Annotated in this window: 107 protein-coding genes, 2 tRNA genes and 1 pseudogene (1 of these 110 running past the window's edge); 72 read left to right on the top strand and 38 right to left on the bottom strand. The window is 72.8% G+C overall.

Annotated elements, in window-relative coordinates; all coding sequences use genetic code 11:
- The 5 genes in view from AB0H83_RS03005 to AB0H83_RS02985 are tightly spaced (at most 27 nt apart) and all read left to right on the top strand, a layout consistent with a single transcriptional unit that may run on beyond the window.
- Positions 1-582, top strand: the end of a protein-coding gene (locus tag AB0H83_RS03005) for a lipopolysaccharide biosynthesis protein (protein WP_360085902.1). Its footprint begins 942 nt before the window's first position; 582 of the gene's 1,524 nt are visible here — the last part of the coding sequence; its start codon lies beyond the left edge, outside the window; its stop codon occupies positions 580-582.
- Entirely contained in the window at positions 579-1,325 is a 747-nt protein-coding gene (locus AB0H83_RS03000; protein WP_360085899.1) for a methyltransferase domain-containing protein, read from the top strand. The genes AB0H83_RS03005 and AB0H83_RS03000 overlap by 4 nt, the downstream gene beginning before the upstream one ends.
- 27 nt (positions 1,326-1,352) lie before the next feature.
- Positions 1,353-2,438, top strand: coding sequence for an endoglucanase (locus AB0H83_RS02995; RefSeq protein ID WP_360085896.1), 1,086 nt, complete (start codon positions 1,353-1,355; stop codon positions 2,436-2,438).
- 2 nt (positions 2,439-2,440) lie between these two features.
- On the top strand, positions 2,441-3,133 hold the full coding sequence (locus AB0H83_RS02990) for a hypothetical protein (RefSeq protein WP_360085893.1): 693 nt from the start codon (positions 2,441-2,443) through the stop codon (positions 3,131-3,133).
- A 6-nt stretch (positions 3,134-3,139) separates the two neighbouring features.
- Positions 3,140-4,075 (top strand): MazG family protein, encoded by a 936-nt coding sequence (locus AB0H83_RS02985; protein WP_360085890.1) that lies wholly within the window; start codon positions 3,140-3,142, stop codon positions 4,073-4,075.
- Here the strand turns inward: AB0H83_RS02985 and AB0H83_RS02980 are convergent.
- Positions 4,045-4,962: a DMT family transporter gene (locus AB0H83_RS02980; protein ID WP_360085887.1), complete on the bottom strand. Its 918-nt coding sequence runs from the start codon at positions 4,960-4,962 to the stop codon at positions 4,045-4,047. The two genes, AB0H83_RS02985 and AB0H83_RS02980, sit on opposite strands and share 31 nt — an antisense overlap.
- A 69-nt stretch (positions 4,963-5,031) precedes the next feature.
- Between AB0H83_RS02980 and AB0H83_RS02975 the strand changes: the two genes are divergently transcribed.
- From AB0H83_RS02975 to AB0H83_RS02955, 5 genes are all read left to right on the top strand, one after another.
- Positions 5,032-6,399: a PLP-dependent aminotransferase family protein gene (locus AB0H83_RS02975; RefSeq protein WP_360085884.1), complete on the top strand. Its 1,368-nt coding sequence runs from the start codon at positions 5,032-5,034 to the stop codon at positions 6,397-6,399.
- A gap of 10 nt (positions 6,400-6,409) precedes the next feature.
- On the top strand, positions 6,410-8,023 hold the full coding sequence (locus tag AB0H83_RS02970) for a DUF885 domain-containing protein (protein WP_360085881.1): 1,614 nt from the start codon (positions 6,410-6,412) through the stop codon (positions 8,021-8,023).
- A gap of 86 nt (positions 8,024-8,109) precedes the next feature.
- On the top strand, positions 8,110-9,387 hold the full coding sequence (eno, locus tag AB0H83_RS02965) for a phosphopyruvate hydratase (RefSeq protein WP_360085878.1): 1,278 nt from the start codon (positions 8,110-8,112) through the stop codon (positions 9,385-9,387).
- A gap of 62 nt (positions 9,388-9,449) precedes the next feature.
- A complete protein-coding gene (locus AB0H83_RS02960; protein ID WP_360085875.1) occupies positions 9,450-9,989 on the top strand; it encodes a septum formation initiator family protein in 540 nt (179 codons plus the stop codon).
- 2 nt (positions 9,990-9,991) lie between these two features.
- On the top strand, positions 9,992-10,516 hold the full coding sequence (locus AB0H83_RS02955; RefSeq protein WP_360085872.1) for a DUF501 domain-containing protein: 525 nt from the start codon (positions 9,992-9,994) through the stop codon (positions 10,514-10,516).
- Between the two features lie 51 nt (positions 10,517-10,567).
- Here the strand turns inward: AB0H83_RS02955 and AB0H83_RS02950 are convergent, their stop codons facing one another.
- From AB0H83_RS02950 to AB0H83_RS02940, 3 genes are all read right to left on the bottom strand, one after another.
- A complete protein-coding gene (locus AB0H83_RS02950; RefSeq protein WP_360085869.1) occupies positions 10,568-11,521 on the bottom strand; it encodes a phosphotransferase in 954 nt (317 codons plus the stop codon).
- 67 nt (positions 11,522-11,588) lie between these two features.
- Positions 11,589-12,332, bottom strand: coding sequence for a hypothetical protein (locus tag AB0H83_RS02945; protein ID WP_360085866.1), 744 nt, complete (start codon positions 12,330-12,332; stop codon positions 11,589-11,591).
- 43 nt (positions 12,333-12,375) lie between these two features.
- Positions 12,376-12,831, bottom strand: a complete 456-nt coding sequence (locus AB0H83_RS02940; RefSeq protein WP_360085863.1) for a cellulose binding domain-containing protein — start codon at positions 12,829-12,831, stop codon at positions 12,376-12,378.
- 48 nt (positions 12,832-12,879) lie between these two features.
- On the opposite strand from AB0H83_RS02940, the gene AB0H83_RS02935 reads away from it, so the two are divergent.
- Together AB0H83_RS02935 and AB0H83_RS02930 are read left to right on the top strand one after the other, a co-directional pair.
- Positions 12,880-13,377 carry an amino-acid N-acetyltransferase gene (locus tag AB0H83_RS02935; protein ID WP_360085860.1) on the top strand — a complete coding sequence of 166 codons (498 nt, stop codon included), beginning with the start codon at positions 12,880-12,882 and terminating at the stop codon, positions 13,375-13,377.
- A gap of 18 nt (positions 13,378-13,395) precedes the next feature.
- A complete protein-coding gene (locus AB0H83_RS02930) occupies positions 13,396-14,310 on the top strand; it encodes a Ppx/GppA phosphatase family protein (protein ID WP_360086487.1) in 915 nt (304 codons plus the stop codon).
- Between the two features lie 10 nt (positions 14,311-14,320).
- Here the strand turns inward: AB0H83_RS02930 and AB0H83_RS02925 are convergent, their stop codons facing one another.
- Positions 14,321-14,743: a hypothetical protein gene (locus AB0H83_RS02925; protein WP_033357573.1), complete on the bottom strand. Its 423-nt coding sequence runs from the start codon at positions 14,741-14,743 to the stop codon at positions 14,321-14,323.
- A gap of 156 nt (positions 14,744-14,899) precedes the next feature.
- Between AB0H83_RS02925 and AB0H83_RS02920 the strand changes: the two genes are divergently transcribed.
- The 10 genes from AB0H83_RS02920 (at position 14,900) to AB0H83_RS02875 (ending at position 23,490) form a co-directional block, all read left to right on the top strand.
- Positions 14,900-15,529, top strand: a complete 630-nt coding sequence (locus AB0H83_RS02920) for a hypothetical protein (RefSeq protein ID WP_360085856.1) — start codon at positions 14,900-14,902, stop codon at positions 15,527-15,529.
- 104 nt (positions 15,530-15,633) lie between these two features.
- Positions 15,634-15,957 (top strand): PadR family transcriptional regulator, encoded by a 324-nt coding sequence (locus AB0H83_RS02915; protein ID WP_033357572.1) that lies wholly within the window; start codon positions 15,634-15,636, stop codon positions 15,955-15,957.
- Positions 15,954-16,904: a hypothetical protein gene (locus AB0H83_RS02910; protein ID WP_360085852.1), complete on the top strand. Its 951-nt coding sequence runs from the start codon at positions 15,954-15,956 to the stop codon at positions 16,902-16,904. The genes AB0H83_RS02915 and AB0H83_RS02910 overlap by 4 nt, the downstream gene beginning before the upstream one ends.
- 10 nt (positions 16,905-16,914) lie before the next feature.
- The gene (locus tag AB0H83_RS02905; protein WP_360085849.1) at positions 16,915-17,607 is read left to right on the top strand and encodes a uracil-DNA glycosylase; all 693 of its coding nucleotides are present in this window, start codon (positions 16,915-16,917) and stop codon (positions 17,605-17,607) included.
- A 19-nt stretch (positions 17,608-17,626) separates the two neighbouring features.
- Positions 17,627-18,358, top strand: a complete 732-nt coding sequence (locus tag AB0H83_RS02900) for a DUF4129 domain-containing protein (RefSeq protein ID WP_360085846.1) — start codon at positions 17,627-17,629, stop codon at positions 18,356-18,358.
- Positions 18,348-19,016, top strand: a complete 669-nt coding sequence (locus tag AB0H83_RS02895; protein WP_360085843.1) for a hypothetical protein — start codon at positions 18,348-18,350, stop codon at positions 19,014-19,016. The genes AB0H83_RS02900 and AB0H83_RS02895 overlap by 11 nt, the downstream gene beginning before the upstream one ends.
- Positions 19,013-20,002 (top strand): MoxR family ATPase, encoded by a 990-nt coding sequence (locus AB0H83_RS02890; RefSeq protein WP_360085840.1) that lies wholly within the window; start codon positions 19,013-19,015, stop codon positions 20,000-20,002. Before AB0H83_RS02895 ends, AB0H83_RS02890 begins: the two co-directional genes overlap by 4 nt.
- Complete coding sequence (locus AB0H83_RS02885) at positions 19,995-21,314, top strand: DUF58 domain-containing protein (protein WP_360085837.1); 1,320 nt, start codon at positions 19,995-19,997, stop codon at positions 21,312-21,314. The genes AB0H83_RS02890 and AB0H83_RS02885 overlap by 8 nt, the downstream gene beginning before the upstream one ends.
- Complete coding sequence (locus tag AB0H83_RS02880) at positions 21,311-21,883, top strand: hypothetical protein (RefSeq protein ID WP_360085834.1); 573 nt, start codon at positions 21,311-21,313, stop codon at positions 21,881-21,883. The genes AB0H83_RS02885 and AB0H83_RS02880 overlap by 4 nt, the downstream gene beginning before the upstream one ends.
- 242 nt (positions 21,884-22,125) lie before the next feature.
- Positions 22,126-23,490, top strand: coding sequence for an NAD(P)/FAD-dependent oxidoreductase (locus AB0H83_RS02875; protein WP_360085831.1), 1,365 nt, complete (start codon positions 22,126-22,128; stop codon positions 23,488-23,490).
- A 4-nt stretch (positions 23,491-23,494) separates the two neighbouring features.
- Here AB0H83_RS02875 and AB0H83_RS02870 read toward each other — a convergent pair whose 3' ends face one another.
- Positions 23,495-25,279, bottom strand: a complete 1,785-nt coding sequence (locus AB0H83_RS02870; RefSeq protein WP_360085828.1) for a hypothetical protein — start codon at positions 25,277-25,279, stop codon at positions 23,495-23,497.
- 76 nt (positions 25,280-25,355) lie between these two features.
- Here AB0H83_RS02870 and AB0H83_RS02865 point away from each other — a divergent pair.
- From AB0H83_RS02865 to AB0H83_RS02855, 3 genes are all read left to right on the top strand, one after another.
- Positions 25,356-25,436: transfer RNA gene (locus AB0H83_RS02865), tRNA-Leu, on the top strand.
- A 150-nt stretch (positions 25,437-25,586) separates the two neighbouring features.
- On the top strand, positions 25,587-26,393 hold the full coding sequence (locus AB0H83_RS02860) for a Bax inhibitor-1/YccA family protein (RefSeq protein ID WP_360085825.1): 807 nt from the start codon (positions 25,587-25,589) through the stop codon (positions 26,391-26,393).
- Entirely contained in the window at positions 26,393-26,710 is a 318-nt protein-coding gene (locus tag AB0H83_RS02855; protein ID WP_360085822.1) for a hypothetical protein, read from the top strand. Before AB0H83_RS02860 ends, AB0H83_RS02855 begins: the two co-directional genes overlap by 1 nt.
- 123 nt (positions 26,711-26,833) lie before the next feature.
- On the opposite strand, the gene AB0H83_RS02850 is transcribed toward AB0H83_RS02855, so the two are convergent.
- The 4 genes from AB0H83_RS02850 to AB0H83_RS02835 form a co-directional block, all read right to left on the bottom strand.
- On the bottom strand, positions 26,834-28,081 hold the full coding sequence (locus tag AB0H83_RS02850) for an acetyl-CoA C-acetyltransferase (protein WP_360085819.1): 1,248 nt from the start codon (positions 28,079-28,081) through the stop codon (positions 26,834-26,836).
- A gap of 60 nt (positions 28,082-28,141) precedes the next feature.
- Positions 28,142-28,927, bottom strand: coding sequence for an SGNH/GDSL hydrolase family protein (locus AB0H83_RS02845; RefSeq protein WP_360085817.1), 786 nt, complete (start codon positions 28,925-28,927; stop codon positions 28,142-28,144).
- 16 nt (positions 28,928-28,943) lie between these two features.
- Complete coding sequence (locus tag AB0H83_RS02840; RefSeq protein WP_360085814.1) at positions 28,944-29,972, bottom strand: GDSL-type esterase/lipase family protein; 1,029 nt, start codon at positions 29,970-29,972, stop codon at positions 28,944-28,946.
- 102 nt (positions 29,973-30,074) lie between these two features.
- Positions 30,075-30,488 carry a PPOX class F420-dependent oxidoreductase gene (locus AB0H83_RS02835; RefSeq protein ID WP_360085811.1) on the bottom strand — a complete coding sequence of 138 codons (414 nt, stop codon included), beginning with the start codon at positions 30,486-30,488 and terminating at the stop codon, positions 30,075-30,077.
- A gap of 72 nt (positions 30,489-30,560) precedes the next feature.
- Between AB0H83_RS02835 and AB0H83_RS02830 the strand changes: the two genes are divergently transcribed.
- Both AB0H83_RS02830 and AB0H83_RS02825 read left to right on the top strand, forming a co-directional pair.
- Positions 30,561-30,911, top strand: a complete 351-nt coding sequence (locus AB0H83_RS02830) for a DUF1232 domain-containing protein (RefSeq protein ID WP_360085808.1) — start codon at positions 30,561-30,563, stop codon at positions 30,909-30,911.
- 27 nt (positions 30,912-30,938) lie between these two features.
- Entirely contained in the window at positions 30,939-32,303 is a 1,365-nt protein-coding gene (locus AB0H83_RS02825; RefSeq protein WP_360085805.1) for a cystathionine beta-synthase, read from the top strand.
- A gap of 94 nt (positions 32,304-32,397) precedes the next feature.
- Here AB0H83_RS02825 and AB0H83_RS02820 read toward each other — a convergent pair whose 3' ends face one another.
- The gene (locus AB0H83_RS02820; RefSeq protein ID WP_360085802.1) at positions 32,398-34,071 is read right to left on the bottom strand and encodes an aminotransferase class V-fold PLP-dependent enzyme; all 1,674 of its coding nucleotides are present in this window, start codon (positions 34,069-34,071) and stop codon (positions 32,398-32,400) included.
- Between the two features lie 148 nt (positions 34,072-34,219).
- Between AB0H83_RS02820 and AB0H83_RS02815 the strand changes: the two genes are divergently transcribed.
- Positions 34,220-34,543 carry a hypothetical protein gene (locus AB0H83_RS02815; RefSeq protein ID WP_360085799.1) on the top strand — a complete coding sequence of 108 codons (324 nt, stop codon included), beginning with the start codon at positions 34,220-34,222 and terminating at the stop codon, positions 34,541-34,543.
- A 313-nt stretch (positions 34,544-34,856) separates the two neighbouring features.
- Here the strand turns inward: AB0H83_RS02815 and AB0H83_RS02810 are convergent, their stop codons facing one another.
- The gene (locus tag AB0H83_RS02810) at positions 34,857-35,981 is read right to left on the bottom strand and encodes a hypothetical protein (RefSeq protein ID WP_360085796.1); all 1,125 of its coding nucleotides are present in this window, start codon (positions 35,979-35,981) and stop codon (positions 34,857-34,859) included.
- Between the two features lie 266 nt (positions 35,982-36,247).
- Here AB0H83_RS02810 and AB0H83_RS02805 point away from each other — a divergent pair, with 266 nt between their 5' ends.
- Positions 36,248-37,459, top strand: a complete 1,212-nt coding sequence (locus tag AB0H83_RS02805; RefSeq protein WP_360085793.1) for an IPT/TIG domain-containing protein — start codon at positions 36,248-36,250, stop codon at positions 37,457-37,459.
- Between the two features lie 163 nt (positions 37,460-37,622).
- On the opposite strand, the gene AB0H83_RS02800 is transcribed toward AB0H83_RS02805, so the two are convergent.
- Together AB0H83_RS02800 and AB0H83_RS02795 are read right to left on the bottom strand one after the other, a co-directional pair.
- A complete protein-coding gene (locus tag AB0H83_RS02800) occupies positions 37,623-38,147 on the bottom strand; it encodes a type II toxin-antitoxin system mRNA interferase toxin, RelE/StbE family (protein ID WP_360085790.1) in 525 nt (174 codons plus the stop codon).
- 2 nt (positions 38,148-38,149) lie between these two features.
- Positions 38,150-38,458, bottom strand: coding sequence for a hypothetical protein (locus AB0H83_RS02795; RefSeq protein WP_360085787.1), 309 nt, complete (start codon positions 38,456-38,458; stop codon positions 38,150-38,152).
- Positions 38,459-38,592: 134 nt separating this feature from the next.
- Here AB0H83_RS02795 and AB0H83_RS02790 point away from each other — a divergent pair.
- From AB0H83_RS02790 to AB0H83_RS02780, 3 genes and pseudogenes are all read left to right on the top strand, one after another.
- Positions 38,593-39,131: pseudogene (locus tag AB0H83_RS02790) on the top strand (replication initiator).
- Between the two features lie 146 nt (positions 39,132-39,277).
- The gene (locus AB0H83_RS02785; RefSeq protein ID WP_360085784.1) at positions 39,278-39,769 is read left to right on the top strand and encodes a hypothetical protein; all 492 of its coding nucleotides are present in this window, start codon (positions 39,278-39,280) and stop codon (positions 39,767-39,769) included.
- 405 nt (positions 39,770-40,174) lie between these two features.
- Positions 40,175-40,732, top strand: a complete 558-nt coding sequence (locus AB0H83_RS02780; protein WP_360086484.1) for an NUDIX hydrolase — start codon at positions 40,175-40,177, stop codon at positions 40,730-40,732.
- Here AB0H83_RS02780 and AB0H83_RS02775 read toward each other — a convergent pair whose 3' ends face one another.
- Positions 40,733-42,130: a helix-turn-helix transcriptional regulator gene (locus AB0H83_RS02775; RefSeq protein ID WP_360085781.1), complete on the bottom strand. Its 1,398-nt coding sequence runs from the start codon at positions 42,128-42,130 to the stop codon at positions 40,733-40,735.
- Between the two features lie 245 nt (positions 42,131-42,375).
- Here AB0H83_RS02775 and AB0H83_RS02770 point away from each other — a divergent pair, with 245 nt between their 5' ends.
- The gene (locus AB0H83_RS02770; RefSeq protein WP_360085778.1) at positions 42,376-42,528 is read left to right on the top strand and encodes a hypothetical protein; all 153 of its coding nucleotides are present in this window, start codon (positions 42,376-42,378) and stop codon (positions 42,526-42,528) included.
- A gap of 44 nt (positions 42,529-42,572) precedes the next feature.
- Here the strand turns inward: AB0H83_RS02770 and msrA are convergent, their stop codons facing one another.
- Positions 42,573-43,166, bottom strand: a complete 594-nt coding sequence (gene msrA / locus AB0H83_RS02765; RefSeq protein ID WP_360086481.1) for a peptide-methionine (S)-S-oxide reductase MsrA — start codon at positions 43,164-43,166, stop codon at positions 42,573-42,575.
- A 210-nt stretch (positions 43,167-43,376) separates the two neighbouring features.
- On the opposite strand from msrA, the gene AB0H83_RS02760 reads away from it, so the two are divergent.
- Genes AB0H83_RS02760 through AB0H83_RS02740 form a run of 5 tightly spaced genes read left to right on the top strand, consistent with a single transcriptional unit; the run spans position 43,377 to position 49,044 of the window.
- Positions 43,377-44,519, top strand: coding sequence for a cystathionine gamma-synthase (locus AB0H83_RS02760; RefSeq protein ID WP_360085775.1), 1,143 nt, complete (start codon positions 43,377-43,379; stop codon positions 44,517-44,519).
- A gap of 42 nt (positions 44,520-44,561) precedes the next feature.
- Entirely contained in the window at positions 44,562-45,947 is a 1,386-nt protein-coding gene (locus AB0H83_RS02755; protein WP_360085772.1) for an amidase family protein, read from the top strand.
- Entirely contained in the window at positions 45,899-46,687 is a 789-nt protein-coding gene (locus AB0H83_RS02750) for a hypothetical protein (protein WP_360085769.1), read from the top strand. The genes AB0H83_RS02755 and AB0H83_RS02750 overlap by 49 nt, the downstream gene beginning before the upstream one ends.
- Positions 46,684-47,910 carry a threonine ammonia-lyase gene (ilvA, locus tag AB0H83_RS02745; RefSeq protein ID WP_360085766.1) on the top strand — a complete coding sequence of 409 codons (1,227 nt, stop codon included), beginning with the start codon at positions 46,684-46,686 and terminating at the stop codon, positions 47,908-47,910. The genes AB0H83_RS02750 and ilvA overlap by 4 nt, the downstream gene beginning before the upstream one ends.
- Before the next feature lie 9 nt (positions 47,911-47,919).
- Positions 47,920-49,044: a M48 family metallopeptidase gene (locus AB0H83_RS02740; RefSeq protein ID WP_360085763.1), complete on the top strand. Its 1,125-nt coding sequence runs from the start codon at positions 47,920-47,922 to the stop codon at positions 49,042-49,044.
- A 69-nt stretch (positions 49,045-49,113) separates the two neighbouring features.
- On the opposite strand, the gene greA is transcribed toward AB0H83_RS02740, so the two are convergent.
- The gene (greA, locus tag AB0H83_RS02735) at positions 49,114-49,614 is read right to left on the bottom strand and encodes a transcription elongation factor GreA (protein ID WP_360085760.1); all 501 of its coding nucleotides are present in this window, start codon (positions 49,612-49,614) and stop codon (positions 49,114-49,116) included.
- Between the two features lie 85 nt (positions 49,615-49,699).
- The gene (locus AB0H83_RS02730) at positions 49,700-50,116 is read right to left on the bottom strand and encodes a DUF4307 domain-containing protein (RefSeq protein WP_360085757.1); all 417 of its coding nucleotides are present in this window, start codon (positions 50,114-50,116) and stop codon (positions 49,700-49,702) included.
- Positions 50,117-50,218: 102 nt separating this feature from the next.
- Here AB0H83_RS02730 and mca point away from each other — a divergent pair, with 102 nt between their 5' ends.
- From mca to AB0H83_RS02705, 5 genes are all read left to right on the top strand, one after another.
- Positions 50,219-51,082 carry a mycothiol conjugate amidase Mca gene (gene mca / locus AB0H83_RS02725; RefSeq protein WP_360085754.1) on the top strand — a complete coding sequence of 288 codons (864 nt, stop codon included), beginning with the start codon at positions 50,219-50,221 and terminating at the stop codon, positions 51,080-51,082.
- Positions 51,083-51,086: 4 nt separating this feature from the next.
- Positions 51,087-51,326: a hypothetical protein gene (locus AB0H83_RS02720; protein WP_360085751.1), complete on the top strand. Its 240-nt coding sequence runs from the start codon at positions 51,087-51,089 to the stop codon at positions 51,324-51,326.
- A 186-nt stretch (positions 51,327-51,512) separates the two neighbouring features.
- On the top strand, positions 51,513-53,945 hold the full coding sequence (locus AB0H83_RS02715) for a bifunctional diguanylate cyclase/phosphodiesterase (RefSeq protein ID WP_360085748.1): 2,433 nt from the start codon (positions 51,513-51,515) through the stop codon (positions 53,943-53,945).
- Between the two features lie 100 nt (positions 53,946-54,045).
- Positions 54,046-54,624 (top strand): TIGR03086 family metal-binding protein, encoded by a 579-nt coding sequence (locus AB0H83_RS02710; protein ID WP_360085745.1) that lies wholly within the window; start codon positions 54,046-54,048, stop codon positions 54,622-54,624.
- 70 nt (positions 54,625-54,694) lie between these two features.
- Complete coding sequence (locus tag AB0H83_RS02705) at positions 54,695-55,357, top strand: hypothetical protein (protein WP_360085742.1); 663 nt, start codon at positions 54,695-54,697, stop codon at positions 55,355-55,357.
- Positions 55,358-55,906: 549 nt separating this feature from the next.
- On the opposite strand, the gene AB0H83_RS02700 is transcribed toward AB0H83_RS02705, so the two are convergent.
- From AB0H83_RS02700 to trpB, 3 genes are read right to left on the bottom strand one after another with little or no spacing between them, the layout of a single operon-like run.
- Positions 55,907-56,614 carry a GntR family transcriptional regulator gene (locus AB0H83_RS02700; protein ID WP_360086478.1) on the bottom strand — a complete coding sequence of 236 codons (708 nt, stop codon included), beginning with the start codon at positions 56,612-56,614 and terminating at the stop codon, positions 55,907-55,909.
- Between the two features lie 31 nt (positions 56,615-56,645).
- A complete protein-coding gene (gene trpA / locus AB0H83_RS02695; RefSeq protein WP_360085739.1) occupies positions 56,646-57,383 on the bottom strand; it encodes a tryptophan synthase subunit alpha in 738 nt (245 codons plus the stop codon).
- Positions 57,380-58,537: a tryptophan synthase subunit beta gene (trpB, locus tag AB0H83_RS02690; protein ID WP_360086475.1), complete on the bottom strand. Its 1,158-nt coding sequence runs from the start codon at positions 58,535-58,537 to the stop codon at positions 57,380-57,382. Before trpB ends, trpA begins: the two co-directional genes overlap by 4 nt.
- 203 nt (positions 58,538-58,740) lie before the next feature.
- On the opposite strand from trpB, the gene AB0H83_RS02685 reads away from it, so the two are divergent.
- Together AB0H83_RS02685 and AB0H83_RS02680 are read left to right on the top strand one after the other, a co-directional pair.
- Entirely contained in the window at positions 58,741-59,085 is a 345-nt protein-coding gene (locus tag AB0H83_RS02685) for a VOC family protein (protein WP_360085736.1), read from the top strand.
- 121 nt (positions 59,086-59,206) lie between these two features.
- Positions 59,207-60,589, top strand: coding sequence for a hypothetical protein (locus AB0H83_RS02680; protein ID WP_360085733.1), 1,383 nt, complete (start codon positions 59,207-59,209; stop codon positions 60,587-60,589).
- Positions 60,590-60,676: 87 nt separating this feature from the next.
- Here AB0H83_RS02680 and AB0H83_RS02675 read toward each other — a convergent pair whose 3' ends face one another.
- Positions 60,677-61,075: a hypothetical protein gene (locus AB0H83_RS02675; RefSeq protein WP_360085730.1), complete on the bottom strand. Its 399-nt coding sequence runs from the start codon at positions 61,073-61,075 to the stop codon at positions 60,677-60,679.
- A 292-nt stretch (positions 61,076-61,367) separates the two neighbouring features.
- Here AB0H83_RS02675 and AB0H83_RS02670 point away from each other — a divergent pair, with 292 nt between their 5' ends.
- From AB0H83_RS02670 to purE, 5 genes are all read left to right on the top strand, one after another.
- Positions 61,368-61,727, top strand: coding sequence for a hypothetical protein (locus tag AB0H83_RS02670; protein ID WP_360085727.1), 360 nt, complete (start codon positions 61,368-61,370; stop codon positions 61,725-61,727).
- A 198-nt stretch (positions 61,728-61,925) separates the two neighbouring features.
- A complete protein-coding gene (locus tag AB0H83_RS02665) occupies positions 61,926-63,893 on the top strand; it encodes a thioredoxin domain-containing protein (RefSeq protein WP_360085724.1) in 1,968 nt (655 codons plus the stop codon).
- Between the two features lie 108 nt (positions 63,894-64,001).
- Complete coding sequence (locus AB0H83_RS02660; protein WP_360085721.1) at positions 64,002-64,556, top strand: hypothetical protein; 555 nt, start codon at positions 64,002-64,004, stop codon at positions 64,554-64,556.
- Positions 64,557-64,654: 98 nt separating this feature from the next.
- A complete protein-coding gene (locus AB0H83_RS02655) occupies positions 64,655-65,785 on the top strand; it encodes a 5-(carboxyamino)imidazole ribonucleotide synthase (RefSeq protein WP_360085718.1) in 1,131 nt (376 codons plus the stop codon).
- Positions 65,782-66,276, top strand: coding sequence for a 5-(carboxyamino)imidazole ribonucleotide mutase (gene purE / locus AB0H83_RS02650; protein ID WP_360085715.1), 495 nt, complete (start codon positions 65,782-65,784; stop codon positions 66,274-66,276). The genes AB0H83_RS02655 and purE overlap by 4 nt, the downstream gene beginning before the upstream one ends.
- Before the next feature lies 1 nt (position 66,277).
- Here the strand turns inward: purE and AB0H83_RS02645 are convergent, their stop codons facing one another.
- Both AB0H83_RS02645 and AB0H83_RS02640 read right to left on the bottom strand, forming a co-directional pair.
- Positions 66,278-69,100 (bottom strand): AbfB domain-containing protein, encoded by a 2,823-nt coding sequence (locus AB0H83_RS02645; protein ID WP_360085712.1) that lies wholly within the window; start codon positions 69,098-69,100, stop codon positions 66,278-66,280.
- A gap of 286 nt (positions 69,101-69,386) precedes the next feature.
- Positions 69,387-69,590 carry a cold-shock protein gene (locus AB0H83_RS02640; protein ID WP_360085709.1) on the bottom strand — a complete coding sequence of 68 codons (204 nt, stop codon included), beginning with the start codon at positions 69,588-69,590 and terminating at the stop codon, positions 69,387-69,389.
- A 312-nt stretch (positions 69,591-69,902) separates the two neighbouring features.
- On the opposite strand from AB0H83_RS02640, the gene AB0H83_RS02635 reads away from it, so the two are divergent.
- Positions 69,903-71,030: a glycosyltransferase gene (locus tag AB0H83_RS02635; RefSeq protein WP_360085706.1), complete on the top strand. Its 1,128-nt coding sequence runs from the start codon at positions 69,903-69,905 to the stop codon at positions 71,028-71,030.
- A 55-nt stretch (positions 71,031-71,085) separates the two neighbouring features.
- Here AB0H83_RS02635 and AB0H83_RS02630 read toward each other — a convergent pair whose 3' ends face one another.
- On the bottom strand, positions 71,086-71,928 hold the full coding sequence (locus AB0H83_RS02630) for an SDR family NAD(P)-dependent oxidoreductase (RefSeq protein WP_360085703.1): 843 nt from the start codon (positions 71,926-71,928) through the stop codon (positions 71,086-71,088).
- Positions 71,929-72,004: 76 nt separating this feature from the next.
- On the opposite strand from AB0H83_RS02630, the gene AB0H83_RS02625 reads away from it, so the two are divergent.
- The 4 genes from AB0H83_RS02625 to AB0H83_RS02610 all read left to right on the top strand — a co-directional run bounded on the left by AB0H83_RS02625 (position 72,005) and on the right by AB0H83_RS02610 (position 73,741).
- Complete coding sequence (locus tag AB0H83_RS02625) at positions 72,005-72,418, top strand: helix-turn-helix domain-containing protein (protein ID WP_360085700.1); 414 nt, start codon at positions 72,005-72,007, stop codon at positions 72,416-72,418.
- Positions 72,419-72,473: 55 nt separating this feature from the next.
- Positions 72,474-72,659, top strand: a complete 186-nt coding sequence (locus AB0H83_RS02620) for a hypothetical protein (RefSeq protein WP_360085697.1) — start codon at positions 72,474-72,476, stop codon at positions 72,657-72,659.
- Between the two features lie 14 nt (positions 72,660-72,673).
- A tRNA-Met gene (locus tag AB0H83_RS02615) sits at positions 72,674-72,747 on the top strand.
- Positions 72,748-73,345: 598 nt separating this feature from the next.
- Positions 73,346-73,741, top strand: coding sequence for an SRPBCC family protein (locus tag AB0H83_RS02610; protein WP_360085694.1), 396 nt, complete (start codon positions 73,346-73,348; stop codon positions 73,739-73,741).
- Here the strand turns inward: AB0H83_RS02610 and AB0H83_RS02605 are convergent.
- From AB0H83_RS02605 to AB0H83_RS02590, 4 genes are read right to left on the bottom strand one after another with little or no spacing between them, the layout of a single operon-like run.
- Positions 73,738-74,754, bottom strand: a complete 1,017-nt coding sequence (locus AB0H83_RS02605; RefSeq protein ID WP_360085691.1) for a LacI family DNA-binding transcriptional regulator — start codon at positions 74,752-74,754, stop codon at positions 73,738-73,740. The genes AB0H83_RS02610 and AB0H83_RS02605 overlap by 4 nt on opposite strands.
- A gap of 20 nt (positions 74,755-74,774) precedes the next feature.
- On the bottom strand, positions 74,775-75,419 hold the full coding sequence (locus AB0H83_RS02600; RefSeq protein ID WP_360085688.1) for a carbohydrate ABC transporter permease: 645 nt from the start codon (positions 75,417-75,419) through the stop codon (positions 74,775-74,777).
- Entirely contained in the window at positions 75,398-75,931 is a 534-nt protein-coding gene (locus AB0H83_RS02595; RefSeq protein ID WP_360085685.1) for an extracellular solute-binding protein, read from the bottom strand. The genes AB0H83_RS02600 and AB0H83_RS02595 overlap by 22 nt, the downstream gene beginning before the upstream one ends.
- Positions 75,886-76,299, bottom strand: a complete 414-nt coding sequence (locus AB0H83_RS02590) for an extracellular solute-binding protein (protein WP_360085682.1) — start codon at positions 76,297-76,299, stop codon at positions 75,886-75,888. Before AB0H83_RS02590 ends, AB0H83_RS02595 begins: the two co-directional genes overlap by 46 nt.
- 186 nt (positions 76,300-76,485) lie before the next feature.
- Between AB0H83_RS02590 and AB0H83_RS02585 the strand changes: the two genes are divergently transcribed.
- The gene (locus AB0H83_RS02585; RefSeq protein WP_360085679.1) at positions 76,486-78,468 is read left to right on the top strand and encodes a beta-galactosidase; all 1,983 of its coding nucleotides are present in this window, start codon (positions 76,486-76,488) and stop codon (positions 78,466-78,468) included.
- Between the two features lies 1 nt (position 78,469).
- Entirely contained in the window at positions 78,470-79,144 is a 675-nt protein-coding gene (locus tag AB0H83_RS02580) for a DeoR family transcriptional regulator (RefSeq protein WP_360085676.1), read from the top strand.
- Here AB0H83_RS02580 and AB0H83_RS02575 read toward each other — a convergent pair.
- On the bottom strand, positions 79,116-80,234 hold the full coding sequence (locus tag AB0H83_RS02575) for a glycosyl hydrolase 53 family protein (protein ID WP_360085673.1): 1,119 nt from the start codon (positions 80,232-80,234) through the stop codon (positions 79,116-79,118). The genes AB0H83_RS02580 and AB0H83_RS02575 overlap by 29 nt on opposite strands.
- A 309-nt stretch (positions 80,235-80,543) precedes the next feature.
- On the opposite strand from AB0H83_RS02575, the gene AB0H83_RS02570 reads away from it, so the two are divergent.
- Positions 80,544-81,422 carry a hypothetical protein gene (locus AB0H83_RS02570; RefSeq protein ID WP_360085670.1) on the top strand — a complete coding sequence of 293 codons (879 nt, stop codon included), beginning with the start codon at positions 80,544-80,546 and terminating at the stop codon, positions 81,420-81,422.
- Positions 81,423-81,508: 86 nt separating this feature from the next.
- Here the strand turns inward: AB0H83_RS02570 and AB0H83_RS02565 are convergent, their stop codons facing one another.
- Positions 81,509-81,859: a hypothetical protein gene (locus AB0H83_RS02565; protein ID WP_360085667.1), complete on the bottom strand. Its 351-nt coding sequence runs from the start codon at positions 81,857-81,859 to the stop codon at positions 81,509-81,511.
- Between the two features lie 53 nt (positions 81,860-81,912).
- Complete coding sequence (locus tag AB0H83_RS02560) at positions 81,913-83,061, bottom strand: acyl-CoA dehydrogenase family protein (protein WP_360085664.1); 1,149 nt, start codon at positions 83,059-83,061, stop codon at positions 81,913-81,915.
- Positions 83,062-83,274: 213 nt separating this feature from the next.
- Here AB0H83_RS02560 and AB0H83_RS02555 point away from each other — a divergent pair, with 213 nt between their 5' ends.
- The 9 genes from AB0H83_RS02555 (at position 83,275) to AB0H83_RS02515 (ending at position 97,086) form a co-directional block, all read left to right on the top strand.
- Positions 83,275-84,696: a UDP-glucose/GDP-mannose dehydrogenase family protein gene (locus tag AB0H83_RS02555; RefSeq protein WP_360085661.1), complete on the top strand. Its 1,422-nt coding sequence runs from the start codon at positions 83,275-83,277 to the stop codon at positions 84,694-84,696.
- 135 nt (positions 84,697-84,831) lie between these two features.
- On the top strand, positions 84,832-90,054 hold the full coding sequence (locus AB0H83_RS02550) for a hypothetical protein (RefSeq protein ID WP_360085658.1): 5,223 nt from the start codon (positions 84,832-84,834) through the stop codon (positions 90,052-90,054).
- Positions 90,055-90,089: 35 nt separating this feature from the next.
- Entirely contained in the window at positions 90,090-90,473 is a 384-nt protein-coding gene (locus AB0H83_RS02545) for a hypothetical protein (protein WP_360085655.1), read from the top strand.
- 55 nt (positions 90,474-90,528) lie between these two features.
- On the top strand, positions 90,529-92,016 hold the full coding sequence (locus tag AB0H83_RS02540; protein ID WP_360085652.1) for a glycoside hydrolase family 76 protein: 1,488 nt from the start codon (positions 90,529-90,531) through the stop codon (positions 92,014-92,016).
- A 51-nt stretch (positions 92,017-92,067) separates the two neighbouring features.
- Positions 92,068-92,610 (top strand): RNA polymerase sigma factor, encoded by a 543-nt coding sequence (locus tag AB0H83_RS02535; RefSeq protein ID WP_360085649.1) that lies wholly within the window; start codon positions 92,068-92,070, stop codon positions 92,608-92,610.
- Between the two features lie 85 nt (positions 92,611-92,695).
- A complete protein-coding gene (locus AB0H83_RS02530; RefSeq protein ID WP_360085646.1) occupies positions 92,696-93,532 on the top strand; it encodes a hypothetical protein in 837 nt (278 codons plus the stop codon).
- Positions 93,529-94,446 (top strand): ABC transporter ATP-binding protein, encoded by a 918-nt coding sequence (locus AB0H83_RS02525; RefSeq protein ID WP_360085643.1) that lies wholly within the window; start codon positions 93,529-93,531, stop codon positions 94,444-94,446. Before AB0H83_RS02530 ends, AB0H83_RS02525 begins: the two co-directional genes overlap by 4 nt.
- On the top strand, positions 94,443-96,041 hold the full coding sequence (locus AB0H83_RS02520; protein WP_360085640.1) for a hypothetical protein: 1,599 nt from the start codon (positions 94,443-94,445) through the stop codon (positions 96,039-96,041). The genes AB0H83_RS02525 and AB0H83_RS02520 overlap by 4 nt, the downstream gene beginning before the upstream one ends.
- Before the next feature lie 205 nt (positions 96,042-96,246).
- Positions 96,247-97,086 (top strand): hypothetical protein, encoded by an 840-nt coding sequence (locus AB0H83_RS02515; protein WP_360085637.1) that lies wholly within the window; start codon positions 96,247-96,249, stop codon positions 97,084-97,086.
- A gap of 289 nt (positions 97,087-97,375) precedes the next feature.
- Here AB0H83_RS02515 and AB0H83_RS02510 read toward each other — a convergent pair whose 3' ends face one another.
- Positions 97,376-98,974, bottom strand: a complete 1,599-nt coding sequence (locus AB0H83_RS02510; protein WP_360085634.1) for an ABC-F family ATP-binding cassette domain-containing protein — start codon at positions 98,972-98,974, stop codon at positions 97,376-97,378.
- A 201-nt stretch (positions 98,975-99,175) separates the two neighbouring features.
- Positions 99,176-102,034, bottom strand: coding sequence for a hypothetical protein (locus AB0H83_RS02505; protein WP_360085631.1), 2,859 nt, complete (start codon positions 102,032-102,034; stop codon positions 99,176-99,178).
- A gap of 24 nt (positions 102,035-102,058) precedes the next feature.
- Between AB0H83_RS02505 and AB0H83_RS02500 the strand changes: the two genes are divergently transcribed.
- Complete coding sequence (locus AB0H83_RS02500) at positions 102,059-102,559, top strand: hotdog domain-containing protein (RefSeq protein WP_360085628.1); 501 nt, start codon at positions 102,059-102,061, stop codon at positions 102,557-102,559.
- Between the two features lie 35 nt (positions 102,560-102,594).
- Here the strand turns inward: AB0H83_RS02500 and AB0H83_RS02495 are convergent, their stop codons facing one another.
- A complete protein-coding gene (locus AB0H83_RS02495) occupies positions 102,595-103,080 on the bottom strand; it encodes a TspO/MBR family protein (RefSeq protein ID WP_360085625.1) in 486 nt (161 codons plus the stop codon).
- 99 nt (positions 103,081-103,179) lie between these two features.
- Here AB0H83_RS02495 and AB0H83_RS02490 point away from each other — a divergent pair, with 99 nt between their 5' ends.
- Complete coding sequence (locus tag AB0H83_RS02490) at positions 103,180-105,114, top strand: acetoacetate--CoA ligase (RefSeq protein WP_360085622.1); 1,935 nt, start codon at positions 103,180-103,182, stop codon at positions 105,112-105,114.
- Here AB0H83_RS02490 and AB0H83_RS02485 read toward each other — a convergent pair.
- On the bottom strand, positions 105,104-105,844 hold the full coding sequence (locus tag AB0H83_RS02485; RefSeq protein ID WP_360085619.1) for a TIGR03089 family protein: 741 nt from the start codon (positions 105,842-105,844) through the stop codon (positions 105,104-105,106). The genes AB0H83_RS02490 and AB0H83_RS02485 overlap by 11 nt on opposite strands.
- A gap of 71 nt (positions 105,845-105,915) precedes the next feature.
- Here AB0H83_RS02485 and AB0H83_RS02480 point away from each other — a divergent pair, with 71 nt between their 5' ends.
- The 3 genes from AB0H83_RS02480 (at position 105,916) to AB0H83_RS02470 (ending at position 110,504) form a co-directional block, all read left to right on the top strand.
- Entirely contained in the window at positions 105,916-107,943 is a 2,028-nt protein-coding gene (locus AB0H83_RS02480) for an FG-GAP-like repeat-containing protein (protein WP_360085616.1), read from the top strand.
- A 126-nt stretch (positions 107,944-108,069) separates the two neighbouring features.
- A complete protein-coding gene (locus tag AB0H83_RS02475) occupies positions 108,070-109,215 on the top strand; it encodes a glycosyltransferase family 1 protein (protein WP_360085613.1) in 1,146 nt (381 codons plus the stop codon).
- A gap of 191 nt (positions 109,216-109,406) precedes the next feature.
- Entirely contained in the window at positions 109,407-110,504 is a 1,098-nt protein-coding gene (locus tag AB0H83_RS02470) for a sugar phosphate nucleotidyltransferase (RefSeq protein WP_360085610.1), read from the top strand.
- Between the two features lie 476 nt (positions 110,505-110,980).
- Here the strand turns inward: AB0H83_RS02470 and AB0H83_RS02465 are convergent, their stop codons facing one another.
- On the bottom strand, positions 110,981-111,529 hold the full coding sequence (locus tag AB0H83_RS02465; protein WP_360085607.1) for an NUDIX domain-containing protein: 549 nt from the start codon (positions 111,527-111,529) through the stop codon (positions 110,981-110,983).
- Positions 111,526-112,719 (bottom strand): coenzyme F420-0:L-glutamate ligase, encoded by a 1,194-nt coding sequence (locus AB0H83_RS02460; RefSeq protein ID WP_360085604.1) that lies wholly within the window; start codon positions 112,717-112,719, stop codon positions 111,526-111,528. The genes AB0H83_RS02465 and AB0H83_RS02460 overlap by 4 nt, the downstream gene beginning before the upstream one ends.
- Between the last annotated feature and the right edge of the window lie 260 nt (positions 112,720-112,979).

Below are 112,979 nucleotides of genomic sequence, written 5' to 3'. Positions count from 1 at the left end.
GTGCGCGACACCGCCGGCGCGAACCTGCTCTACCGCCAGGCGACCGCCTGGGTGGTGACCGCGTGCTGGCCGTTGTACCTGCTGATGTTCACCTACGCGCCGCAGTACCTCGACCTCTTCGGCGGGCACTACGAGAGCGGCGTGCCCATCGTGCGGCTGCTGGCGGCCACGATGCTGGTGGCGACCGCCACCGGCTGCGTCGACGTGGTCCTCGCCATGGCCGGGCGCACCTGGTGGAATCTCGCCAACGTCGGCCTGGCGCTGCTCACCATGCTGGTGCTCGACGCGGTGCTGATCCCCCGGCACGGCGCGGCCGGCGCCGCCGTCGGGCTGTGCGCGGCGGTGCTCGTCAACAACCTGGTCCCGCTCGTGCAGGTGGTGCGCGGCCTCGGGCTGCACCCGTTCGGCCGGGCCACGCTGCTGGCCGGCGGGCTCGCCACATCGTGTTTCGCCGTGCCGCAGCTGGCCGTGCTGCCGGTCCACGGGCTGATTGTGCAATTCGCCGCCACGGGGGCGGGTGCGGTCGCGTACTGCTGCGCGGTTGTGCGTTTGAGGCACGTTCTATTGCAGGGGGAACGATGAGAACTGACTACGCGGAGGTCTTCCAGTCGGATGAGGCGGTCGACAAGTACGAACGGGTGGTCTACGCGCCGGAGACCTATTCCACGGCGGTGAGCGACCGGCAGCGCGCGTTTCTGCGCCGCCTGGTCCGCCGCGAGTTCACCGCCCGCCGCCCCGTCCAGCACGACTTCGCGTGCGGCACCGGCCGGGCGATCAAGCTGCTGCACGGTGTAGTACGGGCGGCGCACGGCTACGACGTGTCCGCCCAGATGCTCGCGAAGGCCCAGGAGGCGGGCGTCTACGCGAAGCTGCACCAGGTCGCCGGTGACGGCCCCGTCCCGGAACCGGCCACGGTGGACGGACCGGCGCTGGTGACCGTGTTCCGCCTGCTGCTCAACGCGCCGAAGGACGTGCGGGACCGGGCGATCGCGTTCGCCGCGAAGATCCTGCCCGAGGCCGAGTCGGGCCTGCTCGTCGTGGAGAACCACGGCAACCGCTCCTCGCTGCGGCACCTGCGGCACCGCTCCAACCGCGCCAACCAGTGGTTCGCCGAGCTGCACCACGCCGAGGTCGAGCAGCTGCTGGCCCGGCACGGCTTCGAGGTCGTGCAGCGGCGCGGCTTCGCGCTGTGCCCGGCCGGCGCGTACCGCCGCGAGTGGCTGCGCCCCGTCGCCCGCCGCGCGGACGACCTCGCCGCGCGCAGCGCCCGCCTGTCCGGGGTGGCCACCGACGTGCTGTACGTGGCGCGGCGGATCCCCAAGTAGTCCCCATAGCGGAGGGATGTCCTCGCAGTGAAGCGGATCGGGCTCGTCGTCGCCGTCGTGGTCGCCTGCCTGGCGGGCGCGACGGCGGTGACCCTCAGCGTGCTGTCCACGAAGGACACCCCGGCGCCCCGGCCGTCGCCGACCGCCGGGCCGGTGACGCCGGGCGCGCCGCCGGCGATCGCGACCTCCGACGGGCCGTTCGCGGCCGGCCCCATCGCGCCGCCGGAACAGGGCTCGTACCTCGGCGCGTGGGTCCGGCCGGAGCACCTCACCGAGTCCGGCCGGGTCACCGCGATGACGGCCTGGGAGAAGTCCGTCGGGCGCAAGATGGCGATCGTCAACACGTACCGCCGCTTCGACGAGAACTTCTTCAACGCCTCCGACGAGCAGTTCGCCGCCCGTGGCACCACCCTCATGCTGTCGTGGGCCGGCGGCGACACCCGCCTGGTCAGCATGGGCCGCTACGACGACCTGATCCGCGAGCGGGCCCGCGAGCTCAAGGCGTTCGGCCGTCCGGTGCTGCTGCGGTACCGGTGGGAGATGGACCGGCCGAACCTGCGCGCCCAGATGTGGTCCGGCGAGGACTACGTCGCGGCGTGGCGGCACGTGCGCGGGATCTTCACCACGGAGGGCGCCACCAATGCGTCCTGGGTGTGGTGCCCGACCGCGGAGGGCTTCCTCGGCGGCTACGCGGCCCCGTTCTACCCCGGTGACGACCAGGTCGACTGGAACTGCGTCGACGTGTACGCGGGCTCCACGTACGACACGATCGGCGCGCTGATGAAGCCCTTCCTCGAGTTCTGCGCCCGGCACCCGGCGAAGCCGGTGATGGTCGGCGAGTTCGGCGTCGCCCGGGTGTGGGGCACCGAGCAGCGCGCCGCCTGGCTGCACGACGCGTCCGCGACGTTCAAGGCCAACCCGCAGATCCGGGCCGTCATGTACTTCGAGTCCGACCCGATCGGCAACAGGGGCCCCACGCAGCAGTTCCAGGTCTCCGACGACCCGGCGGTCCTCGGCGCCTTCCGCGCCTCGCTGGCCCAGGACCCGCACTACACGCCGATGACCGCCGCCAAGGCCGGCGCCAAGAACAGCGTCAAGAACAGGAAGAAGTGACCATGTCCCGTGCCCGTGCCCGTGTGCTCGCGCTGGTCGCGGCGCTCGCGTGTGGGTTCCTGGCCGGCTGCCGGTCCGACCCGACCGTCGCGGCGTACCTCGGCGACGGCACCGTCACCATCGCCGAGGTCGGCGCCTTCGCCGCCGACCTGCCCGCCGCCCCGGCGCAGCGCGGCCAGGTCACCGGTTACGTGCTCGGCTCGATGATCATCCGCGACGTCGGCCGGCGGCTACTGGCGCAGCGCGGCCTCACCCTGTCCCAGGCGACCACCGCGGACGCCGTCGCCCAGTACTACGCCCTGCCCGCCGGCGCGCCGGTGGTGTCCCTCGTCACCGACACCCAGAACGTCCTGATCACCCTCGCCGGCTCGGTCACCCCCGTCGAACCCGACCGCGACCAGCAGCGCGCCGCCTACGAGGCGCTGTACTTCGCCACCGGCCGGCCCGTGTCGGAGCGCTACCCGTTCGAGCAGCTGCAGTACCTGCTCAACCGCGACAGCATCGGCCGGATGATCGCCCTGCGCCGGCTGCTCGACGAGGCCGTCGCCGCCTCCGGCATCACCGTCAACCCGCGCTACGCGGGCCTCACCTACGGCCTGCCGGTCGAGGTCCGCCTCGGCCAGGACGGCGTCCTCGCCCGGGCCAGTATCCTGGTGCACCTGACCGTGGACGAGGTGCCAGCCGAGGAGGCCTGAGAACAAGTGCCGGGCAGCGTGGTCCTGCTGGTGACGTCACCCCGGCTGCCGGCCGGCGTGCTCACGGCCCAGGCGTGGGACGTCGTGCGCGCCCACCCGGTCCTCACCGCGGCCGACTCCGAGCAGGCCGGCGCCCTGCGCGCGGCCGGCGCGACCGTCACCGTGGTCGAGCCGGCGGTCACCGTCCTGCTCGACGCCCTGGCCGCGCACGGCACCGTCGTCTGGCTCGCCGCCCCCGACGGCGACGAGCAGCTGGCCCGCGAGCTCGGCCTGCGCCTGGCCCGCGAGCCCGGCCTGGCCACCCTGGAGCTGCTGTACGGCTCGTGGGATCCGCCCGGCGCCCGCGTCCTGGACGCGGTGACCGTCATGGACCGGCTCATGCATCCGGAGATCGGCGACGCCTGGAAGCGCGCGCAGACCCACGCGAGCCTGGCGCCCTACCTGCTCGAGGAGTCCTACGAGCTCTACGACGCCATCCGCGACGACGACCCCGAAGCGGTCCGCGAGGAGCTCGGCGACGTCCTGCTGCAGGTCGTCCTGCACGCCCGCCTCGCCGAGGACACCGCCGGCTTCAGCCTCGACGACGTCGCCGGCGACCTCGTCGCCAAGCTCATCCGCCGCAACCCGCACGTCTTCGCCGGCACCGAGGTCGGCGGCATCGACGACATCATCGCCAACTGGGAGCAGATCAAGCAGGCCGAGAAGTCCCGCGCCTCCGCCGTCGACGGCGTCGCCCTCTCCCAGCCCGCCCTCGCCCTCACCGCCAAGCTCCTGCACCGCGTCGCCCGCGCCGGCCTCACCGTCGACTTCACTCCCGAGGACCCGCTCGGCGCCGCCCTCTTCGCCCTGGTCGTCCAGGCCCACGAGCAGGGCCGCGACGCCGAGGCCGCCCTGCGCGCCGCCGCCCTGTCCTACATGGACGCCGTCCGCCGCGCCGAGTAGGGCGGTGACGCCGGTTTCCTGGGGGTGGGGAGCGGGGTGGCGGCCCTGGGACTGGCGGCGCGGCTCAGGCCGATCGCCAGGCCCACGGCGACCGCGAGGACGCCGGCGAGCTGGCGCGGGTCCGGCACGGCGCGGTCCGTGACGGCGACCGTGGCCAGGGCGAACACCGGCACCAGGCCGACGAACACGCCGGCGCGTTCGACGCCGAGGTGGGCGACGCCGGTGTACCAGCAGACGAAGGCGACCACGGTCAGCACCAGGCCCAGGAAGGCCAGCGCGGCGGTCTCGCCGGCGGTGGGCAGGCGGGGGCGCTCGCCGCTGAACGGCAGGACGACCAGCAGCAGCGGCACGGCCAGGGCGGTGCTCCAGGCCGACACCCGCACCGCGCCGAGGCGGGGCAGCAGCGGCGCGGCGAGCAGCGAGAACGCGGCCTCGCACAGCAGGACGCCGCAGGCGGCGGCGAGGCCCGGGCCGTCGATGCGCCCGCCGCCCTCGACGAGGACCGCGCCGAGCACCACGACCGCGGCCGCGAGCAGCAGGCGGGGGGAGGGCCGGCGGCGTTCCTGCAGCGGGCCGAGCAGCGCGAGCAGCAGCGGGCTGGCGCCGACGATCGTGCCGATGGCGGCCGGGTCGGCGTGGCGCAGGGCGTACATGAGCAGCACGTTGAAGCCGACCAGTCCGGTGGCGGCCACCCCGGCCAGGCGCAGCAGCTCGCGGCCCGTCGGCCGCAGCCACGTGGTGAGCAGGGCGAGCGCCGCCGCGGCCAGGGTGTAGCGCAGCGCCTGGCCGGTCAGCACGGGATAGTCCACCAGCGATCGGCTCACCGTGAACGAGGAGCCCAGGATCGCGCAGGTCAGCACGCAGTACAAGGTGTACAGCCGGTTCATGACGGTGAACTTACGATCGGCAGTGGTCCACGCTACAGTGCCACCGAGCACCGCGTTTGGAGGTCCACTTTGTCGGTCTGGGAGGCGTTGGTCGAGCTTGACCGCACTCGGCCGCGGGTCGGTGACCAGCTGGTCGGCGCGCTGCGGGAGGCGATCACCCGCGGGCGGCTGGCGCCCGGGACGCGGCTGCCCTCGACCAGGGACCTCGCCGCCGACCTCGGGGTCTCGCGGGGCCTGGTGGTGGGGGCGTACGAGCAGCTCACGGCCGAGGGGCGGCTGCTGACCCGGCGCGGGTCCGGCACCGTGGTCGCCGCGGTCGCCACGGCGGTCCCGCGCCGGCGCAGCGACCCGCCGGACCGCCCGGCGAGCGTCGCGCCGCTGCGGCCGGGCGTGCCGGACCTGGGGATGTTCCCGCGCACGGCGTGGCGGCGGGCGTACGAGACCGCACTGACCAGCGCCCTGGACGCCGACTTCGACTACGGCGACGCGACCGGCGCGCCCCGGCTGCGCCGGGAGCTGTCGGGCTACCTCGGCCGGGTGCGCGCCGCGCTGGTGCCGCCGGAGGGCCTGATCGTGACCGCCGGCGTGACGCAGGGCCTGGCCCTGCTGGCGAAGGTGCTGCTGGAGCGCGACGTGCGGCGGGTCGCCCTGGAGGACCCGGGCCCGGCGGCGCTGCGGGAGCACCTCGGCAGGCTCGGCCTCGACGTCGTCCCGGTGCCGGTCGACGGCGACGGGCTCGACGTGCGGGCGCTCGGCCGCACCCGGTGCAAGGCGGTCGTGGTCACCCCGGCGCACCAGTACCCGACCGGCGTGGTGCTCGCGCCGCAGCGGCGCGCCGAGCTGATCGCCTGGGCCACCAGGGTCGACGGGCTGGTCGTCGAGGACGACTACGACGCCGAGCACCGCTACGACCGCGAGCCCGTCGCCTGCCTGCAGGGCCTCGCGCCGGAGCGGGTGGCCCTGGTGGGCTCGGTGAGCAAGGTCCTCGCGCCGGGGCTGCGGCTGGGCTGGCTGGCGGCGCCGCAGGCGATGCTGGACCGGTTGTGCGCGGCCAAGGCTGACGCCGACAACGGCGGGCCGGCGCTGCAGCAGCTGGCGTTCGCGGAGTTCCTTGCCGGCGGCGGCTACGACCGGCACCTGCGCCGGGCGCGCCGGCTGCACCGGGAGCGGCGGGACGCGGTCGTCGCCGCGCTGCGCCGGCACCTGCCGCGGGCCCGCATCGGCGGCATCGCGGCGGGGCTGCACCTGGTGGTGGAGCTGCCGCCGGAGACCGACGACCGGGCCGTGGCGCAGCGCGCCGCCGAGTGCGGGCTCGGCCCCGTGCCGCTGTCGTCGCTGCGGGTCCGCAAGGGGCCGCCGGGCCTGGTGCTCGGCTACGCCGCGCACACGCCGCACGAGCTCGCCAGAGCGGTCAGGACGCTCGCCGGTCTCATATAGGTTCGATCCCATGCCGCATGACTTCGTGCCTCTTGCCGAGCACATCGCCGACGCGCTGCTGGAGTGCGATCCCCGGCTCGCCGCGTCGGCCGGCGATCACCGCTTCGACGACCGGCTGCCCGACCTGTCCGCCGACGGGGTCGCCGCCGACACCGACATGCTCCGCGACGCCTCCGCCGCGCTGTCCCAGGTCGACCTGGACCTGCTCGACCCGCAGGAGCAGGTCGACCACGCGGTGCTGCTGGCCCGGGTCGAGCGGATGCTGTTCGAGCGGACCGAGATCCGCGAGCACGAGTGGAACCCGCTCGTACACAACCCGGCGACCCTGCTCGACGCGCTGATCTCCCGACCGTTCGCGCCCGCCGAGGAGCGCCTCACGTCCCTCGCGGCACGGCTGTCGGCGATCCCCGACGCGCTCGCCACGGCCCGCGAGACCCTGACCGACATGCCGCGGGTGCACGTGGAAACCGCGGCCGGGCAGTTCCAGGGCACCGCGCGGCTGGTCCGCGACGAGCTCGGCGAGCTGCTCAAGGAGGCGCCCGGGCTGGCCGAGGTGGTGCGCCCGCTGCAGGAGCGCGCCGCGGCGCAGCTCGACGAGTTCGCCGCCTGGCTGCGCGGCCGGGCCGACACCGCCGAGCGGGACCCGCGGCTGGGCCGGCGGCTGTGGGAGGCCCGGCTGTGGCACACGCTGGACACCGAACTCGGTGCGGCAGCGGTACTGCGCCGCGCCGAGGACAACCTGGAGCGGGTGACCGCGCAGCTGCGGGCCGCCGCGGCGCAGCTGACCGGTGGGCCGGCGACCGACGACACGGTCCGCGCCGCGTTCGCGCAGGCCGCCGCCGACGTGCCCGACAACGACACGATCGTCGACCTGGCGAAGGTGGCCCTGGAGGAGGCGACCGCGTTCGCCCGGGAGCACGACCTCGTCACCCTCGTGGACGACCCGCTGGTCATCATGGAGATGCCCGAGTTCGCCCGGGGCGTGGCCGTCGCCTACTGCGACCCGCCCGGCCTGCTGGAGCCGGCCGAGCTGCCGACGTTCTTCTGCATCTCACCCACCCCGTCGGACTGGTCCGCGGAGCGGGTCGCGTCGTTCTACCGTGAGTACAACACCCACATGCTGCGCGACCTGACCGTGCACGAGGCGACCCCCGGGCACTTCCTGCAGCTCGCGCACGCCCGGCGCTTCCGGGGCCGCACCCGCGCCCGGGCGATCGGCTGGTCCGGGCCGTTCGTGGAGGGCTGGGCGGTCTACGCCGAGGAGCTGATGGCCGAGCGCGGCTTCGGCGGCCTGCCGGTGCGCCTGCAGCAGCTCAAGATGCAGCTGCGGATGAGCATCAACGCGATCATCGACCAGCGGATCCACTGCGACGGGATGACCGAGCAGGAGGCGATGGCGCTGATGATGGGCGCCGGTTTCCAGGAGGAGGGTGAGGCGGCCGGCAAGTGGCGCCGCGCGCTGCTGTCCTCGACGCAGCTGTCGACCTACTTCGTGGGCTACACCGAGGTGCGTGAGATTGCCGATGTTCGGCCGGTGGACGTCACGCTGCGCGACTGGCACGACCGGATGCTCGCGCACGGCTCGCCTCCGCCCCGCCACCTGCGAACCCTGCTCAACCTGTAGGTGCGGCTCAGCAAGATCCGCCGAACCGATAGGCTCAAGGTGCCGCACCGTGGCGGCCGACCAATCTTTGTCTGCAAGGAGTGACAGTGGCCACGATTGAAGCAATCGGCGCGCGGGAGATCCTGGACTCGCGGGGCAACCCGACCGTCGAGGTCGAGGTCGTCCTCGACGACGGCACCCTGGCCCGCGCGGCCGTCCCGTCCGGTGCCTCGACCGGCGCCTTCGAGGCCAACGAGCTGCGCGACGGCGACGCGAAGCGCTACCTCGGCAAGGGTGTCGAGAAGGCGGTCGAAAACGTCAACGAGCGCATCGCCGAGGCCGTGCGCGGCTTCGACGCGACCGAGCAGCGCCTCATCGACCAGGCGATGCTCGACCTGGACGGCACGCCGGAGAAGTCCAACCTCGGCGCCAACGCGATCCTGGGCGTCTCGCTCGCGGTCGCCAAGGCGGCGGCGGACTCGGCCGGGCTGAGCCTCTTCAAGTACCTCGGCGGCCCCAACGCGCACCTACTGCCGGTGCCGATGCTCAACATCCTCAACGGTGGCTCCCACGCCGACTCCAACGTCGACGTCCAGGAGTTCATGATCGCGCCGATCGGCGCGTCGACCTTCCGTGAGGCGCTGCGCACCGGCGCCGAGGTGTACCACTCGCTCAAGTCGGTCCTGAAGAAGAAGGGCCTGTCCACGGGCCTCGGCGACGAGGGCGGCTTCGCGCCCAACCTGCCGACCAACGCGGCCGCGCTCGACCTGATCGCCGAGGCCGTCGAGAAGGCCGGCTACTCGCTCGGCAGCGACGTGGTGCTCGCCCTGGACGTGGCGGCGACCGAGTTCTACAAGGACGGCGCGTACACGTTCGAGGGCGGCGGCAAGTCCTCCGCCGAGATGATCGCGTACTACACCCAGCTCGTCGACGCCTACCCGATCGTGTCCATCGAGGACCCGCTGTCGGAGGAGGACTGGGACGGCTGGAAGGCGATGACCGAGGCGCTCGGCGGCCGCATCCAGATCGTCGGCGACGACCTGTTCGTCACCAACCCGCAGCGCATCGCCCGCGGCATCGCCACCGACACCGCCAACGCGGTGCTGGTCAAGGTCAACCAGATCGGCTCGCTCACCGAGACGCTCGACGCCGTCGACCTGGCGCACCGCGCCGGGTTCCGCACGATGATGAGCCACCGCTCCGGCGAGACCGAGGACACCACGATCGCCGACCTGGCGGTCGCGGTCGGCAGCGGCCAGATCAAGACCGGCGCCCCGGCCCGGTCCGAGCGGGTCGCCAAGTACAACCAGCTCCTGCGCATCGAGGACGAGCTCGACGACGCGGCGCGCTACGCCGGTCGGGGCGCGTTCCCGCGGTACCGTTAGTCCGGCTCCATGCCTGCGGCCCTCCACCCGGGGGCCGCGGGCGTGTGCCACAAGGGGGAGGCATGCAGCAGCGCACCAGACCGGGCGGGCGCGCCGCGCCCACCAGGGGTTCCGGTCCCCGTGGCGCCCAGCGCGCCGGGGTCGGCGGGGCGGGCCGGGCACCGGCCAGGCCGACGGTCACCAGGCGGGCGGTGTCCTCCGGTGGCGCCGCGCTGCGCACCCGCGCCCCGCAGCCGAAGCGGTTCACCAGCCGGGCCGTGGTCCTCGGCCTGGTCCTGCTGGTCCTGCTGCTGGCGTATGCCTATCCGGTCCGCGTCTACCTCGCCCAGCAGGCGGAGATCACCGCCCTGGAGCAGAGCCAGGAGCGGCAGGCCGTCAAGATCGCCGAGATGGCGGCGCGGGCGGCGAAGTGGGAAGACAACGAATACGTGATCAGCCAGGCCCGCCAGCGGCTGCACATGGTGCTGCCCGGCGAGAAACCGTTCGTCGTGGTCGACCCGTCGCGTAGCCAGCAGGCCGACCCGACTGCGATCCCGGGCGCCGAGAAGGCGTCGCGGCCCTGGTACGGCAAACTGTGGTCGAGCGTCAAGGCGGCGGACTGAGGATGACTTCCGGACACGGGCAGACCGACTTCGAGCCGGCCACCGAGGAGGATCTCGCGGTCGTCGCCGCGCAGCTGGGGCGCACCCCGCGCGGCACCCGCGCGGTCGCTCACCGCTGCCCCTGCGGCCTGCCCGACGTGGTGGAGACGACCCCGCGGCTGCCCGACGGCACGCCGTTCCCGACGCTGTTCTACCTGACCTGCCCGCGGGCGGTGCACGAGTGCAGCCGGCTGGAGTCCGCCGGCGTCATGCGCGAGATGGGCGCCCGGCTCGCCGAGGACCCCGACCTGCGCAAGGCGTATGCGGCGGCCCACGAGGACTATCTGCGCCGCCGCGAGCAGGTCGGCCACGTCGAGGAGATCGACGGCGTCTCCGCCGGCGGCATGCCGACCCGGGTCAAGTGCCTGCACGTCCACCTCGGCCACGCGCTTGCGGTCGGCCCGGGTGTCAACCCGTTCGGCGACGAGACCCTCGCCCTGGCCGGCGAGTGGTGGGCCGCCGGCCCCTGCGTGCCGCCGCCGGCCTGAACCGGCCCGCCGGCTGCGGCCCGTTATCTGCGGCTCGTCGGGTGCGGCTCGTCAGATGCGGGTGACGACGGAGCGCAGGATCTCCCAGCCCTCGAGGTCGTCGGCGGTGCCGGTGTGCGGGCGGCGGAAGCGGCGCACCTCGACGGCGATGTCCGTCAGGGCCCACCGCAGCTGGTAGAGCATGATCGTCGACGGGCGGGGCAGCACACCGGTGGCCGCGGCGTAGGCGGAGAAGATCGAGCCGTCGCCCGGCTCGATGAGCCACAGGTCGCGCTCCGGCGGCGAGATCAGCACGGTGTCCCAGTCGATGAGGCGCCAGCCGGTCGGGGTGAGCATCGTGTTGCCCGAGTGCGGCTCGCCGTGGGTGAGCACGGCCTGCACGGGCTCGCTGTGGCTGTCCAGCACGAGCTCGTCGTAGCGGGCCAGCAGGCCGGCCAGGGCCTCGCGGTGGCCGGCGAGCAGTTCCGCGGCCGGGCGGGCGTACGGGCCGCAGTCGGGGCCGGGGGCCTTGAGGGCCGCCTCGATCTCGCTGCGGCCCGGCACGGCGAAGTCGTCGACGCGGGCGTGCCGCTGCACGATCTCGGGCGCGGTGTGCAGCTGGATGATCATGTCGAGGGTGGCCTGGCGGTGGTCGGGGCCGCGGAACGCGTTCCAGTCGAAGCTCTGGCCGTCGACGAACGGGTACACGGTGACGGCGAAGTCCCCCAGCACCGCCAGCGGCGCGCCCAGGCGCGTCGGCACCGGGGCGACCGCGAACGTCCGGCCGATGGCGTGCAGGTCCACCGCGACGCTCAGCGAGGCCGTGAGCCGCGCGACGTCGGCGTCCGGGTCGACAGCCAGGTCGACGGTGACGAACCAGCGGTAGCCGCCGTCGTCGGTGACCTCCCAGTGGTGGCTGCCGAAGCCGACCGCCCGGTAGGCCAGCGCGGCGACCGGGAGGCCCCATTCGCGACGCAGGGCCTCCGCGAGCGCGTCTTCGGTGAGACCAGCGGGCGGCGTCAGCACGGTTCTGCACGTTACGGCAGCCCCGCCACCTCCGCCGCCCGAGTGTTACAGAGCAGGACAGGAACCCTTACTTACCGGGGGCCGGCGGTGCGGTCGCGGTGACGATCTGTGCACCCTTCGGCGCGACGAACGCCTGGGCGTCGACGTTCTCGCTGTACTTGCTGAGCTCCACGCCGATCGCCTTGTCGTCGGTGCCGACGCCCTTGAACCGGGTGAGCAGGCCGCTTTCGGCGACGCAGACGTGGAACTCCTTGGCCGAGACGTCGTTGGGGCCCGCGTCGGCGTCCTGCGGGATGCCGGTGACGTCGAGGCAGTCGCTCTTCTGACCGGCGATCGTCGCGGTGTTCTCGGCGATCTTGACACCGGGCACCACCGCCGCCGCCGTCATCAGGGCGAGCGCCATCTCGGTGTTGATGAAGCCGCCGCCGGCCACCGCGGAGAGGTACGCGGCCTGGTCGGCGGAGGACAGCTGGCCGGTCTGCACGGCGCTCTTCTGGCACACGACCTTCTGCCCGGTCTTGCCGGTGCAGACGAGCAGGGTGTCCTCGGTGAGGATGAAGCGGCCGTCCTTGCCGATGTAGGCGGCCTTCGGCGGCTGCTGCACCACGGTCGTGGGGGTGCCGTCGTCGGTCTTGTACTCGGCGGTGAAGGTCAGCTTCCCGGACTTGCCCATCCGGTCGGCGAGGTCGGTGATGGCGGAGACGTTGTCGACGGTCTGCTTGACCTGGTTGATGAAGCCGCAGCCCAGCGCGCCGGCGCCGAGCGTGGACGCGAGCACGACGGTCAGGATTCGGGTACCGGCACGATGCATGCCGCCCAATGTGGGGCCGGTCACCGCCGGGTGCAACGAACTGTCAGCAGGGCGACCCGTTGACGGTGCAGCTGACCGGCTCGGCGGCCTTGCCCTTCGCCTCGAAGCCCATCCGGATCGAGCCGCCAGGCTCCAGGTAGGTGTTCCACGGCTGGGAGCGCAGGGTGAGCCGGTCCGCCTTGTGCTCGGCGGTGGCGCCCCAGGTGGAGGTCGGGGCCACGCCCGGCGGCAGCCGCAGCTGGACCGTCCAGCCCTGCAGCGGCTGGCTGCCGGTGTTCGTCACGGTCACCTCGGCGTTGAAGCCGTCCTTCCACTTGCTGCGCACCGCGTAGCCGGCCTTCACGCCGCCGCCGCTGCGCACCGGTGCCGCGCTCGTGCTCGGCGTCACGAGCTGCGTCCGCTCCACGGTCACCACGCGGGGGGCGGGGTCGCGGGTCATGTACAGGACGGACATGGTGCCCGCCACCACGGTCGCCACCGCGGCGGTGACGACAAGCACGCGCTCACGTGTCAGATGCCACATCCGCGCGCCACTACCCTGACCGTCATGGAGGTAACCGTCCGGCGGGCCCGGACCACAGACGTGCGGGGCATCCGGCGGCTGGTCGCCATGTACGTGGCGGACCGTCGGCTGCTGTCGAAGCCGATGGTGGCGCTGTACGAGGCCGTGCAGGAGTTCTGGGTCGCGGAGCGCGACGGCGTGATCGTCGGCTGCGGCGCGCTGCACGTGATGTGGGAGGACCTCGCCGAGGTCCGCACGGTCGCCGTCGACCCGATGATCCGGGGCCACAAGATCGGCCACCGGATCGTGTCGGAGCTGCTCGCCGCGGCCCGCGAGATCGGCGTGCGGCGGGTGTTCGTGCTGACGTTCGAGACCCGGTTCTTCGCCTCGTTCGGCTTCGTGCCGATCGACGGCACCCCCGTCACCCACCAGGTCTACGAGGAGCTGCTGCGCTCCTACGACGAGGGCGTCGCGGAGTTCCTGGACCTGGAGCGGGTCAAGCCCAACACCCTCGGAAACCACCGGATGCTGCTGCATCTGTAGGTTGATCGCATGACCCGAGTGGCGGCGATCGACTGCGGCACCAACTCCGTCCGGCTGCTCATCGCCGACGCCGGCCCCGACGGGTCGCTCGTGGACGTCACCCGCCAGATGCGCATCGTGCGGCTCGGTGAGGGCGTCGACCGCGCCGGCCGGCTGGCGGAGGCGGCGATCGAGCGCACCCGGGTCGCCCTGGTCGACTACGCCGCCGAGATCGCCGCGGCCGGCGTCACGCACGCCCGGATGGTCGCCACCAGCGCCAGCCGTGACGCGTCCAACGCCGACGACTTCCGGGCCATGGTCACCGCCACCCTCGGCTTCGCCCCCGAGGTCGTCAGCGGCGACGAGGAGGCCCGGCTCACCTTCGCCGGCGCTGTGCAGGGCCTGCGGGCACAGGCGCCGTTCCTGGTCTTCGACATCGGCGGCGGCTCGACCGAGTTCGTGGTGGGCTCGCAGGACGGGGTCGACGCCGCGATCAGCGTCGACATCGGCTGCGTCCGGCTCACCGAGCGGCACCTGCACGACCACCCGCCGACGCCGGCGCAGGTCGCGGCCGCCGAACGGGACATCACCGACGCGGTGGACCGGGCGCTCGCCGCGGTCGACGCCGGCCAGGCCCGCACCTTCGTCGGCCTCGCCGGCTCGGTGACCACCGTGACCGCGCTCGCGCTCGGCCTGACCGAGTACGACGCCGGGCGCATCCACCGGGCCACGGTCTCCACCGCCGACGTGGCGAAGGTGACCGCGAACCTCCTTGCGGCCACGCCCGAGCAGCGGCTCGCCAACGCCGTCATGCACCCCGGCCGGGCCGACGTCATCGGGGCCGGCGCGCTGATCCTGCGGATCATCCTGGAGCGGTCCGGCGCCGAGGCGGTCGTCGCCTCGGAGTCGGACATTCTGGACGGCGTCGCTATGTCGTGTTTACGTCAGTCCTGATCAGCCGGTATCAGCCGGTGCGGCGGACCTCGGCGCGGGACTGCTCGCGCGGCTCGGCGTCGTCGCGGGACCACCACCAGCCGTAGGTGAGCACGCCCTCCTGGGGCATGGTCATGATGATCTTCGCCGGCATGGGGCCCTCGTACGCGTTGAACACGCCGGGCTCATGCTCGACAAATCGGGTCACACCGGGCAATTCCAGGCAGGTGACGTGCAATTCGAGCCGCCCGGCCTCACTGGCTGTGAGGATGGTGTGCTCAACGTGTTGCAGCCCCTTGCTGTCGCTGACCGCCTCGTAATCAAGGGTGATCGCGTTGCCGCGCACCACCGAGGTCACCTTGATGCGGGCGACGAACGGTCCGGACTCCAGCCCGTCGCCACGCCCGCGGTAGACACCGGGCGCCGAGGCGAGGCGCTTCAACAGATCGGTCACGGCGCACACCGTAATACGCCTGCGCACCGGACTGTGTCCTGCACGCGTCTGCGGTTATCGTGAGCCGTCGCCCGAGGGCCGGTGGGTCGCTTTTGCAAGCTCAAGACCACTTCGCCCGATAGGGTGATCTTTGCGGTATACCCCGGAAGGAACCACATGTCAGATCAGTACCCGCCGCCCGGCGGCTACCCGCCGCCTCCCGGTGGCGGTGACCCGTACGGGCAGCAGCCGCCGCAGTACGGGCAGCAGCCGCAGTACGGTGGCGCCCCGCAGTACGGGGATCAGCCGTTCAGCGGCGCTCCGCAGTACGGGGACCAGTCGCAGTTCGGTGGCGCTCCGCAGTACGGCCCGCCCCCGGGTGGCGCCCCGTTCGGCGCCCCGCCGCCCCCGCCGCGCCGCAGCAAGGCCGGCAAGATCATCCTGATCATCGTGGCGGTCATCGTGGCGCTGTGCCTGATCTGCGGCGGCATCCTGTACGCGACGGGCAGCAGCATCTTCGACTCGATCAAGAACAGCTCCACCAACGCCAAGGTCGGCGACTGCCTCGAGGGTGACACCATCCAGGACGACGTCACCAAGGAGGTGGACCTCAAGATCGTCGCGTGCACCGACGCCAAGGCCAAGTACAAGGTCGTGGGCATCGCGGAAGGTGTCGCGCAGGCCGACGCGCTCAAGGACGGCACCACGGTCTGCGACGCCTACATCGATGAGGGCGCCAAGTCCGTGCTCTGGCAGGGCACCGACGTCGCCGACGGTCAGGCCCTCTGCCTCGCGCCGGCCAAGTAACGCGCGCAACACTCTCGTCCCGACGGGCGGTCCGCGACACGCGGGCCGCTCGTCCGGCATTCTGCGCTTGATAGTACTGCGCATTGCGTACTACTCTGCTTCACGTGGACACCACCCAGCTGCTCAAGGGGGTCCTCGACCTGGCCGTGCTCGCCGTCCTGCGGGACGAGGACGGATACGGCTACGACATCCTGCGCCGGCTGCGCTCGGCCGGGCTCGATGAGGTCGGCGACGCCTCCGTCTACGGCACCCTGCGCCGGCTCTTCCAGGCCGGGATGCTCACCACCTACGTGGTCCCCAGCGAGTCGGGGCCGCACCGCAAGTACTACGCGCTCAACGCCGCCGGCCGCACCCAGCTCAACGCCTCCGGCAAGGTGTGGCGGGGGTTCGCCGCGACCATGGACCAGCTGATCGGGGAGGCGTCGTGACCGAGGGGACCGCCATCGAGATCGACTACTACTACGAGCGGGTGGCCGCGGCCCTCGCCGACCTGCCCGCCGAGGCCCGCGACGAGCTGCTGGAGGACCTGCCGGCGCACTTCGCCGAGGTGATCGCCGAGCAGGGCGGGCCCCTCGTGGACCGGCTCGGCCCGCCGGCGACCTACGCCGCCGAGCTGCGCGCCGCCGCCGGCCTCGACGCCGGCCCCGGCCGGGCCGCCGACCGGGCCCCGATCGTCGTGGCCTACCAGCGGTTCGTCGCCGCCCTGCCGGGCCTCGACCAGCGCGCCGGCCGGCTCATCGGCTACCCGCGGGCGACACAGTTCCTGCGGCTGCTGCGCCCGGCGTGGTGGATCGCCCGTGCCGTGGCGGTTGTGGTGCTGATCTTCGCCGTCGACATCGTGCCGGCCGACCGCTTCGACGACCCCATCGGCTGGCTGCTGCTCGGCGTCGCGATCGTCGTGTCGATCCGCATCGGCGCGACCGGCGTGCCGAGGGTGCCCCGCTGGGTCGGATACGCCGGCACCGCGGTCGCCGTCGTCGGCCTGCTGTTCCTCATCGCCAACGCGCCGGCGATCCTGCGCGGCTACGACGGCCCGCAGGGCTACTACCAGACCGGCGGCGGGCCGTTCGACGGCGTGACCAACGTCTTCCCCGTCGACGAGCACGGCCGGCAGCTCGACCACGTCACCCTGTACGACCAGAACGGCAGGCCGATCCAGGTCGGCGACTACTGGCGCTGCACCGGCAGCGATGACGACCGGCCGGCGAGCTACCCGCTGTGCCTCGGCACGGCCCACCCCAGCCCGTCGCAGACCGAGGCCGCCGAGCCGACCGGCAGCGCGTCCCCGTCCCCGTCCGTGTCCCCGTCACTGTCCCCGTCCGCGCCGCCGTCCCCGTCCGTCTCCCCCTCGGTGAGCCCCTCGCCGTCCCGCTAGCTTTGGGGGCGTGACGGACGCGCTGGACCGCCTCGACGCCGAGATCGCCGACTGCCGGCGGTGCCCTCGGCTGGTCGCCTGGCGCGAGCAGGTCGCGGCGACGAAGCGGGCCGCGTTCCGCGACGAGGAGTACTGGGGCCGCCCGGTCCCCGGCTTCGGTGCCCACGACGCCCGCATCGGCATCCTCGGCCTGGCCCCGGCGGCGCACGGCGGGAACCGGACCGGTCGCATCTTCACCGGCGACCGGTCCGGTGACGTGCTGTTCGCCGCCATGCGCCGGGCCGGCCTGGCCAACCAGCCGACCAGCACGAGCCGCGACGACGGCCTGACCCTTACCGCGACGCGCATCTTCGCCGCCGTGCGGTGCGCGCCGCCGGACAACAAGCCGACCCCCGCCGAGCGCGACACCTGCGCGCCCTTCCTGCACCGCGAGCTCGCCCTCATCCGCTCTGACCTGCGGGTCGTCATCGCGCTGGGCGGGTTCGCGTGGGCCGCGTTCTGGCCCGCGCTGCGCGCCGTCTACGGTGTAGCACCGGCGCGGAAGGTACCGTTCGGCCACGGCGCCCTGTGGCAGGCCGACGGCGCCCCCGCGTTGCTCGGTTGTTACCACGTGAGCCAGCAGAACACCTTTACCGGCAGGCTCACGCCAGGAATGCTGGACGAGATTTTCACCCGTGCGAAGGCACTCGCCGGGATCGGATGACGCTGACCGACGGGATGTCATGGACCGCACCTTCAACCGCTGGTTGCCGGTGCTCGCCGTGATCGGGGTCCTCGGGGTCGCCGCCGTCGCCGCGGCCACCTCCTCGCCGGAGATCAACAAGCTGCCGGTGCCGCCGCTCAACCCCAGCCCGCAGGCGCCCTCCGCGCTGCCGACCCGCACCGTGGCCGCGTCGCTGCCGCCGGAGGCCGCCCCCGAGCAGGCGTCGTCCTTCGCGTTGCCCGACTGGGTGTCGTACACCGCCGGCGTCCTGTGCGTGCTCGTGCTGGTCGCCGCCGCCGGCGTGCTGGTCTGGTCGCTGCTGCGCAACGGTGACCCGAAGCGCAAGGCGCGGCTGTTCGTCGAGCCGAAGCGGCCGGCCCCGATGACCGACGACGGCGGCGCCGCGGTGATCGCCGCGGTCGACGCCGGCATCGTCGAGCTGTCCGACACCGACAGCGACCCGCGCCGCGCCGTCATCGCCTGCTGGGTCCGCCTGGAGCGGGCCGCCGCGGCTGCGGGCACCCCGCGGGAGACCGGCGACAGCCCGACCGACCTGGTCACCCGGCTCCTGGCCGGCCACCAGATCAGCCGGCCCACCCTCGAAGGGCTGGCCTACGTCTACCGCGAGGCCCGCTACGCGACCCACCCCGTCGACGAGCGGACCCGCCAGGGCGCGATCGAGGCCCTGCGGCAGCTGCGGGCCGAGCTCGCGCTGCGCGGGGTGCAGGGAGGTGCCGTGCATGGCGCGTAACCCCGACGAGATGGTCAGCCTCGAGGAGCTCTTCAACGCCGGCCGCACCGCCGTCGCCGCCGACCCGCGGCCGGTGCGCCGCCCTTCGCGGCCGTACGACACGCGGTGGTGGATCCGCCGGCTGTTCATCGCGGTCGCGCTCACCACCGTCGGGTGGGGGCTGCTGTACGTGTTCGGCCTGACCACCTCGTACCCCCTCGTCTTTCTCGGCATCCTCGCGGTCGCGGTGATCCAGGAGGCGCTGCGGCAGGTGCGCGCCGACGAGCTGCCGGTCACCGTCACCGGGCGGGGCCTGACCCCGGTCCGGGCGCCGAACCTGGCGAAGAAGAAGGCCCTGGCCAAGACCCGGCGCACCGGGGACGTCGTGGACGGCGTGCCGGTCCTGGACGGCCTGCGGCTGGCCGTCGGCCGGTGGGAGGACCGCCTGGTGTGGGGCGAGCGCGACGCGAAGCGCTTCGCCGCGCTCGTCGTGCCCCGCATCGCCGACCTGGTGGACACCAGGCTGCGGCAGCGGCACGGGATCACCCTGGCGGGCTCGCCGAGACAGGCCAGGGCACTGCTGGGCGACGAGCTGTGGACGCTGCTGCACCAGCCGCCCACGCGCGTGCCGAGCCCGGGCGTCGTAGCATCGATCGTCGCGAAGGTGGAGGACCTATGAAGACGCTCGCACCGGCCGAAGTTGGCCGGATCGCCAAGGTGGTCCTGGACCAGGTCGGCACGGTGGTCGTCGGCAAGCGCGACTCCCTGGAGCTGGTCCTGGCCGGCATCCTCGCCGGCGGGCACGTGCTGCTGGAGGACCTGCCGGGCCTGGCCAAGACGCTGACCGCGCGCTCGTTCGCGCAGACGCTCGGCATCGGGTTCCGCCGGCTGCAGTTCACTCCCGACCTGCTGCCCGCCGACGTGACCGGCTCGTTCCTGTACGACCAGCGCTCGCACGAGTTCACGTTCCGGGCCGGACCGGTCTTCACGAACCTGCTGCTCGCCGACGAGATCAACCGGACCCCGCCGAAGACCCAGTCGGCGCTGCTGGAGGCGATGCAGGAACGGCAGGTCTCCGTCGAGGGGGCCACCTACCGGCTCGACCCGCCGTTCCACGTCCTCGCCACCGCCAACCCGATCGAGTACGAGGGCACCTACCCGCTGCCCGAGGCCCAGCTCGACCGGTTCCTGCTCCGCGTGTCGTTCGGCTACCCGGAGGCCGATGAGGAGTGGGAGGTGCTGCGCCGCCGGATGAGCCGCCGCCAGGAAGAGGCGGTCATCGAGCCGGTCGTCGACGCCGAGACCCTCCTGGCCATGCAGGGCGCCCTGGAGGACGTCACCGTCGAGGACTCGATCGGGCGGTACATCGTCGCGCTGACCGCGGCGACCCGATCCCACCCGCAGGTCCTCGTCGGCGCCTCACCCCGCGGCTCGCTCGCGCTGCTGCTGCTGGCCCGCGCCGCCGCCGCCCTCAGCGGCCGCGACTACGTCATCCCCGAGGACGTCAAGGCGGTCGCCGTGCCGGCGCTCGCGCACCGCATCTCGCTGCTGCCGGAGATGTGGCTCAAGCGGATCGACCCCCGGACCGTGGTGGGCGAGGTGCTCGCGCAGACCCCGACCCCGGCCAGCGGCGCACTGCCCACCTACGGCGGAAGGCGTGGCTGAGCGGCGCACGCACGCGCGCGCCTTCGAGCCGACCCGGGCGCTCGGCCGGGCTGTGCTCGTCGCCGCGGTGCTCGTCCTCGCCGCCGTCCTCACCGGCCGGTTCGACCTGGTCGTGCTGGCCACGCCGTTCGCCCTCGGCACCGCGCTGTCGCTGGCACGCCGCCCCGGCCGGGCGCCGACGGTGGAGGTCACCACGGCCGAGCCGTTCGTCGTCGAGGGCGCCGACCTCGACGTGAACGTCGGCGTCGGCAACCCCAACCCGGGCGGCTTCGACCTCGTCGTGGTCCGCCTCGCCGTGCCGCGCTGGATCCGCCTGGAGCACAGCGACCGGCCGTATGTCGTCGGCGTCGACCCCCGCACCGTCGCCGGCGTCGACCTGCACGGCCGGGTGCTGCGCTGGGGCCGCCACCCGCTCGGCCCGGTCACCGCGCACGCCTTCGCCGCCGACGGCCTGCTCATCAGCCGCCCCGTGCAGGCACCCGCGCTGCCGGTCAAGGCGTACCCGGCGATCGAGCACTTCGACGCCGACGAGGCCATGCCCCGCGCCGCCGGGCACGTCGGCGGCCACCGCTCCCGCCGCGCAGGCGAGGGCGGCGAGCTCGCCGGCGTGCGCCGCTTCGGCTCCGGCGACCGGCTGCGCCGCATCGACTGGCGCGTCTCCCTGCGCACCCGCGAGCTGCACGTCGTGAGCACCCTGTCCGACCGCGACGCCGAGGTCGTCGTCCTGCTCGACGCGCTGCACGAGGCGGGCCGCTCCGGCGGCATCGACGGCCGCGCCTCTGTGCTGGACACCACCGTGCGCGCCGCCGCCGGCATCGCCGAGCACTACCTGCGCCGCGGCGACCGGGTGGCGCTGCTGGAGTACGGCGGCCAGATCCGCCAGCTGCGCGCCGCCAGCGGCCGCCGGCACTACATGACCACCCTGGAGTGGCTGCTCGACATCACCCCCGCCCAGGTCGCCGACGAGCCGCCGCCCTCGGTCTTCGGCCCGCACATGGTCCAGCACAACGCGCTCGTCATGGTCCTCACCCCGCTGCTCGACCCGCGCTCCGCCGCGATGCTGGCCAACCTGGCCCGCGCCGGCCGCTTCGTGGTCGCCGTCGACACCCTCACCTCGGCCTCCGGCCCGCTGCGCGGCGCCGGCCCCTGGGGCCCCGTCGCCCACCGCCTCTGGTCCCTGGAACGCGACAGCGTCATCGGCCAGCTCCGCGAGCACGGCGTCCCTGTCGTCCCCTGGGGCGGCGCCGGCAGCCTCGACGAGGTCCTGCGCGGCGTGACCCGCGTCGCCCTCTCCCGGACGGTCACCAAATGATCGAGGAGCTGCAGGACTTCCTGCTCACCCGCCTCGGCCGGGTCAAGGACATGCTGGAGCGCGCCGCCGCCGGCCCCCTGCTCGTCCGCTTCTTGGTGTTCCTGCTCACCCTGGTCGCGGCCCTGGTCGCCTTCCCGGCCGAGCTGATCCTGCGCCCCGCCGCCATGGCGTTCGCCGCGGTCCTGGCCACCCTCCCGGCCGTCTTCCCGCGCACCCGCCTCGTCGGCCTGGCCATCCTGCTCTGCGCCTTCGGCTGGTTCCTCGGCAGCTACGCGTACGACCAGGTCATCACGATTCCGCGGGTCATCGCCCTGGCCGCGGCCCTGTATCTGCTGCACTCCCTGGCCGCCCTGGCTGCCGCCCTGCCGTATGACGCCATCGTCTCGCCCGGCGTCATCCTCACCTGGCTCCTGCGCGCCACCGCCATCGTCAGCGCCAGCGCCATCGTCAGCGTCCTGCTCCTCGCCGTCGTGAAGCTCGTCATCGGCCCGGTGTACCTCGCCGCCTCCCTGATCGGCCTGCTCGCCGCCGGCGCCCTCGCCTGGCTCATCACCCGCAAGTCCACCTGACCCACTCCGCCGGGCACGACAGGGTGGCGGTCGGCTCACTGGTGATCTTGCTTGCGTGATCGAAGTCGTGTGGTGGTCGTCCGGGTGGCCGGGGCGCGACTTGGATCACCGCGGTGGTCCGGTGCGACGGCGACCAGCGCGCCGCAGCCGGCACAGTGAGCGCCGTTACAACCCTGGTAACGATCGTTACATGTCTGTGGCCTGACTGAAGGTGGGCGGGTTTCGCCGTTAGCGTTGGGCTCGTGGCTCCCAAGCGAATCCTGATCGTCGGTGCCGGCCATGTCGGGCTGTACGCCGCGTTGCGCATGTCCAAGAAGCTGCACCGGCACGAGGCCGAAGTGACGGTCGTCGACCCGCAGCCGCACATGACCTACCAGCCGTTCCTGCCGGAGTCGGCGGCCGGCAACATCTCCCCGCGGCACACGGTCGTGCCGCTGCGGCGCGAGCTCAAGCGCTGCCACGTGCTCTCCGGTGAGGTCACCCGGATCGAGCACGCCCGCAAGGTGGCCATCGTCCAGCCGATCGTCGGGCCGGCCCGCGAGGTGCCGTACGACCACATCGTCGTCGCGCCGGGTTCCGTGTCGCGCACGCTGCCGATCCCGGGGCTGCGCGAGCACGCGGTCGGGTTCAAGACCATCGGCGAGGCGATCTTCCTGCGCAACAGCGTCCTGGACCGGCTCGACGTGGCAGCGACCACGTCGGACCCCGCGACCCGGCGGCGCGCGCTGACCTTCGTGTTCGTCGGCGGCGGGTACGCCGGCATCGAGGCCCTCGCGGAGATGGAGGACATGGTCCGCGGGGCGCTGCGCTACTACCCCGAGATCCCGCAGTCGGACGTGCGGTTCGTGCTGGTCGAGGCGGCGCAGCGGATCCTGCCCGAGGTGGGGCCGGAGATGGGCGCGTACACGGTGGTGCAGCTGACCCGCCGCGCGATCGACATCCGGCTCGGCACGCGCCTGGAGTCGTGCGTCGACGGCATCGTGAAGCTGTCCGACGGCGACGAGTTCCCGGCCGACACGATCGTGTGGACCGCGGGCGTGAAGCCGCACCCGATGCTGGAGGACACGGACCTGCCGAGGACGCCGCGCGGCGCGGTGACCTGCCTGCCGACGCTGCAGGTGGTGGACGCCGACGGGGCCGTGGTCGAGGGAGCGTGGAGCGCCGGTGACTGCGCCGCTGTGCCGGACCTCACCTCGAGCGTGCCGGGTGCGCTGTGCTCGCCGAGCGCGCAGCACGCGGTGCGCCAGGCGGCGAAGCTGGCCGACAACATCACCGCGGTCGTGCGGGGGCGCCGGCCGGTGGACTACAAGCACAAGCACGTCGGCTCGGTCGCGGGCCTCGGCCTGTACAAGGGTGTCGCGCACGTCTACGGCGTGAAGGTGCGCGGCCTGCCCGCGTGGTTCATGCACCGGACGTACCACCTGAGCCGGATCCCCACGCTCAACCGCAAGATCCGGGTCCTGGTGGACTGGACGCTGCAACTGGTGCTGCGCCGCGAGGTCGTCGCGCTCGGGTCGCTGCACGAGCCGCGCGAGCCGTTCCTCACGGTGGCCCCGCCGATCCAGCTGCCCACGAAGACCGAGCAGCGGTCGAAGGCCGCCGCGTAGCGGGTCAGCGCGCCCGCCACACCCAGACGTCCTCCACCCGCTCGCCGGGGCCGAGCAGCTCGTCCATGGTCTGCTTGAGCGCCCCGGCCTGCGGGTGGCGCACGTCCAGCACGAAGGACGCCGCCCGCCAGTACGCGATGTCCCGCCGCAGCGCCTCGCGGTCCCTGCCGGTGACGGTCGCCGCGGTGCCGGACTTCGCGACCCGTTGCAGCAGCTGCGACGTCGGGCGGGGGTAGACGCCGACGGCGGCGGCGCCGTTCTTGCCGTACGGCCCGATGAACCAGCCCTGCGGCATGGCGATCCGCGCGTCGGTCGCCGCGGCCCAGCGCATCGCGTCCGGGTCGCGCGGGTCGGCCAGCGGCACCGGCACGACGACGCCGTCCTCCGGGACGTACACCTGCCAGAACCCCTCGGTGAAGAACGCCGGCACGGGCGCCCGGTCGGCCACCGGCAGCGGCGCCGGCGCGAGCGGCACCAGGGCGGCGACCACGGCGACCGGCACGAGCAGCCGCAACGTCTCGGTCTGCGTGATCGCCGCGTCGACGACCCGGGCCAGGATGACGGCCAGCAGCGGGATCGCGGCCAGGGCGAAGCGGGTGGGCAGCGCCGACTCGATCACCGGCAGCCCGGTCAGCAGCGCGAACGGCCCCCGCTGCTCGGTCGGCTCGTCGTCCACCACCACGAACGGGCCGAGGGCGAGCAGGCACAGCACGACCGCGGTGACCGCCGACGCGACGACGGCCGGGCGCCGCCACATCCACACGGTCGCCCCGAGCACGACCAGCAGCAGCGGCGCGCCGAAGAACGTCGTGTACTCGGCGGGCCCGCTGACCAGCCGCGCCGTGGCGTCGTCGCCGGCCAGCGACAGCGGTGAGATGGCGGTGAAGCTGTACAGGTCGGCGGAGAAGTACGAGGCCAGGAAGACCCCGCCGTCGGCGCTCTGTGGCCCGTGGAACTGCAGCCACAGCGGGTACGCCAGCAGCGCCGCGGCCAGCCCGGCGGCGAGGCCGAGCCCGAGGACGAACGGCGGGACGACCCGCGCCGGGGGCCGGGCGTGCGCCACGAACACGATCGTGAACAGCGCGAGGGTCACCGCGGCGAGGAACAGCACCTCCTCGCCGACGAACAACTGGGCCGCGACCAGGACGCCGAGCAGCAGCCCGGTCCGGACGGTGCGCCGGTCGACCTCCGTCTGGTGGGCGAGGCGGACCACGCACCAGACGATCGGCGGCACCAGCCACGCCGCGGTGATGTGCAGGTGCGCGTTGGACTGCGACACCATGCCGGGCGCGAACGCGGCGAACGCGCCGCCGATCAGCGCGCCGGCCCGGTGGACGCCGAGCGTCCTGGCGAACAGCAGATACCACCCGATCCCGGTCGCGGCGAGGTTGCCGGCGACCAGCAGGCTGAATGTCACCGGCGCGCCGAACGCCAGGGTGACCGGCGCCAGCAGCAGCCCCATGCCGATCAGCGAGGCGTTGCACAGCAGGTTGACCCCGTCGGGGGCGTTGAGCATGCCGGTCACGAGGGAGAAGTCGCCGCGGTACGCTCGGGTGGCGTAGGCGAGGAACCACTCGTCGAGTGCCTGGTCACTGGGGTTGAGGGCGAGCACCCGCCCGGCCGGATCGGGCCACATCCGGTGCGTCAGCAGCGCGGCGGCGAGCGTGAAGAGCAGCCCGGCGGCGACGTCGACGGGCCACCGCCGGCGCACCTGCAACGGTGGACCTTCCTTTGTCAAGGTCTCCGGCGGCGCCATCTCAACCTCGTCGGTCAGTGGGGTGCTGCTCACCCGGATGACAGTAACGGCGGTCCCCTTGTCGGTGTTGAGGGTTCGTCGGACGGACTACCGTGAGACGCGTTTCTACGCCCGGGTGGTGGAACGGCAGACACGGCCGCCTTAAAAGCGGCTGCCGCGAGGCGTGCGGGTTCGAACCCCGCCCCGGGCACCGATTGCTTTCGCCGTGCGTCCATGTTCCGTCGGTACGGTGATCGCCACCGGGCGGGCGCATCCGGCCCCCGAGACTGAGATCCAGTTCATCGGGGTACGGGGGGTACGCTGGTCGTACACATGAATGCGACGCCCTTGGAGGCTGATCGTGCAGAGTTCGAACCCGGTGCTCAACCGCCTTGGTCAGGCGGCGCGACAGGAGCGGTCGCAGGTGCAGCCGCCGAGTTTCGGCGCGCCGGCCGGCTACGGGTATCCACCGCCCCCGGCCGCCACCCGCGCGATGACGATCGACGACGTCGTCGTGCGCACCGTCGCCCTGCTCGCGGTCACCGGCATCTTCGGTGCGGGGGCCTGGGTGCTCCTGCCGGACGTCGGCGGCATCACCGCGATCGCGGCCATCGGCTCGATCGTCGCGGGTCTGGTCCTCGGCCTGGTCATCTCGTTCATGCAGATCACCAACCCGGCCGTGATCATCCCCTACGCGGCCCTGCAGGGCGTCGCGCTCGGCCTGGTCAGCCGCTGGTATGAGCACGCCTTCAACGGCATCGTCATCCAGGCGGTCATCGGCACGTTCGGCATCTTCGCGATCATGGCAGTGCTCTACAAGCTGCAGATCCTGCGGGCCACGCCCCGGTTCACGAAGATGGTCATCGGCGCCCTCATCGGCGTCGTCGTGCTGAGCCTGGCCAACTACCTGTTCTACCTGTTCGGCGTCAACCTCGGCCTGCGCGACTACGGCACCGACGGCAAGGTCGGCTGGCTGCCGATCGTCTTCAGCCTGGTGATCATCGTCGTCGCGGCCCTGACGTTCGTGCTGGACTTCGACGCGGTCGAGCAGGGCGTGCGGTTCGGCCTGCCGGAGAAGTACTCGTGGTACTGCTCGTTCGGCATCCTGGTCGGGCTGATCTTCCTGTACTACGAGATCCTGCGCATGCTCAGCTACCTGCGCCGCTGATGGGGCCCGGCGACCGGCTCACCGAGACGGTGGGCAGGCTGGCCGGGCAGGTCGGACACTGGACGCCGTCCCGATGGGCGGCGTCCGGTGCGTCCGGGGTCCCGCGCGGCGACCTGGTGCACGACCTCGTGCAGTGGCTCGCGGACCGCTGCGCCGACGCGGAGGGCCGCCCGCGCCAGCCGGTGCCCCGGCTGGACAACGACCTGGTCCTGCCGGACCAGCTGCGGGTGGTGGCGGCGGACCTGGCACGCTTCGGCGGCCCCGCCCTGATGGACGAGGCCGCCGAGAAGGTGCGGGCCGTGCGCGGGCAGCTCTGACGCCTGAGCTCACCAGTGAGGCCGCAGTGCACCGCGCCCGGCCGGGACGACTCTAGGGCCTGTTCACAAGAGGGTCGAGCCGAGGCGGCCGCCCCGGACATCCCTTGTGAAACAGGTCCCGGCCTATGACAGACGCTCGATGACCATGGCCATGCCCTGGCCGCCGCCGACGCACATGGTCTCCAGGCCGATCGACTTGTCGTGCCAGCTCAGCGAGTTGATCAGGGTGCCGGTGATGCGGGCGCCGGTCATGCCGAACGGGTGCCCGACGGCGATCGCCCCGCCGTTGACGTTGAGCTTCTCGATCGGGATGCCCAGCTGCCGGTACGACGGGATGACCTGTGCGGCGAACGCCTCGTTGATCTCGACCAGGTCGATGTCGTCGATGCTCATCCCGGCCCGCCGCAGGGCGCTGCGGGACGCCTCGACCGGGCCGATGCCCATGATCTCCGGCGACATGGCGGTGACGCCGGTCGACACGATCCGGGCCAGCGGCGTGATGCCCAGCTCGCGGGCCTTGACGTCGCTCATGATGACGACCGCCGCGGCGCCGTCGTTGAGCGGGCAGCAGTTGCCGGCGGTGATGCGGCCGTCGGGGCGGAAGACCGGCTTGAGCCCGGCCACGCCCTCCAGGGTCACCCCGGGACGGGGCCCGTCGTCGGTGGCGGCGACCGTGCCGTCGGGGAGGGTCACCGGCGTGATCTCGCGGGCCCAGAAGCCGTTCTTGATCGCTTCCTCGGCGAGGTTCTGCGACCGCACGCCGAATTCGTCCATGTCGGCGCGGGTGACGCCCTCCAGCTCGGCGAGGTTCTCCGCGGTCTGGCCCATGGCGATGTAGATGTCGGGCAGGGCGCCGTCCTCGCGCGGGTCGTGCCACGGCTCGCCGCCGCCCTCGGCGCGCTTGGTGGTGCGCGCGTACGCGTCGGCGAAGGCCGGGTTCTGCCACGGGCCGCCGACGGCCGCCTGCGCCTCGGCCGGCAGGCCGTCGGAGTTGCCGCGGGCGAAGCGGGACACGCACTCGACGCCGGCGGAGATGAACACGTCACCCTCGCCGGCTTTGATCGCGTGGAACGCCATCCGGGTGGTCTGCAGCGACGAGGCGCAGTAGCGGGTGGTGGTGGCGCCCGGCAGGTGGTCGAAGCCGAGCAGGGTGCTGACCACGCGGGCCATGTTGAAGCCCTGCTCGCCGCCTGGCAGGCCGCAACCGAGGTAGAGGTCTTCGATGTCGCGCGGGTCGAGCTCGGGCACCTTGGCCAGCGCGGCGCGCACGATGGTCGCGGCGAGGTCGTCGGGGCGGAGGTCGCGCAGTGATCCCTTGGCGGCACGGCCGATCGGGGACCGGGCGGTGGCGACGATGACAGCTTCCGGCATACGACCCACGTTACTGCACGGTAATCAGGCCGGACGAGCAGCTGTGATAAATCTGCAGGCTCAGTGCAGGAATCTCCGGACGGCGGCCGCCTCCTCGACGGCGGGCAGCAGCGCGTGCGCCCACACCCGGTATCCGTCGGCGGAGGGGTGGAAGCCGTCGTGGCACAGCGTGCCGGCGTCGGCCCGGAACACCGCGCCGGTGCGCGCGGCCAGGTCGACGACGACCGCGCCGGCGGCCGCGGCGGCCGAGGCCTGCAGCCGGGCCATGCCCCGGCTGCGCCAGCCGAGCAGCTGCCGCAGCGGCGGCGCGAACGCCCGCAGCGCCCCGAAGTCGGGGCAGGTGCCGACGACGACCGGGATGGCGGCGTCGTGCAGCCGCCGGCAGGCGGCGCCGAGGTGCTCCGCGGCGTCGGAGCCCCGGCCGGGGTGCGTCACGTCGTTGGTGCCGACCAGGATGACCGCCACGTCCGGCGCCGGGCCGACGAGGGCCCGGGCGACCTGGGTGGCGAGGTCGGCGGAGCGGGAGCCGGCCACGGCCACGCTGGACAGCTCGACCCGCCGGCCCGCGGCGCCCTCGGCCAGCAGCGCCGCCAGCTGCCCGCCGACGGTGTCGGCGACCCGGTCGACGCCGACGCCGAGCGCGGTGGCGTCGCCGAGCAGCACCAGCCGCATCGGCGGCTTGCCGGCCGCGCCGACCGACGAGCGCATCGCCAGGCGCATGTCGGGCTTCGCGTAGGACCTGGACCGCGCCGCCATCGCCTGCGCCGCGAGGACCGCCGCGCCGCCGACCGTGCCGGCGATCACGGTGACCGTGGCCATCCGCGCCAGCCGCTTGATCGTGATCATGCCGACTCCATCGTGATCATGTGGACTCCTGCGCCGCGGTCGGGGAGGGCTCGCGGGCCGCCTGCTGCGGCAGCCGGTGCCAGACCCGGTGGCGCAGCTGCGCCCAGCGGCCCGCCGGGCCGCGCTCCCGGCCGGCCACCTCGGCCGCGCTGACCTCGGTGCCCGGGCGCTGCGCCGCCTCGGCCGCGGCCCGTGGCAGCGACCGCACGCCCTCATCGGCCCGCAGGTCCATGGTCAGCGGCGCGGCCACGTCGGGCTCGGTCAGCGCCGCGATCACCGTCGGCAGCACCGCCTGCGCAGCGGCCAGATACCCGGCGCCGGACGGGTGGAACCGGTCGAAGCTGAACATCCGGTCGGGCTCGGCGTAGAACAGCTCGCCGAGCAGGTCGCCCAGCGACACCGTGCGCCCGCCGGCCTCGACCACCGCGATCGTCTGCGCCATGGCCAGCTGCCGGCTCCAGTGCCGGGCCAGCCAGCGCAGCGGTGGCTGGATCGGCCGGATCGTGCCCAGGTCGGGACAGGTGCCCACGACGACCTGGATGCCCTCGGCCCGCAGCTGGCGCACCGCGTCGACCAGGTGCCGCACGGCGAGCGACACGCTGACGCGGTGCGTGACGTCGTTGCCGCCGATGCAGATCACCGCGACGTCGGGACGGTGCCGCAGTGCCACGTCCACCTGCGGCGGCAGGCCCCGCGACTCACAGCCGACGACGGCGAGGCAGCGCATCCACACCGGGCGCCGCTGCTGCTCGGCCAGGCCGGCGGCGACCGCCGCGGCGAAGGTCTCACTGGGCAGCTCGGCGCCGTAGCCGGCGGCCGAGGAGTCGCCGAGCACCACCAGGCGGATCGGCTCGCCGTCGAAGTGCGCGCCGTAGGTGCCGTCGGCGCGTGGGGGAGGGCTCACGACCTGGGGGATGACCCGCCGGGCCAGCAGCGCCTGCCCGATGACCACGCCGTAGAACAGCGCGCTCGCGCCCGCGATGCCACCGCCGCCCACCGCGGCCGCCGTGGCGATCCGCCGCACCTGTGCCGACCGAAGCTTCAACGCCCCCATTGCCCTTCCCCGCCTCCCGCCTTCGCAGCGACCTCCGAGGCTAACCTCCTTGCAGCAAGTATCCGCCTCGCTCGGTAAAGATCCCGATCGTCTTCATCCCGACCGATCCGGGCCCGCCCGGGTCAGCTCCACCTGGATCAGGACCCGCTGCTCCCGGACCATGGCGGCGCGGTAGTCGTCCCAGTCGGGGTGGTCCCCTCCCGTTGCCCGGCGGTAGTAGTCGACCAAACCGTCGATGCTCTGCGGCGGCGGCACGATCGTCGCCCGCCCCTCCACCTGCACCCATCGGCCGAAGAAGTCGTCGGGAAAGACGCACAGCGCCGCCCACGGATCCCGTTGCAGATTCTTGACCTTGTACGCGGTGAGCCGGCTGCTCACGACCGCCCTGCCGGCGTCGTCGAGCACCACCAGCACCGGCGACATCTGCACGTCCCCGTCCGCCCGGCGGGTGGCCAGCACCGCGCGGTGCTGCTGCGCCAGGACGGCCCGGGCCTCGTCGAGATCCATGCATCATTCTTACCGCGCGCTTTCGTGACAGACACCGTTACATTCATAGCCAGACGAGAGAGGGCGGCGATCATGGCGGACAGCGCGCTGCGACGGCGGTTGGCGTGGACGGCCCTGCTGCGGGTGTTCAAGCCCGGCACACCGGGGCTCGGCCAGCGGCTGGGCGCCATCCCCCGGATGATCAAGGCGACCCTCAAGGGCGAGTACGACGGCGGCACCCGCCTGGCGATGCTCGCCGCCGCGGGCGTCTACATCGTGTCCCCGATCGACGCCGTGCCGGAGCTGTTCCTGCTGGTCCTCGGCGTGGTGGACGACCTCGCCATGGCCACCTACTTCGCCGGCGCGCTGCTGGACGAGCTGGAGCGCTTCCTGGAGTGGGAGAAGCAGCGCGACAACGTGATTCCCGGACACGTCGTCAAGTAGCCGATTCCAGCGCTATAGGCTGGCCGTGTGCGCTATTACGACAACGTCGTCGAATTGGTGGGCAACACGCCCCTCGTCCGGCTCCGCAACGTGACCCACGGGATCTCCGCCACCGTCCTGGCCAAGGTCGAGTACCTCAACCCCGGCGGCAGCGTGAAGGACCGCATCGCGCTGCGCATGGTCGAGGAGGCCGAGGAGGCCGGCCTGCTCAAGCCCGGCGGCACGATCGTCGAGCCGACCAGCGGCAACACCGGGGTCGGTCTCGCGCTCGTCGCCCAGCTGCGCGGGTACAAGTGCGTCTTCGTCTGCCCTGACAAGGTCAGCGAGGACAAGCAGAACGTGCTGCGGGCCTACGGCGCGGAGGTCGTCGTCTGCCCGACCGCGGTCGCGCCGGAGGACCCCCGCTCCTACTACAACGTCTCCGACCGGCTCGCCCGGGAGATCCCCGGCGCCTGGAAGCCCGACCAGTACGCCAACCCGGCCAACCCCCGCTCCCACTACGAGACCACCGGCCCCGAGGTCTGGGAGCAGACCGCCGGCAAGGTCACGCACTTCGTGGCGGGCGTCGGCACCGGCGGCACGATCTCCGGTGTGGGCCGCTACCTCAAGGAGGTCTCCGGCGGCGCGGTCCGCATCGTCGGCGCCGACCCCGAGGGCTCCGTCTACTCCGGCGGCACCGGCCGGCCGTACCTGGTCGAGGGCGTCGGTGAGGACTTCTGGCCGACCACGTACGACCGCGACGTCTGCGACGAGATCGTCGAGGTCTCCGACAAGGAGTCCTTCGAGCTGACCCGCCGGCTCGCGCGCGAGGAGGGCCTGCTCGTCGGCGGCTCCTGCGGCATGGCCGTCGCCGCCGCGCTGAAGGTCGCCCGCCAGGCCGGCCCCGACGACGTCGTCGTGGTCCTGCTGCCCGACGGTGGCCGCGGCTACCTGAGCAAGATCTTCAACGACGGCTGGATGGCCCGGTACGGCTTCCTGCGCACCGCCGCGGAGCTGCCGACCGTCGCCGACGTCCTGGTCGGCAAGGACGGCCGGATGCCGCAGATGGTGCACGTCCACCCCAACGAGACGGTCCGCGACGCCATCGACTACATGCGCGAGTACGGCGTCTCCCAGCTGCCCGTCCTCAAGGCCGAGCCGCCGGTCGTGACCGGCGAGGTGGCCGGCTCGATCGCCGAGCGGGACCTGCTGGACGCCCTGTTCACCGGCCAGGCCCACCTGCACGACATCGTGGAGCGGCACATGGGCGACCCGCTGCCGATGATCGGCGGCGGCCAGCCCGTCAGCGAGGCCGTCGCCCTGCTGGAGAAGGCCGACGCCGCGGTCGTGCTCATCGACGGCAAGCCGGCCGGCGTCATCACCCGGCAGGACCTGCTGGCCCACCTCAGCTGAGGCAGCCGCCCGCGGGCAGGGGCGCCCTGCCCGCGGGCGCGGCCACCGCAGCGGCACGGCGACGACGTCGACGCCCCGCGGCAGCCAGGCCCGATCACGCCGACAGCGACACCGCGGGCAGCTCGAACCAGCGCAGGGCCTCGAAGTTGGCGGAGACGACGCCGTCGGGCTGCTCCTGCCGCTCGACCGCCGCGACGATGCGGGCCGCCTCGGCCAGGTAGCCCGCGAGGGCCGACTCCGGGGCCCGCTCGTGCCGCGACGGCCAGCGCAGTTCGCCGTCGGCGTCGTAGCGCAGCTCCGACAGGCGCAGCGGCGGCTCGACCAGCCCGTCACGGTGCTTCCAGAGTCCGGTGTACGGGTCGAAGCGGTACTGCGGCAGCAACGCCCAGCCGTGGGTGGCCACGAAGTGGACCGCGTCGACGATGTAGCGCAGTACCGCGTCGGAGATGAAGTAGTTGAAGCTGACCCGCACCCAGCCGGGCTTGATGCCCTCGCAGCCGGCGATGATCTCCTGCTCGAAGCGCTGGGAGCGCTCGATGTCGATGCCGAGGAGGCGGTGGCCGTAGGGCCCGGCGCACGAGCAGCCGCCCCGCGCCTGGATCCCGAACAGGTCGTTGAGCAGCGACACGACGAAGTTGTGGTGCAGGTACCGGCCGCCCGGCCGCTTGACCACGAACGACACGATCGACAGCCGGGACGCGTCGAGGTTGCCAAGGATCTCGATGTGGGGGTTGGTCTTCCACGAGGTGATCGCCTCGCGCAGGAAGCCCTCCTCGAGCTCCCGGATGGTGTCGGTGCCGACGGCCTGCTTGAGCTGGAACACCAGGCCGGCCCGGATCGACTCGACGATCGCCGGCGTGCCGCCCTCCTCGCGGTGCGCGGCGTCGCTGATGTAGTGGTGGTCGGTCGGGTTGACGTAGTCGACCGTGCCGCCGCCGGGCACCGTGGGCACCCGGTTGCGCAGCACCTCGCGCCGCACGACGAGGACCCCGGGCGTGCCGGGCCCGCCGACGAATTTGTGCGGCGAGATGAAGACCGCGTCCTTGTACTGGCCGGGCTCCGGGCCGTACATGGCCACGTCGACGTACGGCGCGGCGGCCGCGAAGTCCCAGAACGACAGCGCGCCGTGCTCGTGCAGCAGCGCCGAGATCGCGTGCGTGTCGGTCACGATCCCCGTGACGTTGGAGGCCGCGGAGAACGACCCGATCTTCAGCGGCCGGTCGGCGTGCCGCGCCAGCTCCGCCCGCAGCCGCGACAGGTCGACGTGACCGTTGTGATCCTCCGGGATGACGACGACGTCCGCGATGGACTCCCGCCACGGCAACTCGTTGGAGTGATGCTCGAACGGGCCGATGAACACGACCGGGCGGTCGGCGGGCGGGATGTGGGCCGACAGGTCGTAGCGGTCGTCGAGCCCGGCCGGCACCCGCAGGCCCAGGATGTGCACCATCTTGTCGATCGCGGCGGTCGAGCCGGACCCGGTGAAGATGACCACGGTCTCGGCGTCGCCGCCGACCGCGTCGTTGACGATCTGGCGGGCGTCCTCCCGCAGCCGGGTCGTCTGCAGCCCGGTGCCGGAGGACTCGGTGTGGGTGTTCGCGTACCGCGGCAGCACCTCGTCACGGATGAACCGCTCGATGAAGTCCAGCGCCCGCCCTGACGCCGTGTAGTCGGCGTAGGTGACGCGGCGTGCGCCGTAGGGCCCCCACATCACCTGGTCGTCACCGATGACGGCATCGCGAATCCGCTGGAGCAGGGGGGTGTCCATAGCGGCCATTATCCGTGCCGCCACGCCGTCCCCTTTCGAGTGGTGACCGGCGAATCGCACAGGCTGTCCGCCCACGCGTGCACCCCGACTGTTTAACGTTTCGTCCGGAGGTTCTCAGGGGGCCTCGAACAGTTTGGGGGTAGGGAAGTTGGTCAGTATTGACCAGTCCGAGCCAACAGACGTCGTCGATCGTCTGCTGTGGCGGGACGCCACGCAGATCCTGAGCCGGCACAACGAGTCGGACAGTGACGGCCAGTGCATCTGGTGCGGGCGGGAGTGGCCGTGCGCGCCGCGCCGGCTCGCCGAGAACGCGGAGGCCGCCTCCCGGCGTCCGTGGAACGAGGCGTGGACCGCCCGGCACGACCTGTACAGCCTGCGGACGATGCCCGACTGGCGGATCGACCGGGGCGCCCCCCAGCGGTCCCGGGGCGGCTGGCACCGCGCCGGCGGCAACCGGGGAACCTTTCTCTAGCACGATCGTTGATCTCAGCGGTGATCTCGGTACGCCCGCCACGCGCCGCGACCACCGCGACACAAAGACCCGCCCGGGCACGGTTGCCGGCATGCCTCCGCCGGCTCCGAACGCCTCCGGCCAGGCGTCCTCCCCAGGGATCGGGCGGGTCTACACGGCAGGCGAGGGCACACGTTTCGTGGTTCCCCCGCATATATCGCGATGGTGTGCCCTCGCCTGCCAAAACCCCTACAGCCGCCGGACGGCCCGGTCTCCCCTTTACGGAGGCCGGGCCGTTCGCTGCTGCTCGGTTCGTTGCTGCTCGGTTCGCCGCTTACTCGGCCAGGAACGAGAACACGGTCAGTGGCGTGTGGACGTTCGTGGTGCCGTTGGGACCCTGCACCTTGATCGGGCACGCGCCGGAGAAGACGCCGGAGCCGAGGCCGCCCGCGTCGTCGGCGAGGCCGGTGGTCGGGGTCTTGACGGTGATCGAGGTGCCGGCGGAGTTGAGCACGAAGTTGGTGCCGGCCACGCCGCAGAAGGTCACGCCCGTGGCACCGGTGAGCGTGCCGGTGATGGTGACAGAGGTGGCGGCGTGGACCTTGCCGGACGTCGGGTTCACGCCGGTCACCGCCGGTATCGCCACCACGCTGGCACCGGTGTCGGCGGCGGGGAAGGTCTTGGTGACGCCGCTGTGCGTGATGGCGAGGTTGGCGCCCGTCATGCCGGCGGCCGTCTTGCCCGTGAACCAGTTGCCGTTCTCGGTGTTCGTCGGCGCCGTGGTGAGCAGGGTGCCGTCGGACTTCTTGTACACCTTGATCTCGGTGAGCGGCTTGCCGCCCAGGGTCGCGGTGAGCTGGCCGCTCTGCCCGGTGAAGGCGAAGCCGCTGTCGGCCTTGACCCGGATGATCTGGCCGCCGGACGCCGCGAACGTCTGGATCTGCTTGGCGGAGGGCAGCTCGCTGCTGAGGTCGGTGATCACCGGCGCCGTGGTGTCGAGCTTCGGCGGGGTGACGAAGACCAGGCCGGACAGCGTCTTGGTGAGCGTGCCGACGCCGTTGGCGAAGTTGATCGCGATCGTCTCCGACGCCACGCCGGAGGTCGGCGCGCAGCCGCCCGGGTCGGGCGTCTTGACCGCGAGGCTCGTCGTGCCGGTCACGATGTAGAAGTCGAGGCCCTGGCAGTCGGTGTCGGCGCCGAGGTCGACGCTGGCCACGGAGTCCTCGTCGAGCGTCGCACCGGTCAGGCCGACGACGTTGATGATGATGACCTGCTTCGCCGTGTCCGCGGCGACCTTGCCGCCCACCGGAGACGCGATGGTGATCGACGTGGCGGCCGGCGCGGCGTGCGCCGCCATCGGTGCGCCGACCAGTGTTGCTGCGCTGAGCAGCGCGGCGGCGGTGCCCGTGCCCGCGAAGGTGGCCAGGCGGGAGCCTCGCCAGGATTGGACGAGCGACATCAGGTGGATCCTTTCGGAGCTGTACGGCGAACCCTTCCGCGGCTGACCGCACGATCTCGGGTTTGATGACGCCACGCTACCGTAAAGTTACTGGCAGTCACTGAATTCCATTCACATCGGGCCGTGGCTCGTGCTGGCCGATGTCGAGCCGACCCCGCCGGTCGGCGCCGGCGCCGACCGGCGGGCGCCGGGAATGACGAAAGTAGGTCACGTTCAGCATCGAGACTGTTACGTTTCGTGACGTTGGGTGTACTCACGGTTCGTTGGTGATCGCGCGCCCTCATTCCGACGCATGGGTATCGAACGCGAACCCCGGCAGCCTGCTGCTCGCCAACCTCAACAACGGCTACTCGGTGTCGGCGGCGGCGACGATCACATCCGTCACCCCGGCGAGCGGCCCGGCCAGGGGTGGCATACCGATCGTCGTCACCGGCACCAACCTGAACGGCGCCACGGTCACGCTCGGCGGCGTCTCCATGACTCCGACGATCGCCTCCGACGGCCTGAGCTTCACGGCCGTCGCCCCGCCGCACGCCGCTGACGGCCAACCGGTGACGCTGTCCGTCACCACGGCCGGCGGCACGGTGCACCGGCAGGGCGCGTTCACGTACTCCAACGGCATCACGGTCTCGCCGAGCACCATGCCGAAGACGCTGGCCGGCACCGGCCGGACCATCGAGATCACGGGCGTCGGGTTCTCCTCCCTCAACCCGCAGAGCACCGCCGGCGGCACCACGCCGGACACCCTGGGCGCCCACGTCTTCCTCAGCCGCGGCGCCTACAACAGCGCCACCGTCGCCGGTCACAAGGCCAGCCCGCAGGTGTCGGAGTGCGCCGACGTGCTGGTCCTCAACGACGGCCTGCTCATCTGCAAGGTCGGCATGGTGCCGTACACCCGCACGACGAGCGACGCCACGGTCACCGGCACCACGTTCGAGTCGCCCACTGCCAACTTCACCTCGGCCGACGTCGGCCTGGCCGTCACGGCGGGCACCGCGACCGGTGGTGCGCCCGGCGTCCTGGCGGCGAACACCGTCATCTCGAGCGTCACCAGCCCGACGACCGCCGTGCTCAACAACGCGGCGACCACCGACGGCCTCCTGGTGAACGCGAACCTGGCCAGCTCGCGGACGATCGCGTCCGCGACGACCGCGACCAGCGGCGGCGTCACCACGCTCACGGCCGCCAACGGCACGGGCCTGTTCACCAACGCCGACGTCGGCCGCATGGTGAACAACACCGGCGTGTACATCACCTCGATCACGGACACCGACACCGCGATCCTGTCCGGCCCGCTCGCCACCGACCTCAGCGCGGCCAACGCGGTGCTCAAGAACGTCCTGCCGGACGGCGCGTACACGGTCACCGTGGTCAACGACGGCCGCCTCAACGCCGTCGCCAACAACCCCAACTACAACCAGTCCGTCATCTCCAGCGGCTCGACGTTCACCGTCGGCGACTACGTGACGACCAGCTGACCCTTCCAGCAACGACGCGGCCCGGGAACCAGCCAGGTTCCCGGGCCGCACCGCGTACCGCTCAGGGCGCGGGCATGGAGCCGACGCCGGATCGGGCAGGTCATGCCGTTCAGCCCGTGGTTGCAGCAGCCGTACGGGTTCTTGGACCCCAGCGAACGGTGACCTACTGTTGCTGCGGCCGTGAGGCGTAGGTCGTCCACAGGTCGACTGCCTGCTGGAGGTCGAGTGCCGCGACGGCCTCACGACTCATGCCTGCGGTATACACGAGTCTGTCGGCCAGCCAGGCAGGCACCGGTTCACGCGGCGCCGGCTGTGCCACCGCCACATCGCCGGCGAGCCGGCCGAGCTGTTCCACCACGTTCGCCAACTGGACCAGCTCGGGACGCGTCGAGCCTGCCGTTCGCAGTCGGCCGACGGCCTCGGTGTACACCTCGGCGTCGGCGCGTGCCCCCACCGCCCAGACCTCGCAGATTTCGATCGCCTTGTCTTCGGTGATCCGGTACACGATGCGCCAGGTGTTGCGGCCGACGACCAGCTTCCGGAATCCCGTGAGCTCGCCCCCGAGTGGATAGCCCGCTTCCGCGTCGTCGGCGAGGAGGAGAATCTTTTTCAGCACCCTCGGGACGGCGTCGGGTCCGATGCGCCGGAGGTCGTCGATCGCGGCTTCCGTAAAACTGATCTCCGCCACGGCTACTCGTCGTCAGGGAGCGCTTCGAGCGTCTCGCGGGTGTGTCCGAACGCGCTCAGGACGTCGTCGAGCGGCGTCCGGCGCCCGGTGTCGGTTGCCGCTCGGGCAAGCACCAATGCGAGATCGTGCAGGTCGGCCACCGCCGCATCGATCTCGGCGAGGCGCCGCATGCTGACGACGGCGGCCACCGGCTCCTGCCGCCGGGTAACGATGACGTCGGAACCCTGCTCCGCGTCCGCCACCAGTCGAGCGACCCCACATTGCGCGGCTTCGGTCACGCTCACGTGTCGAGGCTCGTGGAGAATCGTCATACCGAAACTGTACAGGTATCTGTGCACGATGCAGGTCGTCGAGCGGATGCCCGTCGAGGGCATCCGCTCGAGCGGGGATCAGGCGGACAGGAAGCCGACGCCGATCGGGCCTGTCAGCCGCCCGAGCAGTCTCGGTGACGGCCCCTGGACCGGATGAAGACCGGACACTGAGGTTCGGCACGCAGATCGACGTGCAGCACATCATGCTGGACGGCTCCAGCCAATCGCAGGGCGTCACACAGCGACACGTGGCCGGCTATGTCGCCAAGTATGCGACCAAGGCCGCTGAAGTGGCCGGTGCTGTGGATCGACGGGTGCGCAGACTGTTCGGCCTGGACGATGCCGACATAACACCACACGCCGGCAAATGATTGCGACTTACCTGGAGTTGGCGGAACTCCCCGAGTACCGCGACACCACGCTGGTCAACTGGGCACACATGCTCGGCTATCGCGGGCACTGCACGACGAAGAGCGCGGCCTACTCTACGACGCTTTCGAAACTGCGGAGCGATCGAGCCGAGTATCAGGCAGCCAGGCGCCGAGAAGCGCTCGGGTTGCCGGTCATCGACCCCGCCACAGTGGTTGTCGACGCCGAGTGGCGATTCGTCATGGCTGGCCTGCAACGGGGCGAAGCCGCGATCCTTGCTGGATTGCGCTCGGCGCCCGAGTGATCACCAAAGTGCGGGGGTGACCTGGTTCAGAGTTTCTTCACTGAGTCAAGGCGCCGCTGACGCGGCGCACCGCGGCGCCACGGGGTCGCTCCGCGACCTGCGCTTACGCCTCCGGCGACGCGCAGGTCCGCGATACTGTGCCGCCCATGGAACAGCGGCAGGTCACCGTGGAGGTGCTGCGTCGCGTCATCGGCCGACGGCTTGTCGCCGTGACCGAGGCCCGCCACTGGTACCGAGGCCGCAGGGATGGCGACGCCGAGAGCTTGCTGCACCTCTGGCTGCATTTCGCGGATGTCCCACCCGTCAAGGCCCACGGCTGCGGCGAAGACCTATTGCTGGAGTTTGCCGAACCGTACGCCTCGTACGACATGCAGGAATACGGGAAGACTCGGGTCGGGCCGGCGCAACACCCTGACCTCCTGGCGGCGTATGTAGGGCAGTTGTTGCTCAACGTCGCGCCGATTCAGGGCTACAGTCTGGAGCCGTCGGTAGCGGGTGTCCGACTGCGGTTCGAGCGAGAGGACCTGGTCGTCGCGTCGCTCAGCGACGAGTGGCTGCTGGTGAAAGACCAGGTCCCGGAGCAACTCGCGGCCTACCTGACAGTTGGAAGCTGGCTGGTCAGCCCGGCCGAGAAATGAGGCGTGTGCCGACCGTTGGCCGCAGTGCTGTCGACTCCTCGGCGGTACGCAGCCACGCAACCCCAGGACGACAGCAACGGCGACAGCAACCGCACCGAACGACGCCGTTTCGCCCCAGTACGGTGCAGGCACCGGAGCAGCCACACCGGCCGCCGACCGGGAACAGGATCGCGGCTCTTAATCTGCGGGTCGCCGTCCACGTCGCCGCGTAGTAGGTGCCGAGCTGCAGGGCTGTGACGAGCGCGTGGGTGGCTGAGCACCGTCCTGGTTGGGGCGCTCGGCTGCCGCGCCGCTTTGCGGCTTGCCAACGGGATGAGTGGCTGGGGTGGTCGCCGCTCGCGCTCGGCCTGCTGGCGGCGCACGCGCCGGCATCGGCCGGCGCGGCGGCTTCGCTATCGTCGATGCGTGACGGACGGACGCTCGGCCGAGTTGACCCGCTGGACCATTCACGGCGAGCGCATCGTCGATGACACCCGCCGGGCGAAGCTCAGCATTGCCGAGGTTGAGCTACCTGACGGTGTGCGGTTCGAGCAATACGTGCTCCGCGTCCCCAAGGCCGCCATGATGCTCGTCGTCGACGACGAGGACCGGGTGCTCATGATGTGGCGGCACCGGTTCATCATCAACCGCTGGGTGTGGGAGCTGCCAGGCGGCTACGTCGACGACATCGAGGACCCGGCCATCGCCGCAGCCCGGGAAGTCGAGGAAGAGACCGGCTGGCGGCCCCGTGAGGTCGAGTTCCTGTTGTCGATCCAGCCGATGGTCGGCACGGCCGACGCCGAGAACCTGCTCTACCTCGGAAGGGGAGCGGACTTCACCGGCGCGCCGATCGACGTCAACGAGGCCGAGCGCATCGGATGGATCCCGCTCGACGACACCCTTGACCTGATCGCGCGAGGTGAGATCGTCGGCGCCGCCTCCGTCGCGGGCTTGCTGCGGCTGCTGACGACGCGCAAGGAGTAGCTACCGCAGCAGGGCGCTCACCCGCGTGTTGAACTGCCGCACGAGTGGCGCCTTCCCGTACGGCGCAAGGCTGTTCTGCAACTCGCGGAGGTAGCCGTGTGCCCGCGCTGAGTGCAGCCGCGTCGTCAGTTCCAGCGCCTTGTCGCCGATCGCGCAGGCTCGTGCGGCGTCGCCGACCTGAGCGCATGCGGTCGCGAGGAGCAGCAGGTTGAACGCGCGGCCCCGCACGTACCGACTGTCCATCTTGAGTGACTGCACCGCGAACCGCTCGGCCTGCTTGCCCTGCTTGAGTTCGCGGAAGCAGTGGCCGAAGCGGGCGGCCAGGTACGCCTCATCGAAGTACGAGATCCGCTGCGGGTCGCGGCTGCGGTCGGCCTGGTCGAGCGCCACCTCTGCACGGCTGAGCAGCGCGGCGCATGTCGCCGCGTCGCCGAGGCGGGCGTGCGCGTGGGCCTGCATCACCAGCGCTTCGGCGACGACGACCGGCACGCCGGCGTGGTCCGCCGTCCGGCCGGAGGCCCGGGCGAGCTCGACCGCTACCGCCGAGTCGCCGAGGTAAACGGCCTGATGGCTCATCGCGGCCAGGATCTCCGCGCCGAGCGGCTTGTCGTCGGCCGCCTTCGCCAGGTCGAGCGCCTGGATCAGGTAGCGCTGGCCGAGCGCGTGTTCGCCGTCGTCGTACGCCATCCAACCGGCGAGCTGCGTGGCTTCGGCCGAGGCACTCAGCAGCGCCCGGCCGGTGGCGTGGTCGAAGCGGCCGTCGCGGAGCAGGGGAGTGACCTCGTTGTCGAGGTAGCGCACGAGCGTTTGCCGCAGACGGCCGCCGCCGTACTGGTTGTCGAGCTGCCGGAAGGTGCCGGTCATCTCGCGGATCATGTCAACGTCGGGTTGACCGACCGCCCGCTGGCCGGTCTTGGCCAGGTCGACCTGACCCTCGCCGGTGAACCAGCGCAGCGCAGGCAGCGTGAAGCCCGCCGCCGTGAAGGCGCCGTACCGCAGGACTTCCCGACGTTCCACGTCACCTCGCCACAACTCGACCGCTGCCGCTACGCCGTCCTGCCAGGTCCCGTGTACTGCCGCTGGCGGCTCCACGCCTGCCGAAGCATGACCACCCGGCGCCAAGCCCAGCAGGACACGTGGTGTCGACGGCATGCCGAACCCGTCGGCGATCCGCTCCAGGACGTCGATCACCATCACCTTGCGCCCGGCCATGATCCGGCTGACGTAGCCCTGTTCGAGCCCGGCCGCTATGCCGAGCTGGGTCTGGCTGGCGCAGGTATGACGGCGGACGAGCTGGAACAGCGCGCCGATGTCACGCTCGGCGAGTGCGCCGCGAACGTCGTCACGCGCCCAGAACTCGTCCGGGACGCGCAGCGGGTCGCTCGCTCGGTGCGCCATATGGCCGAGCGTAAGTCGACCAATGGTGAGGAGTCGAGCACGTCATGTCACGGTGACATGCGTCGACGCCATGCCCGAGCAAGGAGACCTACGGAATGGTCGGAGTCGGCGCCGGGATGAGTGGAGGCGTCAGGGACCACCGCGGCTGGGCGGTCGCCGAGTCCCGTATCCCGCTCATCCCGGCTGCCATCCATGCCAGCGTCGTCATCACGGGAGGCTCGCAGTGACGGCGATAAGGAGCATGCATGGAGGAGCGCGGTGCACAGCAGACGGTCAGGCTGTTGATCGATACCGGGAAGTGCCGGGTCGAGACGCATCCCCAGCATGGAGTGGTGATCATCGGGATGTTGGTCGCCAAGGTGGTCGACGGCCGGACCGTCATGGTCCCCAGCAGGTAGCAAGACGGGCGCCCGATGAGGGCGCCCGTTTCGTTCGTCGTGGGTCAGGCAGGCAGCGATCCGACCCCGATGGGGCAGGTCATGCCGTTGGGGCCGTGGTTGCAGTACCCGTTGGGGTTTTTGTCACTTGAAAGGTACTGCTGGTGGTAGTCCTCGGCGTAGTAGAACGGGCCGGCGGGGGCGATCTCCGTGGTGATCTCGCCCTTGCCGGCGGCGCGGACGACCGGGGCGAACGCCTCGCGGGAGGCGGCGGCCGCGGCGGCCTGGGCCGGGGTCGTGGTGTAGATCGCCGAGCGGTACTGGGTGCCGACGTCGTTGCCCTGGCGCATGCCCTGGGTCGGGTCGTGGTTCTCCCAGAACGCCTTCAGCAGGACCTCGTAGGAGACCTTCGAGGGGTCGTAGACGACCTGGACGGCCTCGGTGTGGCCGGTCCGGCCGGAGCAGGTCTCCTCGTAGGTCGGGTTGGCGGTGAACCCGCCCTGGTAGCCGACGGCGGTGGAGTGGACGCCGGGGATGCGCCAGAAGATGCGCTCCGCGCCCCAGAAACAGCCCATGCCGAAGTACGCGACCTCCAGGCCGGCCGGCCAGGGTCCGCGCAGCGGGGTGCCGAGCACGGTGTGGGTCGCCGCGACGGGCATCTCGGTGTCGCGGCCGGGCAGGGCGGTCTCGGCGGTGGGCAGGTCGAGCGGCTTGCGGGACCACGGGAACACGATCAGCTCCTAACGAACGTGAGGTCTCCAGTGTCCCTCGCGCCACGGCGAGCCGCCTTACCGAGACATTACGGCTGCCGGGGTGCGGATCCGGTGGCCCGTGACCCGGCTCACCTTGTCCCGCACTATGGTCGGTCCATGACGCACGGCTTCGAGACCCTTGCCATCCACGCCGGCCAGGAGCCGGACCCCGCCACCGGTGCGGTGGTCCCGCCGATCTTCCAGACCAGCACGTACGCGCAGGACGCGGTGGGCCACCCCCGGCGCGGCTACGAGTACAGCAGGACCACCAACCCGACCCGTGACGCGCTGCAGGAGTGCCTCGCCGCGATCGAGGGCGGCCGCCGGGCGCTCGCGTTCGCCTCCGGCCTGGCCGCCGAGGACACGCTGCTGCGCACGGTGTGCCGGCCGGGCGACCACGTGGTCATCCCCGACGACGCGTACGGCGGCACGTACCGGCTGTTCGCGAAGGTCGCCGAGCGGTGGGGGCTGGAGTTCACGCCGGCGTCGATCCACAGTGTCGACGCGGTCCGGGCGGCGATGACGGACCGCACGAAGATCGTGTGGCTGGAGACGCCGACCAACCCGCTGCTGGGCATCGCCGACATCGCCGCGCTCGCGCAGGTCGCGCACGACCGGGACGCGCTGCTGGTCGTCGACAACACGTTCGCCTCGCCGTACCTGCAGCAGCCGCTGCACCTCGGCGCCGATGTCGTCGTGCACTCCACGACGAAGTACATCGGCGGGCACTCCGACGTGGTCGGCGGCGCGCTGGTCGGCGACGACGAGGAGCTGCTGGGGCGGCTCGCGTTCCACCAGAACGCGATGGGCGCGGTCAGCGGGCCGTTCGACGCGTGGCTGACGATGCGCGGCATCAAGACCCTCGGCGTGCGCATGGACCGTCACTGCGACAACGCCGAGAAGGTCGTCGAGTTCCTGTCCCGGCACAAGGCCGTGCGTCAGGTGCTGTACCCGGGGCTGCCCGAGCACCACGGGCACGAGATCGCCGCGAAGCAGATGCGCCGCTTCGGCGGCATGGTGAGCTTCCGGGCCGCCGGCGGCGAGGAGGCCGCCGTGGAGATCTGCAACCGGGCGAAGCTGTTCGTGCTCGGCGAGTCCCTCGGCGGTGTGGAGTCGCTGATCGAGCACCCGGGCCGGATGACCCACGCCAGCGCCGCCGGCTCGCCCCTGGAGGTGCCGGGCGACCTGGTCCGGCTGTCCGTCGGCATCGAGACGATCGACGACCTCCTCGCCGATCTGGAGCAGGCGCTCGCTCGTTGAGACACTGAGCACCAGCCATCGACGGCCGGAAAGGTGTTTCAGATGCTGCACCGCTCCACCACCTGGGTCGGCACCACCGCGCGGGAGATCGCCCGCGCGGTGCGCCGTGGCGACACGTCCGCCACGGAGGTCGTCGCCGACCATCTCGACTCGATCCGCGCGTACGACCGGGTGATCGGCGCGTTCCGGCAGGTACGCGCCGGGGAGGCGATCGCCGAGGCGGAGATCGTCGACGAGCAGCCGGAGCTGCGCAACCTGTCCCTCGCGGGGGTGCCGATCGCGGTGAAGGAGAACGTCGCGGTCACCGGCCTGCCGACGTGGAACGGCTCGGCGGCGGCCCGCGGGCCGGTCGCCGAGCACGACCACGAGGTGGTCCGGCGGCTGCGCGGGGCCGGCGCGATCGTCGTCGGCGTGACGAAGATGCCGGAGCTGGGCATCTGGGCACTCACCGACGACGCCGACGGGATCACCCGCAACCCGTGGCGCACCGACCGGACCCCCGGCGGCTCCTCCGGCGGGTCCGCCGCCGCGGTCGCCGCCGGCCTGGTGCCGATCGCGCACGGCAACGACGGGCTCGGCTCGATCCGGATCCCGGCGGCGTGCTGCGGGCTCGTCGGGATCAAGCCCGGCCGGGGCGTGGTGCCCGCCGGGATCGGCACCAACGACTGGCACGGCCTCGCCGAGAACGGCATCCTCGCCACCACCGTCGGCGACGCGTCGCTGGGCTTCGCCGTCCTCGCCGGCCGTACCCCTGAAGCTCTGCAGGCACCGGGCAAGCTGCGGATCGCGGTGTCGCCGCGCAGCCCCGCCGCCGGCGTGTTTCCTGACGCGGCCGCGCGCAAAGGGCTCAGCGACGCCGGGCGGCTGCTGCTCGGCCTCGGCCATGACGCCGTGCGGGCCGACCCGGTGTATCCGCCCGCGCTCGCGGTGAGGGTCCTCGCCACCTGGTTCGCCGGCGCCCACGCCGACGCGGCCGGGCTGGACGCGGCCCGGCTGCAGCGGCGCACCCGCCGCCACGCCGGCCTCGGCGAGCGGGCCCTGCGCCGCGGCCTGGTCAGGGAGGCCGACCGCGACGAGTGGCGGGAGCGCTGCCACAACTGGTTCGCCGGCGGCGGCTTCGACGTCCTCGTCACCCCGGCGCTGGCCGGGCCGCCGCCGCGCGCCGAGCGCTGGTCGGAGCGTTCGTGGTCGGCGAACATGCTGGTCAACACCCGGTACGCGCCCTACAGCGCACCGTGGAACTTCGCCGGGTTCCCCGCGGTGGTGATCCCGGTCGGCGTGCGCTCCGACGGCCTGCCGGCCGCCGTCCAGCTGGTCGGCCCGCCGGGCTCCGAGCTGCTGCTGCTCGCCCTCGCCGGGCAGGTCGAGCAGGCCGCGCCGTGGCGCCGGCACGCGCCCGGCTGGCCGCGCATGGCCGCCCGGCGGTGACGGTGGGGCGGCCCGGACGGCAGATCAAGGCCATCTCGAGCTGGGCGACCGGGGCGATGCTGGCCGTCGCCGCGGCCGCCCTCGCCCACCTGTGCGTGGCGTTCCTCCCGCTCGCCGACATCTGGGCCGCGCACCGGCCGGGCGGCGACGCGAGCGCCGTCGCGGGCGCGGTGCGGCTCGGCACCTGCGCCGTGCTCGCCGCCGCCGTCCTCACCGCGTGGGCGGCGTTCGCCGGGTGGGCCCGCCGGGCCAGGTCCAACCTGGTGGCGTTCGGCATCCGTACCGGCTCCGCCGTGCCGTTGCGCGACGTGGCCCTCGGCAGCGTCGGCCGGGCCCCGGCACTGCGCCGCAGGATGTCGGTGCTGACCTGGCTGTGGTGGCTGAGCCTGCTGGTCACCCTGGCCGCGGTCGGCCTCGGCGCGCTCGCCGGCCTCGACAACCTGCGCGAGATCGACGCCGTGCGGGACCGGGTCGCTGCCGGCGGGACCGTCGACGGGGCGCTGGTGTCGCACCTGTTCGGCCGGCAGCTGCTGCTGCGCCTGCCGGGGGCGGTGCTCGGCGTCGTCGCGGCCGTGTCCGCCCTGGTGCTGATCGCGAGGGTGACCAGCGCGCAGTACGGTCGCGTCGCCCGCATCCGGGGCTCGGCGGTGCCACGGGCGACCCTGCGGGCGCTTCGCTCCACGGATGACGACTGGACGGTGGTGCTGCCGGTGGCGGTGGGTGGCACGATCAGGGAATGACCGACGTCCCCTTTGAGCTCGTGACGCTCGCTGACATTGAAGCGGCACGTGACCTGCTGTCGGGTGTGATCCGCCGGACGCCGGTCGAGCCCAGCCGGCCCCTCACCGCGAAGCTCGGCGGTCCCGCCTGGCTCAAGTGCGAGAACCTGCAGCGCGCCGGGTCGTTCAAGGTCCGCGGCGCGTACGTGCGCATCGCCCGCCTCAGCGACGACGAGCGACGCCGGGGCGTGGTCGCGGCCAGCGCCGGCAACCACGCCCAGGGGGTCGCCCTCGCCGCCGGCCTGCTCGGCACCACCAGCACCGTCTTCATGCCGGTCGGCGCGCCCCTGCCCAAGATCGCCGCGACGAAGAACTACGGCGCCGCGGTCCAGTTCTCCGGTACGTCCGTCGACGAGGCCCTCGAGGCCGCGAACGAGTTCGCCGAGCGGACCGGGGCGGTGCTGATCCACCCCTTCGACCACCCCGACATCATCGCCGGGCAGGGCACCCTCGGCCTGGAGCTGATCGAGCAGCTGCCCGACGTGCGGACCATCGTCACCGGCATCGGCGGCGGCGGCCTCATCTCGGGACTCGCCGCCGCGGTCAAGGCGGTGCGCCCGGACGTGCGCATCGTCGGGGTCCAGGCGGCCGGCGCCGCCGCGTTCCCGGAGTCGCTGCGCGCGGGCCGCCCGGTCCGGCTCGCGGCGCTGGGCACGATCGCCGACGGCATCGCCGTCGGCCGCCCCGGCGACCTCACGTTCTCCCACGTCAGCAAGCTCGTCGACGAGGTCGTCACGGTCACCGACGAGGACATCTCGCGGGCGCTGCTGATGCTGCTCGAGCGCGGCAAGACCGTTGTCGAGCCGGCCGGCAGCGTCGGCGTCGCGGCGCTGCTCGCCGGGGCCGTCACGGTCGAGACGCCGGTCGCCGCGGTCCTGTCCGGCGGCAACATCGACCCGATGCTCATGCTGCGGGTGATCGAGCACGGCCTCGCCGCCGCCGGCCGCTACCTGACCTTCACCGTGCGCTGCGGCGACCGCCCCGGCCACCTGGCGAAGATCCTCGGGCTGATCGCCGAGCACGGCGCCAACGTCGTTGACGTCGCGCACCGCCGCCAGGACCCCCGCCTGCAGCTCGGCGAGGTCGAGATCCACCTGTCGGTGGAGACCCGCGGCTCCGAACACTCCGACCGGCTGGTCAACGCGCTCCGTTCGGCTGGGTACACGGTGACGTTCGGCGCGTAGAAGATCGATGTGATCTTCGACCGGCTCGCGCGCCGCTCCGCCCGCCGCCACGCCCTCGCCACCTTCGAGGCGTTCCGCGACGGGGCGGCCCGCACCACGACCGCCGGATCCATGGTGCTCGTGGTGTCCTCGCTGCTGCTGTACGCGCTGATCCTGGCCCTGTTCGGCGCCGGTGTCTGGCTGTGCACGGTCTCGGTGCCCGGGGCGGTCGCCGGGCTGTGCCTGATCGTGCTCGCGGTCCTGCTGCGGCCCCGCACGGGCCGGGTGCCGAAGTACGCGACCGAGGTGACCGAGGCGGCGGCGCCGCAGCTGCACGCGCTGGTCCGTGAGGCGGCGGCGGCGCTCGGTGCGCCGGTCCCGCGCGTCTATGTCGAGGGCGACGAGTTCGGCGCGCAGGCCGACATGGTGGGCCTGCGCCGCCGTCCGGTGCTGGTGCTGGGGCTGCCGCTGTGGAACGCGCTGCCGCGGCAGTCACGCATGGCGCTGCTGGGCCACGAGCTCGGTCACTTCGTCAACGGCGACCCGCGCCGCGGCCTGCTGGTCCAGCCGTCGCTGACGACCCTCGCCGAGCTCGACGCCCTGCTGCTGCCCGAGCCGACCCGGGACACCGACGGCTGGCGTAATGCGTTCCTGGTCAACTGGGTCGTCGTGCCGATCCTCAACGTGGTGAAGGCCGTGCTGCGCGCCCTGCTGTGGGCGCCGCGTACCGCCCTCGCCGTGCTGGCGCTGCGGGAGGGGCAGCGCGCCGAGTACCGCGCGGACCTGGTCGCGGCGCGGCTGGCGGGCCGGGCGGCCACCGTCGACCTGCTCGACGTGTTCGTCGCGCGGGACAGCCTGGCGATGCTGATCAAGCGGGATGCCCGCTCCGGGCGGCCGGTCGCCGAGTGGCCGGAGACCACCCGGCAGCTGCTCGCGGAGATCCGGCCGCAGCTGACGGCGCGGCGGGAGGCGGCGACGGAGCGCGACATCGCGCTGTTCGCCACCCATCCGCCGGCGGGGCTGCGGGCGCGGCTGGTCGAGGCGACCGCGGGAGAGTCGGCGGCCCTGGTGCTCGACGCGGCGCGCAACGAGCGGATCGACGCCGAGCTGGCCAGGCACAGTGCCAGCTCGGCGCGGACCCTCAAGGCATTGTGAGGCCGCGCCCCGGACGGGGCGCGGCCGCAATCTGGTGGCCCTTCCGCAGGCGGGGGCCGGCGAAGGGGCTCAGCCCGCGAACGGCTCGAAGGCGATGACCTTCACCTTGATCTCGGCGCCGCTCGGGGCCGTGTACTTCACCTGGTCGCCCTTGCCCGCGCCGAGGATGGCCTTGCCGAGCGCGGACTCGGGGCTGTAAACGGTGAGATCCGTCGTCGCCGCGATCTCTCGGGAGCCCAGCAGGAACGTCTCGGTGTCGTCCTCGTCGTCGTCGAACTGGATCGTCACGACGGTGCCGGGCGCGACCTTGTTGCTCGTCGGCGCCTCGCCGACGACCGCCTTGCGCAGGAACTCCTTCAGGTACAGGATCCGGCCCTCGGCCTTGCCCTGCTCCTCGCGGGCGGCGTGATAGCCGCCGTTCTCGCGCAGGTCGCCCTCTTCGCGGCGTGCGTTGATCTCCGCGGCAAGCGCTGGCCGGTTGGCGATGTGCTCATCCAGCTCGGCCTGCAGCCGGTCATATGCTTCCTGCGACAGCCAGACTGTCCCCTGGTCGCCGTCGGTGGTCGGCACTGAAGATCTCCTCACGGGCACGCTCGGTCAAACCACCAAAGTACCAGTGAGCCGCATCACCAATGGCATGGAAAAAGCTGGGTGCTCAGCGGGTGCGGCGCGGGCCGCAGGCCGGGACCTCCACGGTGACCGGCCGGTCGCTGGTGGCCAGGCGGTAGGTGACCGGCGCCTCCGCGCCCGCCGGCACGTCAACCTCGGCCAGGCCGACCTCCTCGCCGCTGGCCGAACGGGCCCTCACCCGGCAGGTCGCCTCCTTCGCGGCGTCCTTGCGGACCACGAAGTCGACCGTGATGCCGTCGTCGCTGATCGCGTAGAACCGCTGCACCTGCGGCTCGTACTCCTGCGGCCCGTACTGCTGGAAGAGCCTCACTGCGATGAGCACCCCGGCGACCGCGGCCAGGGCGGCGACGAGCGCGATCAGCCAGGTGCGGCGCGGCCGGGGCTCCCGGCGGCGGCCGTAGCGGCCCGGCGGGTATTTGGCTGTGGCGTGCGTCTCGGTCACGGGAAGACAGTCCTCGTCGTTTCGTCGGAGGTACCGACCACAATAGGGTCGTAACCCGGGGCGCCCCGGCAGCGGGGTTGACGGACACCTTGAGGAGAGCTCGTGAGCGAGCAACTGCGATTGATGGCGGTGCACGCGCATCCCGACGACGAGTCGAGCAAGGGCGCTGCCGCGATGGCGCGCTATGCCGCCGAGGGCGTCGAGGTGCTGGTCGTCACGTGCACCGGCGGCGAGCGGGGCAGCGTGCTCAACCCGAAGCTGGACCGGCCGGAGGTCTGGGAGAACATCGCGACCATCCGCCGGGCCGAGATGGACCGGGCCCGGGAGATCCTCGGCGTCCAGCAGGCCTGGCTGGGCTTCGTCGACTCCGGCTTCCCCGAGGGCGACCCGCTGCCGCCGCTGCCCGAGGGCTGCTTCGGCCTGATGGACCCGGACGAGGCCGCGGCGCCGCTGGTCAAGCTGATCCGCTCGTTCCGCCCGCACGTGGTCACCACGTATGACGAGGAGGGCGGCTATCCGCACCCCGACCACGTCATGACGCACAAGGTGAGCATGGTGGCGTTCGAGGCGGCCGGCGACCCGGCCCGCTACCCGGACCAAGGGGAGCCGTGGCAGCCCCTGAAGCTCTACTACAACATGGGCTGGTCCAAGGCCCGCATGCTCGCCCTGCACGAGGCGATGATCGAGGCCACCGGCGAGTCGCCCTACACGGAGTGGCTGCAGCGGTGGGAGGAGCGCGACGACAAGGGCGACCGGGTCACCACCCGCGTGCCCTGCGGCGAGTTCTTCGAGGCCCGCGACGACGCGCTGCGAGCGCACGCCACCCAGGTCGACCCGGACGGCTTCTGGTTCGCGGTCCCGCTCAACATCCAGCAGAAGATCTGGCCCACCGAGGACTACGAGCTGGTGAGGTCGCACGTCGACACCCGCACGCCGGAAGACGATCTCTTCGCGGGCGTAAGGTAGACGTATGCAAGCCCTGCAGTTCCTCGCCGAGAACAACTTCGGGGACACCCGCTCGGGCGGTCTGGCCGGCCCGATGGGGCTGCTCATCATCGTGCTGCTCGCGATCGCGACGGTGTTGCTGATCCGCAACATGACCGCGCGGATCCGCCGCCTGCCCGCCGAGTTCCCGGATCCCGACAAACCCGCCACGTCGTCCGACGAGCATGACCTCAGTGGCGGGCCGCAGCCAGAATCGCGGCACTGACCACTGTTGTGCCTTTCTTCCGTGCTTTAGCCTTCACGGGGTGCGCGTTCCTTTACCCGGACGCGTCTCCCTGTTGGGCAGGGAAGGGAGGCAGATGGTGGCCACCCCGTTTGTCCACATACCTGCTTACGCTGCGCACGCGGACCACCGCTTAGCGTCATTGTCGTTCATCGATTCGGCGCATCGATGAGGCCCGTTCCGGCGCGGCTCACCGCCGCGGTCGCGTCCGCCGCTGCCGTCAGCGTGGTCGTCGCTGGGGCGCTCGCCGCCGGGATCCCGACCGCCGCGCACACGGTCGGCGCCTCGACCGGCGTCCTCGCCGCGGTCGCGACCGGCTTCTGCGTGGTGGTCCTCGCCCAGCTCGCCCGCCTGCGGGTGCGCGCCGGCGCCGGGCACGCCACCCTCGCCTGGGGCGAGGCGGCGATGGTCGTGCTGTGCGTCAACCTGCCACCCGCCACGATCCCGCTCGTCGTCGCCGGCGGCGTCGCCGTGTCGCACAGCGTCCTGCGCGTCGTGGACGCCCGCGCCGGCCGCGTCCGCAGCCGTCGTGACCTGCTCTACAGCGTCTCCGCGCTCACCGTCGCCGGCAGCCTCGCCGCCGCGGCCACCGTCCTCGTCGAGCCGGTCCACGGGGTGCCGCTCACCCAGCGGGGCGTCGTCGCGCTGTGCGCCGGCGCGCTGGTGTACTCCCTGGTCGCGGTCGGCCTGGTCGGCGCGCACGTGGCCACCGTCCGGGGCGGCCGGCCGGCCGCCGTTGCCGTCGAGCTGCTGCGGGGCAAGCTCCTCATGGTCGTCGGCAACATCGCGGTCGGCCTGGTCGTCGTCTGGGCCTGCTTCACCGACATGCTCATGCTGCTGCTCCTGCCGCCCGTGCTGTGGCTGCTGCAGCAGCTGTACGCCAGCCGCATCGGCGACCGCGAGGAGCGCCGCACCTGGCACGAGTTTGCCGAGGCGGCCCGTGACCTCAACCGGCTGGACGTGCGCGGCACCGCCGAGGCCGGCGTGGACGGCGCCCGGCGCCTCTTCGGCGTCACCGACGCGCGGGTCGTCCTCGCCGGCGGCGCCGCCTTCGGCGCCGCGAGCACCGGCACCGCCGTCACGCACGCCCTCGCCGTCGGCCCGGTGACCGTCGGCGAGCTGCAGCTGGCCGGCCTCGGCCGGTTGCGCCCCCGCAGCCAGCGGATGCTCGACGCCTTCGGCGACGCCCTCGCCGCCGCGCTGCGCGACGCGGTCACCCAGGACGAGCTGCGCACGATGAGCGAGCGCACCACGTACGACGCCATCCACGACCCGCTGACCGGCCTGTTCAACCGCGCGGCGCTGCTGTCGCGGGGCAACGCCATGCTGCGCCGCCGCGGCGCCGACGACCCTGTCGCGCTGCTGCTGCTGGACGTCAACGACTTCAAAGAGGTCAACAACGCCCTCGGCCATGCCGCCGGCGACGAGGTCCTGCGTGTCATCGCCGGGCGGGTCGCCGAGGCCGGCAGCACCGGCGACCTGCTCGCCCGTCTCGGCGGCGACGAGTTCGCGCTGCTCATCACCGACCTCGACACCGGCGGCGCCGACCTCGCCCTCGCCGCGGCCGTCGAGCGGGCCCGCAAGCTCGCCGCCCAGCTCGCCGTGCCGATGCGCGTCGACGGGGTGCTGCTGTCCAAGGAGCCATCCATCGGCGTGGTGGTCGCCGCCGCCGGCGAGGTCGACCTCACCGAGCTGCTGCGCCGCGCCGACATCGCCATGTACCAGGCCAAGCACGCGATCCAGCCGGTCGCCTGGTACGACCCGGCCCGCGACGACGCGAGCACCGACCGCCTCGCCCTGCTCGCCGAGCTGCGCGAGGCGCTGCAGGCCGAGGGGCAGCTCACCGTCGATCTGCAGCCCGCCGTGTCCCTCGCCCCCGGCGCCCAGCAGATCACCGGCGTCGAGGCCCTCGTGCGCTGGAAGCACCCGCGGCGCGGCCTGCTCGCCCCCGGCCAGTTCCTGCCGATCGTGGAGGCCAGCGAGCTGATGGGCCCGCTGACGAAGTGGGTCCTGGACCGCGCCATCGGACTGGCCGCCGGCTGGCGCCGGGCCGGGCTGGCCGTGCCGGTGTCGGTCAACATCTCCGCCCGCAGCCTGCTGGAGCGGCAGCTGCCCGAGGTGATCGGCGACCTGCTCGGCCGTCACCGCCTCCCCGCCGAGCTGCTCGTGCTGGAGATCACCGAGACCGTCATGCTGTCCAAGTCGCCGGTCATCGACGACGTGCTCGCCCGGATCCGCCGCCTCGGCGTCCAGCTCGCCGTTGACGACTTCGGCACCGGGTTCTCGTCGTTCACGGTGCTCACGCGGCTGCCCGTACAAGAGGTGAAGATCGACCGGGAGTTCGTCGCGCAGATGATCGACTCGCCGAAGGCCGAGGCGATCGTGCGGGCCACGGTCGAGCTGGGGCTCCGGCTCGAGCTGCGGGTCGTCGCCGAGGGCGTGGAGAACCCCGACCAGCGTGCCGCCCTGGCCGCGCTCGGCTGCACCGCGGCGCAGGGCTTCCTGTTCCACCCGCCGCTCCCGGCCGACCGGCTCGCCTCCGTCCTGCGCGAGCGCCGCCAGGTCCAGCGTCGGCACCTGCGCGCCGAGGGCGCCGGGTAACCCGACAGCGCGGCCGCCCGGGGTTTTCCGTGCTCTAATATTGGAATGGAACATTCCGTTCTGATAGACTGGTCGTAGCCACCGAGTTGAGGAGTACGCGATGAGCTCGAACACCTGGACCGTCCTGGACCAGTCGCACGCAGCGCTGCGAGCGGTGCTCGCCGGCCTGCGACCGGGCGACCTGCTGCTGCCGACGCCGTGCGAGCAGTGGAACGTCACCCAGGTCCTGCAGCATGCCGCGGGCGACCAGCTCGGATTCGCCGCGACGATCACCGGGCAGGGCTGGCCGTCGTTCGACCCGTTCGCCCCGTCGGGCGAGCTGGACGGCGACCTGGACGCGTTCGTGGCGTACGTCGAAAGCACCATGCAGGCGTCGGCCGCGGCCTGGGCGACCGTCCCGGCCGACGCCACCGAGGCACCCACGCCGCTGCCGCAGGGCAAGATGGCCGGCTGGCTCGGCGCCGGGGCGTGCGGGCTCGACGCGGCCGTGCACGCCTGGGACGTCGCCGTCGCCACGGGTCGGCCGTCGCCGCTGTCTGACGCTCTCGCGGAGCGGCTGCTGCCGGTCGCGCGGGAGATCGTCGAGCCGCTGCGGGCGTACGGCGCCTATGCCGCCGCCCTGCCCGCCACCGGCGGCCCGGCCGTGACCCTGCTGCGGTACCTGGGCCGCGCCGCCTGACCCCGCTGCCTGACCGCGCTGCCTGCGTGGCGCGCCGACCGTGGGTGACGGTTCCGGTACCGTCTGCGGCATGCGCGGGGAGCGGACGGTCGGCGCCGTCTTCGTGGTCGCTGCGGTCGCGGTCGCGGCGTTCGTGGTCCTCGACCGGCACGAGGGTTCGGCCCAGTTCGCGGACCTGCCCGGCGACGCCGATGTCCGGCTCGTCGGCAGGTTCACCCCGCGCCAGGTCGACCGGATCGCCGCCCTGCCACAGGCCGCCGCCGTCGAGTGCGGCACCACCCTGTACGGCGTCACCGTCGTCACCACCCGCGGCGTGCTCAACGGCGCCACGGTCCTGACCGCCGCGACCCGGCCGGGCCTGCGCTGGTCACAGGTGCGGTCGGGCACGTACCCGGCGACGGACGGGCAGCTGCTGATCGACGAACGCACCGCCGCCGCCCACGACATCCGCCCCGGCGAACGGGCCACCCTGTCCCTCGGCGAAGCGGTGCTCAACGCCACGGTCGTGGGTGTCGCCGCCCGCCCCACGGACCACGCGATCGGCACCCGCGGCGCGGTGTTCCTGCTCCCCGCGGGCGCGGTGGCGGCGCTGTCCGGGGGAGCGTCCTGCGACACGGTGACGGTGGCCCTCCACCGGCGCCGGGACGCGAGCACCTTCAGCCGGGCCGCCGAGGACCTGCTGGACCCCCCACCCGCAGTCATCTACGACGAGTCCCTGCGCGGCCACGTCTAGGTGCTCTGACCACCGAACGTTCACGGCGTTGCGCTTTGAGGACGTCGGGGTGAACCACAGCTCGACGCGGTTGCGGGCGTCCCACTGGCGGATCTTGACGCGGATCTTGATGCCGTGGTGCGCGGACGGGTCGTTCAGGATGACGCGGATCGGTGCGCGGGCACGACGGCGCCCGGCCGCTCACCGGCGTGTCATTGCCCGGCGTCGGGTGCCGCGGGTCGCGGCAGTGGCCGATCCCGTCGCGGCCGCCGACTGGCCCACCGGCGGATCTTGCCCGGTTGATCGAAGTCGCGTCGTGGTCGTCCAGACGACCGGTACGCGGCTTCGATCACCACGATGGTCCGGCCGGCGCGAGGGTGGCCAAGCCTCCCGCGATGGTCCGGCTGGCGCGAGGGCGGCCAAGCCTCCCGCGATGGTCCGCGGCCTCGGCGTGCCTTTTGGGCGCGCCCGCATCCTGCGTCGGGCCGGGCCGGGCCGAGCCGGGGCGGGCCGGGCCGGGCCGGGGCGGGCCGGGGCGGGGCGGATGGCCGGGGTTGCTTCCCGGCACGGTTACGGTTGGGCGCCGGTCCAGGTCAGCGACAGACCGGTGGCGGCGCGGGTGGCGCGGATCTCCATGGTGTCGCCCAGGATGACGGCGCGGTCGGTGACGACGGGGGTGTCGTCGAGGGAGTACGTGACCCGGTCGCTGACGAAGACCGGCGTGCCGGGCGGGGCGTGCAGGTGGGCGGCGATGGTCTCGTCCAGGACGTCGGGGCGGATCGTCTCGGTGGCCCTGGCGACGGCGACCCCGGCGTCGGCGAGCGCGGCGTACAGCGACTTGGCGGCGAAGTCGACCGAGCGCAGCCGGTTGCCGAACGGCTTGCGCACCCACGACACCTGGTGCACGGCGGCGCGGCCGGCGAACTCGCGGACCCGCTCCAGGCGCAGCGCCGGGGCGCCCAGTTGCACGGCGACCGCGGACGGCGGGCGGCGCAGGGTCCGGTCCAGGACCCTGGTGCGCACCTCGTGGCCCTGCTCGCGCAGGTCGTCGGCGAGGCTGCGCAAGGATCCGAGCCGATAGGCGAGGTGCGGCGGCGACACGTACGTGCCCTTGCCGGCCTGCTGCACGATCAGCCCCTCGTCGCTGAGGTGCCGCAGGGCCTGCCGGAGCGTCATCAGGGTCACGCCGTAGCTGTGGCTGAGGTCCCGTTGCGCGGGCAGGGCGTCGCCCGGCGCGTAGTGGCCGGCGCGGATCTTCTCGGCCAGGTCGGCGGCGATGCTGCGATACCGCGGCTCGGGATTGATCGGCTCACCCTTCGTCTATGGCCTCCCGGATCGACCGGAGGTAGCCCCCGAGCTCGGCCGGTGAGGCGCCGTCGAGCACCCGGCGCATGATCGCGGCGCCGATGACGACACCGTCGGCGAGCTGTGCGGCCTGTGCGGCCTGCGCCGGGCTGGAGATGCCGAATCCTAGCAAGACCGGCAGGTCGCAGCGGTCGGTGAGCCGCCGCGCCAGGTCGGTGGCGGACGCGGCGAGGGTCTCGCGCTCGCCGGTGGTGCCCATGACGGTGACCGCGTAGACGAAGCCGCGGCTGCGGCGGGCGATCTCGTTGAGGCGCTCGTCGGGGGTGGCGGGGGAGGCCAGCAGCACCAGGTCGAGGTCCTGGTGCTCGGCCTCGGCGCACTCCTCGAGCGGCAGGTCGGGCACGATCAGTCCGTCGAAGCCGGCGTCGCGCAGGGTCGCGCAGAAGGCCGCGGCGCCGTCACGGACGACGAGGTTGGCATAGGTGCTGGCGACCAGCGGCACGGTGCCGGCCACCTCCGACACGCGGGTCAGGATGCCGCGCAGGGTGGTGCCCCGGCTCAGCGCCGCGTGGGTGGCCTCCTGGATGGTCGCGCCGTCGAGCGTCGGGTCGGAGAACGGCAGGCCGATCTCGATCGCGTCAGCACCCGCGTCGATGAGCGCCCGCAGGTGGTCGGTCCAGTCGCCGACGGCGCCGGCGGTGAGATACGGCATCAGGATCTTGTGGTCGGCGGGCAGCTTCACAGCAGCTCCTTCAGGGCGGAGATGTCCTTGTCGCCGCGGCCGGAAAGGGTCAGCAGCACGGTCGAGCCGGCGGGCAGGGTGCCGTCGGCGGCGGCGCGGATCACCCACGCGACGGCGTGCGCGGACTCGAGCGCGGCCACGATGCCCTCGGTGCGGGCGAGCCGCACGACCGCGTCGAGCACCTCGGCGTCGTCGACCGTCACGTACCGCGCGCGGCCCAGGTCGCGCAGGTGGACGTGCTCGGGGCCGATGCCGGGATAGTCGAGGCCGGCCGCGATCGAGTGGGCCTCCAGGACCTGCCCGTCGTCGTCCTGCAGGAACATCGAGCGCACCCCGTGCAGCACGCCGAGGGTGCCGCGGGTGGCGCCGGCGCCGCCCTCGGCCTCCACACCGACCAGCTTCGCGGTGGTGTCGACGAACCCGGCGAACGTGCCTGCCGCGTTGGAGCCGCCGCCGACGCACGCGACCACATAGTCGGGCACCGCGGCCGGCAGGGCGGTGGCGCACTGGCGGCGGGCCTCGTCGCCGATGACCCGCTGGAACTCGCGCACCATCCACGGATAGGGCATCGGCCCGAGCACGGAGCCCATGCAGTAGTAGCTGTCTTCGGTGGCGCCGACCCAGTGCCGCATCGCCTCGCTGGTGGCGTCCTTCAGCGTGCGGGCACCGGTGCGCACGGGCACGACCTCCGCGCCGAGCATCCGCATCCGGAATACGTTGAGCGCCTGCCGCTCGATGTCCCGCTCGCCCATGAACACGGTCGCCGCCAGCCCGAACATCGCCGCCGCCGTCGCGGTCGCCACCCCGTGCTGCCCCGCCCCGGTCTCCGCGATCAGCCGCCGGTGCCCCATCCTCGTCGCGAGCAGCGCCTGGCCGATCACGTTGTTGATCTTGTGGGAACCGGTGTGCGTCAGATCCTCGCGCTTGAGCAGCAGCGTCACGCCGAGCTCGGCGGACAGCCGCACCGCCGGCGTCAGCGGCGTCGGCCGGCCGACGTGCGTGGCGAGCAGGCCGGCCAGCTGGTTGCGGAACGCGGGGTCGGCCCACGCCGCCCGGAACGCCTCCTCGACCCGCCGGCAGGCGCCGATCAGCGACTCGGGCACATAGCGCCCCCCATACTCCCCGAACCTGCCCAGTGGCCCCGGATCGTCCATCAGCCGCTCCCGCACCGGCGGGCGGTGCGGGCGGATCAGCAGATCACCCATGGTGTCGTCGCTCCAAGAGTTCTAGAACTGTTGTGACTGTTCTAGAACAGTGGCAGACTCGGGCGGGGATGGCAAGCCGGTCCGGTCACATCGCCGGCGGCGCGTTCGTCAGTACCGGTGAAGCACGACGACACACGAGGGAGACAACTTCCATGAGCGACGGTTTCGGTCAGATCGTCTACCCGGTCAAGGACATCGCCCAGGCCAAGGCGCTGTTCACCACGCTGCTCGGGGTGGAGCCCTACATGGACTCGCCCTACTACGTGGGCTTCCGCGTCGGCGGCCAGGAGATCGGGCTCGACCCCAACGGGGAGCGCAAGGGCATGACGGGGCCGGTCGCGTACACCGCCGTGAAGGACATCAAGGCCGGCCTGCAGGCCCTCGTCGACGCGGGCGCCACCGCGCACACCGACCCGCAGGACGTCGGCGGCGGCCGCCTCATCGCCAGTGTCAAGGACCAGTCGGGCAACATCCTCGGCCTGCTCCAGGACGCCTGAAAGCCGCGCAGCTCCCGCCCGGTCCGTCCACTGGAGACGGTCCGGGCGGCGGGGCTGCGCGCTCTGCGCCACATGGCGTACTGTCCTGCGTCGATCGGACACCATCGTCACGGGGGAGACCATGGACGCATCGACGTTCCGCGTGCCACCGCGGGTGGCGGCGCTCGCCACGCGGCAGCAGCTCGGCACGCTCGTCGCCGGGCACAAGGGCGCCCACCCGGTGGTGGAGTGCCTCAGCGGCCTGGTCATCGCCGGCCTGCTGTTCGGCGCCTCCGCCGGCGTCTACTGGGTGGGCCAGTTCTTCGCGGTGAAGCCGCTCGCCATGCTGTTCCTGCTTCTCGTGCTGGCCGGCCTGGCTGCCGCCGGATACGCCTTCCACCTGCTGTTCCGGCCGTACGTCGTGGTGTACCACTTCGAGCACGGCCTGGTGTGGACCCGCAACCGCCGCGCCGACGCCGCGCAGTTCCCGTGGTTCGACGAGATGTACGTCAGCCGCAAGGAGGCGAAGGCCACCGCCGCCGGCCTGGTCACGCTCGACGGCCGGGAGCTGGACATCACCGGCGCCGACAAGCCGGACTACACGACGTTCGTCGACCGGATCGAGGCGGTGATGGTCTCCCGCCGCCGGCTCGTCCGGACCGAGCGCCGCGGGCCCGCGGGGCGCGGCGCGCAGGGCATCGGCCTCAGTGACCGCGCCCTCGCGGTCATCGCCGTGATCGGCGGCGGCGCCCTCGTCGCGGCCATCGCCGTGCCGCTGTCGAAGGCGGGCCTGCCGGGCCCGATGGCGGCCGTCATCGGCTTCCTGCTCATCGGCGCCGGCATCGGCCTGATCGGCGCCCGGGTCGACGGCCGGATCGCCGTGATCGGCGGGATCTTCGCGGCCGTCGCCGGCATCGTCACGATGATCGCCGTCGCCCGCGCGGTGCCGTACGTCAACCAGTACGTCACCGCGACCGTGGTCCTCGCCGCCGAGATGGGCATCGTGTCGGTGGTCGCCGGCCTGTACCAGCGCCTGCCCGCCCTGCCGCCCACCCGTGCCCGCCGGCGGCTGGCCGGCCGGCTCGGCTGGGAGTTCCTGCCGGCGCTCGACGTGCCGGTCCCCGGCCCGCAGAGCGGCCGGCGGCTCATCGGCGTCCAGGAGGGCGCACCGTCGGTGCAGCTGCACGACGTGCTCAGGGGCACCGTCAACGGCCTGCCGGTGCTCGTCGGCGACCGGCACCGGCGCAGACCCCGCCGCAGCGACCCGGTGCAGACCGTGTGGATGGTGCCGCTGCCCGCCCTGGTGCCCTACTTCCCCCACACCGCGCTCAACCCGGCCGGCCAGGCGGCGGGCCGGCCGTTCGCCATCACCCCGCCGTGGTGGGTGGAGGGCTCGTTCCTGCTGTGCGAGGGGCCGGGCGACCCCGAGACGATCGTCGCCTGGTCCAACGCCCTCACCAGGATCGTCGCGGAGATGCCCTGGGACACCGTCCGCGCAGTGGTGTCCGGCGGCCCTCCGGCGTGAGCGCGGGCAGTCACAGACGCGTGTTTCCCGGGACCGTGCTGCTGTGACCCGTCGCACCGGAGACCGCGCCGTGCGGTCGAGTCGCGGTCAGTCCTCCGAGTCGGTCGGGCGGATGGCCTGCAGCCAGGTCCGCGGCCCTTCCTGATCCAGCTGCCAGAACCCCCACCCGTTACGGTTGTCGTTGACCTTGGCGTTGTAATGGCGGACGACCGCCCGGGCGGCGCCCGTCGGTGACTTGTATGAGGTTCCCTTCAACGGGCCATCGATGATCTCGACCCGGGTGGGCGCGAAGTAGAGCGCCCGGGTGCGATGCCCCGCATAGTCGGCATAGATCGGCGTGCCCGCCGGTGCGCCAGCAGGCTCCTGCTCGCGGGCCACGCTGCCGGCGACCAGACGACGCACGATCTCGCCCTCGGTCACGCCTGCCATCCGGGCGGCGAAGGACACCGTTCGCTTCGTCTCGCCGTCCACTTCGATCGTCGCCATGCTGCCTCCTCGCAAGAAAGCAAGTTATCAGCGCATACACAGTAGAACAAGTAGACAGGGCATCGCTGTCCAGTAAAACATGGTTTGTACATGGTAGGAAGCGGCGCAGCGCTCTTTGCTTTGATCGAAGGATTTGCAGCAAAGTGAGCGAAGTTCCTAAGCTGAACGCCTCGTGGTAGGGCGGCGCTGGCTGAATTTGGTAAGTACAATTCGCGGGCGGTCTGCTGTACCAACTTTCGCGATGCGAGGGGGCATCAGGATGACCGGAAGAGGGCGACCCAGCCGTGCCATCGTGTATGAGCGACTCGAGCAGGCAATCGCCGAACTGAACGGGCGCTTCGGCGGGCTGCCCAGCCCGCATGAGGCGCAGAGCATCTGGGACGACATCTGGCATCAGGAGGCCCACAACTCGACCGCGCTCGAGGGCAACACGCTGGTGCTGCGGGAGGTGCAAGCGCTGCTGGACCAGGGGCGTGCGGTCGGTGCCAAGGAACTGCGTGAGTACAACGAGGTGCGCGGCTACGCGGATGCGGCCCGCTGGGTCTACGGGCAGGCCCTCGAGCCGGGTGACCGGCACGACGGCCGGCTCCTCAATCTCAGCGAGGTCCGGCCAGGCTGGTGCCGCTGGCCGCACTCGCCTCGCCGGACTTGAGCCTCCCAGCCCTCCGGCATGCAGCCCGCCGGGGCAGGTTGAATGCGATGCAAGGGGCCGACGGCATCTGGCGGAGCTCCCGCAAGGCGGTGGACGCCTACCTGGCAAGCCGTCACCAACGCGGCAACCTCTGACGGGACGCGGTCTCGGTCACCCTGAGCGGCGGTGGACCGCGTGACCGCGTGAGAGGGTGGAGGCATGGCCAACCGTCTTGCCGGCGCCACTTCGCCGTACCTGCAGCAGCACAAGGACAACCCGGTCGACTGGTGGCAGTGGTCGCCGGAGGCGTTCGAGGAGGCGCGGCGGCGCGACGTGCCGGTGCTCATCTCGGTCGGTTACGCCGCGTGCCACTGGTGCCATGTGATGGCGCACGAGTCGTTCGAGCACGAGGGTGTCGCCGCGGTCGTCAACGAGCTGACGGTGCCGGTGAAGGTGGACCGCGAGGAGCGGCCCGACGTCGACGCGGTCTACATGACGGCGACGCAGACGATGACCGGGCAGGGCGGCTGGCCGATGACGGTGTTCGCCACGCCGGACGGCGAGCCGTTCTTCTGCGGCACGTACTTCCCGCGCGACGCGTTCCTGCGGCTGGTCAGGGCGGTGTCCGACGCCTGGCGCGACCAGCGCGAGGCGGTGCTCAAGCAGAGCGCCGCGGTGGTGGGCGCGATCAGGCAGGTGGCCGAGAAGCCGCCGGCCAACCCGATGCACGAGGGTGTCCTGGACGCCGCCGCGCAGAGCCTGGTGAAGGCGTACGACAGCGAGCACGGCGGGTTCGGCGGGGCGCCCAAGTTCCCGCCGCACATGAACCTGCTGTTCCTGCTGCGGCACTACCAGCGCACCCGCGACGACGAGGTGCTCGACATGGTGCGGTTCACCTGCGAGCGGATGGCCCGCGGCGGCATGTACGACCAGCTCGCCGGCGGGTTCGCGCGGTACGCGGTGGACGGCACGTGGACGGTGCCGCACTTCGAGAAGATGCTCTACGACAACGCGCTGCTGCTGCGGGTGTACGTGCAGCTGGGCCGCATCGCGGGTGGCGGCACCGCGCGGCGGGTGGCCGGGGAGGTCGCCGGCTTCCTGCGGCGGGAGATGCACGACGGGCACGGGTTCATCTCGGCGCTGGACGCGGACACCGACGGGGTCGAGGGCCTGACGTACGTGTGGACGCCGGCGCAGGTCGACGAGGTCCTCGGCGAGATCGACGGCGCCTGGGCCCGGTACCTGCTGGAGGTGACCCCGGAGGGCACGTTCGAGCACGGCGCCTCGGTGCTGCAGCTGCCCGAGGACCCGTTGAACGTGGAGCGGTGGCTGGACATCAAGCGGCGCCTGAAGGACGCGCGCGACCGGCGCCCCCAGCCCGGCCGGGACGGCAAGATCGTCGCGGCGTGGAACGGGCTGGCGATCACCGCGCTGATCGAGTTCGGCCAGGTGTACGGCGACCCGCAGGCCGTCCGGCTCGCCGTCGACACCGCCCGCTACCTGGCCGGCACGCACATCGTCGACGGCCGGCTGCGGCGGGTGTCCCGCGACGGTGTCGCCGGCGCGCCCGCCGGGGTCCTGGAGGACTACGGCGCCGTCGCTGAGGCGTTCTGCGCGGTACACCAGGCGACCGGCGACGGCGAGTGGCTGACCCTCGCCGGGCAGCTGCTGGACGTGGCCCTGACCCGGTTCGCCGACCCGGCCGGCGGCTTCTTCGACACCGCCGACGACGCGGAGCGGCTGGTGAGCCGGCCCGCCGACGTGACCGACAACGCGACCCCATCCGGGCTTTCCGCGATCGCCGCGGCGCTCGTCGCGTACTCGGCGCTGACCGCGGACACCGGGCGGCGGGAGGCGGCGGAGCAGGCCCTCGCCACCGTCGCCCTGGTCGCCGCGACGCACGGCCGGTTCACCGGCTACGCGTGCGCCGTCGGCGAGGCGCTGCTGTCCGGCCCGTACGAGATCGCCATCGCCACCGAGGACCCCGCCGACCCGCTCGTCGCCGCCGCCTGGTGGCACGCGCCGCCGGGCGCCGTGGTCGTGGCGGGCCCGCCCGGCGCGCCGGGGGTGCCGCTGCTGGAGGGCCGGGTCTACCGCGACGGCCGGCCCACCGCGTACATCTGCCGCAACTTCGTGTGTGATGCGCCGGTCACCGCGCTCGAGGACCTCGTCGCCGCTCTCGGCTGAGCGGTCCCGCGGCGCCGTTTCTCCCCAGGGCGAACACGCCCTCCCTTGGCGTGCCTTCGTAACGGTGTAATCGTGTAATCAGAGTTGCACGAGCAAGGGAGTAAGCAGATGCGACGAGGAGAATGGGCCCGCGGCGGCCCGCGCAGCGAGCCACCGCCCGCCACCGACGCGCCCGCCTGGATCGGCGGCGCGCTGCCCGAGGCGTGGTTCACCGGCCCCGCCGAGATCACCATCGACCGTGACGAGATCACCATCGTCGGCCGGCTCAGCGACCCGCCGCTGCCCGAGGACGCGACCGACGCCGACCGCGCGGCCGCCGAGCAGGGCCGCATCGCCGGGTTCCGGGAGACCACCCGCGACCAGCGCATCGGCATCGCGCAGCAGCTTGAGCGGCGCTACCAGCGCAAGGTCGCCTGGGGCGTGCGGGTCGGCGAGACCCAGGAGCTGTTCACCACGTTCTCCGCGCCGGTGATGACCCGCCTGCGGCAGCGCGAGCGGCAGGTCCTGGACACCCTCGTCGACTCCGGCGTGGCCCGGTCCCGCTCCGAGGCCCTGGCCTGGTGCGTCGCCCTCGTCGGGCAGCACGCCGAGTCGTGGCTGGCCGAGCTGCGCCAGGCGATGACCCAGGTCGACGAACTGCGCAAACAGGGACCGGCGGTATGAAGCACGGCAACCCCGGCCACCCGGCGGTGTGACCCGCGCCCGGCCGCGGCGCCCCGCACCGGGGGTGCCGCGGCCGCAAAAGCTAGGCTCACCAGCCTATGGACTCGCGAACCGGACTCCCCGTCGTGGGCATGGTGGGCGGCGGCCAGCTGGCCCGCATGACCCACCAGGCCGCCATCGCCCTCGGCCAGTCGCTGCGGGTGCTCGCCGTCTCCGCCGACGACGGGGCCGCGCTCGTCGCCGCCGACGTGACGATCGGCCGGCACGACGACATCGACGCGGTCCGGGAGTTCGCCAAGGGCTGCGACGTGGTCACCTTCGACCACGAGCACGTGCCCGGCGACCTCATCCGCACCCTCGCCGCCGAGGGCGTCACCCTGTTGCCCGGCGCCGACGCGCTGCGGTACGCGCAGAACAAGCGCGACATGCGCACCCACCTGGCGCGGCTGGGCTTCCCCGTGCCCAGGTGGACCGACGGCGACCTGCAGGCCTTCGGCGACGAGGTCGGCTGGCCGATCGTCGTGAAGACCGCGACCGGCGGCTACGACGGCCGCGGCGTCTTCGTCGCGCACTCCGTCGCCGACGTGCCCCAGGGCGTCGAGGTGATCGGCGAGGAGCTCGTCGCGCTGAAGCGGGAGCTCGCCGCCGTCGTCGCCAGGTCGCCGCTGGGCCAGGTCGCCGCGTACCCGGTGGTGGAGACCGTGCAGCGGGACGGCATCTGCGTCGAGGTCCTCGCGCCCGCCCCCGGCCTCGACGAGGACCTCGCGGTGCAGGCCCAGCGCCTTGCCATCGACATCGCGACCCGCCTCGGCGTCGTCGGCATGCTCGCCGTCGAGCTGTTCGAGACCACCGACGGCCGGATCCTCGTCAACGAGCTGGCGATGCGCCCGCACAACTCCGCGCACTGGACCATCGAAGGGGCCAGGACGTCGCAGTTCGAGCAGCACCTGCGGGCCGTGCTCGACTACCCGATGGGCGACACCCGGCTCACCGCCCCAGCCGTCGTGATGGCCAACGTGCTCGGCGGCGCCCCCGGCGGCATGTCGATCGACGAGCGGCTGCACCACCTCTTCGCCGAGGAGCCCGGCGCCAAGGTCCACCTCTACGGCAAGCAGATCCGCCCCGGCCGCAAGATCGGCCACGTGACGGTCCTCGGCGACGACCTGGAAGACTGCCGCCGCCGGGCCGCCCGGGCCGCCCGCATCCTCGAAGAAGGGTATGAGCATTGACCGACGTCGGCATCATCATGGGCAGCGACTCGGACTGGCCCGTCATGCGCCTGGCCGCCGAGGCGCTCGCCGAGTTCGGCGTCGCCCATGAGGTGCGCGTCGTGTCCGCGCACCGCACGCCGCACCTGATGCTCGACTACGCCGGCGAGGCCGCGGCCCGCGGGCTGAAGGTCATCATCGCCGGCGCGGGCGGCGCGGCGCACCTGCCGGGCATGGTCGCCTCGGTCACCCCGCTGCCGGTCATCGGCGTACCGGTGCCGCTGAAGTATCTCGACGGCATGGACTCGCTGATGTCGATCGTGCAGATGCCGGCCGGCATCCCGGTGGCAACCATGGCGATCGGTGGCGCCCGCAACGCCGGGCTGATGGCCGTGCGTATCCTCGCCGCCGCCGACCCCGCACTGCAGGCGAAGGTCCGCGACTTCCAGGAGTCGCTGCGCGCGATGGTGGCGGAGAAGGACGCCGCCCTCTCCGCCACCATCAATCAGTAGGTCACGGCGCCCATGGGGCGGCCAGGTTCCAGCCGCTGTCGGCCGTCACGGTCTGCGGGCGGTTGAAGCCGGTGCCGCCGCCCGAGGCGATGTACACCTGTGCGTCGTAGTGGCGCAGGTACGACCCCGCGATGTTGATCGACTCGAAGGTGGCGCCGGTGCCGCCGACGCCCGGCCGGGCGCAGAACGTGGCGTCGGCGAGGAACAGCGCCGAGCCGTCGTTGACGGCGTTGCGGACCCGCGAGTTCGCGTGGCGCAGGTACTGGCCGGGGAAGTTCACCGACTCGAACGAGTAGCAGGACGAGTCGGCCAGCCCTCGCCGGACCGTGTACGTCGCGTCGGCCTTGAGCAGCGCGCTGCTGCCGGCGTTCACCGGCTCGGTGTAGGCGAGGCTGTCGGCGTGGCGCAGGTACCGGTCGGTGAAGCCCCACGTGGTGACCTGCAGCGACCTGCGCACGTCGGTCGGCAGCAGCACCGAGCTGCGCCACAGCGCCGGGTTCGCCGTGCTCCACGTGGCGTCGGCGGCGAAGCTGGTCGCGGTGTCCCAGGCGTTCGGCCCGCCGCTGCGCGCCAGGTAGACGTTGTCCGCGTGGTGGCGCAGGTACGCGCCGGGGAAGTTCAGCGACTCGAACGACGTGCCGCCGGCGGCCAGCCCGGCACGGCTGCACCAGGTCGCGTCCGCGGCGAAGCTGCCGCCCGTGTTCGCGTCGATGCGGACCCGTGAGTTCGCGTGCCGCAGGTACTGGCCGGGGAAGTTGACCGACTCGAACGAGAAGCACCGCGGGTCGGCCAGCCCCGTCACCGTGCGGAACGACGCGTCCTGCCGCGCCCCGTCCGGGCTGGCCTGGCTGAGCACGTCGGTGCGGGCGAAGGAGTTCGCGTGCCGCAGGTAGCGGTTGGTGAACCCGGCCGTGGTCACCTGGAACGACCGGACGTGCCCGAGCGTCAGCGGCACCGCCGCGTTGAGGTTCTTCGACGCGTTGATGAGGTTCGTGTTCGAGGTACGGACCTGGGCGGTGTCGACCTTCTGCACCTGCCGGTCGTAGGTGAGCAGCCCGTTGTACTCGCCCTCGACGTCGGTGATCTCGGTGTACACGTACGCCGACATGCCCTTGGTCGTCATGAGCTGCTGCGCGTCGCGGATCATGCCGGTGAACCGGTTGGTGAGCTGCGCGGCGCTGGACACCTGCTCGTAGGCGAAGTACTGCCCGTCCGGGCTGTACTCGTGTGCCGGCGTGCGCAGGCCGATCCCGCCGAACTCGCCGAGCACCGACACGCGGGTCGCCGACGGCAGCGGGGCGTCCGGGCCGGTGTAGATGTGCCAGTCGATGATGTCGCCGGTACCGGGGTCGCCCTTGGACGCGCAGCAGTTGTAGCCGCTGTGCGGGTTGATGAGACGGGTCGGGTCGTAGTTCTTGAGGTCCGTGGTGATCCGCTGGGTGTCGGCGAGGCTCCACTCGCCCCAGCCCTCGTTGAACGGCACGTACGTGACGACCGCCGGGGAGAACCGGTGCTCGTCGATGATCTCGCGGGCCTCCGTCTCCAGCTCCGCGATCTGCGCGGGCGTGCGGTTCGCGTCGAACGCCGGGGTCGACGGGATGTCCTGCCACACCAGCAGGCCGAGCCGGTCGGCGTGGTAGTACCAGCGCGCGGGCTCGACCTTGATGTGCTTGCGGACCATGTTGAACCCGAGGTCCTTGTGCTTCTGCAGGTCAAAGGCGAGCGCGGCGTCGGTGGGCGCGGTGTAGAGCCCGTCGGGCCAGAAGCCCTGGTCGAGCGTCCCGGCCTGGAACACGAACTCGCCGTTGAGGGTCGGGCGCAGCACGCCGTTGACGAGCTTCTTGCCGACCTCCCGCATGCCGAAGTAGCTGACGACCTGGTCCACGGCGGCGCCGGCGGCGTTGCGCAGCGAGACCCGCAGGTTGTACAGGAAGGGGTCGTCGGGTGACCAGCGCCGCGCGTCGGGCACCGGCACGGTGAACTCGCTGAACCCGCCGGTGCCGCTGCCGACCACGGTCGAGCCGTTGAGCACCTCGGCGAGCACGGTGTGCCCAGTGACGTTGCCGCGGGTGAAGACCCGCACCCGGGCGGTGTTGTTGGCGAGGTTGGCGTAGATGTCGACGGAGAAGATCGACGACACCGGGGTCGGCTCCAGCCAGACCGTCTGCCAGATCCCCGACGTCGGGGTGTAGAAGATGCCGCTCGGGTTGTTGGTCTGCTTGCCGATCGGCTGCTTCTCGCCGCGGCCGTCGGTCGGGTCGTAGACGCGCACCACGATCTCGTTGACCCCACCGTTGAGCTGCGGGGTGATGTCGACCTCGAACCGGTCGTAGCCGCCCTTGTGGGTGGTGACCTGCACGCCGTTCACCCAGACGGTGGCCTCGTAGTCCACCGCGCCGAAGTGCAGCTGGACCCGGCGGCCGCTCCAGCCGGCCGGCACGGTGAACGTGCGCCGGTAGAACATCAGGTCGCGGTTGTCGTTGCGCATGATGCCCGACAGCGCCGACTCGACGGGGAACGGCACCAGGATCCGCTCGGGCAGCGTCTGGCCCAGCGGCGGCGCGGCGTTGCGGTTGACGTTGCCGGCGGCGTCGGTGGCGGGGTTGAGGAACTCCCACTCGCCGTTGAGCGACTGCCACTCCGGGCGGGTCATCTGCGGCCGGGGGTACTCCGGCAGCGGGTTCGTCGTGGACACCTGACCGGTCCACGGGGTCGTCAGCGGCGAGGTCTTCGGCACGACGGCCGTGGCCGGCGCACCGGCCGCGACCAGCGAGCCGGTGGCGAGCGTGAGCACAGCCAGAGTGCGGGCGAGGAGGTGGCGCATCGAACTCCTTCTGGCGGGAAAGAGCACGCGGAACCGGCGCGCGGCCGGTTGACGGCCGGCCGTGCGCGGGCGGCGGGCGGATTGGTCCAGTGATCGGCGGCATCGACGGGCTTGGGTGCGCCCGGGTTCCGGGAACGTAACATGAAACATGAACGAACGGAACGCTTCACATGTGCCCAGCAATCGAACAAAAACCATCACCACTGGGTATGGAAAAGCCCACGCGGATGCGTGGGCCTTTTCGGTGCCGGGCGGCCGGCGTGTGCAGGCCGCCTCGGGCGCCGGCTCAGACGGGGCGGATGTTCGAGGCCTGGGGGCCCTTGGCGCCCTGGGTGATCTCGAACTCGACCCGCTGGTTCTCCTCAAGGCTGCGGTAGCCCGCCGTGGCGATGGCGGAGTAGTGCGCGAACAGGTCCGGCCCGCCACCGTCCGGCGTGATGAAGCCGAAGCCCTTCTCGGCGTTGAACCACTTCACGGTCCCGACAGTCATGTGCTGCTCCTCGCAGTCTGCTGGCATCCACACCGTGCGGACGCCGTTTCGCTGCGGCTGATCATCCTCATGCCACGACCAGGGCTGGTGCGCAAAGAAGCGCCCAGGGATCTGATACCCACCCAGGCGCTGGCAAAGTATACGGAAACCAAAACTGCAACGCCGCCCACAATACCACAGCAAATGGCGCGGACCGGCCAGAACGGCAGAACCGGACGAGAATTCGGCGGCCCGCGGGTGTAGCGTGACCACGGAAGGTTTGGCCGTAGCTTCATCCCCTGGCGCCGAGCCCGCCGAGGAAAGGTGGGCGCGGTGAAGACGTCCTTCGGCCTGTTGAGCACCTACCCGCCGACCCAGTGCGGCGTCGGTGCCTTCGCGGGCTCGCTCAGCGCCGCCCTGTCCGAGGCGGCGGGCGTCGACGCGGTCGGTGTCGTGCGGGTCGTCGACTCGCCGACCTTCACCGATCGGCCCGAGGTGATCGCGCATCTGCGGGCCGGCGCCGCGGGCTCGTCCGAGGTCGCCGCGACCGCGCTGGACCGCCACGGCGTCGTGATCGTCAACCATGAGTACGACCTCTTCGACGGCGCCGACGGCGAGGGTGTGCTCGACGTGCTGCACCGGCTCCGGTCGCCCATGATCGCCGTCCTGCACGCCGTGCCGCGCTCGCCGAGCCAGCACCGCCGGTGGATCCTCGAGACCGTGGCGTCGCTCGCCGGTGCCGTGGTCGTCACCACCGAGCCGGCCAGGACGCGCCTGCTCGAGACGTACCAGGTCGAGCAGGCGAAGGTGCACGTCATCCCGCGCGGCGCACTGGCGCAGCCGGCGATCCGCACCGTCAGTTCCTCCGGCGAGCCGCTGGTCCTCACCTGGGGCCTGCTGCGCCCTGGCATGGGCGTGGAGTGGGCGATCGCCGGGATGCGCGAGGTCAGGCACCTCGCCGTGCGTCCCAGGTACGTGATCTCCGGCCAGACCCACCCGAAGGTCCTCGCCGCGGAGGGCGAGACGTACCGGCTCGGGCTGTACAAGAAGGTCCGGGCGTTCGGCGTGGCGGACCTGGTCAGGTTCGAGCGCTCCTACGCGGAGCCGCAGGCCCTGGCCCGGCTGGTCGACCGCGCCGACGTGGTGCTACTGCCCTACGACACCACCGACCAGGTCGCCTCCGGCGTGTTGCACGAGGCCGTGGCGGCCGGCAAGCCGGTCATCGCCACCCCGTTCCCGCACGCCAGGGACCTGCTCGGCACCGGCGCCGGCCTGCTGGTGCCGCACCGCGACGCGGCCGCCGTCGGCGCCGCGCTCAAGCGCCTGCTCACCGACGCCGACCTGGTCGCCGGCATGCGCGCCGAGGCGTTGCGCCGCACCGCCGGCACCACCTGGGACGCGGTGGCCGCGCGGTACATCGCCCTGGCCGCCTCGTTGCAGGACGCCAGCTCCAGGGCCTGAGCTCCGGTTTTCCCGGCCTCTCTCCGCTCCGCGGCGGGCCGCCGGTTGCTTCGCGTCATGGTCGCGCACCGGCGCCGGGGACGGTGTCCCTGAGCAACCCTGCGGTGGCCGCGGCGAGGCGGGCGGCCGCCATCGGGTCCAGGGTCGGCAGGTCCAGCGGCAGCGACCGGCCCCGGTCGACGGCGGTGAGCGGGGCGGCCGGCGGCGCGTCGACCCAGTCGACGACCGGTCGCACCGACGCCTCGACGGGCCGCGCAGCGACCTTCGCCGCCACCCGGATCGCCGCGCGCAACGGGGCCGGCACCGGGCCGAGGTCGCCGCTGCGGGTGAATCCCGGGTGGTAGAGCACATAGCGGGCCCGGGCCCCCGACCTCGCGGCGAAGTCCACGCCCAGCAGGTCGTTCGCCCGGGCGGCCTGCAGCTGTGCGGTGATCATCCGGTACCGGCGCCGCAACTGCAGATCGTCCCAATGGATCCTGCCCTTGGTGATGCCGACCCCGGCCACGTTGACGATCACCGGGGCGGGCGCACGGTCCAGCGCGTCGCGCAACCCGTGACTGAGCAGGTGGCGGCTGAGGTAGTACAGCGCGAACGTGGCCTCCAATCCGTCCACTGTGGAGACCCGCCGCGGGGCCTGCCGGTTGGCGAACAGGGCGAGGGCGTCCACGACCGGCCAGCGGGCCACGATCTCGGCGACCACCCGCCGCGTCGCGGCGATCGAGGTGAGATCGGCCTGCAGGAACGTGACCCCGGCCGGCAGGGTCCGGCCCTTCGCCGGGTCGCTGCCGATGACCACGACCTCGTCGCCGCGGTCGAACCGGGCCAGCGCGAGCGCCCGCCCCATACCGTTGGTGCCACCGCTGACGACCGTCACGCGGCCGCTCGACCCTGCCGGCACGATGCCTCCTCCTGGTTACGATCAGTGCGCACCCCATCGTCGGTAACCATCCCGAGACGCGGAAGAAGGCAGTTGCATGTCGGCAGCGAACACCGGTGTGCCCTCCGTGCTCACCACGCGGCTGCCCGAGCCGGTGCCGGCCGCCGAGTACGAGCAGTGCCCGGTGACCGACGTCCTGCGCCGGGTCGGCGACAAGTGGACGGTCCTCGTCGTGGTCCTGCTCGGCCGCCGGCCGTTCCGGTTCAACGAGCTGCACCGCGGCATCGAGGGCATCAGCCAGCGCATGCTGACCCGGACGCTGCGCGGCCTGGAGACCGACGGCCTCGTCCTGCGCACCGTCCACCCGACCGTGCCGCCGAGCGTCGAGTACCGGCTGACCCCGCTCGGCGAGAGCCTCCTGCACCCGATCTCGGCGCTCGCCGACTGGGCAGTCACCCACCAGCCGGACATCGCCGCCGCCCGCCGTGCCGCTGGACACCGGGAAGCGTGATGGTCCGCCGGGACCGGCACGGTCGCTCAGGCAGCGTGGCAGATCGGCATCCGCCGTGATGTACCTGCTCGTGCTCGTGCTCGCGCTCACGCTCACGGCGGTGATCGTCGCGATCTTCCTCGTCATGCCAGTGGTGATCAGCCGGGAAAACGCCGTCCGACGCCGTGCGTCAGCCCGCAGGCACCGGCCGGCGGGGAACACCGCCGCACCCGCCGAGAAACCTGTGGCGCCCGTCAGGTAAGGTAAGGAAACCGACGCGGGGTGGAGCAGCTCGGTAGCTCGCTGGGCTCATAACCCAGAGGTCGCAGGTTCAAATCCTGTCCCCGCTACAACCTTGGCGGCCCCTGCTTCGCGGCGGGGGCCGCTTGCCGTTGAGGTTTCCGCATCCTTCGCGCTCGCTTCGCTCGCTCCTCGGTGGGGGAGCTTCGCTCCACCCACGCCCCCTCAACCGCGTCGGTGGTCCGTGTGGTCGGGAAGGGTTGTGTCGGCTCGACTGGGTGTCCGTCGGGCTGGGCCTGTCCGGGTTGGCGGCTCCTGTTTCGCGGCGGGGGCGCCTTGCTCTACCCACGCCTCCTCAACCGCGTCGGTGGTCCGTGTGGTCGGGAAGGGTTGTGTCGGCTCGACTGGGTGTCCGTCGGGCTGGGCCCGTCCGGGTTGGCGGCTCCTGTTTCGCGGCGGGGGCGCCTTGCTCTACCCACGCCTCCTCAACCGCGTCGGTGGTCCGTGTGGTCGGGAAGGGTTGTGTCGGCTCGACTGGGTGTCCGTCGGGCTGGGCCCGTCCGGGTTGGCGGCTCCTGTTTCGCGGCGGGGGCGCCTTGCTCCCTTGTCTGGCCCTCCCGGCGGTCGCCCGTTCGGAAGGTGGTCCGGCGATGCCGGTGCGGACGTTTGGGTCTGCGGGGGCGGCGTGGGTGCGGGAGCATGGTGGGTATGACTGAGTCGCGGCACGTCAGCACGTACATCGCGCGGTCGGTTGCGGAGGTCTACGCGTACGCGGCGGACCCGGTGAACCTGCCGGCATGGGCGCCCGGGTTGCTCAAGTCGGTGGAGAAGGTCGACGGGCAGTGGGTGGCCGAGTCGGACATGGGGCGGATCCTGCTGGACTGGGCGCCGGACAACGCGTTCGGGGTGCTCGACCATCACGTGACGGTGCCGTCAGGGGAGACGTTCTACAACCCGATGCGGGTCACGGCGCTCGGGGAGGGCAGTGAGGTCGTGTTCAGCGTGCGGCGGCAGGCGGGGATGAGCGACGAGGAGTTCGACCGGGACTGTGCCGCGGTGCAGGCGGACCTGGACGCACTGCGGGACATTCTTGAAGGCCGTTAGGCCGACTCGCGGACGACGAGCTCGGTGGGGACGATGACGGCGGCTGGGCTCTCGCCGTCGATGAGGCTCAGCAGCAGCCTGACCATTTCGGCGCTGATGCGGGGGTAGGACTGGCGCACCGTGGTCAGCGGCGGCTGGGTGGTGAGGGCGACCTGGCTGTCGTCGAAGCCGCCCACGGCGACGTCGTCGGGGATGCGCTTGCCGGCCAGTTGCAGGGCGGTCATGGCGCCGGCGGCCATGAGGTCGGAGGCGACGAAGACGGCGTCGAGGTCGGGGGCCTGCGCGAGCAGGCGCCGCATCGCGGCCTCGCCGCCGGCGCGGGTGTAGTCGCCGTGGGCGATGAGGGCCGGGTCGGACTCGCCGAGGGCTTCGCGGTAGCCGGCGAGCCGCTCGATGCCGCCGGGGGTGTCGAGGGGGCCGGTGATGGTGGCGATGCGGCGGCGGCCGGTGGAGCGCAGGTACTCGACCATCTGGCGGGCGCCGTCGCGGTCGTCGGCGGCGACGTAGGCGGCCCGGCGCTCGTAGCCGAGGGGCTTGCCGCAGGCGACTACGGGCAGGCCGCGGGCGAGCAGCTCGGGGATGAGCGGGTTGCCGCTGTGCGTGGAGACGAGCAGGGCACCGTCGACGTGGCCGCCGGTCAGGTACCGGCCGAGGCGCTTGCGGTCCTCCAGGCTGCTGGCGAGGGTGAGCAGCAGCGTGATGTCGTGCTTGGCGAGCGCCTGGGTGCAGCCGTGCAGCAGGACGTTGAAGTTCGGGTCCTCGAAGAGGCGGTCCTGCGGCTCGGACAGGATGAAGGCCACCGACTGGGAGCGCTGGGTGACCAGGCTGCGGGCGTGCTGGTTCACGACGTAGCCGGTCTTGCGCATGGCCCGCTCCACCGCCTCCTGCGCGGCGTCGCTGACGTCGTGGCCGCCGTTGAGGACCCGCGACACGGTGCCGCGGGACACCCCGGCCGCCGCCGCCACGTCGTTGATGGTGGGGCGGCGGGCGGGGCGGCGACGTGGCTCGGGCACGACGACATTCTGCACCAGCTTCAGCCTTTTACCGCTCCCGACAGCAGGTCTACGCGCCAGTACCGCTGCAGCGTCAGGAAGAGCACGACCAGCGGCAGGATCGACAGCAGCGCCCCGGTGACGACCAGGGTGTAGAGCGCGGGCGTGGTGTTGCCCTGGTTGAGCATCGTGTACAGCCCGACGGTGACAGGGAAGCGGTCGTCGGAGGTGAGCATGATGAAGGGCGGCAGGAAGTTGTTCCAGATCGCGACGAACTGGAACAGGAACACCGTGACCAGGCCCGGGATCATCGACGGCACCGCGATGTTGGCGAAGATGCGCAGGTCGCCGGCGCCGTCGGTGCGGGCCGCCTCAATGAGGGAGTCGGGCACCGCGGCGGCGGCGTAGATGCGGGCGAGGTAGATGCCGTACGGGCTGAGCACGCTCGGCAGCAGCACCGACAGGTAGCTGTCGGTGAGCTGGAACTTCGCCAGCAGCAGGTACTGCGGGATGGCGAGGACCACGGCCGGCACGAGGACCCCGGCGAGCAGCACGTTGAACACCGCCGAGCGGCCCGGGAAGCGGTACTTCGCCAGGGTGTACCCGGTGATCCCGGACACCACGGCCGACAGCAGCGCGCCCGCGCCGGCGTACAGCGCCGTGTTCAGCATCCACCGCCAGTACATGCCGGACTGGTACGCCGACAGGTCCCCGAGGTTGTCGAGCAGCGCGGTACCCGGGCGTCCTTGTACGTGGCGTAGGTGACGTTCACGTTCGGGCCCCAGGTCACGCCGGCTGCGGTGGCCGCGAACTGCTGGGCGAGGGTGTAGAACTCGGCCTGGTTGCTGAAGAACGCCGGCGGCTTGGCCAGGGCCCCGCCGGACTGCGCGGCGGTCGCGGCCGGGTAGATGCCGCCCTCGGTGATCAGGCCGGTGACGGCGGCCGGGTCGGTGTTGAGCCACACGGCGAACTGGGTGGCCTGCGCGATGTGCTTGCTCTTGGCGGCCACGGCGGTGGACGAGCCGCCCCAGCTGCCGGTCTTGTGCTCGCCGGCGGTCCACTGCGGCAGCTCGGCGATGGCCCACTTGCCCGCCGTGTCGGAGGCGTTGCCGGACAGGACGCCCGGGCCCCAGACGGCGCTCGGCCAGGCGATCAGGGTGCCGTCGTTGAGCGCCTTGTTCCACTCCGGGGTGTACATCGGCTGGCTGTCGACGTCGCCGGAGGCCACCAGGCCGCTCCGGCCGCGGCGCCGTTGCTGACCAGCGTGGGCAGCGCCTGGTACTCGGCCTGGAAGAGGTCCGGCGGGTTGCCGGCCTTGTTGGCGGTGAGGACCTTCGTGACCTCCTCGTCGCCCTGGGCCTGCTTGCTGACGGTGACGTGGATGTCGGGGTGTGCGGCGTTCCACTGTGCCACGACCTTGTCGATGCCGGGCACCCAGGACCAGAAGGTCAGCTCGACCTTGCCGCCTGCCTCGGTGGCGTCATCGCCACCGGAGCTGCAGGCGGAGGAGAGCAGGAGGGTGCCGGCCGTGGCCGCGAGCAGTAACGCGCGGATCTTCGGCTTCATGAGGGTCTCCAACTGCGATCGTCGTCGCGTGAACGGGGGTGAACGACCGTGAGCGCTCCCAGTTTTGGCGTGCTCTGCACGGTGTCAAGACATTGCTTAGGCCCGAGGTTCACCGGTAGAACATGCGATACTGGAGCGGATCCCGCTCTGGGAACGTTCACGGTACGAATCGCTAAGGAGTGCCAGATGGCGGAGGCGGAGCAGCCGCGGCCCTATCCGGGGTGGCCGTATCCACGCGGGCTGGACGCGATCGCCTATGGCGGCGACTACGCCCCGGAGCAGTGGCCCGAGGAGATCTGGGCGCAGGACGTCGAGCTCATGCGGGCCGCCGGGGTCAACCTCGTCAGCATCGGGATCTTCAGCTGGGCGCTGATCGAGCCCGAGGAGGGCCGGTACACTTTCGACTGGCTCGACCGCGCGCTGGAGCTGTTGCACGCCAACGGGATCCGGGTCGACCTGGGCACGCCGACCGCGGCGCCGCCGCCCTGGTTCGCGCACCGCCACCCCGGCGCCCGGCTGGTCGACCGGGCCGGGCACGTCCTGGGCCAGGGCGGCCGGCAGAGCTTCTGCCCCAGCTCGCCCGACTACGCCCGGGCGGCCGCCGCCGTCGCCGAGCAGCTCGGCCGGCGCTACGGCGAGCACCCCGCGGTCGCGCTGTGGCACGTGCACAACGAGTTCGCCGGGGTCAACGCGCACTGCTACTGCGACACGTGCGCCGCGGCGTTCCGGCACTGGCTGCGCGAGCGGCACGGGGACCTGGCCACGCTCAACGCCGCGTGGGGCACCACGTTCTGGGGCCAGCGCTACGGCGACTGGGCGCAGATCGAGCCGCCGCGGGTCGCCCCCACCGCCGTCAACCCCGCGCAGCAGCTGGACTACCTGCGCTTCTGCTCCGACACCCACCTGGCCAACTACCGGCGGGAGCGCGACGCGCTGCGCCGGCACTCGCCCGGCGTGCCGATCACCACCAACTTCATGATCGCCAACTGCAAGTGGCTGGACTACTGGAAGTGGGCGGGCGAGGTCGACATCGTCGCCAACGACCACTACCTCGACGCGGCCCGCGACGACCGGCACGTGGAGCTGGCCATGTGCGCCGACCTCACCCGCAGTCTCGCCGGCGGCGCGCCTTGGCTGCTGATGGAGCACTCGACCAGCGCGGTCAACTGGCAGCCCCGCAACATCGCCAAGCGCCCCGGCGAACTGGCCCGCAACAGCCTGGCCCACGTGGCCCGCGGCGCCGACGGGGTGCTGTTCTTCCAGTGGCGGGCCTCGCGCTTCGGCGCGGAGAAGTTCCACTCGGCGATGCTGCCGCAGGGCGGCACCGGCACCCGGATCTGGCGCGAGGTCACCGAGCTCGGCGGGCGCCTGGCCGGCCTCGGCGCGCTGCGCGGCACCCGGGTCGCGGCCGACGTCGCCGTCGTGTGGGACTGGGAGTCCTGGTGGGCCCTCGAACTGGAGTGGCGCCCGTCGGTCGACCTCACGTACCGGGAGCGGGTCGAGGCCTACTACGGGCAGCTGTGGCGCGACCACCTGACCGTCGACTTCGTGCACCCCGAGGCCGACCTCGGCCGCTACCGCCTGGTCGTGGCGCCGACGCTGTACCTGACGACCGAGGCCGCCGCGAAGAACCTCGACGCCTATGTGTCCGGCGGCGGGACCCTGCTGGTGTCGTACTTCTCCGGCATCGTGGACGCCAACGACACCGTGCCCGACGGGCCGTACCCGGGCGCGCTGCGTGACCTGCTCGGCCTCACCGTCGAGGAGTTCCTGCCGCTGCGCGCCGGCGAGCGGGTCGAGCTCAGCGACGGCACTGGCGCAGGTTTCAGCGCCGACGTGTGGGCCGAGGACGTCGTCCTGGCCGGGGCACAGGCGGTGCTGCACTACGTCGACGGCCCGGCACCCGGCCGCCCCGCCGTCACGCGCCACCAGCACGGCCGCGGCACGGCCTGGTATGTCTCCACCCGCCTCGCCGGCGCCGACCTCGGGCGGTTGATGCGGCAGGTGTACGACGGTGCCGGGCTGGACGCCCGCCCGGACCTGCCCGAGACGGTGGAGGTGGTGCGCCGGCCGCCGTTCCTGCTGGCGATCAACCACGGCACGGCCCCCGTTGAGGTGCACGGCGTCACCGTCGAGGCCGGCGCCGTGGCCGTGGTCGAGGAGGGCTGACGTGCTCGGCGACCTGCGCCGCGCGCAGATCCTCGCCGACGCCCGCGAGCGCGGCGGGGTCAGCCTGCGCGAGCTGAGCGACCGCTTCGCGGTGTCCATCCCGACGATCCGCCGCGACCTGTCGGCCCTCGCCGACCAGGGCCTGGTCCGCCGGGTCCACGGCGGCGCGGTCGTGCTCGCGGCACCCGCCCGGCCGGAGCGCGTCGTGGCCCGCTTGCCGGCCGGCGCTGGCGCCGTACCGCTGCCGCAAGGACAACCGGAGCACCTCTACGTGGCCCGCCGGGTGGTGTCGGCGCAGGAGGCGGCCGCGCTGGTCACGCCGGGCACGGCGATCGGCCTGTCCGGTGGCCGCGCGGCGGTCGAGTTGGCCGGGCTGCTCGACGACGTGCCCGGCCTGACCGTTGTCACGCCGGTGCCGGCGGTCGCCGCGGCGGTGCGCAACCGGGCCACGGTCGTGGTGCTGGTCGGCGGGGTGCGCACGCCGAGCGGCAGCCACGCCGGACCGCTGACCCACGCCACGCTGGACCGGCTCAACCTCGACCTCGCGGTCGTGGACCTGCCCGACCCGGCGTCCGGTGACGCGCTCGCGGCCCAGACCGACCTGGCCCTCGTCCTGCGCGCCACCGCCGCCGTCTACCTGCGCCCCGCTACGGGGTCCAGACCACGTTCGGGTTGACCTGCCCGGTCCAGTTGAAGATCGCCATGTTGTCCCACTGGTTGCCGGTGCCGTTGATGTTCGCCGGGTCCCAGCCGTTGCCGGGCACCGCGTACCAGGTCGGCTCCCAGTAGAAGACGCCGATCGCCCCGGCGTTGCGGGCGGTGTTCTGCACGTGGGTGAAATTGGTCGCCTGGCCGGCCCAGGTCGCCGGGTAGCCGGAGCAGGGCGCGGAGCCGTTCACCGAGTTCGCCTCGCTGTCGGCGTTGGCGGCGGTGAACGGGTACGCGGTCTCCGCCAGCACGACCGGCTTGCCGTAGCGGGACTTCGTGTCGCCGATGACGTAGTACAGGTTGGCCAGGTCACCGTGCCACATGCAGTAGTAGGACAGCCCGGTGATGTCCCACGTGACACCCTTGGCCTTGATGCCGTCGTAGAACCAGCGGGCATGATCGACGTTGTCGGCGTTCGCCGTGTGGATGATGACCTTCGTGCCGCTGTTGCAGGCCTTCACCGCGTTGTAGCCGGCCTTGAGCAGCAGGCTCAGGTTGGTGAAGTCGTTGTTGACGACCTTGCCGTCGTTCCACAGCATGCCGACGTTGATCTCGTTGCCGATCTGGATGCTGTCGGGCGTGGTGCCCTGGTTCCTGAGCGCGGTGCAGACCTGGTACGTGTAGTTGTAGACGTCGGACTGCAGCGTGCTGATGTTGTGGCTGGCCCAGGCGGCCGGCTTGTACTGCTTGCCGGGATCGGCCCACGTGTCGGAGTAGTGGAAGTCGACCATCAGGGCGAGCCCCTTGGACTTGACCTTCTGCGCGTCGAGCAGCACCTTCGCCAGATTGTTGTAGCCGCTGGCAGGGTTGTTCCAGATACGCAGCCGCGCGTAGTTGACACCGGCCGACTTGAGGATGTCGAGCGGATCGGCCTGGGCACCGGCCGCGTTGTAGTACTTGGCACCCAGGTCGACGCTGCGCCGCAGGGACGAGACGTCCGCGCCACGCATGGTGAGGGTGGTGGCCGCACTGGCGGGCGCGGCCGGGGTCAGCGCTGGGGCGGCGGCGCCCAGCAGGAGCACGCCCAGCAGGGCGGCAAGGCGGGGACTTCGGCGCACAGGAACTCCTTCGGGTACGGTTCCGTGAACGCTCCCAGTCTCAGAGTGGACATCGACGCCTGTCAAGGATCCGGATACGCGCGGTTGCGGTGTTTTGTGGGTGTCGGTTCCGGGAGCGCTCACGGAACCGCTGGCGCGGTTGCTGGCTGGTCTGCAGTGCTCAAGGCTGCTCGCGACGGCACCGAAATAGGTGACGAGACGGTTGTCGCAACCGGTAGTCGATGGGCCGCTACGGAGGACATCGAGGGCAACCTCATGGCCGGCCGAGCCGGCACAGGACCTGGCCGGCGCAGGCGCCTGCTATTGCCGATGAGCTTCCGCGACTACATCGCTGCAACCCGGCCGCAGCTGCACCGTCTTGACCCGGTCGATCCGTCCCGGCTCCAGGACCCGAGCGTGGCGGCCGCGCTCGACAGGGTCGCTTCTGACGTCGATGCCTATGACCTGGCTTGGCAGGCATACCTCAGCTGTGGCGGCTTTCCCGGAGCAGTCGCCGGACACAGCCGGACCGGGGATGTCTCGATCGGTTACATCCGCGACCTTGCCGCTTGGCTGCGCCGCGACGTAGACCCTGGTGCCGCACCGGAGTCTCTGCCGCGGTTGCTCGATGCGCTGTCCCATCGCGCCTCGAGTCCTTTGAACATCGCCTCGACCGCCGAAGATCTCGGACACTCGGGACGGGATGTATTCGATCTCAGGTTGCGGCGACTCATCGCCAGCCATGCCGCCTTGATCTGCGCGCGCCGCGACAGCGACAAACTCGTCCCAGGCTCTCAATCGAAGCTGTACCTCACAGACCCACTACTGGCCTGGCTGCCGTCGCGCCTGCGAGCGGGCCTGGCAACGCCGGACATGACGCGGTTGACCGAATCCACGCTCGGGGTGAGCCTGGCCCGCACCATCGACCAGCTCGATGAAGGTCGCTGGGTCAGCGGCGACACCATCGGATACGTCAGGACTGCGTCTGGCAACGAGATCGACCTCGCGCCGGTGTCCATCCCGTCCGCTGCCGGACCGGTCACGACCGTTCCGCTGGAGAGTAAGTGGGTAGATCACGGCTGGCGCGGCGAGGCCCGATCCATCGACGGCAAGTACGGGCAGGGAATCCTTGCCACCAAGACCATCCTCGACACCAGAAGCCAGGTCTGGGCGGTGCCTGCTCCGCTGCTGTCTCTGCTCATCCTGTGACCGGCCAAGGCTGACGGAGGCAATCCTGCGATCCCGAGTTCGAGCTGGCCTCGCCTCGGCGCCGGTGCGCTCCAGTCCGCGCTGGCTCAGCCCATCGTTGTGCGGACGAACGCCACCAGGTCGTCGGTGGAGAGCCCTACCAGGCGGGCCCGGCACCCGTCAGGCGGTGCCGCCGCCAGCACCGCGACTCGGCCGGGCTCGACGGAGCCGGTGCACAGCAGGTCGAAGACGTACAGCGGCGCGCCCGCACCGTCCATGAGGCGGACGTCGAGCTCTTCAACGGCGAGCCAGTCGATTCCCAGGTGCCGCTGCAGCAACTGACGGCATTCGAAGTCGGCCAGCCGCGGATCGGTGACCGTCACCTGCCCGGCTCCCGGCACGACCACGGTCCAGCCGTCGTCCGCGTCGTGGATCAGCGTCGCGGAGATGGTTTCCACGCCCGCAGCGTAGCGGGCAACGCGGCTGGCAGGATTCCGCGGAAACGCCCCGGTCAGCCGGCGAGGAGCTGGCGGGCCATGACGATGCGCTGCACCTGGTTGGTGCCCTCGTAGATCTGGGTGATCTTCGCGTCGCGCATCATGCGCTCCAGGGGGAAGTCCTTCGTGTAGCCGTAGCCGCCCAGCAGCTGTACCGCGTCGGTGGTGATCTGCATCGCGGCGTCGGAGGCGAAGCACTTCGCGGCCGCGCCGAAGTAGGTGAGGTCCTTGTCGCCGCGCTCCGACTTGCCGGCGGCGGCGTAGGTGAGCTGGCGGGCGGCCTCGAGCTTCATGCCCATGTCGGCGAGCATGAACTGGATGCCCTGGAAGTCCGCGATCGCCTTGCCGAACTGCTTGCGCTCCTGGACGTAGCCGAGGGCGAAGTCCAGCGCGCCCTGGGCGATGCCGACGGCCTGGGCGGCGATCGTCACCCGGGTGTGGTCCAGGGTCTGCATGGCGGTGCCGAAGCCGGTGCCCGGCGCGCCGATCATGCGGTCGGCGGGGATGCGGACGTTGTCGAGGTACACCTCGCGGGTGGGGGAGCCCTTGATGCCGAGCTTCTTCTCCGGTGCGCCGAAGCTGACTCCGGGGTCGGACTTCTCGACCACGAAGGCGGAGATGCCGCGGGAGCGGGCGGCCGGGTCGGTGACGGCGAACACGGTGTAGTACTCGCTGACCCCCGCGTTGGTGATCCACCGCTTGACGCCGTTGAGGACGTAGGCGTCGCCGTCGAGCACGGCCCTGGTCTTCATGCCGGCCGCGTCGCTGCCGGCGTCGGGCTCGGACAGGCAGTAGGAGAACATGGCCTCGCCGGCGGCGACGGCGGGCAGGTAGCGCCGCTTCAGCTCGTCGGAGCCGGCCAGCAGCAGTGGCATGGTGCCGAGCTTGTTGACGGCGGGGATCAGCGACGAGGCCGCGCAGGCGCGGGCGACCTCCTCGATGACGATGGCGGTCGCGAGGGCGTCGGCGCCGGCGCCGCCGTACTCCTCCGGGATGTGCGGGGCGTGGAAGTCCGCGGCGCGCAGCGCGTCGAAGGACGCCTGGGGGAACTCGCCGTGCTCGTCGGCCGCGGCGGCGTTCGGCGCCACCTTGCCGTCACACACCGCACGCACCGCCTCACGGATCGCGGCGTGCTCCTCCGGCAGGTCGTACACATCGAACACGGCAGGCCCCTTGTCCCGTAAGTCCTCACCCTGAACCGCCGTTCAGGCACCTCCGAGTATGAGCATACCGATGAGTAACCAAGGAGCCGGAGGCGCGGTCGCCAGCGAGGGACTACTCTCGCCGAAGCAACGTCGGCAAGACCCACCCCTATACGCCACAAATGTCCGCGATGCGGGTATTTGAGGAAACGGGAACAGAGCGGAGACACAGGCGTGACCATCGCGTACCCGAGCAGCCCACCCGTAGCGGTCGCGCCCTCCGGCGCCCCGCGCCCACGGCTCACCTTCCTCGGCACTGGCTATCTTGGCGCGACCTACGCCATCTGCTTCGCCGAGCTCGGCTATGAGGTGCTCGGCTTCGACGTCGACGAGGCGAAGATCGCCAAGCTGGCCGGTGGCGACGTGCCGATCCACGAGCCCGGCCTCGACGAGCTGCTCCGCAAGAACCTGTCGGCCGGCCGGCTGCACTTCACCACCTCCTGGGAGGAGGTCGCCGAGTTCGGCGACGTCCACTTCATCTGCGTCGGCACCCCGCAGCGCGCCGACGGCATGGCCGCCGACCTCTCCCACGTGGAGAGCGCCGTCACCAACCTCGCGCCGCTGCTCAAGCGCAAGGCGCTGATCGCCGGCAAGTCGACCGTCCCGGTCGGCACCGCCGAGTGGATCGAGCAGCTCGTGCGCCGCCACACCCCCGCCGAGCTGGGCGTCGAGGTCGCGTGGAGCCCCGAGTTCCTGCAGGAGGGCGTCGCCGTCGAGGACGTGCTGCGCCCCAACCGGATCATCTTCGGCGTGAAGAGCGAGTGGGCGACCGGCATGCTCTACGCCGCCCACAAGGGCGTGTTCGACCTGGCGCTCACCGAGGACCGCGAGGTCCCCGTCGTGGTCACCGACTTCGCCACCGCCGAGCTGGTCAAGGTCGCCGCCAACGCGTTCCTCGCCACCAAGATCTCCTTCATCAACGCGATGGCCGAGGTGTGCGAGGCCGCCGGTGCCGATGTGACGCAGCTCGCCCGGTCGATCGGCTATGACGCCCGCATCGGCAACAAGTTCCTGCGCGCCGGCGTCGGCTTCGGCGGCGGCTGCCTACCCAAGGACATCCGCGCGTTCCAGGCCCGGGCCCAGGAGCTCGGCGTCGGCGAGGCGCTGCGCTTCCTGCACGAGGTCGACCTGATCAACCAGCGCCGCCGGCAGAAGATCGTGCAGCTGTCCGCCGAGCTGCTCGGCCGCGGCTACGGCCCGGCCGGCCCCGACCTGGCCGGCACCCGGATCACCGTGCTCGGCGCCACCTTCAAGCCCAACTCCGACGACGTGCGCGACTCGCCGGCCCTGTCGGTGGTCCGCAAGCTGTCGCGCTCCGGCGCCGACGTCACCGTGTACGACCCGGAGGGCATGGACAACGCCCGCAACGACGTCGACGACGTGACCTACGCCAAGACCCTCACCGACGCCGTCTCCGGCGCCGACCTGGTCTGCGTGCTGACGGAGTGGGAGGAGTTCCGCAACGCGGACCCCAACACGCTCAGCGACCTCGTCGCCGGCAAGCGGGTCATCGACGGGCGAAACTGCCTGGATCAGGCCGTGTGGGTCGCGGCCGGCTGGGAGTACCGCGGCATGGGCAAGCCGTCCGTCGCTTAAGCGACGGAATCTCCCGAACGGGCGCTTCGCTTTCGCGACACGTCGAAACAAGGCATTCTTCCCAGTAGGGCGTGAACAGCCCGGGGCGGCCGCGAGCGCGGTCACCCCGGGCTGCGGCCCGTGGGGAGGAGTCGCGTGGAGACGTATCCGTGCCCGGCGTGTGGTGGACCGGCCAGTGAGGTCACCGGCTGCCGTGACTGCGGCCGCCCGCACGACCCCGACGCCGCCGCGCTCGCCCTGTTCCAGCGCACCGTCGCCGCGCTGGAGCAGAAGAAGCGCGACCTGACGGACGACAGCCAGAAGCTGCGCCGCCAGCTCGCCCACGCCTCCGCTCAGCGCGACTCCCTGCGCCGCAAGGTCCGCCAGTCCCTCGACCACGAGCAGGCCGGCCGCACCCGGCGGCCGCGGCTCGGCCGCGCCGCGAAGATCGAGAGCATCCCGCCCGCCGCCCGGCAGGCACCGCAGCGCGCGACGCCGCCGGACCAGCAGGTGTACTCGCCCCGGGCGCCCCAGCAGCCGGACACGGCGCTGGCGGAGCCGTCGCCGGACCGCCGGCCGGTGATCGCGCCGCTGCGGTCGCGGACCGCGGCGCTGCCGCAGATGCGCCGCCCGCCCGGCGGCGGGCCGCACCCCCCGGTCGACGAGCCCGAGGCGACCACGTCGAGCATGCAGGCGTCGGTCCTCGCGCTCGGCGGCCTGCTCCTGGCCGGCGCCGCGATCGTGCTCACCACCGACGCGTTCGGCGCGATCGGCACCGTCGGGCGGGTCGTGCTGCTCGCCCTGATCACGGCCGGCGCCCTCGCGCTGCCGCTGATGCTGGTCCGCCGCGGCCTCACCGCCACCGCCGAGACCGTCGCCTCGGTCGCGCTGCTGCTCGTCCTGCTCGACGGCTACGTCCTGCGCTCCGAGGGGCTGCTCGGCGCGGACCTGCTGGAGACCACCACCTACATGGGCGTGGTGTGCGCCGCCACCGCCGGCATCGCGGCCGTGTACAGCATGCAGAGCCACCTCATCGCCTCGCGGTACGCGACGCTGCTGGCCCTGCAGCCGGTCCTGCCGCTGCTCGCTTACGACTTCATCCGTGGCCCCGCCGGCTGGTCGCTCGCCCTGTCCGGCGTCGCCCTCATCAACCTCGGCTTCGGCGTCGCCCTGGGCCAGTCCGTCCGCCGTCGCCTCGAGCAGCAGGACCAGGCGCAGGACCAGGCCGCCGGCGACCAGCCGCCCGCCGAGCACGCGCACACCGTGCAGACCGACCGGTTCGCCGACACCCTCATGCGCGACGCGGCCTGGGTGCTGTTCACGGTCACGTTCGGCGCCGCCCTGATCTGTGGCACCGCCGCCCTCGCCACCACCGAGGCGCTCGGCGAGACCGTCCGGGCCGCCGCCGTCACCCTCGTCGCGGCCGCGATCGGCGTCACCGGTTCCCTGTCGTGGCGGCGCGGCGCCGTGCCCGACATCGCCGCCGGCATCGCCACGGCCGCCGTCATCGCCGCGTTCGCCAGGGTTGGCGCCGTCGCGTTCCCGGGCTCCACGCTGCTGTTCCTGGCCCTCGCCGGCGCGCTCGCCGCGGCCGGCGTGCCGTTGCTGCCCGGCGACGCCCGCCGCGGTCCCCGTTACGCGGTCTCCGTCGCGACCGCGGCCACCACCCTGCTGCTGCTCGTCACCGTCCTGCCCGCGCTCGCCGCCCCGCTGGACGCGGCGTGGCCGGCGTGGCGGGCCGATCTCACGGCGTACCGCACGGACGTCGACGCGGCCGTCGGGCCGGACGGCTGGCAGTCCGTCCTCGCGGTGCTGCTGCTGACCGCCGCGGGTGTCCTCATGCTCAGCGGGCGCACCGAGCCGGTCGACGTGCCGCTCGGCTCGGGCGCCGGCCTCGGTGCGGTGTTCGGCCGGCGGCAGACGGTGCAGCTCACACCGCCCGCCCCGCCGCCCGGTCTGTGGCCCGGCCCGCTGGGTGGCGCGGAGAGCGGCCCGCGCACCGGGGTCTGGGACGAGCCCCGGCCGGCGTCGCCGCCGCCGGCCGCGCGCCCGGCCGCGACCGGCGCCCGTACCGGCGTGCGGCGGGGCGGCGCCTTCGTCACCGTCCCGCCGCCGGAGCGCTTCCGCCTCGACGTCGTCGTCATCGGCGCCGCCCTGCTGCTGCTCGTCGCGCCCGCCGCATTCGGCCTGAGCTGGCTGATGATCCCCGCCCTCGCGGTCTCCGGGGCGGTCGCCGCCGGCGCCCTGGCCATGCGGGTACCCGAGGCCCATACCGCCTGGGTCTGCCTGGGCGCCGCCCTGGTCCTCGGCCTGTATGCGGCCGCCGCCAGCCTCGCCCGGCCGTCCGCGACCGCCCTGACGCTGCTCGTCATCGCCGGCGCCGGCGCCGCGATCGCGCTGCTGCCCCGGCCGCACCGCGCCGACGCGGAGGGCGACTTCGTCACCCGCAGGGTGGCCGACGCCGCCGCCGGCGGTGCCCTGTTCGCGCTGCCTGGCGCGGCCGCGGCCGGCGCCGCCATCCTCTTCGGCGACCTGCCCGGCGGCGCCACCGTCGTGCTGGTGATGAGCTTCCTCGCGCTCGCGGTGAGCCTCGGGTACGCCGCGATCACGCAGGTCGCCCGGGGTGCGCAGAGCCCGCCGCTGCTGATCGGCGCGACCGCCGGTGCCGTCGCGGTCGCCGTCGCCGTGCTGCGCGCCGACGGCGCCACCACCATCGACCTGGTGATCGGCCTGCTGATGCTGATCGCCGCGTTGATGCTGTGGGCCGCGCCGCGGATGGACGACCGGCAGACGTTCGGCGCCGACTTCACCGGCGCCGACGCCGCGGCCGCTGCCGTGACGATCGCCGGGATCGGCGCCGTGGCCAGGGCCGTGTCGCTGGCCTCCGACGGCATCGAGGTGGTGACCCTCGCGCTGCTGGTGTTCGCCGTCGCGGTCGCCGCCCGCAGCCTCCCCGACGAGTGGCGCCGCGGCCCGGTGGCCGGCGCCGCCACCGTGGGCGTCTGCACCGGCCTGTACGCGGGCACCATGTCCGTCATCGGCGCCGTCGGCGTCATCCGCGCCGCCAACCCGCCGTGGCGGGCCGTGCTGGACGACCGCTGGCTCGCCAACGCGCAGCAGCTCGCCACGTACGGCTGGCAGGTGCCGATCGCGCTGCTGCTGCTCGCCGGGGCGGCCGCGATCGCGCTGCCGCAGCCGTACGGCGACGACACCGCCTCCGCCGCGGCCGCCCTCGCCGCCCTCGGCGCGCCCGTCGGCCTCGGCCTGGGCTGGCAGTCGCCGATGGTCGTGGGGTGGATCGCCGCGACCGGCATCGGCGTGTGGGCCGCCACCGCGAAGAGCTGGCGGGCCGCGTACACCAGGCTCGGCGCGGCACTGATCGCCGGCATGTTCGCCGCCGGCGCGGGCCTCGTGCGCCCCGGCGCGACCGCCGGCACCCTGGTCGCGCTCGCGGTCAGCGGCGTGTGCGTCGCCGGGTTCGCCCGGGCCACCGCGATCCGCCGGGGCAACCCCTTCGACGGCCCGCTCACCTTCGTCGGCGGGTCCGGGGTCGCCGCCGCCCTGTTCGCGATGGCCGGTGCGGCCGCCGCGGCCGCCGGCGGGCTGCACCCGGGCCAGGTCAGCACCGTGCTCATCGCCGCGCTGGCGACCAGTGGCGTCGGCCTGGCCGCCGCCGCGACCGGAGCCCAGCAGGCTCCCGGGTACCTGCCGTACGTGACCGTCGGCGTCGCCGGCGGCGCGACCACCACGGCCGTCGTCGCGCTGTTCGTCCAGCGTGACGGCGCGGCCGTGTACGCCGCCGCCGCGGCGCTGCTCGGGGTCCTCGCCGAGCTGCTGCGGGTCACCTGGCAGCCGAGCGTCGAGTGGGTCCCGGCCGCCGGCTTCCGCCCCGACAACGCCGGCGCGCCCACCGGCCGGTGGCGGCAGGTCCGGGCGCCCCGCGGGTACACCCTGGGGGTCGCCGCCGCGGCCGGACTGCCCGCGCTCATCGTCGTGATCTTCGTGGCGCCGTCGGTGTACGCCGCGCTCGTCGGCCCGTACAAGTGGATCCAGCAGCCCTGGACGGGCACTGCGGCGACCGCGTCGGACCTCGGCGCCCTCGGCCGCTACGCGGGCGACGGCACGCACGTGCTGGCCGCCGCGCTGCTCACCATCGCCGGCGCGCTCATGGCGGTCGGTCTCGGCGGCACCGCTCAGGCCGTGGCCGGCCGCGCCGTCGCGATCGTGGTGCCCAGCGGCGCGCTCACCATGCTCATCGCCCCGGCGGCGCTGCACGCCCCGTGGCCGTGGCAGCCGACGGCGGCGCTGCTGGTCGCCACCATCGCCGGGCTCGGCCTGGCCCTCACCGTCCCGCCGGAGGCGGACAGCTCCGACGGCCGGATGCTCATCAACGCCCGCCGGCTCGTCTTCGCCATCGCCGTGCTGGCCGCCGGCGCCGGCGGTGCGGGCAGCCTCGCCACGAAGCAGCAGACCCTGACCTGGCTCGCCGGGTCGGTCGTCGTCGGCGCGGTCGCCGGCGTCTGGGGCCGCACGCCCAACGGCCGCATGCTCGGCTGGCACGTCGCCGCGTCGACCGCGCAGGGCTTCGCCCTCGCCGCCGGCCTGGCCGCCGGCCTGGCGCTGCGGCAGTGCGCGTTCCCGCTGCTGATCGTCGCGACGATGCTGCTGGTGCTCGGCGCCGCGCTGCCGCGGCTGCGGCCCAGCAACAGCATCAACCGGGAGGCGATGACGGTCGAGGCGGCCGGCTACGCCGGCGCGGTCGTCGCCGTCCTGCTCACCCTCGGCTCGGCCGCGCACACCGCGGCCGCCCTCACCGCGCTCGGCGCCGTCCTCGGCCTGTCCGCCGCCCGCAAGGGCCGCAGCGGCCAGCAGCGGGTCGTCCTCATCATCGCCGCGTCGGTCGCCGAGCTCATCGCGATCTGGCTGCTGCTCATCACGGTCAAGGTCGCCGTGATCGAGGCGTACACGCTGCCCTTCGCGGTGCTCGCGCTCATCACCGGGCTGCTGGAGATCCGCCGCCGCCCCGAGCTGGGCAGCTGGCTCGCCTACGGTCCGGCCCTGGTGGCCGGCTTCGCGCCGAGCCTCGCCCTCGCGGTCGCCAGCGAGAACTCCCCGGAGGTGCGCCGCGTCCTGCTGCTGCTCGCCGGGGTCATCACGGTGGCGATCGGCGCGGTGCGCCAGCAGAAGGCCCCGGTCGCGGTCGGCTCCGCCGTCACGATCATCGCGACCGTCAACGAGCTGCTGCGCATCGGCCTGCCGGTCTGGATGCTCCTGCTGCTCTTCGGCGGCACCGGTCTGCTGCTCATCGCGCTCGGCGCCACGTACGAGCAGCGCCAGCGCCTCGACCGCCTGCGCGGCGCGTACCGCGGCATGCGCTGACCGTAGCGGCCCTACTCCGGGTAACATCGATAGACGTGGTTGCGGAGTTGGTGCACGACGAGGACGGCTTCACCTACACGGTGCACGTGGCGGGCTGCGGCGAGATGCGTCGCGGCGGCCGGCTGCGGGCCTGGCGGGAGGGCGACGGCGGCCTGCTGGCCCTGCTGACCGTCGCCGGCTCCGACCTCGACGACGAGGCCGGGGTCGTCGCCGACCAGGTGCGGCTGCGGTTCGTCGGCGAGCGGGTCGACGTCGTCGCGTACGAGCCGGGCTGGTGGGGCGCGGGGTTCAGCTACCTGCGCGCGGTCGGCGGCACCCGGTGGGAGCCGATCGACCCGCAGCTGCTGCGCGACCGGATCGGTCCCGGCTTCGTCGTCGATGACGAAGAGGACACCGCGCCCGGCTGGGGCGGCCCCTGAGCGTCTCTCCGGTTGTGTCAAGAGTTGACGGAACCTCTTGTGTGGAGGATCGTCGATGGAAAACCGGATGGCGGTCCGGGCCACGCTTCCCCGTCCCCGGGAGGGCAATGTGTCCCCGCGCCTGCTCGCCGTGCCCGCGCTCGCCCTGGCCGCCGTGGTGTCCCTCCCCGCGCCCGCCGCCGACGCCGCCACCACGATCTGCAACCGCTACTGCGACGGCCGCGACGCCGCGCTCGCCCCGTCGGACCGGCAGCCGGTCTCCAGCACCCTGTACGGGCGGCGCTTCACCCTGCACGTCAACGACACCGACGCCATGGCCTGGGCGAGCCTCGACAACGGCAAGGCGGGCGACGAGGTGTGGCTGGACCGCTCCTTCGACGGCGGCCGCACCTGGCCCGACAGCCGCATCGGCGCGGCCACCGTCGCCGCCGGCGCCACCAGCCGGCGCACCGCGCAGTTCAACGTCGACCACTGGGCCGTCAACGGCGTCGGGGCGCTGCGCGCCTGCGGCAAGGCCGGTGACCGGCCCGAGATCACCTGCACCGCGTGGGCCCGTAGCACCTGGAACGCGTGGGACCGGCGCACCGCCGCGGCCACCGCCCTGATGATGCAGTACAACCCCGGCACCGGCCTGTTCGGCAACAACGACTGGTGGACCAGCGCCAACGCGCTCACCGCGATCATCGACAACATCCGGCGCTCGGGGATGGGCAGCTACCGCCACGCCATCGCCACCACCTACGACAAGCAGGTCAACGCCAGGCTCGGCCAGTTCCGCAACGAGTACCTCGACGACACCGGCTGGTGGGCGCTGGCCTGGGTGGCCGCCTACGACGTCACCGGCGACGGCCGGTACCTGGCCACGGCCCGGGCCGGCGCCGAGCACATGTACGCCTACTGGGACACCACCCGCTGCGGCGGCGGCGTGTGGTGGAGGACCGACCGGCAGCACAAGAACGCCATCGAGAACAGCCTCTACATCCAGCTCAACGCGGCCCTGTCGGCGCGGATCCCGGGCGACACCGTCTACCGCGGGCGGGCCCAGGCGGCCTGGACCTGGTTCCAGGGCACCGGCATGCTCAACGGGTCCAACCTGGTCAACGACGGCATCAGCCTCAGCACCTGCCGGAACAACGGCGGGGTCACCTGGACGTACAACCAGGGCGTGCTGATCAACGCGCTGGTCCAGCTCAACCGGCTCACCGGCGACGCGGCGGCCCTCGCGACCGCGCGGCGCATCGGGGACGCGCTGGTCGGCAGCGGCTACCTGTCGCCCGGCGGCATCCTGCGCGAGCCCAACGAGAGCAACACCTGCGCCGGCGACGGCGTGTCGTTCAAGGGTGCCGCGGTCCGCGGGCTCGGCGTGCTCAACACGGCGACCGGTGGCGCGTACGCGGGCTACCTGCAGCGCAACGCCGACAGCGCGTACCTCAACGACCGCGACACGATCGACGCCTACGGCAGCCACTGGGCCGGGCCGCGGACCGCCACCAACCACAGCTGCCAGCACAGCGCGGTGGATCTGCTCAACGCCGCTCCGTAGTTGTTTTTTGGGAGGGTGAACCGATCGGCGGGTCAGATCCGATGATGAGGTGTGAGACCACCCCCTGAGGACGCCGATCTGCTCGCCCTGGCCGCCACCGGCGACCGGGCGGCGTTCGAGGTGTTCTATCGCCGGCACGCCGTCTGGCTGACGTTGCGGCTGCGGTACCGGTGTGCCGACGAGTCCCTGGTCGACGACGTCGTCCAGGAGACGTTCCTCGAGCTGTGGCACGGCGGCGCCGCGCGCTACCGCGCCGAGGGCGACGTCGCCGGCTGGCTGTGGCGCATCGGCTCGCGCCGGCTCGTCGACGCGCTGCGGCGGCACGGCGCCCGCCACCGGCTCGGCCGGCTCCTCGCCCGGCTGCGCGGGCGCGACGAGCCGTCCGCAGAGGAGCAGGTGCTGCGCGGCGTCGAGCACGGCGACCTCGCCGGCGCCCTGGCCCGCCTCTCCCCGGAGCTGCGGGCCGTCGTGCAGGCCACGGTCCTGGACGGGCTCACCACCGCCGAGGCCGCGGTGCTGCTCGGCATCCCGCCCGGCACGGTCAAGACGCGGGCGATGCGGGCCCGCCGGCAACTACGGCAGGAGCTGGCATGAGCGGCCCGGAGCGCAGCGGAGGGCTGCGAATCAGCAGTTCAGGGTGGAGCTCAGGCCGGCGCCGGAGCGCAGCGGAGGTGACGGCATGAGACAGCGACGCACCGGCACCTGGCACCTCCAGGACGAAGACCTGCGCGCTTACGCCGGCGGCGGCCTCGCCGGGCCGCTGCTGTGGTCGGCGGAGGCGCACCTCGGCGCCTGCGCAGACTGCCGCGACCGGCTCACCGCCGCCGCCGACCCGCGGCTGGCCGAGGCCGGCTGGGCCCGCGTCGACGCGGCCCTCGACGCGCCCGTCCCTGGCCCGGTCGAGCGGCTGCTGTTGCTGCTCGGCGTGCCCGACCACACCGCCCGGCTGCTCGCCGCGACCCACGCGCTGCGCCTGTCCTGGCTCGTCGCGGTCGCCCTGACCCTCGCCATGACCGCCACGATCGCCCGGCTCGCCGACCCGATGGTGTTCCTCGCCTCGGCGCCGCTGCTGCCGCTGCTCGGCGTCGCCGTGTCGTTCGGCCCAGGCATCGACCCCACCTACGAGATGGCCCTTGTCGCGCCGATCCAGTCCTTCCGGCTGCTCCTGCTGCGGTGCGTCGCGGTCGTCTCCACCACCACCGTGCTGTGCGCGCTGGCCAGCCTGGCCATGCCCGACGCCGGGTTCCGGGCCGCCGGCTGGTTCCTGCCGTCGCTCGCGCTGACCGTGCTCACGCTGCTGCTCGCCCCGAGGTTCGGCACCGTCGTCGCCGCCTGCGCCGTCGGCGCCGGCTGGATCTGCCTCGTCGCCGCCGCGGCCGGCGCCCTGTTCACCGCCGCCGGCCAGTCCGGCGTCGCCGTCGCCGTGCTGCTCGCCGCCGCGGCCCTCGCCCGGCGGGCGGCGGCGTTCGACACGACCCGGCTGTTCCCGCGCACCACCCCAAGGAGGTTCCGATGAGCATCGACGCCGCCGCACCGCGCCGGCCGCACAGCACCGGCGCCGCCGTGCGCGCCGACGGCCTGACCCTGCGCTACGGGCGCAAGGCCGCCCTCGATGGCGTCACGCTCACCCTCGGCACCGGCGTCACCGGCCTGCTCGGCCCCAACGGCGCGGGCAAGACCACCCTGCTGCGGATCCTCGCCACGGCCCTCACGCCCGACGCCGGCTCGCTGCGCGTCCTCGGCCACGACCCGCTGACCGGGCCCGGCCGGCTCGCCGTCCGCCGGCGCCTGGGGTATCTGCCGCAGGACCCCGGTTTCCACCTGGGCTTCACCGCGTTCGAGTTCGTCGACTACGTCGCGATCCTCAAGGAGCTCACCCACCGCGGCGACCGGCACGCCGAGGTCCGCCGGGTCCTGTCCGCCGTGGGCCTCGACGACCAGCGCCGCACCCGCATCCGGGCGCTGTCCGGCGGCATGCGCCAGCGGGTCGCGCTCGCCGCCGCCCTCGTCGGCGACCCCGACCTGCTCATCCTCGACGAGCCGACCGTCGGCCTCGACCCGCAGCAGCGGATGCGCTTCCGCGAGTTGTTCGCCGACCTCGGCGAGGACCGGGCCGTGCTGCTGTCCACCCACCAGACCGAGGACGTCATGTCGCTGTGCCGCCAGGTCGTCGTCATCGACCGCGGCACCGTGCGCTTCAGCGGCACCCCGGCCGACCTCGCCGGCCTCGCCGACGGCCGGGTCTGGACCAGCGCCACCCGCGAGCCCGGCGCCCTCGCCTCCTGGCGTACCGGCACCGGCCTGCACCGCCACGTCGGCGACCCGCCGCCCGGCGCGGAGCTGCTGCCACCCACCATCGAGGACGGCTACCTCATGCTCGTCGACCTCACCGCCACGCCCACCGCGTCCACCTTGGACGGTGCCTCGTGACGGCGGCCGTCGCGGCCCGCGCCACCACGCCGGCCGCCGTCCACGTGTCGCGCCGCCGGGCGATGCTGGCCCTCGCCCGGGCGGAGGCGGTGCGTTTCCTGCACCACCCGCTGACCGTCGCGGCGCTGCTGCTCTTCGTCGCCCCGTGGGTCTACGACCTGGCCACCGGCACCACCGACCGCTATCCGGTGCTGCACGACAAGGCCGTCGGCATGCAGACGGCCGGCATCTTCCTGCTCGGCGGCGGCGCCCTCGTCGTGGCCAACCTCAACGCGCTGCGCGCACACCGCCACCACACCGACGCGCTCTACTCGGTCCTCGTCCTGCCCGACCCGTGGCGGACCGGGGCGTTCATGCTCGCCGCGCTGCCGTATGCGGCCGTCGTCGCCGCCGTCGTCTCGGCGCGCATCGGCGCCCTCGCCCTACTGCCCGGCGCCGCCGGCCGCCCCGACCCGGCCGAGCTGATCACGATCCCCGTCGTCGTGCTGCTCTTCGCCGCCGCCGGGGTCCTGCTCGCGAAACTGGTGCGCTCCGCCGTCGTCGCGCCCCTGGCGATGTTCGCGTTCGCCGTCGCCGCATTCGTCGCCCTCGTCACCGCCGCCAGAGGCAACGCCGTCCTGCGGCTGCTGCTGCCGGTGATGTTCGCCGACCTGCCGTTCGCGCTGCCCGCCGACGTGGTCGACCGCCCGGCGCTGCGCCATCTCGCGTACCTGGCCGGGCTCACCGCGCTGCTCGTCGTCGCCGCCGTCGCCCGCTCCGGCGCCCGAGGCCGTCGCGTCCTCATCGCGGCCGCCCTCGCCGTGCTGCTCACCGCCGGCTCCGGTGCCGCCCAGTTCCGCACCGACCCCGCCCTGCGCCGCACCGCCGTCACCGCCACCGACAACCCCGCCGCCCTGCAGACCTGCCAGCGCCGCGGCGACGTCACCTACTGCCCCTTCGACGACTTCACCGCCTGGATCACCGGCTGGGACACCGTCGTGCGGGGCGTCCGCCGCGCCGTCCCCGCCGCCGCCGTCACCGGCCCGCAGCTCACCGTCCGCCAGCGCGTCTGGGCCTACGGCTACCCGACCGGCGGAAGCGTCACCAGCCTCACCGTCGAGGACGCCCGCGACACCGCATGGGAGCGGGCCGCGGCCGCCGCCGGCACCCCCGCCGCCGTGCCCGTCGGCACCACCTGGGGCGACGACATCTCCGAGGCCACCTTCGCCGCCGCCGTGGCCCTGCGCCTCATGACCGGCAGCTCCTTCACCCCTGGCGTCACCGTCTGCGGTGCCCGCGGCGCCCTGCTCGTCTGGCTCGTCGGCCAGGCCACCCCGGCCACCGCCAAGGGCCTGCACCGCCTGGACGCCTCCAGCTCCGGCGCCCTCGCCCTCACCGACGCCAGCACCTCCGTGGGCCTGGGCGTCCCCGACCGCGACGCCGCCCCGGCCCTCGCCGCCCTGCACCGGCCGGCCGCGGAGGTCGCCGCCCTGGTCGCGGCCCAGTGGTCGCAGCTCACCGACCCGGCAACCCCGGCGGACCGCTTCGCCGCCCTGCTCGGCGTGCCGATCGCCCCCGAACCCCCACTCGAGGAGCGCACCACATGCGCCTCCTGACCCGCGTGCCCGCGACTGCTGTCCCGCGGCTTTCCAGCGCGTCCTTCGTCGCTGGCGCCGTCTCTGCTCGTGCTGTCGCTGCTCCCGCTGCTTGCCTCGTTTCCGCGCCGGCGGCGCGCGTCGTTCCCGTGCCGTTCGCCGGCGGGGCAACCGGTGCGTGCCGACCCGGTTCATCCACATCGACGCCCTCTCGGATGGAGCTCGCATGAGGCACCTCGCCTTCGTGTGGCCGACGCTGCGGTCGACCCGCAAGACGCCCGTCCTCGGCGCGATGGCGACCGGCCTGGCGATCGTCACCGTGCCGGCCGTGATGACGGTCGAGCTCAGCCCCGACAACCTGGCCGTCCTGTTCCGCCTCGGCGCGGCGTGCGCCGCCATCGGCCTGGCGTTTCTGTTCGACGATCCCGCGAAGCCGACCACCGCGACCGCCCCCACCCCCGCCTGGCGCGGCATCGCACTGCGCGCCCTGACCGCCGTCGCCGCCACCGCCACCTGGTGGGCCGCCGCCGTCGCCATCACCCGCGTCGGCGCCGAGGCCGGCACCGCCGACCACCTCCCGCTGCCCGGCCTGACCCTCGAAGCCGCGACGTTCGCCGCGGTCGCCATCACCGCCGCCGTCGCCACCTGGCGGTTCACCCCCCGCGGCATCGTCAGCCCGGCCGCGGCACCCGGCGCGCTGGCCGTCCTCGCCGCCTTGGCTTTCGTCCCGCGCCGCGTGGTCGTGTTCGTGCCGGTGGCCAGCCCTCAGTGGGACGCCGCCCACGTCCGTCTGACCTTCCTGCTCGCGGCCTGCCTCGCCGCCACGACCGCCCTCGCCGTCCTGCCCCCGACCCTGCGCCGCCCGAAGGACCCGGCCGTCCCGCCCGCCGTCCCGCCCGCCGTCCCGCCTGCTGGTCCGCACTGCGGTTCGCCCTCCGGCTCAGACATCGCCTCTGGCGCTGGCCTCCCTGCCTTCCGCACCGCGAGCAACCGTGCCACTTTCGACACCGCCGTCAGCTCGACCAGGTCCACCAGCATCGGCGACGTTGCTGGCTCCAGCGCCTGAACCGGCCCCACGGCCCGCCGTCTTCACCGCCCCAGTCAGCGCACAGGCTCCACGGGCCCACCCATTCCAGTCACGCCGGCGTTCCTCCGGCCACCGGCGACAACGCCCGACACACCAACCCGCCACGTCCCACCGGCCGATGCGCCCCACCGGCCGATGCGCCCATCCGCCACGTCGAACCGGCCGACGCGCCAACCGTCACCCGCACCGGCCGACGCGCCGACCCGCCACTCGCCCCCGATCGACGCGCCGACCCGCAGCCCCGCGCCGGAGCAGGCACGCTCGCCCCTCACAACGCCGTGACGTGGCCGGTGGTCATCTCCCAGCGCTGGTCGAAGCCCACGTTCCGCGCGAAGTACGCATCGTGCGTGATCATCACCAGGGTGCCGTGGTACGCCCGCAGTGCCTCCTCGACGACGTCGATGGCCTCGAAGTCGAGGTAGTTGGTGGGCTCGTCGAGGAAGAGGATCTCGGCGCCGGTGTTGACGATGACGGCGAGCAGCAGGCGGCGCAGCTCACCGGCGCTGAGATCGCGCAGGCGGCGGTCCCACTCGTCCGGGCCGAACAGGTGCGCGGCGAGGAGGGATTCGGCGTCGTCGACGTACACCGGAACCCTGGAACGGAAGTAGGCCAGCACCGTGCGGTCGTCGCCGCGCAGGTCGTCGTGGGTCTGGGGGAGCACGGCGACCTCGTGGGTGGTGGTGACCGTGCCCGCGTCAGGAGGGAGCTGGCCGGACAGGACGCGCAGCAGCGTGGTCTTGCCGGCGCCGTTGGGGCCGGTGACCAGGATGCGGCCGCGGACGTCCAGGTCGACGTCGTCGAGGATGCGGCGGGCGCCGAGCTTCACGGTGAGGCCGCGGGCGGTCATGACGCTGGCGTCGCCGGTCGGCGGGAACGCGAGCGTCAGCGGCGGGCGGGTCTCCGGCTCGGCGATCCAGCGAGCCGACGTCAGCTGCCGGGTCAGCCGCCGCTCGCGGGCCTTGGCCTTCTTGGCGACCTTCTTCGCGTACCGCCGGAGCCGGTCGGAGCCGAGACCTGAGCGTACCGACTCCTCGACGCCCCGGGCCTGGTCCTTCGTGGTCGCGATGTCGGCCTCCAGACGCCGGCGGAACTTCTCCTGCGCCTCGTGGTCGAGCAGGAGCTTCTGCCAGCGGCGGGTCTTCTCGGCACGGTAGTCGGTGTAGCCGCCCTCGTACCACTGCGGCCGCGGGTGGATGCCGTCGAGCTCGACGATGCGTGTCACGGTCCGGTCGAGGAACGCCCGGTCGTGGGTGACGACGAGGACCGCGCCGCGGAACCCCGCGAGGAACTCCCCGAGCCACGCGGTGCCGGCGGCGTCGAGGTGGTTCGTCGGCTCGTCGAGGATCAGCACGTCAGGGGTCGACAGCAGGACCCGCGCCAGCATCAGCCGGGCCTGCTCGCCGCCGCTGACGTCGCGCAGCGGCAGGTCGTCGGGCAGGTGCGCGATGTCGAGCCGGTCGCGGACCTCGGCGCGCCGCTGTTGAGCCTTCCAGCCTTCCAGGGCCGTCCAGCGGTCCTGGATCCGCCCGTACTCATCGAGCACCGTCAGGTCGTCCGCCAGGCGGGCCTCGAGCTCGCGCATCCGCCGGGCGAGCCGTTCGACCTCGCCGTCGGCCAGGAACTCAAGAACAGAAAGCCCCGGATCCGGTACCTGCTGAGCGAAGTACCCGATCCGCCGCCCCGGCGCGAGCGCGACGTGCCCGCCGGTCGGCCGCTCGGCACCGGTCAGCACCCGCAGCAGCGTGGTCTTGCCGGCACCGTTGGGCCCGACGAGCCCCAGCCGGTCACCGGCGTTCAGGGTGAGGTCGACGCCTTCGAACAGCAGCTCGGCGTCGTAATGCTTGGACAGGGAGACAGCACGTAGCACGAGAGCCTCGCAACGGGTGTGAGAGCGGACGGGAACAGTGCCCGGCCGGCATCCCGGTCAGGCGGTTCGACACGTCCCTCGAATCACACGCCGACCATCATCCCTGGTCGCCGCAGTCCTCTTCCAGCGATTTTCTTCGCCGGTACGACCAAAAGAGCCGCCACCAACAAGGTGACGGCCCTTCGGGTGCGGCTGGTCGGATCAGCTGCGGTCGCGCGGCGGCGCGGACCAAGGCGACGTCGGCGGCTCGTCGCCGCTGCTGCCGACTGTGCCGGGGGCGTTGCCGGCGGCTCGGTCAGCGGCTTCGTCGGCGGCTCGTTCGGCGGCGAGCCGGTCGAGGTCGGCCTGGGCGTTGGCCCGCCGCTCCGCCTCGCCGCGCGCGAACGCCGCCCGGCGCTCCGCCTGCTCAGCGGCGCTGGGCGCGCCGAGCCGCGTGGTCACGTCCGGGTCGACGGGCCCGATCCGGGTCGTCGCCTGCTGGTCCGCGGCGGGTTCCTCGATCGGGTCGGTGGCCCGCATCGGCATGAACCGGGTCGTCGGACCCTCCGCGGGGCCGTCGACGATCGGGTGCTCACCGGTCTCGCTCGGCGCCGCGTGGCGGGGGCGGGACGGCACCGGAGCCTGTCGCCCGGGGTGGAACGCCTCGGTCTCCTCCTCCCGCACCCCGCGCCGCCCGGTGGCGAACCCGTCGAACGACGGCCCCGCCAGGATCGACGTCTCCCGCACCACCTCGGTCCGCGCCGCCCGCGACGGCAACGGCGCACCGCTACCGGCCGGCGGCTGGGCGGGCGCAGGGGGTGCGGCCGGCGGCTGGGCGGCGGCCGGCGGTTGCGCGGCGAACTGTTCGGTGGCCGCCTCGCTCATGGCGGGCCGCCCGTACCTGGTCTGCGGAACGTCCGACGCGGGCGCCACGGACTCGGACGAGGGAAGCAACGGACCGCTGGTGCCCCCGCCGTACGGCGCGGGCGGCGACGTCGGCTGCGTCAACGGCCGGGTCGGCAGCTCGTCGCCCTGCTCGGCGGCCCCGGCGACCAGCCCACCGGGCGCCCCCGACCACGGCGTCGCCGCCGGTGCCCCGGTCCCGGCCGCCCGCAACGGCGGCACGTCCTGCCCCCCGAACCCCTGCCCAGGCGGGGCAGACTGAGGAGCCGTCGCCGCTGGCGGTGCGGAGTGCGGCGCGGGCGGTGCGGAGTGCGGCGCGGAGTGCGGTGCGGGCGGTGCGGAGTGCGGTGCCGGCGGAGCGGACTGCGGCGCGGGCGGCGCCGACTGCGCAACGGCAGGCGGCGCGAACGGCGGTGCGGACGCAGGACCGGACGCGGGCCCGGTGAACTGCGGCGCACCCGTGGGAGGCGCGAATGGTGGCGCCGGCGGCGCGGACGGATGACCGGCCGCAGGCCCGGTGAACTGCGGTGCCGCCGGCGGTGGCGGGAACGGCGGCGCAGGCGGTGCCGACGCCGGACCGGACCCGGGCGCCGCGAACTGCGGTGCCGGTGGCGCGGACGCCAGCCCGGATCCGGGTGCTGCGAACTGCGGTGCCGACGCGGGCTGCCCGGCCTGCGGCGCCGGCGGTGCGGACGCGGGCTGCCCGGGCACCCCGGGCTGCGAAGCCGGCGGGGCGGACGCGGGACGGGCCCCCGGCGGAGCGAACGGCGGCGCCTGCCCACCCCCGGTCCCAGTCGGCCGGAACTGCGCACCGGACCCCGGCGCCCCACCCGGCGGGAACGGCCCAGGCGGCGCGGCGGGAGCCTGCGGCGCGGGAGCGGGCGGCGGACCACCCCGCCCGCCGAGCGACGGCGGGAAGGGCCCGGGCGGCGTCGCGGCAGCGGGCGCACCGGCAGCGGGCGCGGCCGGCTGCCCGAAAGACGGCGCGGCGGGGGACTGCGCGGCCGGCGGCTGGGCGGCAGGTGGCTGCGCGACCGGAGGCTGTGCGGCGGTCGAGTCGGGCGTCAGCCACGCCGGTGGGGCGGTGCTGCTGGCGGGTGCCGAGACCGGTGCCGGTCCACCCTGCTGACCAGGGCGGCCCGCCGCGGGCGGCTGCGCACCGAAGCCGGAGCCGGGACCCGACACGGGCCCGGCCGGCGGCGCGGACGAAACCGGCGGCGGCGCAGAAACCGGTGCCGCATAGGAAGGTGGCCCGGATGCGACCGGCGGCGCAGAGGCCACCGGCTTCGCGAACGACGGCGGCGCCGACGACACGGGCGGAGCCGACGAGACCGGCGCCGCGTAGGAAGCGGGCGCCGCATAGGAAGGCGGCGCAGACGACACCGGCGGCGAAGAGACAGGCGGCGCGGAAGAGGCAGGCGGCGCGGAGGTCACCGGCGGTGGGTAGCCCGACGCGGACCGGGACTGCGGCGGCATCGGCACCGGCTGCGTCGCGTCGGTGGGCATCCCGGGACCGGACCCTGCGCCCGGAGCCGACCCGTACGGCGGCAGCACCGACGTGGCACCGGGAGCGCCGGGACCAGCGCCGTACGACGGCAGGACCGACGTCGCGCCGGCCGGGGACGAGAACTCGGCGGTCGCCGGTGCGTGACCGGTGCGGGGTGCGACCTGCGGCGGCGCCTTCGGGCCCTGGCCGAGCGGGAACTCGTGCGGGTCGAGCGGCTCGCCGCCGGTGACGATCACCGGGGCGGCGGCCGGCCAGGCGCGCCAGCGTTTGACGCTCGCGGCGGCGACCAGCAGGGCCAGGCCGAGCACGGCGGTGGTGCCGTTCACGATGGGCAGCTGCAGGTTGATGGTGAGGCCGGCGAGCTTGTAGTCCGCGGGCAGGCCGTCGAGGGCGCCCAGCGGGTCGATGAAGAGGCTCACGTAGAGGCCCAGCAGCGCCAGGCCGGCCACGATCGGGCCGACCGGGGAGATGCGCAGGGTGGCGATGAGACCGATGATGAGGCCGGCGCCCAGCAGGTAGGCGGCGGGCGCGATGAGGTCGACGCTGTCGAAGGCGCCCCGCTCGACCCACTTGGCCACCGTTTCGGTGGATTTCTGCTGCCCGAGGGCGATCAGCAGCCACGCGATCGGGGCGATCAGCATCCCCGCGATCAGGCTTCCCACGTGTCGCATGGTTCGCACCGTACCGTCTGTGTCATGCAGGAGCACACTGGCCGACCGACCGCGTATTCGCGGGTCACGCTGAGCCGGATCATGACCGTCGTGGACGTCAACCTGTACGGGACGGTCCACGGTGGCGTGATCATGAAGTTCGTCGATGACGTGGCGGGTGCGGCCGCGGCGCGGCACGCGGGCGGCACCGCGGTCACGGTGGCGATCGACGAGATCGTGTTCCTGGAGCCGCTGCGGGTCGGTGATCTGGTCCACGCGTACGCGCAGGTCAACTGGACCGGGTCGACGTCCATGGAGGTCGGGGTCCGGCTGGTGGCGCAGCGCTGGGACGAGGTCGCGGACCCGGTCGTCGTGGCGACCGCATACCTGGTGTTCGTCGCGGTCGACGCCGAAGGCAAGCCCCGGCAGGTGCCGCCGGTCGTGCCCGACTCGCCGGAGAACGAGGGTCGCTGGCGGGAGGCCGAGATCCGCCGCGCGCACCGCCTGTCCCGCCGCGACGCCATCCAGCGCCACCGCCAGAAGTAGCCGCCGCAGACGACCGCTCATGAAGGCGAAGGGTGCTACCGGTTCAGCCACCACACCGAGGCGTTGAGCGCGGTGGCGAACGTGACCCACGCCCAGTAGGGCAGCAGCAGTACCGCCGCCGCGCGTGACAGGCGCCAGAACAGCACGACGTTCACGCAGATCAGCACCCACAGGGCGACGATGTCGGCCAGCGCGAGGCCGCGCAGGCCGGCACCGAAGAACAGCGGCGTCCAGACGGCGTTGAGCGCCAGCTGGGCGGCGTAGACGGTGAGGGCTGTGTTCCATCCGGAGCGCCGCCACGCCAGCCAGCCGGAGACGGCGATGCAGCAGTACAGGACGGTCCAGACCGGCCCGAACAGCCAGGACGGCGGCGCCCACGACGGCTGGGTCAGGGCGTTGTACTCATCGGCGGTCCCAGCGACGCCGAGCCCGCCGATCAGGGCGGCGGCCGCGGCGGCGGCACCGAACCCGGCCAGTCCGATCCACTGCGGGCGGTGGTGGTGCGGCAACGACAGCGTCATGTCGGCTTCGGGTACCCGCGTGCGGCCACACGGAAACCCGGCAGCAGATGTCGGCGACCCACACTGAGCGATCGTTCGGGCCTACAGGAAGATGGTCGGATGGCGAAGGAACTGTGGCACCCCCCGGCAGACGTCCGCGACCGCACCCGCATCGGTGCCTTCCTGGGGTGGCTGTCCAGCGAGCGGGGGCTGGAGTTCGATGGGTACCAGGACCTGTGGCAGTGGTCGGTCGACCAGCCCGCAGTGTTCTGGCAGGCGATCTGGGACCACTTCGAGGTCGTCTCGCACGAGCCGCCGGTCGCGGCACTGCCCGAGGCGCGGATGCCCGGCGCCGACTGGTTCCCCGGCGCCCGCCTCAACTACGCCGAGCATGTGCTGCGGATGCCGGGTGTCGCCGACGCCGAGCCGGTCGTGCTGGCGTACTCGCAGACCCGCCCGCCCGTCACGCTGAGCGCCGCCGAACTGCGTGAGCAGGTCCGCCGGGCGCAGGCGACGCTGCGACGGCTCGGGGTCACGCAGGGCGACCGGGTCGCGGCGTACGCGCCCAACATCCCCGAGACGTTCGTGCTCATGCTCGCCACCGCAGCCCTCGGCGCGGTCTTCTCCAGCTGCGCGCCCGAGTTCGGCACCCGGTCGGTGGTCGACCGGTGGCAGCAGATCGAGCCGAAGATCCTGGTGGCCGTCGACGGGTACCGCTACGGCGACAAGGCCGTCGACCGGCGCGCCGAGGTCGCGGCGATCCGGGAGGCGCTGCCGTCGCTGGAGGCGTTCGTCGAGATCCCGTACCTGCACGGGGCCGGCGAGGTGTGGGACGACACCGACGAGCCGCTGACCTTCGCGCCGGTACCGTTCGGCCACCCGCTCTACGTGCTGTACTCCTCCGGCACCACGGGCTTGCCGAAGCCGATCGTGCACGGCCACGGCGGCATCCTGCTCGAACACCTCAAGATGCTGGCGCTGCACCACGACCTCGGCCCCGGCGACCGGTTCTTCTGGTTCACCACCACCGGCTGGATGATGTGGAACTACCTGGTGTCCGGCCCGGCGGTCGGCGCCGCGGTCGTCCTCGTCGACGGCAACCCGGCCCACCCCGACCTGGGCTGGCTGTGGCGGGTCGCGGCCGAGTCGGGGACCACCTACTTCGGCACGTCGGCGCCGTTCCTGCTGTCCTGCCGCAAAGTCGGCATCGTACCGAAGGAGCTGGCCGACCTGTCGGCGCTGCGCGGGGTGGGCTCGACCGGCGCGCCGCTGCCGCCGGAGGGCTTCGAGTGGGTGTACGAGGCCGTCTCCGACCGGGTGCTGCTCGCCTCCGCGTCCGGCGGGACCGACGTGTGCACGGCGTTCGTCGGCGGGGTGCCGCTGCTGCCGGTCCGCGCCGGTGAGATCGCCTGCCGGGCGCTCGGCGCGCGGGTCGAGGCGTACGCCGCCGACGGCACCCCGGTCATCGGTGAGCTCGGTGAGCTGGTCATCACCGCGCCGATGCCGAGCATGCCGGTCGGCTTCTGGGGCGACACCGACGGTTCCCGGTACGCCGACGCGTATTTCGGCACGTACCCCGGCGTGTGGCGGCACGGCGACTGGATCACCATCGACGAGACCGGCGCCTGCGTGATCACCGGCCGCTCCGACGCGACCCTCAACCGGGGCGGCGTGCGGCTCGGCACCAGCGAGTTCTACTCCGTGGTGGAGGCCCTCGACGCGGTGGTCGACTCGGTGGTCGTACACCTCGAGGACCCTGAGGGCGGCGCGGGGGAGCTGCTGCTGTTCGTGGTGCTGCGGCCGGGGCTGACGCTCGACGACGCGCTGCGCGCCCTGATCGCCCGGGAGCTGCGCACGGCGCTGTCCCCGCGGCACGTGCCCGACCAGGTGTTCCAGGTCGACGCGGTGCCGCGGACGCTGTCGGGCAAGAAGCTGGAGGTGCCGGTGAAGCGGATCCTCACCGGCACGCCCGTGGACCAGGCCGCCGCGAAGGGCGCGCTGGCCAACCCGGAGTCGCTGCGCTACTTCGAGGCGGTCCGGCTGGCTAAACGGTAGGGCCGACGGTGTGCCCGGCCTGCTCGGAGGCTGCCCGCGCGGGCAGCTTCGACAGGTCGGTGTGCACGCTGAGCACCACGCTCGCCCCGGCGGCCAGCGGCGCGAGCAGCCAGTCCAGCGGGTACGGGTAGACGTCGGCGTCGATGAGCACCCGGCCGCCGGTGATGCCGAGCTCGGCCGCGCGGGCTCGGGCGCGCACCAGCAGGGCGGCGTGGCCGTCGAGCGAGCCGTCGGTCTCCACCAGCGCGCCGGTGTCCGCGGTGACCGGGGCGCCGGGGAAGTGGTCGCCGTGCTGGCGGGCCGAGGCGACGTAGTCGGCCCAGCCGGCCGGGACCTCGCGCAGCGGCATGCCCATCGGCGCCAGCCCGAGCACGAACCGGTCCGCGGGGCCGACCGGCACGCCCGCCTCGACCGCCCGCAGCGACGCGAACTCGACGTCGGTGCCGGCCGCGCTCGGCTCGCCGTACGCGACGGTGACCCCCGCCGACCAGGCGCCGAGCAGCACCGCCGCGGTCTGCCAGTGCGGCGGGAGCCAGACCCCGGCGGTGTCGCCGGGGCCCAGGCCACAGCCGTCGACCAGCAGGTTCGCGGTCTTGGCGACCCAGTTGCCCAGCGTCGCGCCGGACAGCTCGGCCCGTTCACCGGTGGCGTCGTCATAGAAGGTCAGCAGCGGAAGTGACGGGTCACTTCCGACAATTCCCGCAAAGAGTGAAGGAACTGTATTTCCCATATGGCCGGAAAATCCTCCCATAGCATCTCCAATCGGGCGTAGCTCTGTGGTGTGCGATGGGGGTATGGGCAATGCGACGATACCGTCGGCTCAAACTGGTCGTCGTCGTCGGCATCGCCGTCGCCCTGCTCAGCACCGGCGGTGCCACGGCCGACCCGCGCATCCCGTTCCTGCCGCCGCCGGAGAACCTCACCGAGCCGCTCCGGTGGGCCAACCCCGCCGCCACGGCGCCCGGCGGCGCCGGCGTCACCCCGCAGGTGACCCGGATCCCGCTGGGCAGCTTCGAGAAGCCGGCCCCCGGCGTGGCCGCCCGTGCGGGCCTGCCGGAGGCCGCGCCGTCCAGCGTCACCGAGCGGTACCGGCGCGCCAAGAAGGTCCGCACGCTGTCGGTCACCCGGCAGTCCACCGGGCCGTTCAGCGCCGTCGGCGTCACCTGGCGGGAGGTCGGCCGGGTCGGCACCGTCACCGTCGCCGTGCGCCACCACGTCCCCGGCGGCGGCTGGAGCGCCTGGCGTACCGCCGACACCGGCGAGGCGGACCGCGACCTCGCCCCCGGCCGGCAGCAGCGCGGCGGCGCCGACCTCGTCTGGACCGGCAAGGCCGACGGTGTCCAGCTGGCCGTCACCACCACCGGCGGGCCCGCGCCGCACGACATCACCGCCGACCTCATCGACCCCACGGACGCGCCCGGCGACGCGGCACAGACCCCGCCGGCCCCGCCGGTCACGGAGAGTCAGCTCGTCGGGCTGCGGCCCTTCATGCCGGCCATCCTGCGCCGCGCCGCCTGGGGCGCCAACGAGCAGCAGATGAACTGGCAGCCGCAGTACGCCCAGTACGTGAAGGCCGTCGCGCTGCACCACACCGCCACCGGCAACGACTACAGCCCGGAGGACGTTCCGAAGATCCTCCGCTCGATCTACCAGTACCAGACGGTCAGCCGCGGCTGGGGCGACATCGGCTACAACGTGCTCGTCGACCGCTTCGGCCGGCTGTGGGAGGGCCGCTCCGGCGGGCTGTCCCGGCCCGTCGTCGGCGCGCAGGCCGGCGGGTTCAACACCGGCACCGCGGGCGTGGCGATGATCGGAGACTTCCGCACGGTGAACGTGCCGCAGGTCGTCCAGGAGGCCACCGCGCAGTACACCGCGTGGAAACTTTCACTGCGGCAGGCGATCGACCCGCGCGGCACCGTCAGCCTCACCGGCGGCGGGTCGACGTCGCGGTACCCGACCGGCACCACCGTCACGGCGCCCCGCGTCTTCCCGCACCGGCAGACCAACCGGACCGAGTGCCCCGGTGACAAGGGCGTTGCCGCGCTGCCCTGGATCCGCGAGCGGGCCGGCGCGCTGACCGGCGACATGGTCAAGCCGGAGGTCGTGCGCACCCTGCTGGCGGTGTACCGGCCGGCCGACGGCACCGTGCGCCTACAGGGCGTGCCCGAACCCGTGTTCACCAGCGCCCCGAACGAGATCCCGGTCGCCGCCGACTACAACGGCGACGGCAGGGCGGACGTCGCGACCTGGTCACCCGTGACCGGCAACTGGAGCATGCTGCTGTCCGGCGAGGGCCGTAGAACCGTCCAGTGGGGCCTGCCCGGCGATCTGCCCGCCCCCGCCGACTTCGACGGCGACGGCACCGCCGAGCTGGCCGTCTTCCGTCCGGCGACGGGGGTCTGGTACATCAAGGGCGCCGGCGAGGTGGTGCTGGGCCAGCCCGGCGACGTGCCCGTCCCGGCCGACTACACCGGTGACGGGCGGGCCGAGGTCGCGATCTGGCGCCCGTCGACGGGGCTGTGGGCGATCAAGGCGCTGCGCGAGTTCAAGATCGGCGGGCCCGGCGAGTTCGCCGCCCCTGCCGACTATGACGGCGACGGCATCGTCGAGCCGGCGACCTGGTCCCCGGCCAGCCAGCAGTTCACCATCGACGGCCAGCCCGCCGTCCGTTTCGGCGCCGCAGGCCCCACCGTGCGTCCGGTCGTCGCGCAGTACGACGGCGACGGCCGGGCCGACCCGGCGGTGTTCCACGACGGCCGGTACGACATCCGCGGCGCGGGCGGTTACGACGTGGGCGCACAGGGCGACATCCCGATGCCGCTGAGCTGAATCCTCGGTTTCCTCGATCGCGAGTCGCGTCGTGGACATCGATCACCCGAGGATCGGGCGTAGGCTTTGCCTGACGTATCGAGTCCGCGAGTGATCGAGTCCGCGAGTGTTCGAAGGAGACGCCCAGTGACCCCCGGCCGTCCGCCCCGCGTGCTAGTCGACGCCACGAGTGTCCCAGCCGACCGAGGCGGTGTTGGGCGTTATGTCGACGGGCTGCTCGGCGCCTTGGCCGCGCTCGACGCGGACCTCGCCGTGGTCTGTCAGCGCACCGACGCCGAGCGTTACGGACGGTTACTGCCCGGAGCCCGGATCATGGCCGCACCGGCCGCCGCGGCGCACCGCCCGGCCCGCCTCGCCTGGGAGCAGACCGGCCTGCCGATGCTCGCCCAGCAGGTCGGCGCCCAGGTGCTGCACTCGCCGTTCTACACCTGCCCGCTGCGCGCCGGCTGCCCGGTGACCGTCACCGTCCACGACGCCACCTTCTTCACCGAGCCGGAGCACTACGACAAGTCCCGCCGCACCTTCTTCCGCTCGGCGATCAAGACGTCGCTGCGCCGCGCCAGCCGGGTGATCGTGCCCAGCAAGGCCACCCGCGACGAGTTGATCCGCCTGCTGGACGCCGATCCGACCCGCATCGACGTGGCCTACCACGGGGTCGACCCCGACGCGTTTCACGCGCCGAGCGAGGACGAGAAGGCCCGCGTCCGGGCCCGGCTCGGGCTGGGCACGACCGAGTACATCGCCTTCCTCGGCGCGAAGGAGCCCCGCAAGAACGTGCCCAGCCTCATCCGCGGCTGGATCTCCGCCGTCCGCGACCGGCCCGACCCGCCGGCGCTCGTCATCGCCGGTGGCCAGGGTCACGACGACGAGATCGACGGCGCCCTCAGCGAGGTGCCCAGCCACCTGCGGCTGCTGCGCCCCGGCTACCTGCGCTACGCGGACCTGCCCGGCTTCCTCGGCGGTGCCGTCGTCGCGGCGTACCCGTCCTTCGGCGAGGGCTTCGGCCTGCCCATCCTGGAGGCCATGGCCTGCGGCGCGCCCGTGCTCACCACGCCGCGCCTGTCGCTGCCCGAGGTCGGCGGGGACGCCGTGGCCTACACCGGCCCCGGCACCGACGAGATCGCCCGCGACCTCGCCGCGCTGCTCGACGACGACGAGCGCCGCAACGCCCTGGCCAAGGCCGGCGCCGCCCGCGCCAAGGAGTTCACCTGGGAGTCCAGCGCTGAGGTGCACCTTGCCGCCTGGGCGAGAGCGGCCGGCCCGCGGATGTAGGTGCACCACGCTGCCTGGGCGTGCGCGGCCGGCCTGCGAGTGCAGGTGCGCATCGCCGCCCGCGCCTGCGCGGCCGGGCGGCGAGCTTCGTCGCCCGGTGTCACCTTCTGAAATCCCGTCAGGCGATTTTGGTAATGGACATGACACCGTCGAGTTGCTCTAATGCGTCCTCGCCTGGGCATGATGGGGCTGTGTTCTACGCGGTCATCCCAGCAGGAGGCAGTGGCACGCGGCTCTGGCCGTTGTCGCGAGCCGGTCATCCGAAGTTTCTCCACGCGCTCACCGGCACGCCGTTGTCGCTGCTCCAGGCGACGTACGGGCGCCTGAGCGACCTCGCGACGCCGGCGACGACGTTCGTGGTCACCGGCGTGGCGCACGCGGCGGCCGTGGCCCGGCAGCTCCCCGGCCTCCCCGAGGGCAACATCCTCGTCGAGCCGACACCCCGCGACTCGTGCGCCGCGATCGGCCTCGCCGCGGCGGTCATCGCCCGGCGCGACCCGCACGCCGTCATGGGCGCCTTCGCCGCCGACCAGCTGGTCCGCGACGTGCCGGCGTTCACCGAGGTACTGCGCGAGGCCATCCGCGGCGCCGAGGACGGCCTGCTCATGACCATCGGCATCACCCCGACCCACCCCGAGACCGGCTACGGCTACCTCCACGTGGGCGAGCCGACCGGCACCGGCGAGATCTGCAAGGTCGCGTCGTTCGAGGAGAAGCCCGCGCTGCCCCTCGCCCAGGCGTACGTCGAGTCCGGCGAGTACCTGTGGAACGCCGGCATGTTCGTCTGGCGGGTCGACGTCTTCCTCGACGAGCTCGCCCGCCAGCAGCCCTCCCTGCACGACGGCCTCATCCGTATCGCCGAGGCCTGGGACACCCCCGACCGCGAAGAGACCCTCGCCGAGATCTGGCCCAACCTGACCAAGATCTCCGTCGACTTCGGCGTCATGGAGGGCGCCGGCGTCGCCGGCCTCGTCGGCACCGTCCCCGGCCAGTTCGGCTGGAACGACGTCGGCGACTTCCACACCCTCGGCGAGCTCCTCGAGACCGACACCGCGGGCAACGTGGTCGTGAACCTCGACCCGGCCGCCCAGACCGGCGTGCTCATGCAGGACGCCGAGCGCGTCGTGGTCGTCCCGCAGTCGGGCCGCCTCGTCGCCGCGGTCGGCGTCAGCGACCTGATCATCGTCGACACCCCCGACGCGCTGCTGGTCTGCCCCCGTTCCCGGGCCCAGGACGTGAAGAAGCTCGTGGACAGCCTGAAGGAGCGCGGCTCCGTAGAGCTTCTGTGACCTTTGGTGCGCTGCCGTCCGCCACGCGGCAGCGCACTACCCGGTCGATCGGTGGGGCTGGCACGCCAGGGATCCACCGGGTAGCAGGGATCCACCGGGTTGTGCCGCGCCGGCGAGTTCTGGTGCTCCGGTCGGCTCGGCTGGCAACGCCGCGTGACCCGACTCTGCGGCGCCGGCGGCTTCAACAGGTTCCGGGTTCCGGCAGGTTTCGGGCAGGCTGAGCGGGTTTCGATGGCTGAACCGGTTACGGGCGGGCTGACCGGTTCCGGCGGCTGAGCGGGTTTGTGGCCGGCCGGGATTTGGCGGCTGGGCCGGGAGTCGCGCCAAGCGCGGGGGTTTGTGGCCGGCCGGGATTTGGCGGCTGGGCCGGGAGTCGCGCCAAGCGCGGGGGTTTGTGGCCGGCCGGGTTTTCGGTGGCCGGGCAGAGTCGCGCGAAGCCCGGGGTGTGTGGCTGGGCGGACTCCGGCGCGGCCGGGTCAGCTGCTGCGGGCCCAGGCCAGCGCCGGCGCGACGAGTGGCTCGGTGGCGCCGGCCAGGGGCGTCGGCAGGTCGTCGGGGGCGAACCAGCCCAGCGCCGACGACTCGCTGCTCACGGTCTCGACCGCGCCGGCGGGGGCGATGGCCGCATACCGGATGTCGTAGTGCAACGACGGCACGCCCGCGCACTGGACGTGGTGCACGTCGAGGTCGATCGGCGCCTCGCTGATCCGCAGGCCGGCGATCCCCGACTCCTCGGTCGCCTCCCGCAACGCGGCCGCCGCCACCGTCGTGTCGCCGGGCTCGCAGTGCCCACCGAGCTGGACCCAGCGCTTGATCCGCCCGTGCAGGCACAGCAGGACCCGCTCCGCGGTCGAGTCGACGACCAGGGCGCTCGCCGTGACGTGGGCGCCGGGGTGCTCCCGCCACATCGTCGACGGGTCCCGGAGGACGAACTCGATGAACCGCCGCCGGGTCTCCTCGGCCTCCTGCGTGGGAGCCTTCCACTGGGTCAGCACCGCGAGTGCGTCATCGTGCAGCGTCGTCATAGTGACGGCAGGCTACCGCGCCCGACGACGAGCACACCGAGGGGCACGCCCCCTTCCGGCACGACGACCCCGGAAAGGTCGACCTGATCCACCTCCAGCCACCCTGAAGCCACCCCGTCGGCGGCGAGCCCGGCCCTGATCCGCTGCACCTCCATACCGGCCTCGGCCGCCCGCCGCAGGTCACCGGCCGGCGCCCAGACCAGCAACACCCGCTCACCCGCCGCCCCACCGCCCGCCGCAGCACCGCCCGCCGCGGCGGCGTCGGCCGCGGCGGCGTCGGCCGCGGCGGCGTCGGCCGCGGCGGCGTCCGCCGGAAGGACGCCCAGGGGCAGCTCGGGGAACTCGACCGGCGGGCTGTCGCGGATCGCGGCCGCTGCGCGCAGACCCTTGGCGACCGCCTCGGCGGTGCCCAGGGAGAACAGGTCGGCGTCGGCGCCGCGGATCAGGGCGGCGGCGCCGGCGCCGTGGCCGTCGGGGCGGACGGGCAGGCCGCGCACGACCGCAACCGGCACCTGGCCGGTCTTGCCCTTGGCCAGGTCGGCGGCGGCGGCGATCTCGTCGATCACGGCCATCTGGGTGAGCTGCAGCTCGTTGCCGTGCACGTCGAGCACGCCACGGTAGTCGGTCACGGCGTCGATGCCCGCCGCGCCGATGGCGACGTCGGTCAGGCCCATCCGCCAGGGGCGGCCCATGGTGTCGGTGACGACGACCGCCACCCGCAGGCCGAAGCGCTCGCGCAGCTCGTCGCGCAGCCAGCGGGCCGAGGCGTCGGGGTCCTTGGGCAGCAGCACGAGCCGGGTCGGCTCCACATTGGACGCGTCGATCCCGGCGGACGCCAGCACGAACCCGTGGTGCGTCTGCACGATCTGCGTCGCGCCCCGGCGGGCGACTACCCTGGCCGTCTCGGCCCGCAGCACCGCCTCGCGGGCGGCCTCGCGCGCCGGCTCGTCGAGCGGCACGTCGACGAGGCGGCCCTCCGCCTTGCTGACCACCTTGCTGGTGATGACGAGGATGTCCCCGTCGGCCAGCCACGGCGCGGCGGCCGTGATCAGCGCCGCCAGGTCGTCGCCGGGCCGCACCTCGCCGATGCCCAGCACCGGCCGCACCTCGAACCCGACCGTCGGCACCGCGCCCGAGCCGCCACCGGCCCGAACCACGGAACCGTCCACGCCGACCTCCGAACCGCTCATGCCGCCACCTCCGCTGCGCTCCGGTGTCGGCCTGAGCTCCACCCTGAGCTGCTGATTCGCAGCCCTCCGCTGCGCTGCGGGCCGCTCATGCCGCCACCTCCGCTGCGCTCCGGTGTCGGCCTGAGCTCCACCCTGAGCTGCTGATTCGCAGCCCTCCGCTGCGCTGCGGGCCGCTCATGCCGCCACCTCCGCTGCGCTCCGGTGTCGGCCTGAGCTCCACCCTGAGCTGCTGATTCGCAGCCCTCCGCTGCGCTGCGGGC

The organism is Dactylosporangium sp. NPDC050688 (assembly GCF_040654515.1).
Lineage (GTDB): Bacteria > Actinomycetota > Actinomycetes > Mycobacteriales > Micromonosporaceae > Dactylosporangium.
The sequence above is the reverse complement of the archived record's forward strand: the minus strand, read 5'-3'. Positions and strand labels throughout refer to the sequence as shown.

Coding starts and splice junctions, on each gene's coding strand:
- AB0H83_RS03000 (WP_360085899.1), top strand. CDS start 579: ATGAGAACTGACTACGCGGAGGTCTTCCAGTCGGATGAGGCGGTCGAC.
- AB0H83_RS02990 (WP_360085893.1), top strand. CDS start 2,441: ATGTCCCGTGCCCGTGCCCGTGTGCTCGCGCTGGTCGCGGCGCTCGCG.
- AB0H83_RS02980 (WP_360085887.1), bottom strand. CDS start 4,962: ATGAACCGGCTGTACACCTTGTACTGCGTGCTGACCTGCGCGATCCTG.
- AB0H83_RS02970 (WP_360085881.1), top strand. CDS start 6,410: ATGCCGCATGACTTCGTGCCTCTTGCCGAGCACATCGCCGACGCGCTG.
- AB0H83_RS02960 (WP_360085875.1), top strand. CDS start 9,450: ATGCAGCAGCGCACCAGACCGGGCGGGCGCGCCGCGCCCACCAGGGGT.
- AB0H83_RS02955 (WP_360085872.1), top strand. CDS start 9,992: ATGACTTCCGGACACGGGCAGACCGACTTCGAGCCGGCCACCGAGGAG.
- AB0H83_RS02945 (WP_360085866.1), bottom strand. CDS start 12,332: ATGCATCGTGCCGGTACCCGAATCCTGACCGTCGTGCTCGCGTCCACG.
- AB0H83_RS02935 (WP_360085860.1), top strand. CDS start 12,880: ATGGAGGTAACCGTCCGGCGGGCCCGGACCACAGACGTGCGGGGCATC.
- AB0H83_RS02920 (WP_360085856.1), top strand. CDS start 14,900: ATGTCAGATCAGTACCCGCCGCCCGGCGGCTACCCGCCGCCTCCCGGT.
- AB0H83_RS02900 (WP_360085846.1), top strand. CDS start 17,627: ATGGACCGCACCTTCAACCGCTGGTTGCCGGTGCTCGCCGTGATCGGG.
- AB0H83_RS02895 (WP_360085843.1), top strand. CDS start 18,348: ATGGCGCGTAACCCCGACGAGATGGTCAGCCTCGAGGAGCTCTTCAAC.
- AB0H83_RS02890 (WP_360085840.1), top strand. CDS start 19,013: ATGAAGACGCTCGCACCGGCCGAAGTTGGCCGGATCGCCAAGGTGGTC.
- AB0H83_RS02880 (WP_360085834.1), top strand. CDS start 21,311: ATGATCGAGGAGCTGCAGGACTTCCTGCTCACCCGCCTCGGCCGGGTC.
- AB0H83_RS02855 (WP_360085822.1), top strand. CDS start 26,393: ATGGGGCCCGGCGACCGGCTCACCGAGACGGTGGGCAGGCTGGCCGGG.
- AB0H83_RS02850 (WP_360085819.1), bottom strand. CDS start 28,081: ATGCCGGAAGCTGTCATCGTCGCCACCGCCCGGTCCCCGATCGGCCGT.
- AB0H83_RS02845 (WP_360085817.1), bottom strand. CDS start 28,927: ATGATCACGATCAAGCGGCTGGCGCGGATGGCCACGGTCACCGTGATC.
- AB0H83_RS02835 (WP_360085811.1), bottom strand. CDS start 30,488: ATGGATCTCGACGAGGCCCGGGCCGTCCTGGCGCAGCAGCACCGCGCG.
- AB0H83_RS02830 (WP_360085808.1), top strand. CDS start 30,561: ATGGCGGACAGCGCGCTGCGACGGCGGTTGGCGTGGACGGCCCTGCTG.
- AB0H83_RS02820 (WP_360085802.1), bottom strand. CDS start 34,071: ATGGACACCCCCCTGCTCCAGCGGATTCGCGATGCCGTCATCGGTGAC.
- AB0H83_RS02810 (WP_360085796.1), bottom strand. CDS start 35,981: ATGTCGCTCGTCCAATCCTGGCGAGGCTCCCGCCTGGCCACCTTCGCG.
- AB0H83_RS02795 (WP_360085787.1), bottom strand. CDS start 38,458: ATGACGATTCTCCACGAGCCTCGACACGTGAGCGTGACCGAAGCCGCG.
- AB0H83_RS02785 (WP_360085784.1), top strand. CDS start 39,278: ATGGAACAGCGGCAGGTCACCGTGGAGGTGCTGCGTCGCGTCATCGGC.
- AB0H83_RS02775 (WP_360085781.1), bottom strand. CDS start 42,130: ATGGCGCACCGAGCGAGCGACCCGCTGCGCGTCCCGGACGAGTTCTGG.
- AB0H83_RS02770 (WP_360085778.1), top strand. CDS start 42,376: ATGGAGGAGCGCGGTGCACAGCAGACGGTCAGGCTGTTGATCGATACC.
- msrA (WP_360086481.1), bottom strand. CDS start 43,166: ATGCCCGTCGCGGCGACCCACACCGTGCTCGGCACCCCGCTGCGCGGA.
- AB0H83_RS02760 (WP_360085775.1), top strand. CDS start 43,377: ATGACGCACGGCTTCGAGACCCTTGCCATCCACGCCGGCCAGGAGCCG.
- AB0H83_RS02755 (WP_360085772.1), top strand. CDS start 44,562: ATGCTGCACCGCTCCACCACCTGGGTCGGCACCACCGCGCGGGAGATC.
- ilvA (WP_360085766.1), top strand. CDS start 46,684: ATGACCGACGTCCCCTTTGAGCTCGTGACGCTCGCTGACATTGAAGCG.
- AB0H83_RS02720 (WP_360085751.1), top strand. CDS start 51,087: ATGCAAGCCCTGCAGTTCCTCGCCGAGAACAACTTCGGGGACACCCGC.
- AB0H83_RS02715 (WP_360085748.1), top strand. CDS start 51,513: ATGAGGCCCGTTCCGGCGCGGCTCACCGCCGCGGTCGCGTCCGCCGCT.
- AB0H83_RS02710 (WP_360085745.1), top strand. CDS start 54,046: ATGAGCTCGAACACCTGGACCGTCCTGGACCAGTCGCACGCAGCGCTG.
- AB0H83_RS02705 (WP_360085742.1), top strand. CDS start 54,695: ATGCGCGGGGAGCGGACGGTCGGCGCCGTCTTCGTGGTCGCTGCGGTC.
- trpB (WP_360086475.1), bottom strand. CDS start 58,537: ATGGACGATCCGGGGCCACTGGGCAGGTTCGGGGAGTATGGGGGGCGC.
- AB0H83_RS02685 (WP_360085736.1), top strand. CDS start 58,741: ATGAGCGACGGTTTCGGTCAGATCGTCTACCCGGTCAAGGACATCGCC.
- AB0H83_RS02680 (WP_360085733.1), top strand. CDS start 59,207: ATGGACGCATCGACGTTCCGCGTGCCACCGCGGGTGGCGGCGCTCGCC.
- AB0H83_RS02675 (WP_360085730.1), bottom strand. CDS start 61,075: ATGGCGACGATCGAAGTGGACGGCGAGACGAAGCGAACGGTGTCCTTC.
- AB0H83_RS02665 (WP_360085724.1), top strand. CDS start 61,926: ATGGCCAACCGTCTTGCCGGCGCCACTTCGCCGTACCTGCAGCAGCAC.
- AB0H83_RS02660 (WP_360085721.1), top strand. CDS start 64,002: ATGCGACGAGGAGAATGGGCCCGCGGCGGCCCGCGCAGCGAGCCACCG.
- AB0H83_RS02655 (WP_360085718.1), top strand. CDS start 64,655: ATGGACTCGCGAACCGGACTCCCCGTCGTGGGCATGGTGGGCGGCGGC.
- AB0H83_RS02645 (WP_360085712.1), bottom strand. CDS start 69,100: ATGCGCCACCTCCTCGCCCGCACTCTGGCTGTGCTCACGCTCGCCACC.
- AB0H83_RS02640 (WP_360085709.1), bottom strand. CDS start 69,590: ATGACTGTCGGGACCGTGAAGTGGTTCAACGCCGAGAAGGGCTTCGGC.
- AB0H83_RS02625 (WP_360085700.1), top strand. CDS start 72,005: ATGTCGGCAGCGAACACCGGTGTGCCCTCCGTGCTCACCACGCGGCTG.
- AB0H83_RS02610 (WP_360085694.1), top strand. CDS start 73,346: ATGACTGAGTCGCGGCACGTCAGCACGTACATCGCGCGGTCGGTTGCG.
- AB0H83_RS02600 (WP_360085688.1), bottom strand. CDS start 75,419: ATGTACTGGCGGTGGATGCTGAACACGGCGCTGTACGCCGGCGCGGGC.
- AB0H83_RS02595 (WP_360085685.1), bottom strand. CDS start 75,931: ATGTACACCCCGGAGTGGAACAAGGCGCTCAACGACGGCACCCTGATC.
- AB0H83_RS02590 (WP_360085682.1), bottom strand. CDS start 76,299: ATGAAGCCGAAGATCCGCGCGTTACTGCTCGCGGCCACGGCCGGCACC.
- AB0H83_RS02585 (WP_360085679.1), top strand. CDS start 76,486: ATGGCGGAGGCGGAGCAGCCGCGGCCCTATCCGGGGTGGCCGTATCCA.
- AB0H83_RS02570 (WP_360085670.1), top strand. CDS start 80,544: ATGAGCTTCCGCGACTACATCGCTGCAACCCGGCCGCAGCTGCACCGT.
- AB0H83_RS02540 (WP_360085652.1), top strand. CDS start 90,529: ATGGAAAACCGGATGGCGGTCCGGGCCACGCTTCCCCGTCCCCGGGAG.
- AB0H83_RS02530 (WP_360085646.1), top strand. CDS start 92,696: ATGAGACAGCGACGCACCGGCACCTGGCACCTCCAGGACGAAGACCTG.
- AB0H83_RS02525 (WP_360085643.1), top strand. CDS start 93,529: ATGAGCATCGACGCCGCCGCACCGCGCCGGCCGCACAGCACCGGCGCC.
- AB0H83_RS02515 (WP_360085637.1), top strand. CDS start 96,247: ATGAGGCACCTCGCCTTCGTGTGGCCGACGCTGCGGTCGACCCGCAAG.
- AB0H83_RS02505 (WP_360085631.1), bottom strand. CDS start 102,034: ATGCGACACGTGGGAAGCCTGATCGCGGGGATGCTGATCGCCCCGATC.
- AB0H83_RS02500 (WP_360085628.1), top strand. CDS start 102,059: ATGCAGGAGCACACTGGCCGACCGACCGCGTATTCGCGGGTCACGCTG.
- AB0H83_RS02495 (WP_360085625.1), bottom strand. CDS start 103,080: ATGACGCTGTCGTTGCCGCACCACCACCGCCCGCAGTGGATCGGACTG.
- AB0H83_RS02490 (WP_360085622.1), top strand. CDS start 103,180: ATGGCGAAGGAACTGTGGCACCCCCCGGCAGACGTCCGCGACCGCACC.
- AB0H83_RS02485 (WP_360085619.1), bottom strand. CDS start 105,844: ATGGGAAATACAGTTCCTTCACTCTTTGCGGGAATTGTCGGAAGTGAC.
- AB0H83_RS02480 (WP_360085616.1), top strand. CDS start 105,916: ATGCGACGATACCGTCGGCTCAAACTGGTCGTCGTCGTCGGCATCGCC.
- AB0H83_RS02465 (WP_360085607.1), bottom strand. CDS start 111,529: ATGACGACGCTGCACGATGACGCACTCGCGGTGCTGACCCAGTGGAAG.
- AB0H83_RS02460 (WP_360085604.1), bottom strand. CDS start 112,719: ATGAGCGGTTCGGAGGTCGGCGTGGACGGTTCCGTGGTTCGGGCCGGT.